Origin of the sequence: Corynebacterium sp. CCUG 51687 (genome assembly GCF_024453995.1) — a bacterium.
Classification (GTDB): Bacteria; Actinomycetota; Actinomycetes; order Mycobacteriales; family Mycobacteriaceae; genus Corynebacterium; species Corynebacterium pseudogenitalium.
On sequence record NZ_JAGPYT010000001.1, the window covers coordinates 115,344 to 228,861 of the forward strand.

110 protein-coding genes (2 of these 110 only partly in view) are annotated in these 113,518 nt (G+C 57.4%); 68 read left to right on the forward strand and 42 right to left on the reverse strand.

Features of this window, described 5'->3' with window-relative positions:
- Positions 1 to 1,576, forward strand: partial view of a signal recognition particle protein gene (ffh, locus tag KBX13_RS00530; RefSeq protein ID WP_070478854.1) — the 3' portion only. 26 nt of this gene lie to the left of the window's left edge; 1,576 of the gene's 1,602 nt are visible here — the last part of the coding sequence; the start codon falls outside the window, past its left edge; its stop codon occupies positions 1,574 to 1,576.
- 64 nt (positions 1,577 to 1,640) lie between these two features.
- On the opposite strand, the gene KBX13_RS00535 is transcribed toward ffh, so the two are convergent.
- Positions 1,641 to 3,806, reverse strand: coding sequence for an acyltransferase family protein (locus KBX13_RS00535; protein WP_256020267.1), 2,166 nt, complete (start codon positions 3,804 to 3,806; stop codon positions 1,641 to 1,643).
- Positions 3,807 to 4,164: 358 nt separating this feature from the next.
- Between KBX13_RS00535 and rpsP the strand changes: the two genes are divergently transcribed.
- The 12 genes from rpsP (at position 4,165) to KBX13_RS00595 (ending at position 15,176) form a co-directional block, all read left to right on the forward strand.
- On the forward strand, positions 4,165 to 4,659 hold the full coding sequence (rpsP, locus tag KBX13_RS00540) for a 30S ribosomal protein S16 (RefSeq protein ID WP_070362270.1): 495 nt from the start codon (positions 4,165 to 4,167) through the stop codon (positions 4,657 to 4,659).
- A 90-nt stretch (positions 4,660 to 4,749) separates the two neighbouring features.
- Complete coding sequence (gene rimM / locus KBX13_RS00545; RefSeq protein ID WP_370687301.1) at positions 4,750 to 5,262, forward strand: ribosome maturation factor RimM; 513 nt, start codon at positions 4,750 to 4,752, stop codon at positions 5,260 to 5,262.
- Positions 5,255 to 6,442, forward strand: a complete 1,188-nt coding sequence (trmD, locus tag KBX13_RS00550) for a tRNA (guanosine(37)-N1)-methyltransferase TrmD (RefSeq protein ID WP_256020269.1) — start codon at positions 5,255 to 5,257, stop codon at positions 6,440 to 6,442. The genes rimM and trmD overlap by 8 nt, the downstream gene beginning before the upstream one ends.
- Before the next feature lie 17 nt (positions 6,443 to 6,459).
- Positions 6,460 to 8,760, forward strand: a complete 2,301-nt coding sequence (locus tag KBX13_RS00555; protein WP_256020270.1) for a Tex family protein — start codon at positions 6,460 to 6,462, stop codon at positions 8,758 to 8,760.
- A 114-nt stretch (positions 8,761 to 8,874) separates the two neighbouring features.
- On the forward strand, positions 8,875 to 9,222 hold the full coding sequence (gene rplS / locus KBX13_RS00560; RefSeq protein WP_070362274.1) for a 50S ribosomal protein L19: 348 nt from the start codon (positions 8,875 to 8,877) through the stop codon (positions 9,220 to 9,222).
- A gap of 119 nt (positions 9,223 to 9,341) precedes the next feature.
- Positions 9,342 to 10,031, forward strand: a complete 690-nt coding sequence (gene lepB, locus KBX13_RS00565; protein ID WP_256000340.1) for a signal peptidase I — start codon at positions 9,342 to 9,344, stop codon at positions 10,029 to 10,031.
- Between the two features lie 25 nt (positions 10,032 to 10,056).
- On the forward strand, positions 10,057 to 10,701 hold the full coding sequence (locus KBX13_RS00570) for a ribonuclease HII (protein WP_256020272.1): 645 nt from the start codon (positions 10,057 to 10,059) through the stop codon (positions 10,699 to 10,701).
- Positions 10,698 to 11,006: a DUF2469 domain-containing protein gene (locus KBX13_RS00575; RefSeq protein WP_070362276.1), complete on the forward strand. Its 309-nt coding sequence runs from the start codon at positions 10,698 to 10,700 to the stop codon at positions 11,004 to 11,006. Before KBX13_RS00570 ends, KBX13_RS00575 begins: the two co-directional genes overlap by 4 nt.
- 144 nt (positions 11,007 to 11,150) lie before the next feature.
- Complete coding sequence (locus KBX13_RS00580; RefSeq protein WP_256020274.1) at positions 11,151 to 11,525, forward strand: YraN family protein; 375 nt, start codon at positions 11,151 to 11,153, stop codon at positions 11,523 to 11,525.
- Positions 11,512 to 13,068, forward strand: a complete 1,557-nt coding sequence (locus tag KBX13_RS00585) for a YifB family Mg chelatase-like AAA ATPase (RefSeq protein WP_256020275.1) — start codon at positions 11,512 to 11,514, stop codon at positions 13,066 to 13,068. Before KBX13_RS00580 ends, KBX13_RS00585 begins: the two co-directional genes overlap by 14 nt.
- On the forward strand, positions 13,065 to 14,249 hold the full coding sequence (dprA, locus tag KBX13_RS00590) for a DNA-processing protein DprA (RefSeq protein WP_256020277.1): 1,185 nt from the start codon (positions 13,065 to 13,067) through the stop codon (positions 14,247 to 14,249). Before KBX13_RS00585 ends, dprA begins: the two co-directional genes overlap by 4 nt.
- Positions 14,250 to 14,270: 21 nt before the next feature.
- Positions 14,271 to 15,176, forward strand: coding sequence for a tyrosine recombinase XerC (locus tag KBX13_RS00595; RefSeq protein ID WP_256020279.1), 906 nt, complete (start codon positions 14,271 to 14,273; stop codon positions 15,174 to 15,176).
- 4 nt (positions 15,177 to 15,180) lie between these two features.
- Here KBX13_RS00595 and KBX13_RS00600 read toward each other — a convergent pair whose 3' ends face one another.
- Complete coding sequence (locus tag KBX13_RS00600; RefSeq protein WP_256005122.1) at positions 15,181 to 15,672, reverse strand: M23 family metallopeptidase; 492 nt, start codon at positions 15,670 to 15,672, stop codon at positions 15,181 to 15,183.
- Between the two features lie 308 nt (positions 15,673 to 15,980).
- On the opposite strand from KBX13_RS00600, the gene rpsB reads away from it, so the two are divergent.
- From rpsB to pyrH, 3 genes are all read left to right on the forward strand, one after another.
- Positions 15,981 to 16,895: a 30S ribosomal protein S2 gene (gene rpsB / locus KBX13_RS00605; RefSeq protein WP_070362281.1), complete on the forward strand. Its 915-nt coding sequence runs from the start codon at positions 15,981 to 15,983 to the stop codon at positions 16,893 to 16,895.
- Positions 16,896 to 17,062: 167 nt separating this feature from the next.
- Positions 17,063 to 17,881 (forward strand): translation elongation factor Ts, encoded by an 819-nt coding sequence (tsf, locus tag KBX13_RS00610; RefSeq protein ID WP_070362282.1) that lies wholly within the window; start codon positions 17,063 to 17,065, stop codon positions 17,879 to 17,881.
- A gap of 200 nt (positions 17,882 to 18,081) precedes the next feature.
- Entirely contained in the window at positions 18,082 to 18,765 is a 684-nt protein-coding gene (gene pyrH, locus KBX13_RS00615) for a UMP kinase (RefSeq protein ID WP_070362283.1), read from the forward strand.
- A 3-nt stretch (positions 18,766 to 18,768) separates the two neighbouring features.
- Here pyrH and KBX13_RS00620 read toward each other — a convergent pair whose 3' ends face one another.
- Entirely contained in the window at positions 18,769 to 19,860 is a 1,092-nt protein-coding gene (locus KBX13_RS00620; protein WP_256020281.1) for an amidase family protein, read from the reverse strand.
- Between the two features lie 137 nt (positions 19,861 to 19,997).
- Here KBX13_RS00620 and frr point away from each other — a divergent pair, with 137 nt between their 5' ends.
- The 3 genes from frr to rlmN are packed head-to-tail and all read left to right on the forward strand — an operon-like array spanning position 19,998 to position 22,615.
- Positions 19,998 to 20,555, forward strand: coding sequence for a ribosome recycling factor (frr, locus tag KBX13_RS00625; protein ID WP_070362284.1), 558 nt, complete (start codon positions 19,998 to 20,000; stop codon positions 20,553 to 20,555).
- Positions 20,556 to 20,567: 12 nt separating this feature from the next.
- Positions 20,568 to 21,497, forward strand: a complete 930-nt coding sequence (locus KBX13_RS00630) for a phosphatidate cytidylyltransferase (protein WP_083433144.1) — start codon at positions 20,568 to 20,570, stop codon at positions 21,495 to 21,497.
- A 20-nt stretch (positions 21,498 to 21,517) separates the two neighbouring features.
- Positions 21,518 to 22,615: a 23S rRNA (adenine(2503)-C(2))-methyltransferase RlmN gene (rlmN, locus tag KBX13_RS00635; RefSeq protein ID WP_070478868.1), complete on the forward strand. Its 1,098-nt coding sequence runs from the start codon at positions 21,518 to 21,520 to the stop codon at positions 22,613 to 22,615.
- 93 nt (positions 22,616 to 22,708) lie between these two features.
- On the opposite strand, the gene KBX13_RS00640 is transcribed toward rlmN, so the two are convergent.
- Positions 22,709 to 23,149 (reverse strand): DUF2631 domain-containing protein, encoded by a 441-nt coding sequence (locus KBX13_RS00640; protein WP_070362286.1) that lies wholly within the window; start codon positions 23,147 to 23,149, stop codon positions 22,709 to 22,711.
- A gap of 327 nt (positions 23,150 to 23,476) precedes the next feature.
- Here KBX13_RS00640 and dxr point away from each other — a divergent pair, with 327 nt between their 5' ends.
- From dxr to map, 5 genes are all read left to right on the forward strand, one after another.
- Positions 23,477 to 24,640, forward strand: a complete 1,164-nt coding sequence (gene dxr, locus KBX13_RS00645; protein WP_256020282.1) for a 1-deoxy-D-xylulose-5-phosphate reductoisomerase — start codon at positions 23,477 to 23,479, stop codon at positions 24,638 to 24,640.
- Positions 24,641 to 24,667: 27 nt separating this feature from the next.
- Entirely contained in the window at positions 24,668 to 25,876 is a 1,209-nt protein-coding gene (locus tag KBX13_RS00650; RefSeq protein WP_256020283.1) for a site-2 protease family protein, read from the forward strand.
- Between the two features lie 20 nt (positions 25,877 to 25,896).
- Positions 25,897 to 27,060 carry a flavodoxin-dependent (E)-4-hydroxy-3-methylbut-2-enyl-diphosphate synthase gene (gene ispG / locus KBX13_RS00655; protein WP_070362289.1) on the forward strand — a complete coding sequence of 388 codons (1,164 nt, stop codon included), beginning with the start codon at positions 25,897 to 25,899 and terminating at the stop codon, positions 27,058 to 27,060.
- 62 nt (positions 27,061 to 27,122) lie between these two features.
- Positions 27,123 to 28,946 (forward strand): penicillin-binding transpeptidase domain-containing protein, encoded by a 1,824-nt coding sequence (locus KBX13_RS00660; protein WP_256020285.1) that lies wholly within the window; start codon positions 27,123 to 27,125, stop codon positions 28,944 to 28,946.
- 35 nt (positions 28,947 to 28,981) lie between these two features.
- The gene (map, locus tag KBX13_RS00665; RefSeq protein ID WP_256020287.1) at positions 28,982 to 29,881 is read left to right on the forward strand and encodes a type I methionyl aminopeptidase; all 900 of its coding nucleotides are present in this window, start codon (positions 28,982 to 28,984) and stop codon (positions 29,879 to 29,881) included.
- A gap of 136 nt (positions 29,882 to 30,017) precedes the next feature.
- On the opposite strand, the gene KBX13_RS00670 is transcribed toward map, so the two are convergent.
- The 4 genes from KBX13_RS00670 to KBX13_RS00685 all read right to left on the reverse strand — a co-directional run bounded on the left by KBX13_RS00670 (position 30,018) and on the right by KBX13_RS00685 (position 33,642).
- Positions 30,018 to 30,428: a hypothetical protein gene (locus tag KBX13_RS00670; protein ID WP_256020289.1), complete on the reverse strand. Its 411-nt coding sequence runs from the start codon at positions 30,426 to 30,428 to the stop codon at positions 30,018 to 30,020.
- Positions 30,429 to 30,481: 53 nt separating this feature from the next.
- The gene (locus KBX13_RS00675) at positions 30,482 to 30,877 is read right to left on the reverse strand and encodes a hypothetical protein (protein WP_256020290.1); all 396 of its coding nucleotides are present in this window, start codon (positions 30,875 to 30,877) and stop codon (positions 30,482 to 30,484) included.
- A 344-nt stretch (positions 30,878 to 31,221) separates the two neighbouring features.
- Positions 31,222 to 32,634: a mycothione reductase gene (mtr, locus tag KBX13_RS00680; protein ID WP_256020292.1), complete on the reverse strand. Its 1,413-nt coding sequence runs from the start codon at positions 32,632 to 32,634 to the stop codon at positions 31,222 to 31,224.
- A gap of 3 nt (positions 32,635 to 32,637) precedes the next feature.
- Complete coding sequence (locus KBX13_RS00685; protein ID WP_256020294.1) at positions 32,638 to 33,642, reverse strand: alpha/beta hydrolase; 1,005 nt, start codon at positions 33,640 to 33,642, stop codon at positions 32,638 to 32,640.
- Positions 33,643 to 33,899: 257 nt separating this feature from the next.
- On the opposite strand from KBX13_RS00685, the gene mqo reads away from it, so the two are divergent.
- Positions 33,900 to 35,396 (forward strand): malate dehydrogenase (quinone), encoded by a 1,497-nt coding sequence (gene mqo, locus KBX13_RS00690; RefSeq protein ID WP_256020295.1) that lies wholly within the window; start codon positions 33,900 to 33,902, stop codon positions 35,394 to 35,396.
- A gap of 57 nt (positions 35,397 to 35,453) precedes the next feature.
- On the opposite strand, the gene KBX13_RS00695 is transcribed toward mqo, so the two are convergent.
- Positions 35,454 to 36,662 (reverse strand): protein adenylyltransferase SelO family protein, encoded by a 1,209-nt coding sequence (locus KBX13_RS00695; RefSeq protein WP_256020297.1) that lies wholly within the window; start codon positions 36,660 to 36,662, stop codon positions 35,454 to 35,456.
- Positions 36,663 to 36,749: 87 nt separating this feature from the next.
- Here KBX13_RS00695 and KBX13_RS00700 point away from each other — a divergent pair, with 87 nt between their 5' ends.
- Entirely contained in the window at positions 36,750 to 37,718 is a 969-nt protein-coding gene (locus KBX13_RS00700; RefSeq protein ID WP_256020299.1) for a methyltransferase, read from the forward strand.
- On the opposite strand, the gene KBX13_RS00705 is transcribed toward KBX13_RS00700, so the two are convergent.
- The 3 genes from KBX13_RS00705 to yaaA are packed head-to-tail and all read right to left on the reverse strand — an operon-like array spanning position 37,693 to position 39,827.
- Complete coding sequence (locus KBX13_RS00705) at positions 37,693 to 38,382, reverse strand: thermonuclease family protein (RefSeq protein ID WP_256020300.1); 690 nt, start codon at positions 38,380 to 38,382, stop codon at positions 37,693 to 37,695. The genes KBX13_RS00700 and KBX13_RS00705 overlap by 26 nt on opposite strands.
- Positions 38,379 to 39,104, reverse strand: coding sequence for a DUF1648 domain-containing protein (locus KBX13_RS00710; RefSeq protein ID WP_070362298.1), 726 nt, complete (start codon positions 39,102 to 39,104; stop codon positions 38,379 to 38,381). The genes KBX13_RS00705 and KBX13_RS00710 overlap by 4 nt, the downstream gene beginning before the upstream one ends.
- Positions 39,105 to 39,827 carry a peroxide stress protein YaaA gene (gene yaaA, locus KBX13_RS00715; RefSeq protein ID WP_256020302.1) on the reverse strand — a complete coding sequence of 241 codons (723 nt, stop codon included), beginning with the start codon at positions 39,825 to 39,827 and terminating at the stop codon, positions 39,105 to 39,107. It lies immediately after the preceding gene.
- A 30-nt stretch (positions 39,828 to 39,857) separates the two neighbouring features.
- On the opposite strand from yaaA, the gene KBX13_RS00720 reads away from it, so the two are divergent.
- Positions 39,858 to 41,639: a proline--tRNA ligase gene (locus KBX13_RS00720; protein WP_256020304.1), complete on the forward strand. Its 1,782-nt coding sequence runs from the start codon at positions 39,858 to 39,860 to the stop codon at positions 41,637 to 41,639.
- Between the two features lie 20 nt (positions 41,640 to 41,659).
- On the opposite strand, the gene KBX13_RS00725 is transcribed toward KBX13_RS00720, so the two are convergent.
- Positions 41,660 to 42,475, reverse strand: coding sequence for a DUF4439 domain-containing protein (locus tag KBX13_RS00725; protein ID WP_256020306.1), 816 nt, complete (start codon positions 42,473 to 42,475; stop codon positions 41,660 to 41,662).
- Between the two features lie 42 nt (positions 42,476 to 42,517).
- Here KBX13_RS00725 and rimP point away from each other — a divergent pair, with 42 nt between their 5' ends.
- From rimP to KBX13_RS00770, 9 genes are all read left to right on the forward strand, one after another.
- Entirely contained in the window at positions 42,518 to 43,069 is a 552-nt protein-coding gene (gene rimP / locus KBX13_RS00730; RefSeq protein ID WP_070362302.1) for a ribosome maturation factor RimP, read from the forward strand.
- A 19-nt stretch (positions 43,070 to 43,088) separates the two neighbouring features.
- A complete protein-coding gene (gene nusA, locus KBX13_RS00735) occupies positions 43,089 to 44,093 on the forward strand; it encodes a transcription termination factor NusA (RefSeq protein ID WP_070478894.1) in 1,005 nt (334 codons plus the stop codon).
- A gap of 155 nt (positions 44,094 to 44,248) precedes the next feature.
- The gene (locus KBX13_RS00740) at positions 44,249 to 44,563 is read left to right on the forward strand and encodes a YlxR family protein (RefSeq protein ID WP_256005092.1); all 315 of its coding nucleotides are present in this window, start codon (positions 44,249 to 44,251) and stop codon (positions 44,561 to 44,563) included.
- A 106-nt stretch (positions 44,564 to 44,669) separates the two neighbouring features.
- Positions 44,670 to 47,429: a translation initiation factor IF-2 gene (gene infB / locus KBX13_RS00745; RefSeq protein WP_256020307.1), complete on the forward strand. Its 2,760-nt coding sequence runs from the start codon at positions 44,670 to 44,672 to the stop codon at positions 47,427 to 47,429.
- A gap of 136 nt (positions 47,430 to 47,565) precedes the next feature.
- Positions 47,566 to 48,000, forward strand: coding sequence for a 30S ribosome-binding factor RbfA (gene rbfA, locus KBX13_RS00750; protein WP_256020309.1), 435 nt, complete (start codon positions 47,566 to 47,568; stop codon positions 47,998 to 48,000).
- A 5-nt stretch (positions 48,001 to 48,005) separates the two neighbouring features.
- Positions 48,006 to 48,992, forward strand: coding sequence for a bifunctional oligoribonuclease/PAP phosphatase NrnA (locus KBX13_RS00755; protein ID WP_070362306.1), 987 nt, complete (start codon positions 48,006 to 48,008; stop codon positions 48,990 to 48,992).
- 12 nt (positions 48,993 to 49,004) lie between these two features.
- Complete coding sequence (locus tag KBX13_RS00760) at positions 49,005 to 50,318, forward strand: MATE family efflux transporter (protein WP_256020311.1); 1,314 nt, start codon at positions 49,005 to 49,007, stop codon at positions 50,316 to 50,318.
- Between the two features lie 7 nt (positions 50,319 to 50,325).
- A complete protein-coding gene (locus KBX13_RS00765) occupies positions 50,326 to 51,129 on the forward strand; it encodes a metallophosphoesterase (RefSeq protein WP_256020312.1) in 804 nt (267 codons plus the stop codon).
- Positions 51,129 to 51,782 carry a 4'-phosphopantetheinyl transferase gene (locus KBX13_RS00770; protein WP_070362309.1) on the forward strand — a complete coding sequence of 218 codons (654 nt, stop codon included), beginning with the start codon at positions 51,129 to 51,131 and terminating at the stop codon, positions 51,780 to 51,782. The genes KBX13_RS00765 and KBX13_RS00770 overlap by 1 nt, the downstream gene beginning before the upstream one ends.
- Positions 51,783 to 51,813: 31 nt before the next feature.
- Here the strand turns inward: KBX13_RS00770 and truB are convergent, their stop codons facing one another.
- The gene (truB, locus tag KBX13_RS00775; RefSeq protein WP_256020314.1) at positions 51,814 to 52,707 is read right to left on the reverse strand and encodes a tRNA pseudouridine(55) synthase TruB; all 894 of its coding nucleotides are present in this window, start codon (positions 52,705 to 52,707) and stop codon (positions 51,814 to 51,816) included.
- Between the two features lie 30 nt (positions 52,708 to 52,737).
- On the opposite strand from truB, the gene KBX13_RS00780 reads away from it, so the two are divergent.
- The 4 genes from KBX13_RS00780 to KBX13_RS00795 all read left to right on the forward strand — a co-directional run bounded on the left by KBX13_RS00780 (position 52,738) and on the right by KBX13_RS00795 (position 57,547).
- The gene (locus tag KBX13_RS00780) at positions 52,738 to 53,730 is read left to right on the forward strand and encodes a bifunctional riboflavin kinase/FAD synthetase (protein WP_256020316.1); all 993 of its coding nucleotides are present in this window, start codon (positions 52,738 to 52,740) and stop codon (positions 53,728 to 53,730) included.
- Positions 53,731 to 53,768: 38 nt separating this feature from the next.
- Positions 53,769 to 54,722 (forward strand): nucleoside hydrolase, encoded by a 954-nt coding sequence (locus KBX13_RS00785; protein ID WP_256020317.1) that lies wholly within the window; start codon positions 53,769 to 53,771, stop codon positions 54,720 to 54,722.
- A 99-nt stretch (positions 54,723 to 54,821) separates the two neighbouring features.
- Positions 54,822 to 55,091 (forward strand): 30S ribosomal protein S15, encoded by a 270-nt coding sequence (gene rpsO, locus KBX13_RS00790; protein WP_070362312.1) that lies wholly within the window; start codon positions 54,822 to 54,824, stop codon positions 55,089 to 55,091.
- Between the two features lie 137 nt (positions 55,092 to 55,228).
- Positions 55,229 to 57,547 carry a polyribonucleotide nucleotidyltransferase gene (locus tag KBX13_RS00795; protein WP_256020319.1) on the forward strand — a complete coding sequence of 773 codons (2,319 nt, stop codon included), beginning with the start codon at positions 55,229 to 55,231 and terminating at the stop codon, positions 57,545 to 57,547.
- 60 nt (positions 57,548 to 57,607) lie between these two features.
- Here the strand turns inward: KBX13_RS00795 and KBX13_RS00800 are convergent, their stop codons facing one another.
- On the reverse strand, positions 57,608 to 58,222 hold the full coding sequence (locus KBX13_RS00800; RefSeq protein ID WP_256020320.1) for a hypothetical protein: 615 nt from the start codon (positions 58,220 to 58,222) through the stop codon (positions 57,608 to 57,610).
- 97 nt (positions 58,223 to 58,319) lie between these two features.
- Between KBX13_RS00800 and dapB the strand changes: the two genes are divergently transcribed.
- The 5 genes from dapB to KBX13_RS00825 are packed head-to-tail and all read left to right on the forward strand — an operon-like array spanning position 58,320 to position 63,471.
- Positions 58,320 to 59,066 (forward strand): 4-hydroxy-tetrahydrodipicolinate reductase, encoded by a 747-nt coding sequence (gene dapB, locus KBX13_RS00805; RefSeq protein WP_071572535.1) that lies wholly within the window; start codon positions 58,320 to 58,322, stop codon positions 59,064 to 59,066.
- 36 nt (positions 59,067 to 59,102) lie between these two features.
- The gene (gene thyX, locus KBX13_RS00810) at positions 59,103 to 59,822 is read left to right on the forward strand and encodes an FAD-dependent thymidylate synthase (protein WP_240492802.1); all 720 of its coding nucleotides are present in this window, start codon (positions 59,103 to 59,105) and stop codon (positions 59,820 to 59,822) included.
- Positions 59,823 to 59,867: 45 nt separating this feature from the next.
- Entirely contained in the window at positions 59,868 to 60,776 is a 909-nt protein-coding gene (gene dapA / locus KBX13_RS00815) for a 4-hydroxy-tetrahydrodipicolinate synthase (RefSeq protein ID WP_256000266.1), read from the forward strand.
- Positions 60,777 to 60,778: 2 nt separating this feature from the next.
- Positions 60,779 to 62,791 (forward strand): ribonuclease J, encoded by a 2,013-nt coding sequence (locus KBX13_RS00820; protein WP_256000265.1) that lies wholly within the window; start codon positions 60,779 to 60,781, stop codon positions 62,789 to 62,791.
- Positions 62,792 to 62,844: 53 nt separating this feature from the next.
- Positions 62,845 to 63,471, forward strand: coding sequence for a TIGR03085 family metal-binding protein (locus KBX13_RS00825; protein WP_083290919.1), 627 nt, complete (start codon positions 62,845 to 62,847; stop codon positions 63,469 to 63,471).
- 166 nt (positions 63,472 to 63,637) lie between these two features.
- On the opposite strand, the gene KBX13_RS11495 is transcribed toward KBX13_RS00825, so the two are convergent.
- On the reverse strand, positions 63,638 to 63,784 hold the full coding sequence (locus KBX13_RS11495) for a hypothetical protein (RefSeq protein WP_256020323.1): 147 nt from the start codon (positions 63,782 to 63,784) through the stop codon (positions 63,638 to 63,640).
- A gap of 34 nt (positions 63,785 to 63,818) precedes the next feature.
- Between KBX13_RS11495 and KBX13_RS00835 the strand changes: the two genes are divergently transcribed.
- On the forward strand, positions 63,819 to 66,569 hold the full coding sequence (locus KBX13_RS00835) for a DNA translocase FtsK (RefSeq protein WP_256020325.1): 2,751 nt from the start codon (positions 63,819 to 63,821) through the stop codon (positions 66,567 to 66,569).
- A gap of 179 nt (positions 66,570 to 66,748) precedes the next feature.
- Positions 66,749 to 67,918, forward strand: coding sequence for a TerC family protein (locus KBX13_RS00840; RefSeq protein ID WP_070478917.1), 1,170 nt, complete (start codon positions 66,749 to 66,751; stop codon positions 67,916 to 67,918).
- 12 nt (positions 67,919 to 67,930) lie between these two features.
- Here KBX13_RS00840 and KBX13_RS00845 read toward each other — a convergent pair whose 3' ends face one another.
- A complete protein-coding gene (locus KBX13_RS00845; protein WP_256020327.1) occupies positions 67,931 to 68,218 on the reverse strand; it encodes a YciI family protein in 288 nt (95 codons plus the stop codon).
- A gap of 45 nt (positions 68,219 to 68,263) precedes the next feature.
- Between KBX13_RS00845 and pgsA the strand changes: the two genes are divergently transcribed.
- From pgsA to KBX13_RS00865, 4 genes are all read left to right on the forward strand, one after another.
- Positions 68,264 to 68,800: a CDP-diacylglycerol--glycerol-3-phosphate 3-phosphatidyltransferase gene (pgsA, locus tag KBX13_RS00850; RefSeq protein ID WP_255366188.1), complete on the forward strand. Its 537-nt coding sequence runs from the start codon at positions 68,264 to 68,266 to the stop codon at positions 68,798 to 68,800.
- Positions 68,800 to 69,366: a CinA family protein gene (locus tag KBX13_RS00855; protein ID WP_252930820.1), complete on the forward strand. Its 567-nt coding sequence runs from the start codon at positions 68,800 to 68,802 to the stop codon at positions 69,364 to 69,366. Before pgsA ends, KBX13_RS00855 begins: the two co-directional genes overlap by 1 nt.
- Positions 69,366 to 69,740, forward strand: a complete 375-nt coding sequence (locus KBX13_RS00860) for a helix-turn-helix domain-containing protein (RefSeq protein WP_083290921.1) — start codon at positions 69,366 to 69,368, stop codon at positions 69,738 to 69,740. The genes KBX13_RS00855 and KBX13_RS00860 overlap by 1 nt, the downstream gene beginning before the upstream one ends.
- Before the next feature lie 90 nt (positions 69,741 to 69,830).
- Positions 69,831 to 70,658, forward strand: coding sequence for a PspA/IM30 family protein (locus tag KBX13_RS00865; protein ID WP_070977168.1), 828 nt, complete (start codon positions 69,831 to 69,833; stop codon positions 70,656 to 70,658).
- Between the two features lie 75 nt (positions 70,659 to 70,733).
- On the opposite strand, the gene KBX13_RS00870 is transcribed toward KBX13_RS00865, so the two are convergent.
- From KBX13_RS00870 to KBX13_RS00880, 3 genes are read right to left on the reverse strand one after another with little or no spacing between them, the layout of a single operon-like run.
- Complete coding sequence (locus tag KBX13_RS00870) at positions 70,734 to 71,351, reverse strand: energy-coupling factor transporter transmembrane protein EcfT (RefSeq protein WP_370687302.1); 618 nt, start codon at positions 71,349 to 71,351, stop codon at positions 70,734 to 70,736.
- Entirely contained in the window at positions 71,341 to 72,036 is a 696-nt protein-coding gene (locus KBX13_RS00875; protein WP_256020329.1) for an energy-coupling factor ABC transporter ATP-binding protein, read from the reverse strand. The genes KBX13_RS00870 and KBX13_RS00875 overlap by 11 nt, the downstream gene beginning before the upstream one ends.
- 14 nt (positions 72,037 to 72,050) lie before the next feature.
- Positions 72,051 to 72,623: a biotin transporter BioY gene (locus tag KBX13_RS00880; protein WP_070362325.1), complete on the reverse strand. Its 573-nt coding sequence runs from the start codon at positions 72,621 to 72,623 to the stop codon at positions 72,051 to 72,053.
- A 75-nt stretch (positions 72,624 to 72,698) separates the two neighbouring features.
- Here KBX13_RS00880 and KBX13_RS00885 point away from each other — a divergent pair, with 75 nt between their 5' ends.
- The 5 genes from KBX13_RS00885 (at position 72,699) to KBX13_RS00905 (ending at position 77,074) form a co-directional block, all read left to right on the forward strand.
- Positions 72,699 to 72,914: a DUF3046 domain-containing protein gene (locus tag KBX13_RS00885; RefSeq protein WP_256020331.1), complete on the forward strand. Its 216-nt coding sequence runs from the start codon at positions 72,699 to 72,701 to the stop codon at positions 72,912 to 72,914.
- A 210-nt stretch (positions 72,915 to 73,124) separates the two neighbouring features.
- Positions 73,125 to 74,234, forward strand: coding sequence for a recombinase RecA (gene recA / locus KBX13_RS00890; protein ID WP_071572547.1), 1,110 nt, complete (start codon positions 73,125 to 73,127; stop codon positions 74,232 to 74,234).
- 3 nt (positions 74,235 to 74,237) lie between these two features.
- Positions 74,238 to 74,840, forward strand: coding sequence for a recombination regulator RecX (gene recX, locus KBX13_RS00895; protein ID WP_071572548.1), 603 nt, complete (start codon positions 74,238 to 74,240; stop codon positions 74,838 to 74,840).
- A gap of 99 nt (positions 74,841 to 74,939) precedes the next feature.
- Positions 74,940 to 76,466 (forward strand): tRNA (N6-isopentenyl adenosine(37)-C2)-methylthiotransferase MiaB, encoded by a 1,527-nt coding sequence (miaB, locus tag KBX13_RS00900; protein WP_256020332.1) that lies wholly within the window; start codon positions 74,940 to 74,942, stop codon positions 76,464 to 76,466.
- Between the two features lie 29 nt (positions 76,467 to 76,495).
- Positions 76,496 to 77,074, forward strand: a complete 579-nt coding sequence (locus KBX13_RS00905) for a hypothetical protein (protein WP_256020334.1) — start codon at positions 76,496 to 76,498, stop codon at positions 77,072 to 77,074.
- On the opposite strand, the gene KBX13_RS00910 is transcribed toward KBX13_RS00905, so the two are convergent.
- Both KBX13_RS00910 and KBX13_RS00915 read right to left on the reverse strand, forming a co-directional pair.
- The gene (locus KBX13_RS00910; protein ID WP_256020336.1) at positions 77,071 to 78,123 is read right to left on the reverse strand and encodes a GNAT family N-acetyltransferase; all 1,053 of its coding nucleotides are present in this window, start codon (positions 78,121 to 78,123) and stop codon (positions 77,071 to 77,073) included. The genes KBX13_RS00905 and KBX13_RS00910 overlap by 4 nt on opposite strands.
- An 11-nt stretch (positions 78,124 to 78,134) precedes the next feature.
- The gene (locus KBX13_RS00915; RefSeq protein WP_370687303.1) at positions 78,135 to 79,514 is read right to left on the reverse strand and encodes a DUF349 domain-containing protein; all 1,380 of its coding nucleotides are present in this window, start codon (positions 79,512 to 79,514) and stop codon (positions 78,135 to 78,137) included.
- Between the two features lie 434 nt (positions 79,515 to 79,948).
- On the opposite strand from KBX13_RS00915, the gene KBX13_RS00920 reads away from it, so the two are divergent.
- Both KBX13_RS00920 and miaA read left to right on the forward strand, forming a co-directional pair.
- Positions 79,949 to 80,272: a hypothetical protein gene (locus KBX13_RS00920; RefSeq protein WP_256008116.1), complete on the forward strand. Its 324-nt coding sequence runs from the start codon at positions 79,949 to 79,951 to the stop codon at positions 80,270 to 80,272.
- On the forward strand, positions 80,269 to 81,183 hold the full coding sequence (miaA, locus tag KBX13_RS00925) for a tRNA (adenosine(37)-N6)-dimethylallyltransferase MiaA (RefSeq protein WP_256020337.1): 915 nt from the start codon (positions 80,269 to 80,271) through the stop codon (positions 81,181 to 81,183). The genes KBX13_RS00920 and miaA overlap by 4 nt, the downstream gene beginning before the upstream one ends.
- Here miaA and KBX13_RS00930 read toward each other — a convergent pair whose 3' ends face one another.
- Both KBX13_RS00930 and KBX13_RS00935 read right to left on the reverse strand, forming a co-directional pair.
- Positions 81,184 to 81,699: a hypothetical protein gene (locus KBX13_RS00930; RefSeq protein WP_071572552.1), complete on the reverse strand. Its 516-nt coding sequence runs from the start codon at positions 81,697 to 81,699 to the stop codon at positions 81,184 to 81,186.
- A gap of 16 nt (positions 81,700 to 81,715) precedes the next feature.
- Positions 81,716 to 82,480: a hypothetical protein gene (locus KBX13_RS00935; RefSeq protein ID WP_256020339.1), complete on the reverse strand. Its 765-nt coding sequence runs from the start codon at positions 82,478 to 82,480 to the stop codon at positions 81,716 to 81,718.
- 127 nt (positions 82,481 to 82,607) lie between these two features.
- Between KBX13_RS00935 and hflX the strand changes: the two genes are divergently transcribed.
- The gene (hflX, locus tag KBX13_RS00940) at positions 82,608 to 84,125 is read left to right on the forward strand and encodes a GTPase HflX (RefSeq protein ID WP_256020341.1); all 1,518 of its coding nucleotides are present in this window, start codon (positions 82,608 to 82,610) and stop codon (positions 84,123 to 84,125) included.
- A gap of 19 nt (positions 84,126 to 84,144) precedes the next feature.
- On the opposite strand, the gene nagB is transcribed toward hflX, so the two are convergent.
- Positions 84,145 to 84,906 (reverse strand): glucosamine-6-phosphate deaminase, encoded by a 762-nt coding sequence (gene nagB / locus KBX13_RS00945; protein ID WP_256020343.1) that lies wholly within the window; start codon positions 84,904 to 84,906, stop codon positions 84,145 to 84,147.
- 62 nt (positions 84,907 to 84,968) lie between these two features.
- On the opposite strand from nagB, the gene KBX13_RS00950 reads away from it, so the two are divergent.
- Complete coding sequence (locus tag KBX13_RS00950) at positions 84,969 to 86,261, forward strand: uracil-xanthine permease family protein (RefSeq protein ID WP_070362335.1); 1,293 nt, start codon at positions 84,969 to 84,971, stop codon at positions 86,259 to 86,261.
- Positions 86,262 to 86,319: 58 nt separating this feature from the next.
- Here the strand turns inward: KBX13_RS00950 and KBX13_RS00955 are convergent, their stop codons facing one another.
- From KBX13_RS00955 to lexA, 5 genes are all read right to left on the reverse strand, one after another.
- A complete protein-coding gene (locus tag KBX13_RS00955; protein ID WP_070363496.1) occupies positions 86,320 to 86,589 on the reverse strand; it encodes an HPr family phosphocarrier protein in 270 nt (89 codons plus the stop codon).
- Positions 86,590 to 86,656: 67 nt separating this feature from the next.
- Entirely contained in the window at positions 86,657 to 88,711 is a 2,055-nt protein-coding gene (locus tag KBX13_RS00960) for a fructose-specific PTS transporter subunit EIIC (protein ID WP_070362336.1), read from the reverse strand.
- A 22-nt stretch (positions 88,712 to 88,733) separates the two neighbouring features.
- Positions 88,734 to 89,702: a 1-phosphofructokinase family hexose kinase gene (locus KBX13_RS00965; RefSeq protein ID WP_070362337.1), complete on the reverse strand. Its 969-nt coding sequence runs from the start codon at positions 89,700 to 89,702 to the stop codon at positions 88,734 to 88,736.
- 159 nt (positions 89,703 to 89,861) lie between these two features.
- Positions 89,862 to 90,647 carry a DeoR/GlpR family DNA-binding transcription regulator gene (locus KBX13_RS00970; protein ID WP_070478936.1) on the reverse strand — a complete coding sequence of 262 codons (786 nt, stop codon included), beginning with the start codon at positions 90,645 to 90,647 and terminating at the stop codon, positions 89,862 to 89,864.
- 136 nt (positions 90,648 to 90,783) lie between these two features.
- On the reverse strand, positions 90,784 to 91,467 hold the full coding sequence (gene lexA, locus KBX13_RS00975) for a transcriptional repressor LexA (protein WP_070478937.1): 684 nt from the start codon (positions 91,465 to 91,467) through the stop codon (positions 90,784 to 90,786).
- A gap of 203 nt (positions 91,468 to 91,670) precedes the next feature.
- On the opposite strand from lexA, the gene KBX13_RS00980 reads away from it, so the two are divergent.
- Both KBX13_RS00980 and nrdR read left to right on the forward strand, forming a co-directional pair.
- On the forward strand, positions 91,671 to 92,063 hold the full coding sequence (locus KBX13_RS00980) for a hypothetical protein (protein WP_256020345.1): 393 nt from the start codon (positions 91,671 to 91,673) through the stop codon (positions 92,061 to 92,063).
- Between the two features lie 50 nt (positions 92,064 to 92,113).
- Positions 92,114 to 92,575 carry a transcriptional regulator NrdR gene (gene nrdR, locus KBX13_RS00985; RefSeq protein ID WP_070362341.1) on the forward strand — a complete coding sequence of 154 codons (462 nt, stop codon included), beginning with the start codon at positions 92,114 to 92,116 and terminating at the stop codon, positions 92,573 to 92,575.
- 13 nt (positions 92,576 to 92,588) lie between these two features.
- Here the strand turns inward: nrdR and hrpA are convergent, their stop codons facing one another.
- The gene (gene hrpA, locus KBX13_RS00990) at positions 92,589 to 96,500 is read right to left on the reverse strand and encodes an ATP-dependent RNA helicase HrpA (protein ID WP_256020347.1); all 3,912 of its coding nucleotides are present in this window, start codon (positions 96,498 to 96,500) and stop codon (positions 92,589 to 92,591) included.
- A 15-nt stretch (positions 96,501 to 96,515) separates the two neighbouring features.
- Positions 96,516 to 97,472, reverse strand: a complete 957-nt coding sequence (locus KBX13_RS00995) for a hydrogen peroxide-inducible genes activator (RefSeq protein ID WP_256020349.1) — start codon at positions 97,470 to 97,472, stop codon at positions 96,516 to 96,518.
- Positions 97,473 to 97,608: 136 nt separating this feature from the next.
- Here KBX13_RS00995 and KBX13_RS01000 point away from each other — a divergent pair, with 136 nt between their 5' ends.
- A complete protein-coding gene (locus KBX13_RS01000; RefSeq protein WP_252930837.1) occupies positions 97,609 to 98,205 on the forward strand; it encodes a peroxiredoxin in 597 nt (198 codons plus the stop codon).
- An 84-nt stretch (positions 98,206 to 98,289) separates the two neighbouring features.
- Positions 98,290 to 98,814, forward strand: a complete 525-nt coding sequence (locus KBX13_RS01005) for a carboxymuconolactone decarboxylase family protein (protein WP_256000254.1) — start codon at positions 98,290 to 98,292, stop codon at positions 98,812 to 98,814.
- A gap of 35 nt (positions 98,815 to 98,849) precedes the next feature.
- Here the strand turns inward: KBX13_RS01005 and KBX13_RS01010 are convergent, their stop codons facing one another.
- Together KBX13_RS01010 and KBX13_RS01015 are read right to left on the reverse strand one after the other, a co-directional pair.
- Positions 98,850 to 101,393: a DEAD/DEAH box helicase gene (locus KBX13_RS01010; RefSeq protein ID WP_256020351.1), complete on the reverse strand. Its 2,544-nt coding sequence runs from the start codon at positions 101,391 to 101,393 to the stop codon at positions 98,850 to 98,852.
- Between the two features lie 36 nt (positions 101,394 to 101,429).
- Positions 101,430 to 102,452: a PAC2 family protein gene (locus KBX13_RS01015; RefSeq protein ID WP_070362346.1), complete on the reverse strand. Its 1,023-nt coding sequence runs from the start codon at positions 102,450 to 102,452 to the stop codon at positions 101,430 to 101,432.
- A 154-nt stretch (positions 102,453 to 102,606) separates the two neighbouring features.
- Here KBX13_RS01015 and KBX13_RS01020 point away from each other — a divergent pair, with 154 nt between their 5' ends.
- A complete protein-coding gene (locus KBX13_RS01020) occupies positions 102,607 to 103,764 on the forward strand; it encodes a DUF4192 domain-containing protein (RefSeq protein WP_256020353.1) in 1,158 nt (385 codons plus the stop codon).
- A 13-nt stretch (positions 103,765 to 103,777) separates the two neighbouring features.
- On the opposite strand, the gene KBX13_RS01025 is transcribed toward KBX13_RS01020, so the two are convergent.
- The 5 genes from KBX13_RS01025 to KBX13_RS01045 all read right to left on the reverse strand — a co-directional run bounded on the left by KBX13_RS01025 (position 103,778) and on the right by KBX13_RS01045 (position 108,163).
- On the reverse strand, positions 103,778 to 104,464 hold the full coding sequence (locus tag KBX13_RS01025) for a metal-dependent transcriptional regulator (RefSeq protein ID WP_256020354.1): 687 nt from the start codon (positions 104,462 to 104,464) through the stop codon (positions 103,778 to 103,780).
- A 139-nt stretch (positions 104,465 to 104,603) separates the two neighbouring features.
- Entirely contained in the window at positions 104,604 to 105,599 is a 996-nt protein-coding gene (locus KBX13_RS01030; protein ID WP_070478945.1) for a sigma-70 family RNA polymerase sigma factor, read from the reverse strand.
- Positions 105,600 to 105,691: 92 nt separating this feature from the next.
- Positions 105,692 to 106,126, reverse strand: a complete 435-nt coding sequence (dtd, locus tag KBX13_RS01035; protein ID WP_256005076.1) for a D-aminoacyl-tRNA deacylase — start codon at positions 106,124 to 106,126, stop codon at positions 105,692 to 105,694.
- Positions 106,127 to 106,128: 2 nt separating this feature from the next.
- On the reverse strand, positions 106,129 to 107,682 hold the full coding sequence (locus KBX13_RS01040; protein ID WP_256020356.1) for a methyltransferase: 1,554 nt from the start codon (positions 107,680 to 107,682) through the stop codon (positions 106,129 to 106,131).
- 4 nt (positions 107,683 to 107,686) lie between these two features.
- The gene (locus tag KBX13_RS01045; protein ID WP_256020358.1) at positions 107,687 to 108,163 is read right to left on the reverse strand and encodes a DUF3099 domain-containing protein; all 477 of its coding nucleotides are present in this window, start codon (positions 108,161 to 108,163) and stop codon (positions 107,687 to 107,689) included.
- A 51-nt stretch (positions 108,164 to 108,214) separates the two neighbouring features.
- Between KBX13_RS01045 and KBX13_RS01050 the strand changes: the two genes are divergently transcribed.
- Positions 108,215 to 108,469, forward strand: a complete 255-nt coding sequence (locus KBX13_RS01050; RefSeq protein WP_070363499.1) for a DUF3039 domain-containing protein — start codon at positions 108,215 to 108,217, stop codon at positions 108,467 to 108,469.
- Positions 108,470 to 108,534: 65 nt separating this feature from the next.
- Positions 108,535 to 110,247 carry a DEAD/DEAH box helicase gene (locus tag KBX13_RS01055; RefSeq protein WP_070363498.1) on the forward strand — a complete coding sequence of 571 codons (1,713 nt, stop codon included), beginning with the start codon at positions 108,535 to 108,537 and terminating at the stop codon, positions 110,245 to 110,247.
- Between the two features lie 62 nt (positions 110,248 to 110,309).
- Here KBX13_RS01055 and KBX13_RS01060 read toward each other — a convergent pair whose 3' ends face one another.
- A complete protein-coding gene (locus KBX13_RS01060) occupies positions 110,310 to 111,737 on the reverse strand; it encodes an RNA polymerase sigma factor (RefSeq protein WP_252930841.1) in 1,428 nt (475 codons plus the stop codon).
- A 210-nt stretch (positions 111,738 to 111,947) separates the two neighbouring features.
- Positions 111,948 to 112,730, reverse strand: coding sequence for a polyphosphate--glucose phosphotransferase (gene ppgK / locus KBX13_RS01065; RefSeq protein WP_070363500.1), 783 nt, complete (start codon positions 112,728 to 112,730; stop codon positions 111,948 to 111,950).
- Positions 112,731 to 113,022: 292 nt separating this feature from the next.
- Here ppgK and KBX13_RS01070 point away from each other — a divergent pair, with 292 nt between their 5' ends.
- Positions 113,023 to 113,316 (forward strand): DUF4193 domain-containing protein, encoded by a 294-nt coding sequence (locus tag KBX13_RS01070; RefSeq protein WP_070363501.1) that lies wholly within the window; start codon positions 113,023 to 113,025, stop codon positions 113,314 to 113,316.
- A gap of 26 nt (positions 113,317 to 113,342) precedes the next feature.
- Here the strand turns inward: KBX13_RS01070 and KBX13_RS01075 are convergent, their stop codons facing one another.
- Positions 113,343 to 113,518 carry the 3' end of a DUF3093 domain-containing protein gene (locus KBX13_RS01075; protein WP_071572569.1) on the reverse strand. It continues 331 nt past the right edge of the window, so 176 of the gene's 507 nt are visible here — the last part of the coding sequence; its start codon lies beyond the right edge, outside the window — the gene reads right to left on this strand; it ends in the stop codon at positions 113,343 to 113,345.

Consider the following 113,518-nt stretch of genomic DNA (forward strand, 5'->3'; position numbering starts at 1 on the left):
ACAATCAGCGCTTGGAGGCTTGCGCGGCAAAGGCAAGCTCACCGAGGCTGACATTAACGCCACAGCACGTGAGATTCGGATCGCGCTGCTGGAGGCTGACGTCTCGCTGACTGTCGTACGCGCCTTCATTAAGCGCGTGAAAGAGCGCGCTTTGGGCTCCGACGTTTCAGAGGCGCTGAACCCGGCACAGCAAGTGGTCAAGATTGTTGACCAGGAGCTGACCGCCATTTTGGGCGGAGAGACTCGACGCCTCAACTTTGCAAAGACACCGCCGACCGTCATCATGCTGGCAGGTCTACAGGGTGCTGGTAAGACCACCCTGGCAGGTAAGTTGTCCCGCCACCTGGCAAAACAAGGACACACACCGCTGCTGGTGGCCTGTGACCTCCAGCGCCCGGGCGCTGTGCAACAGCTCCAGATTGTGGGTGAGCGCGCCGAGGTTGCAACGTTCGCTCCGGATCCTGGCACGTCCATAGACTCGTTTGAGCACGAGATGGGCACTTCCCACGGCGACCCCGTCGCGGTGGCGCAGGCTGGTATTGAGCACGCGAAGCAAAACAAGCATGACGTGGTGATCATCGATACCGCGGGTCGTTTGGGTATTGACGAAACGCTGATGACGCAGGCCCGTAACATCCGTGATGCAGTCCAGCCTGATGAAGTCCTGTTTGTGATCGATGCGATGATCGGTCAGGACGCGGTCACGACTGCGCAGGCCTTCGCAGACGGCGTGGACTTTACCGGCGTTGTGCTGACGAAGCTCGACGGTGACGCCCGCGGTGGTGCAGCTCTGTCCATTCGCGAAGTCACCGGCAAGCCGATCCTGTTCGCGTCCACCGGTGAGAAGCTCGACGACTTTGATGTCTTCCACCCGGAGCGCATGTCGAGTCGCATCCTCGGTATGGGCGACCTGCTCTCACTCATTGAGCATGCAGAGACCGTCTTCGACCAGAAGGAAGCTGAGGAGGCCGCGAGCCGACTCGGCACTGGGGAGCTCACGCTCGAGGACTTTTTGAACCAGATGCTGATGATCCGCCGCATGGGCCCGATCGGCAATCTGCTCAAGATGATGCCTGGCGGCAAGCAGATGAACCAGATGGCGGACATGGTTGATGAGAAGCAGCTGGACCGCATCCAGGCAATCATCCGCGGTATGACGCCTGAGGAACGCGCGAACCCGAAGATCCTTAATGCGTCGCGCAGGAAGCGTATCGCTGCTGGTTCCGGCGTGAAAGTCTCTGACGTCAACCAGCTCGTTGAACGCTTTTTCGAGGCGAAGAAGATGATGGGCGCGATGGCCAACCAGTTCGGCCTACCAGGAATGCCGGGCATGGGTGGCGGACGCTCCGCGACAAAGAAGAAGCCCAAGGGACGCAGGGGCAAGAACGGGAAACGCAAGCCCGCGAAGCGCCGTGGTGGAGGCCCGAAGATGCCGGGCATGCCACAGATGCCGGGAATGCCTGGCATGGAGGATCTGCAGAAGATGCAGGAACAACTTCCTCCAGGTATGGAGGGGCTTGACCTCAACAATCTTGACTTCGGCGCAGCGATGAAGCGCATGGGCAAGAAGAAGTAGTCAGCAAAACACTGAAGGGCCGGTACGGGCATCCGTACCGGCCCTTTGCTATGGTGCTCGCACGCTACTGCGTAGCGGGTGCGTCCATCTCCAAGCTCGGTGTGGGATCCGTGGCGGGCCCCGGGAGCAGGCCTAGCTCTTCGAAGATAGGCATCAGCTCAGCCCACAGAAGCGGAGCGAGCGTTGCTGCGTAGGCGTTCGAGATGTGGTTCTGGTCGCGGTAGATGTACACGTTGCCACGCTGTGGCGGGCAAAACTTGTCGTCGCAGAACCAGTCAGCGGTATCGATGGACCACTGGTGATTCTCGGGCAAGAGGTACGAGGTTGCTGGGTCCTCGGGCCCGTAGATTGTGCTGCGCAGTGCTGAGCAGTCGCGTTCGGAGGCACCAGCAACGATGCAGAGGTTCGGGTCCATAGGATCGCCTTCTGGGGTGAACATCCATGGGTTATCGCGCAAACCAACGAACGGGATGCCGTTGTAGGCGAAGTTCTGCCACAGGTTCGCGTAGGCGTCGGGGACCTTGTCCGTGGAAAACGCTGCACCGCCCGCGTGGCCCTCGGGGCGTGTGGAGTTTGAAATCACCAGGTCCGGGTTCATTTCGACGATGTTCTGGAACGCAAGCTCCGACCATTGAGCGCATACATCGCTGACGAACTCGTCTCTGTCGGCACCGCCGATGACAATCGGGCACTCCTGCCGGACGTACGGAATGACCCGGAAGTGGTGCTCTTTCCCGAGCTTGTCGAGGGGCACGACGTACGGCTCGATGTGGGACCCGCCGGTCATCACTACAGTGACGTCGGACTCGAGGTCGCCGTACTGGCAGTCGGGACGAGGCATGTCCGTTGCCGGCTGGGGGATCATGATCATGCACTCGTCTACGCCGATAGGTGGGTAGATGCCCGCAATCAGGGCCGGATCGGGCTGTGGCTTGACGTCTGGGACTTCAGCACCAGCAATGGCGAGGGCGCCCGGGTAAAGGTCCTCCGGAAGATCGCGGTCTGCGTCCTCGATGCGCTGATTCCAAAGCGGTTGGATTGCAAAAATAGTGGCAACGAGCACGGAAACCAGCACGCCGCCGCCTGCGCGGACAACGCCGGTGCGGGTGCGCAGCGTCGAGCGGGCGTCGATAATCGGGGTATCGGTCGATTGCGGGCGCTTTCGGTGTTGACGCAGCGGGTCTTCTACCAGCAGGTGTGTGACGTGTGCGAGTCCGAGCGAAACCGCGATGACGAGGGTGCCAACCCACCACGGAGGAGTCCGGAACCCTCCAGCAAGAGTGACAATGATGAGCAACGGCCAGTGCCAAAGATAGAGGGAATAGGCGATGCTGCCTAGCCACGTCATCGGCTTCGACGCCAGAATGTTTGAGACCGAGTTCTGGTTGCCACTCATGACAATCAGCGCGGCGCCAGTGAGTGGCAGCAGCGTGACAGGGCCGGGGAACGCGAGTGAAGTGGTGACGACGATGCCGGTAATTGAAATCATCACAACGCCAAGGCCCGCAGTCCACGCGGCTGTGCGCTGTGGCAGGAAACGGCTGGTTGGCACGAAGGCAAGCAACCCACCGAGCGCGAGCTCCCACGCACGGGAGAACGTGGAGTAGTAGTTCTGGCCCGTACCGACGAAGCCGAAGCGCGCAGCGTATGCGAACGAAGCAACGGTGATAATGGCGAGCAGCGTGATCGCGCCTCGCTTGGCAATGACAGCCGGAACTTTGCACTTCCAGATCAAGAAGGCCAGCAGCGTCCCCAACAAAATGGCGAAAACGTAGAACTGGCCTTGCACACTCATTGACCACAGGTGTTGCAGCGGAGACGTGTCCTGGCTTGCCGCCGCATAATCCGCATCTTGGGCGATCAGCTCCCAGTTTTGGTAGTACAGCATGGAGGCGGTGAACTGCTTGGAGAGTTCCACGCCCATGAGTTCGGGGGCGAGCAGCATCACACCAAGCATGGTTGCCAGGACAGTGAGCGCAAGTGCTGGAACGAGGCGTCGAATAGTGCGCCACAGTGGCCACCAGGGGTTGAGGCTTGGGTTTGGGCGCATTGCGTAGCGGATCTGGCCACCGAGGAAGAAGTATCCAGACAGCAGCAAGAAGACATCGACGCCGCCTGAGACTCGGCCGACGTAGACGTGGAACAAGACGACTAGTGCGATAGCAAAGCCTCGAAGCCCGTCAAGGTCGACGCGGTATGCGGTTGAGCGTTTCGTGCTCGGTGCAGGCATGCTGAAAAACCTCGTGTACTCTCAGATTGTTTCGCGCCCTCATTACGCTTCATGCTATTTTTCGGCGGGCAACTGAAAAGACGATACCCGCAACAGGCAGGCAAATGGTAACTATCTGCCTAGATAACAAGTCCTGTTTGGGAATTGGTTCGCTATGGGGTAACCTCTTTCAGGTTGATTATCTGTGTATGCAGGTTTTGAACAGGACCAAACTGCGTTCGCGTTGGACCCGTCACGTGCAGAGATGCGCGATGTCGCCCAACCAGTCACGCGCAGGGTAAAGAAGAAGGGTTGAACCAGCCCGCCTATCGTGTTGGCGGGTGTCTGTACTGCCCGGTGACCGTAAAGGAAGATTTTCATGGCTGTAAAGATTAAGCTGCAGCGCGTCGGTAAGATCCGTAACGCGCAGTACCGTGTTGTTATCGCTGACGCGAAGGCTCGTCGTGATGGCAAGGTTGTCGAGAACATCGGTATCTACCACCCGAAGCAGGAGCCTTCCCTCATCAAGATCGACTCCGAGCGTGCTCAGTACTGGCTCGGCGTTGGTGCGCAGCCGACCGAGCCTGTGCTCGCTCTGCTGAAGATTACCGGCGACTGGCAGAAGCACAAGGGCCTCGACGGTGCTGAGGGCACCCTCAAGGTTGCTGAGGAGAAGCCATCCAAGCTTGACCTGTTCAACAAGGCTCTCGAGGAGGCCAACAACGGCCCGACCGCTGAGGCGATCACCGAGAAGCGCAAGAAGGCGAAGGAAGAGGCTGAGGCCAAGGCTGCCGCAGAGGCTGAGGCAGCTGCAGCTGCTGAGGCTGCGGAGTCCGCTGAAGAGGAGTCCCCGGCTGAGGAGTCCGAGGACTAATCCGAACCTCGCAACGGCACGTTCCCGATCCGTGTGGTCGGAGGGCGTGCCGTTTTTTGTTTGCGAAGTGGGCGTCGAAAAGTAGGGTAATTGAGCATGGAGCTACTGATTGGTCGGGTCGTGAAGACTCACGGTATTAAGGGCGAAGTCGCGGTGGAAGTGCACACGGACCAGCCCGAGGTCCGCTTCGCAGTGGGCAGCAAGCTGCGCGGCGCGCAAACGGGGAAGGATATTGAACTCACCGTTGCGACGGCCCGCCCGCACAAAGGACGCCTGTTGCTCAGCTTCGAAGAGGTGCCGGACCGTACCGCCGCTGAGGGGCTGCGAGGGCTGAAGTTTTTCGCGACGCCGCTTGAACGCGGGGAGGACGCGGACCCGGATGAGTTCTACGATCACGAATTGATTGGACTGAATGTGCGTCTTGATGGGGAGGAGATCGGGCAGGTCACAGGTGTGATGCATACGCCGGGGCGCCAGATTCTAGAGGTTGAGTACGACGGCCGTGAGGTCCTCGTGCCGTTCGTGAGCGATATTGTGCCCGAAGTAGATCTGGAGAAGGGCTTCCTGTCCATCACCCCGCCTGAGGGTTTGCTCAATGTCTAGGCACACCTTGAGGCTCGACATTGTCACCATTTTCCCCGAATACCTTGAGCCGCTGCGCCACGCGTTGTTGGGCAAGGCGATTGAGCAGGGGATTGTGAGCGTCCGCGTGCATGATCTTCGACAGTGGGGGCTTGGTGTACATAAGTCTGTCGACGCCCCTCCGCTCGGCGGCGGGCCTGGTATGGTGATGCGCCCGGATGTGTGGGGTGAGGCGCTTGATTCCGTGGCAGCTGGCAACGAAGGTGAAGGGTTGCGTTCCGCCGCACCGCACCGCAATGACAAGGCCCGCCACGATGAGGTTCACGCCGTCGCGCCGCGGCCGTATGAAGTTAGTGATGTCCGCGAAGGCGAGTCTGCTGAGCAACCGCTGCTGATTGTGCCCACCCCGGCGGGTACACCGTTTACGCAGCAGGACGCGCAGGCGTGGTCGCGTGAGTCTCACATCGTGTTTGCCTGTGGCCGCTACGAGGGTATTGACCAGCGAGTCTTTGTTGACGCCCAGCAGCGGTACCGGGTGCGCGAGGTCTCTATTGGGGACTACGTGCTAATCGGCGGGGAGGTAGCTACGTTGGTGATCGCGGAGGCCGTTACCCGCCTGATCCCCGGGGTGTTGGGCAATACGCAAAGCCACGAGGACGATAGTTTTTCCGATGGGTTGCTTGAGGGACCGAGCTACACAAAGCCACGAACGTGGCGCGGGATCGGCGCCCCTGACGTGCTCTTTTCGGGTGATCACGCCAAGGTGGAGCGCTACCGACGTGATGCATCGCTGCTGCGCACGCAGCAAGTCCGCCCGGAGCTATTGGACGCCGCCGAGCTCGATGAGGATGACGAGTTTGCGCTGTACGGCCGCGACGTCGTGACGGCAATGCAGGTGCTCGTCGACGAGAAGCGCTGGCCGAAGGCGCGCAAGTCTTTGGCCCGTGTGTTGCGCAAGGCCGGCTACCGCGAGCCCAAAATCTCACTGGAGCCGATCGGCCCGCACTGCGAGGATGAGTCGATTCTTGAGACCGATTACCTGTTGAAGGAGGGGCACCCGCCTCTTGAGTCTTTGTGCAGGCTCGAGGTGCGCGGCCGCACCGCGCTCGAGCTGGACGCTGCGACGCAAGCGGTGGTCGCAGGCCTGCCCAGAGGCACCTACTGGTACGGATCGACCCGCCTCGTGGATGGGAACGCATAAGCATTAGAATGTCCGGAATGACGTTCATTGCTGAGACCATTGCATCGGAACTCCAGGTAGCGCCACGCCACGTTGAGGCTGCGCTGCAACTGTTGGCAGAGGGGAATACGGTCCCATTCATTTCTCGCTACCGGAAGGAAGCTACCGGTGGCTTGGATGACACACAGCTGCGCCACATTGAGCAGCGCAATGCGTATTTGATCGAGCTTGAGGAGCGCAAGGCTTCGGTCATTGAGGCGATCGAGGAGCAGGGCAAACTCACTGATGAGCTCAAGGCGCTCATCATGGGTGCGGATACGAAGGCGCGCGTCGAGGATCTCTACCTGCCGTATAAGAAGCGCAGGAAGACCAAGGCGGATATCGCGCGTGAGGCTGGTCTCGAGCCGCTCGTAGAGTTGCTTATTGACGCCCCTTCGGCCGACGCCGAGGCTGAGGCGGCAAGCTATGTCTGTGAGGGGTTCGCCGACACGAAAGCGGTGCTGGACGGTGCCCGCGCGATCTTGGTTGACAGGATTGCCACCGATGCGGATCTCGTCGGCGAGGTCCGCGACAAGGTGTACGAGTCCGGAACGATGCGTTCGAGCGTCGTCGAAGGCAAGGAGAACGAGGGTGCGAAGTTCCGAGACTATTTCGACTTCAGCGAGCCATTCGCCTCGTTGCCGTCGCACCGCATTTTAGCGCTGCTGCGAGGCGAGCAGGAAGGTGTGCTTTCGCTGGATTTGGACGCCGGAGATGATGCGGCGTACGAGGGGATGATCGCGAACCGTTTCGACCTTAACTGTGAAACGAGCCCGTGGTTGGCGAAGGCCGTGCGGTGGGCATGGAAGACAAAGCTGCAGGTCTCTTCTAATTTGGATACACGGATGCGTCTGAAGGAGCGCGCGGATGAGGCGGCTCTGGACGTCTTCAGTACGAATCTTCGCGATGTGCTGCTGGCCGCTCCTGCCGGTCAACGCGCGACCCTGGCGCTGGATCCGGGTTACAGGAACGGCGTAAAAACAGCGACCGTAGATGGCACGGGGAAGGTGCTCGCAACCGCGATCGTCTACCCACACCAGCCGCAGAACCAATGGCAGCAGGCGGTGCAGGTGCTCGCGAACACTGTGGCGGAACACGGCGTGGAGCTCATCGCGATTGGTAACGGCACGGCGTCGCGGGAGACGGAGAAGCTTGCACGAGAGGTCGCGGACATGATCGCAGCAGCGGGCGGGCGCAGGCCTGTTCCGGTGGTGGTGTCGGAATCGGGTGCGTCGGTGTACTCGGCTTCGGAAATCGCGGCTCAGGAGTTTCCGGACATGGATGTGTCACTGCGTTCCGCGGTCTCGATTGGGCGGCGCCTCCAGGACCCGCTTGCGGAGCTGGTCAAGGTCGACCCGAAGTCAATTGGCGTGGGGCAGTACCAGCACGATGTGAATCAGGCGGCGCTCGCGCAGTCGTTGGACGCCGTGGTGGAGGACGCGGTGAACTCAGTCGGGGTGGACGTCAATACGGCGTCGGTACCGCTGCTGGAACGAGTCGCTGGCGTGACGCCGACGATCGCAAAGAACATCGTTGCCTACCGCGATGAACATGGTGTGTTTGCTTCGCGCAAGGAGCTGAAGAAGGTGCCGCGACTTGGGCCGAAGGCCTTCGAGCAGTCGGCCGGCTTCCTACGCATCCAAGGCGGAGAGAATCCGCTTGATGGCTCCGCTGTGCACCCGGAGGCCTACCCCGTTGTGGAGCGCATCGCTCAGCAATCTGGGGTGGACACTGCGGCACTCGTTGGTAACAGCAGAGTGCTGTCGGGTCTACGTCCGCAGGACTTTGCCGACGACACCTTCGGCGTCCCAACCATCACGGATATCTTTGCCGAGTTGGAAAAACCAGGACGGGATCCGCGTCCGGAGTTTAAGACGGCCACTTTTAAAGAAGGCGTACACAAGGTGTCTGACCTCCAGCCGGGCATGATTCTGGAAGGGACGGTCACCAACGTCGCCGCGTTCGGCGCGTTTGTGGACGTCGGCCTGCACCAGGATGGCCTCGTGCACGTGTCTGCGATGAGCCATTCTTTTGTGAAGGACCCGCACGAGGTCGTGCGCTCGGGTGAAGTGGTGAAGGTGAAGGTCCTCGAGGTGGACGTGCAGCGCCAGCGAATTAGCCTCACGCTGCGCCTGGATGATGAGCCGGGGAGCGAACAGAAGCGTGAGTCTTCACGCGGGAAGAAGCCGCAGCAGAAGCCGAGCCGTCAGGGTGGGAAGCGCCAGCGAGGTCGCGCTGGAGGTGCGCCGCAGGGCGGTTCGATGGCGGATGCACTCAAGCGTGCCGGATTTGGGAAGTGACGTGCTCGCATGTAAAATCGTGCGGGTTATTGTAAGCGACATGAACCAGCCGAGCGTCCACCTGTGGAAAAAGCCGCTAGGGTCCTCTGTCCAGAAACGTAAAGGATTGCTTCAATGAGCAACGGCATTATTGATCTTGTAGACGCAGGCCAGCTGCGTGACGATATCCCTGACTTCCGTCCGGGCGATACCCTCGACGTACACGTCAAGGTTATCGAGGGTTCGGTCACCCGTACCCAGGTCTTCACTGGCTTCGTCGTTCGTCGTCAGGGTGACGGCATCCGTGAGACGTTCACGGTCCGCAAGGTTTCCTTCGGTATCGGTGTTGAGCGTACCTTCCCGGTACATTCCCCGAACCTGGAGAAGATTGAGGTCGTCCGCAAGGGTGACGTACGTCGCGCGAAGCTGTACTACATGCGCGACCTGCGCGGCAAGGCTGCCCGCATCAAGGAGCGTCGCTAAGCGCATACCCGCTTCTTGCGCAGCACCCCGCACACTTACGCTTCGTAAGGTGCGGGGTGTTTTGTTGCGCTGCTAGAGTGTTGCGGGTGAACGAAAAGAGCGCATCCGAAGAAAAATCCATGCCGTGGTACATCGAAATCCCGATGGTTGTTGTACTCACCTTGGTGTTCATCTTCATTATTCAGACATTCATTGGCCGCCTCTATGTGATTCCTTCTGCGTCGATGGAGCCGACGTTGCATGGGCAGGACGGCAAGGGTGATCGCATCTTCGTGGAGAAGGTGTCCTACTACTTTTCTGATCCGGAGCCGGGTGACGTTGTCGTGTTTAAGGGGACTGACTCGTGGAATACCGGCTTCGTCACTAACCGCTCCGACAACCCGGCCATTGCCGGTCTGCAGGAGGTGTCCTCCTGGGTGGGGCTGGTGCCGAAGGATGAGAACACGTTGGTCAAGCGCATCATCGCAAAGGGTGGCCAGACGGTGTCCTGCCAGGAGGGGGATCCGGCGGTGATGGTGGATGGAAAGCCGATCGACCAGTCGTACACGCTGCAGCCGAACTACTACCCGGTGGATCCTCAGACTGGGTCCGACGCTTGCGGTGGTAATTATTTCGGCCCGGTAACTGTCCCTGATGGGAACTACTTCATGATGGGTGATAACCGCACGAATTCCGCTGATTCGCGCTACCACCTTGGTGATGAGTACCAGGGCACGATCCCGGAGGAGAACCTTCGCGGAAAAGTTCTTGCGATTGTGTTCCCACTCCAGCGTTTTGGTGGCGTCGACGACCCGGCGATCCAGCAGTAGCCCTACGCTTGGTGTGTGAGCTGTGGTGCGTCGTTTGAAGCAGCTTCGGACGTACGAGGTGGCGCTCGAAAAAGCAGGGCTCGGACCAGTCGTCGGGGTTGACGAGGCCGGCCGGGGCGCCTGCTTCGGGCCACTGACAGTCGCCGCGTGCGTGCTACCACCGCAGCCGATACGGCAACTTGAGGGGTTGACGGACTCCAAGCAGTTGACGGCGAGGCGTCGAGAAGCACTCTTTGACATCATTTGCCAACACGCGCTCGCGTACTCGATCGTGCACGTGCCCGCTAGCGAGATTGATCACCGCGGGGTGCAGCATGCCAACATTGACGGGGCCCGGCGCGCAGTTGCGCAGCTAGAGACGGAGGCGCGGTACGCGCTTGTCGACGCCTTCCATATCGCGGGTTTGCCCGTACCACAACTGCCGATTATCGGCGGTGACGCGAGTGCCCGGTGCATCGCCGCCGCCAGTGTGCTAGCCAAAGTGAGCCGCGACCATCTCCTCGATGGCTACGCGGAGCAGTACCCGGGGTATGGGTTGGAGCGCCACAAGGGGTATGGCACGAAGGCACACATGGATGCGGTGCGCCGCCACGGGGCGACGCCGCAACATCGTTATAGTTATGCCAACGTGAGAACTGCCGTTGAGATTTACGAAGGGGGCACCGCATGAGTGCTGAGGATCTGGACAATTACGAGGCTGACGTCGAGCTGTCGCTGTATCGCGAGTATCGAGACGTCGCGAGCCAGTTCTCGTTTGTTGTGGAGACGGAGCGTCGTTTCTACCTTGCGAATGCTGTCGAGTTGATCCCGCACAAAGACGGCAACGATGTGTACTACGAGGTCCGTATGTCGGATTGTTGGGTGTGGGACATGTACCGTGCGGTGCGTTTTGTGCGCTACGTCCGCGTAATTACGTACAAGGATGTCAATATCGAGGAGCTAGACAAGCCGGACATCACGTTCCCTAATTCGTAGTCTGCGTTTCGACGTCCCCTCCGCCCCTCCCGCGTGTTGCCTGTAAGGAACCGCGGGAGGGGTTTTTGCGTCTAAACACTTACGCCTCTGGTGCGTCTGGAGGTGTGTGCAAACGAACAAGGATGTGAAGAAGGGAACGAAGTTATGCAGAAACCGTGCATGGACCAGTACCAGCTTGGCCGTCTAGGGGAAGATGCCGTACTGGAGGAGTATTTAGCGTTGGGCTACACGTGCCTTGGTAGGCGGGTGCGATTACGGCATGGCGAGATTGACCTGATTATGCAGGACTCTTACGGCACCGTGGTGTTCGTAGAGGTGAAAACTCGTCGTTTACCGGGGTTTGGTTCGGTTGAGGCGGTGCACGCGAAGAAGATGATGGCAATGCGTAACGCGGCTGCTGAGTGGTTGCGCAGCACTGAGGGGTTCTACGAAGTCCGGTTCGACGTCGTGGAGGCGATTTATCACGAGGGCGGCTTCGAGTTTGAGTTCATCATGGGGGTCGAAGATGCCGCTTGCTAGTACGTTGAGTGCCACGGTTGAGGGCATTCGGGCGCGCATCGTACGCGTGGAGGCCAACGTCGGGCCGGGGTTACCAGGAATGCATATTGTTGGGCTCGCCGATGCTGCCGTGAAAGAATCCCGCGAGCGAATCCGTACCGCCTGCCGTAATAGTTCACTGCCGTGGCCGAAGACGAAGGCGATGGTGTCGCTGTCGCCGGCGCACCTGCCGAAGGCTGGTTCGCAGTTTGACTTGCCGATTGCGTTGGCGGTGATGGGGAGCCTAGATCCATGCGCTCAACAGGCACTATCGCGAACATTTTTTGTAGGAGAGTTGGCGCTGGATGGCAGCTTGCGGCCTGTACCGGAAGTGCTGCCGATGCTGCTGGCGGCCCAGGAGCTGCTTGTTCAGGAGGGTGGAATTGACCGCATTGTGGTTCCGCGCGCGAACGAGCACCAGGCACAGCTCGTGTCACGCGGAGACATCGTGCTGGCGGACTCGCTGGCGCAGGTGTGGGCGTGGCTGGTCGGGGAAGAGGTGCTTGAAGTGGCTTCCGCGGGTGCGCCTAGCATCGAGCAAGGACGACAGCCGGACTTCGCAGACATCGCAGGGCAAGGCCCCGAGCGAAGGATTATGGAAGTCGCCGCGGCCGGTGCGCATCACATGCTAATGATCGGACCACCCGGCTCAGGCAAGTCCATGCTTGCAGAGCGTCTCCCATCCATCCTCCCCGCAATGGACGTCGAAGAAATGGTCACGTCCACAGCGATTCACGCAGCTGCCGGGATCGCCGGGGGAGAGCTGATTGCGCACCGCCCGTTCATCGCGCCGGACCCGTCGCTGTCCAAGGCACAACTCATCGGGGGAGGCAGCGGGATTCCTCGCCCCGGCGCGGTCAGCCAAGCCCATAACGGTGTGCTGTTTCTCGACGAAGCATCTGAGATCGCGTCCGCTACCCTCGATGCGTTGCGCATTCCCCTGGAGAAAGGCGAGGTGCGCCTGCGACGCAGCAACCGCGACGTCATCTTTCCAGCCGACTTCCAGCTCATCCTCGCGATGAATCCATGCCCGTGTGGAAAACCAGCGAACCGCTGTCGGTGCTCCGGGGCGCAGCGTGCGCGGTATGCGCGAAGTATTTCGGGTCCGCTGAGGGACCGCCTGGACATTGTCTGCAGGACCTCGTTGGATAACGCCGTGCTGAACCCAAACGGGGCAGAGTCTTCCACGGCCATCGCCCAGCGTGTGGCAGAGGCACGGGACCGTGCGGCACATCGGTGGCGGACGTGCGAGGAACACACGAACGGGGCGTTGACGAATGCGCGCGTGCCGGGGCCGTGGCTGCGTCGATACTTCCCGGCGGAAGATTCCGCGATGATGTTCCTCTCCTCGATGCTTGCGCGCGGGGAGGTCAGCCAGCGCGGTATCGACCGCATCCTGAAACTATCGTGGACTTTGGCGGATCTCACTGGCGCACAATGCCCCCACCTCGGGCACGTCGCTGAGGCCGTCGATCTTCGAGACGACCAGACCTTGCTTTCAGCACGTGAGGAGGCATCGGCATGAGCACGCTTGAATCATGGGCCTACCTCAACCGTGTCATAGAGGGTCCGTCGACGGCGCTATGGGCACTGCGAAACGAAGGATATACCGCTGACGAAATCGCCGAAGGCGTGCGAACACGAGCGCCCTGGCTCGGTGACCTCGCCGCTGACACCGATGCGAGATACACCTGGGACCAGCCAGCAGAAGACCTAGCCACTGCAGCGGAGCATGGGTACACACTTATCACACCGGAATCGCCCGAGTGGCCTCGCGAACGGATTTATGACTCCTTCAATCTCGGCGCAAAGATGAGTCGGGATGGCGAAGGTGCTCCGATACGTGCAGACGGGGTTCCGCCACACGCCCTCTGGGTTCGAGGCAATACCAACCTGCCGGAGCTATTGGAAAACTCGATCGCGATCGTCGGCACACGAGCGCTGAGCGCATATGGGCATTCAGCCACCCGTGACATCGTGCATGGACTGAAGCGCTGGGGATACACCATCGTCTCCGGCGGTGCACTCGGTATTGATGCGGCAGCCCACGATGCGGCCCTCGAGGCGGGACTGCCAACTGTGGTGTTCGCCGCATGCGGGCCGGGTGTCACCTACCCGAGGCGCCACAAACAGCTATTCGATCGCATCGTGGCGGCAGGGGGAGCGATCATCACCGAATACAGCCCTGGCATGGCCCCTGAGCGACACCGCTTCCTCACCCGAAACCGACTCGTCGCTGGGCTCACACAGGCCACGCTAGTAATAGAAGCCGCCTACCGCTCCGGGGCGCTCAGCACGTTGCGCTGGGCGCAGTACTACCAACGCGGGACGCTCGCAGTACCAGGGCCGATAACCACCGCCGGATCTGTCGGCACCAACCTCGCCATCTATAAGGGGGAGGCCACGATGGTGCTCAACGCGACCTACGTCCACGAGGCGATCCGCCTCGAGAACGGACTGGATGCAGAACAAGAACTTGCGGACAACAATGTAGCTTCGCCCCTGCAGCTCCTGACCCGCACCGAAATGCGCATCTACGATGCCGCGCCAAAGCATCATCGCGACGGGCTTGTAGCGGAGGAGATTGCAGGTGCCGCCGCGCTATCCCTCCAAGTCACCATCAACACGCTCATTGAGCTGCAAGGAAAGGGACTGATCCAGCGGGAAGGCCAGCTGTGGCGACGAAGCGACACAGCCAAACCCTAAGGTACCGATACAATACGGGACATGAGTAGCAGCCACGATCAGTCGTCCACCCAGTTTCTCACCGCGGTGGACGACTTCATCGACTACTGCCAACACGTGAAGAACCGCGCAGCGGCGACCTGCAAGAGCTACAGATCGGATCTCACCACACTCGCGCCGTACACACCCGACCTCAAGTCATTTACGATCGACGCGTTACGCCGCTGGCTTGCCGACGCCGTCCAAGCCGGCAAAGCACGCTCCACCATCTCACGACGCACCGCATCCGCACGCGCCTTCTCCACTTGGGCTTACCAACACGGCTACATTGCAAAGGACGAAGCAGCCCGCCTGCGCACCCCGAAAGAGCAGCGCAAACTGCCCACCGTGCTCAGCGCCCCAGCCACCGAAGAGCTCATTCACCCCCACGGTCACACACCACAAGACATCCGCGACACAGCCATCCTCGAACTGCTCTACGCCAGCGCAATCCGAGTCGGCGAACTCGTCGCCCTCAACATCGAAGACCTTGACCTGCACACCAACACCGCAAAAGTCACAGGCAAAGGCAACAAACAACGCATCGTTCCATTCGGAACCAACGCACACAACGCACTGACCACATGGCTTCACGACGCCCGACCAGCCCTCACCAATAGTGCTGACGCAGGGACCGAACCGCTGTTCGTCGGCACCCAGGGAAAGCGCATCGACCAACGCCAAGTTCGCCGAATCGTCGAGCGCGCCGGGCTGCAAGCGGGGCAGGCGAGTATCACGCCACACTCGTTGCGGCACACAGCGGCCACGCAAATGCTTGAAGGCGGCGCCGACCTACGAATGGTGCAAGAAATGCTCGGGCACTCTAGCCTGCAAACCACGCAGATATATACGCACGTCTCCTCACAGCGGCTCACGCAGATTTACAACCAAGCGCACCCCAGGGCATGAGCCTTTAACGGGTTGGCTTCAACCGAATGGTGGGCGTCGATAAGAGGGAAAGCGGATTGATGTAGGTGTCTTTCGCAATGAGTGCGCCCCAGTGCAGCCCGTCCTGGAGATGTGCCTGCGGCCCCGTCGGCCGTGCCAGCGTCCCAATCGCATCGCCGAGTTTAACTTCGTCGCCTTGCCGCACACGCGCGTGCACAGGCTGGTACGTCGTACGGATGCCATCTGGGTGATCAATACTGATAATGGGTGTGCCTGCTACCTTGCCCACGAAAGCGACTGTCCCGTTGTCTGCTGCTAGAACAGTGGCTCCGACGCGTAGCGCAAGATCAACCCCGCGATGCCCCGGCATCCAGTTCTTCTCCGGGATCTCTGCGGGCCGTGTAATCCGGGTTGCGTAGGGCAGCCCCGTGGTGGGGTCGACGTACGCAAGAGCCTGAGGCGCCAAGCACCACGTGCAAAGTAGGGGAGTAATGGCCGCGAGTAAGCGTGTGAACATGTGCATGTTGCCATTGAGCCCTGAAACCGCGGTAGTGGACAAGGCTGTGGGCATGCAGCCTGTGGAGAAAAACTGGCCTGTGGATAAAGCTCAGGGTTTGTGCAGGTCAAATTAGGTAATCGAGGGATAGTCGACTATGCTTGGCAAGGCAACTTTTCGAAGTTGACTACGCGCGCCGAATAACGCCAGCTCAGCGTTGGTCCCACAGTATGAGGGTGTTGAGCGGGTGCGGTGCTAGGGCGAGGGATAAAAACCCTTGCAGTACATGAACATTAACCGAACGAGATTACTCCAAAGGAGAAATTCCCATGGCAGTTGTAACCATGCGCGAACTCCTCGACGCAGGTGTCCACTTTGGCCACCAGACGCGTCGTTGGAACCCGAAGATGCGTCGCTTCATCTTCACCGACCGCAACGGCATTTACATCATCGACTTGCAGCAGACGCTGACCTACATTGACGAGGCTTTCGAGTTCGTCAAGGAGACCGTTGCACACGGCGGCACGATCCTGTTTGTTGGTACGAAGAAGCAGGCGCAGGAGCCTATTCAGGAAGAGGCTCAGCGCGTTGGTATGCCATACGTAACGCACCGCTGGCTCGGTGGCATGCTCACCAACTTCCAGACCGTTTCCAAGCGTATCGCCCGTATGAAGGAGCTCCAGGCTATGGACGCTGCTGAGAACGGCTACGCAGGTCGCGGCAAGAAGGAAGTTCTGATGCTGACCCGCGAGCGCCAGAAGCTCGAGCGTGTCCTCGGTGGCATCGCTGACATGACCAAGGCACCTTCTGCTCTGTGGGTTGTTGACACGAACAAGGAGCACATCGCGGTCAACGAGGCAGAGAAGCTGCGTATCCCGGTTGTTGCTGTTCTTGACACCAACTGCGATCCAGACGACGTCAACTTCCCAATCCCAGGTAACGACGACGCCATCGGCGCGGTCAAGATCCTGACCCACATCATCGGCGAGGCAGTCATCGCTGGTAAGCAGCAGCGCGAGGAGCGTCAGCTGGCTTCCGCACGTGAGGCTGCAGGCGACACCGACGCTAAGCACCAGGCAGAGGTTGCAGAGGCCGCTGCTCAGGCAGCCGCATCCGCTGAGGTTTCCGCTGCAGACGCTGCAAAGGCAGCTGCTGAGGCTGAAGCTGCTGCGCCACAGGAGGTTGCACCAGTCGAGCAGCCACACGCTGTTCGCGCTGCAGAGCAAGCTCAGCAGGCTAAGTAACTCCGCTCGCAGGACGCGCGAAACGTGTATCCTGCATAAGCGAGTGTGACACCCCGCGTCCTGTTCACGTCCTGGATTATGGGCGCGAATTGGGCGTGGGGTGTTTTGCTTGAAGCATAATTTTACGACGTATTTATCCACTACTGTACGAGGAGGATCGCCCGAATATGGCGAACTACACTGCTGCTGACGTAAAGAAGCTGCGCGAAACCACCGGCTCCGGCATGCTCGACTGCAAGAAGGCGCTGGAGGAAACCGGCGGCGACTTCGAGAAGGCTGTCGAGCTGCTCCGCATCAAGGGCGCAAAGGACGTGGGCAAGCGCGCAGAGCGCAATGCTCTCGAGGGCCTCGTCGCTGTCTCCGGCAACACCATCGTCGAAATCAACTCGGAGACGGACTTCGTTGCTAAGAATGACGAGTTCAAGACCATCGCTGGCAAGATTGCTGACGCTGCTGCAGCAGCGAAGGCAAACAGCCAGGAGGAGCTGGCAAACGCTGACGTCGACGGCGAGACCGCTCACGACGTTCTTGAGCGCCTCTCCGCAAAGATTGGCGAGAAGCTGGAGCTGCGCCGTGCTGCCACCATCGAGGGTGAGCAGCTGGCGAAGTACCTGCACCAGCGTTCCGCTGACCTGCCACCAGCTGTTGGCGTTTTGGTTGCTTACAAGGGCGACAACGCTGAGGCTGCACACCAGGTTGCGCTGCAGATCGCTGCGATGAAGGCTCGCTACCTCAAGGAAGAGGACATTCCGGCAGAGGTCGTCGAGAAGGAGCGCGCTGTTCAGGAAGAGATCACCCGCAACGAGGGTAAGCCTGAGGCAGCTATCGAGAAGATCGTCCAGGGCCGCATGGGCGGCTTCTTCAAGGACGTTGTTCTTCTGGACCAGCCGTCACTTGCTGACTCCAAGAAGACCGTGAAGCAGTTCACGGAGGAGAGCGGCATTGAGGTCACCGACTTCGTTCGCTTCGAGGTTGGCCAGGCATAAGCCTGATGCTTTTTACCGTCGGCGTTGAGGGGTTACCCTCCGCCGGCGGTTTCTTTATGCCCGGTTGCTACAAACCGGACTGAGATCGCTAAGATCGGTCGAGAACAGAATTGTCCTCTACGGCTCGAATTGGCCAACTCTCAAGGAGTGTCCTCACAGTGTCAGAACTTGCGTCTACCCGCACAGGATTCAAACGCGTCATGCTCAAGCTGGGCGGTGAAATGTTCGGCGGTGGAAAGGTTGGTATCGATCCGGACGTCGTCGAAAGCGTTGCTGCACAGATTGCCGAAGTCGCCCAGTCCGGAACCGAAGTAGCGGTAGTGATTGGCGGCGGCAACTTCTTCCGCGGTGCAGAGCTGCAAAAGCGTGGCCTTGACCGTGCACGCTCCGACTACATGGGCATGCTCGGCACGGTGATGAACTGCCTGGCGCTCCAGGACTTCCTGCAGCAGAAGGGCGTCGACTGCCGCGTTCAGACTTCCATCAATATGGCGCAGATCGCTGAGCCCTATTTGCCGCTTCGTGCAGTGCGTCACCTGGAGAAGGGGCGCGTCGTCATCTTCGGTGCTGGCATGGGAATGCCGTACTTCTCTACGGATACCACCGCCGCGCAACGCGCCCTGGAAATTGGTTGCGAGGTGCTCCTGATGGCGAAGGGGGTTGACGGAGTCTACGACGACGACCCTCGAACCAACCCAGACGCACAGCTCTACAGCGAGGTTTCTCCCCGCGAGGTGCTCGAAAAGGAACTCAAGGTTGCCGATGCCACCGCGTTTTCGCTGTGCATGGACAACAACATGCCGATCCTCGTGTTCAACCTGCTCAAGGAAGGCAACATTGCCCGCGCGGTATCCGGCGAGCAGATCGGTACCCTTGTTTCCTAAGAATTAATCGGGCAGCCCAAAATGTTCGACGGTGCGCGCTACCGAAAGTAGCGCGCGTCCGCCAACTGTGACTGACCCAAGGTGGAGCGCCCCGACTGCGACAGCGGGGCTGCCCATCACATTGAACAGCGTGCACCAGGGCGTCCACACTGTTTGTTGGTAAAAGCTCTCATCCGGGGCGAGGGAAGAGAAGTAGCCAATTGGTGGGGGATCAAACGCAATCGTGGGGGTGAGCACGATATCCACGTCCCACTCGTGCTGTACGTGTCTTAGTAGGTGCGCGAAGTGGTCATTCGCTGAAAATAGTTCTTCTGGAGTTACTGCGCAACCTTGTGCGTGCATCCATGCGAGGTAGTGATTGTCGAGTGGCTCTACGTTACGGAAGCTGCTCGTGATGCGGTGTCTGAAGTGCTCAAACGTTGATTGTGCATCCGCATAGGGGCGAAGAGACACTACATCATGGTGTTTCCCGAGCTCACGTGCAGCGGCCTCTAGGGCATCACCGCGGCTCGTTGAAACGGTGGTGTTGGCGAAGAGGCCGTCGATAAGTACTCCGATGCGCAGTTTGCGTACCGCGGTGGGGTGATGCCCGTACAACTCAAACTGGTCTGCGACGCTGCGCGTGATAAAACCATTCGCGACTGCCGCGCGTGTTCCCGGCTTGTAACCAACGGCACCGCAGGCTGCAGCCGGGACTCGCAAGGACCCTCCAGCGTCCGTGCCGTGTGCAGCACGGTACAGCCCACTGCCCACGAGCACTCCGGCGCCTGCTGAAGAACCACCGGGCGTGCACCCAGGGAACAAGGGGGACTCTAAAAGCGGGGAGTGGGCTTCTTCGGCGTAGCACGTCGCCCCAAGCTCGGCTGTCAGTGACTTTCCAGGGATGGCTGCCCCAGACTCAAGCAGCGCTGCGACGATTGGGCTGTGCTCTTCCGCGATGACGCTGCGTGACGGGTTGCCGTGCGTGGTGGGCATTCCAGCGACATCCGTTCCGTCTTTGATGGGGATTTGCCATGATGAAAGTCGGCCCTCAGCAGTGCGCAATGGAGTCGGGTGTGTATAGACCATCGCGGCACTGGCGGGGGAGTAAAGCATGGGGACAGTCTAGGCGTAACTTGCCTTGAATTCTGCCGTTCCCCGTCAAGCCACGACACGGCTGGGAGTGAAACGCTGGTAGATTGGTGTGCGACTTATTTGTCCCGAACGCTTTGTACAGAAGAAGTGGAGTAAAAATGATTGATGACGTGTTGCTTGATGCCGAAGAGCGTATGAGCGCTTCTGTTGATTTCACCCGCGATGACCTCGTAACGATTCGGACTGGTCGCGCTAACCCTGCCATGTTTAATGGCGTCATGGCTGATTTTTACGGTGCACCAACCCCGATCAACCAGATGGCGACGATCTCTGTTCCGGAGCCACGCATGCTGCTGATCAAGCCGTACGACATGTCAACGCTCAAGGAAATTGAGACTGCCATCCGCAACTCTGATCTCGGCGTCAACCCGACCGATGACGGGCAAGTCATTCGCGTCACGATCCCACAGCTGACGGAAGATCGTCGCCGTGACCTGGTCAAGCAGGCCAAGCAGAAAGGTGAGGACGGCAAGATCGCTATCCGTAACGTCCGCCGCCACGGTATGGAAGCACTGAAGAAGATCCAGAAGGACGGCGACGCCGGCGAGGACGAAGTGCAGACCGCAGAAAAGGCACTGGACAAGACCACCCAGGGCTACGTGGCACAGATCGATGAGCTAGTTCAGCGCAAGGAAGCCGAGCTGATGGAGGTCTAAGCAGACCTTTCGATGAATAGAAAGCACCGCTACGTGAAACACTCGACAGATCAGTCAGGACCATCGGGCTGGCCCCGCATCGCGCCGCCCAAGCCGAAAAATGATGCGGGTCGCGACCTGCCAGCCGCCATCACGACCGGGGTCATCCTCGGTGCTGTGGTGATCGCTGCTGTGTGGGTTGGCCCTATGGCCTGGTATCCGCTTGTTGCCATCGCTGTAGCAGGTGGGATGTGGGAGGTGCTTACCCGTTTGCGGGAAGCGGGCTACCAGCAGCCGCGCACACTGCTGATCATCCTCGGTCAGATCATGGTGTGGTCCTCCGCTGCCTACAAAACCGCTGGCGTAGTTGGCGCTTTCGCGTTCACAGTGCTGTTCCTGATGTTTTGGCGGCTGTTCGACCACGGCAGGCACCAAACGCCAACCAACTATCTCCGCGACACCGCCGTGGGAGTGTTCGTCCTGGCGTGGATTCCACTGTTTGGAAGCTTCGCTGCGATGGTTTCGCTTATCGACGAAGGCTCCGTCAGTGGTTCAGCGTTTATTGTCGCGTTCATGTGCTGCGTGGTGGCGTCTGACGTTGGGGGGTACGCTGCAGGCGTGATGTTTGGTGCGCACCCGATGGCGCCGGCTGTAAGTCCGAAGAAGTCCTGGGAAGGATTTGCGGGCTCGATGATATTCGGGATCATTGCAGGCGTCGCGGTGGTCACGCTACTGATCAAGGGCCCGTGGTGGATGGGGATCCTTTTGGGTGCCGCACTGGTTATGTGCGCCACTATGGGTGATCTCGTCGAAAGCCAATTCAAGCGTGAACTCGGTATCAAGGATATGTCCCAGATACTGCCTGGACACGGCGGAATCATGGATCGCTTAGACGGTATGTTGCCAGCAGCGTGCGCAACGTACATTCTGCTCAGCGCTTCCGCATTGATGAATCCGTTCTAACGTGCAAAGATGGGGCAATTATGACTGAGACCCCAACACTGCCACTTCTGACCCCAAAGTTTGGTATGCCGCCGAAGCACTTCGCTGATTTGTCGAGCGAAGAGCGCATCGAGGCCCTGAAGTCCCTTGGTCTGCCGAAGTTCCGTGCGGACCAGATTGCGCGCCACTACTACGGCAAGTTTGAAGCAGATCCCCTCACGATGACGGATCTGCCTGCCGCGCAGCGCGAGAAGGTAAAAGAGGCTCTTTTTCCGACGCTGCTGACTCCAGTACGTCGGGTAGAGACCGATGAGGGGGACACCACCAAGACGTTGTGGCGGCTGCATGACGGCATTCTCCTGGAGTCTGTGCTGATGCGGTACAAGGATCGCGCGACGCTGTGTATCTCCTCACAGGCGGGTTGCGGAATGGCTTGTCCGTTCTGCGCGACCGGTCAGGGCGGTCTCGATAGAAACTTGTCAACTGCGGAGATCGTCGATCAGGTGCGAGCTGCAGCAGCCATGATGCAGGAGGAAGGCTCCCGTCTTTCCAACATCGTCTTTATGGGGATGGGAGAGCCGCTGGCGAACTACAAGCGCGTGGTCAGCGCAGTACGTCAGATCACGAGTCCAGCGCCGCAGGGCTTCGGGATTTCTCAACGCAACGTCACTGTATCAACAGTTGGTCTCGCGCCGCAGATTCGAATGCTTGCCGACGAAGGCCTCTCCTGCACGCTCGCGGTTTCCTTGCACACCCCTGATGACGAGCTGCGCGACACACTGGTGCCGATGAACAACAGGTTTTCCGTGCAGGATGTGCTGGACGCAGCCCGCTACTACGCGGATACAACAGGGCGCCGCGTATCGATTGAGTACGCGTTGATTCGTGACATCAACGATCACGATTTCCGCGCCGACATGCTCGGCAGGAAGCTGCATCAGGCGCTAGGGCCGCTGGTACACGTCAACCTTATTCCACTGAACCCAACTCCGGGCTCGAAGTGGGACGCGTCCCCGAAGGCACGCCAGGATGAGTTTGTTCGTCGTGTGATTGCGCAGGGTGTGACGTGCACTGTCCGTGACACGAAGGGTCAGGAGATCGCTGCGGCCTGCGGCCAGCTCGCGGCGGAAGGCGAGTGACGTTGCGCCGAGTTTAGGTGCGCGAAAACGGCGCCACCCTCAACCTGTGAGTGGGGTGGCGCCGTTTATTGCTATTCGGTGTAAAGCGCGAAACTAGTGAATGCTCTGCTGCTGTGCACCGCGCAGTGAATTGAGACGCGCCGGATCGATGTTGAGGGCGCGCAGCTCGCGCTCATCGAGCTCGGCGTATGGGCCGGTCATCGTCTGCTGCGCGTAAATCCAGTCCGGCTCCTTGTGGCCAGCAGGCTTGTTGTGCGAGGTGACCGTGCGCACCTGGCTGAGCTTCGGCTGCAGTCCGTGGAAAATCAGTGCAACTGCAATCAAAACTGCAAATGCGAGCAGCCAAATCGTTTCTACGTGGCCGTGGTGGTTACCGAAGTTGTACGCGAGCAAGAAGATCACCGAGATCCACCCTGCGAGTTGAATCGTGCGCGGCTTGAACGCGCTCCACCCGAAGCGGGCGGAAGGGACGTCAGCTTCAGAAACGCCGTTATATACCTGTGGAGCTTTGTCCTGAGGGTGAGCCACTGCCATTCTCCTTGAGCTGTAGTCGTCCGCATCGGTTCGCATTACTGTGTATGCGCCCGGGGGCGGACATGCTAAATCTGTGTGTACTGTGCATTATCTTTTCATATTGCAGGGCGCGATGGCACTGTGTAGCCCCCAATGAGTTCAAACTTTCGCATCATGTACGTGAGGGCCAGCGGGGGAGGTGCGCTCGTGGGTGCGATGTGTGGTGATGGGAATGACAGAGTATCCCCACGGTCGTATGTGCACATCTTGTGTATGCACCACGACGAGCGGTGGTCAAAAATACTTTAAGGAGAAACTAAGTATCTATTTTTGCCGTGACGTGCCACAATGGAGGTTGTGAAAAAGGTTCTGATTCTTGGATCGACAGGCTCTATCGGCACACAGGCTCTCGATATCATTCGGAAGCACCCTGAAGACTTTGAGGTTGTCGGCATCGCGGCAGCAGGGCACAACCCTGAGCTTGTTATCCAGCAGGCACAGGAGTTCAATCTGCGCCCAGAACAAATTGCAGTGCAGCAGCTCGACCCTGCGAAAGATGTTTCTCGCGCTGTAGGTGATGTCATTATCACAGGTGAGGACGCCGCTGCGGTTCTCGTTGAGATGCAAGACGCAGACATCGTGTTGAATGCACTTGTCGGTGCGGCAGGTCTTGAGTCGACGCTTGCGACGCTTCGCAAGGATGGCGTGCTAGCTCTGGCGAACAAGGAATCACTGGTTGCTGGCGGTCAATTCGTCATGGAGAAGGTGAAGCCTGGACAGCTCGTGCCGGTCGATTCTGAACACTCTGCGATGGCCCAATGCCTGCGCGCAGGGAGCCGTGCTGACGTTTCACGGTTCGTCCTTACTGCTTCGGGAGGCCCGTTCCGGGGGTGGACCCGCGAGCAGATGATGGAGGCAACTCCGCAGCAGGCCGGGCAGCACCCGACGTGGTCGATGGGCACTATGAACACCTTGAACTCCGCCACGATGGTGAACAAGGGACTGGAGCTGATCGAGGCGACGCTGCTGTTTGGTATTGCGCCCGACATTATTGATGTCGTGGTGCACCCGCAGTCGATTGTGCACTCGGCTATCACGTTTGCCGATGGAGCGACGATTGCACAGGCTTCGCCGCCGTCGATGATGTTGCCGATCTCCCACGCTCTTGCTTGGCCGGAGCGTATCCCGGGTGCACAGCCAGCGCTGGACTTTTCGCAGGCGAGTGAGTGGACGTTTGAGCCGCTCGACGACGAAGCTTTCCCCGCCGTGCGTCTCGCTCGGGAAGCTTCAGCGATGGGGGACCCATACCCGGCGGTGTACAACGCCGCGAATGAGGTGGCGGTGGAAGCATTCCTTGCTGGCAAGATTCGTTTCCCGCACATCGTTGACGTGATTGGCTATGTCCTTGACGCGGCAGGGGCGTTTGCTTTTGCGCCAAAATCTATCGAAGATATTCTTCACGTGGATGCTGGTGCACGCCGGGCGGCAAAGGAAGTAATCGCCCAGCTGTAAACCAGCCTGAAAGGCAAGGAGCAGTGAGTGGGCGTTGTAGGAATCATACTTTTTGCCCTTGGTATTACGGTTTCTATCGCGCTCCATGAGGCCGGACACATGTTTACCGCACGCGCGTTTGGGATGCGTGTGCGGAGATATTTTGTGGGCTTTGGTCCGAAAGTGTGGTCCGTAAAGAGGGGGGAGACGGAGTACGGCATTGCGGCACTGCCTCTCGGCGGATTTTGCGATATTGCTGGGATGACAGCGCAGGATCCTGTCACTGAGGAGGAAGCTCCCGTTGCGATGTACCGCAAGCCGTGGTGCCAGCGCATTGCCGTGCTGAGCGGTGGCATCGCGATGAACCTGCTGATCGGGGTTGTGGTGCTGTACTTCGTGGCGGTTTTCGCGGCGATTCCGAACCCGTATGCCGACCGGACACCAACCGTGGGTGAGCTGCAGTGCGCTCCCGACCAGATTGATGAGACTCATCTGGCAGAATGCACCGGTAATGGGCCTGGCTATGATGCAGGTTTGCGTGAAGGGGATAAGCTACTCGCCGTTGATGGGGAGGAGCTCACTACGTTTCCAGCGTTGAGGGATTATGTGATGCAGCGTCCGGGGGAAACAGTCACGCTTACTGTGATGCGTAACGAGCAAGAGCTTGATATTGCAGTTCCACTCGCGACCGTGTCTAGGATCGATCCAGCGACCGGTGTGTCCTTTGAAGCGGGGGCGATCGGTGTCACAAGCGCGCCAGTGGAAGACGCGATGCGCCAGTTCGGTCCGCTCGAGGCTGTGCCAGCTACGGCTGCGTTTACGGGCCAGATGCTGAATGCGACTGTCCAGGGCCTTATCGCGTTCCCGTCGAAGATTCCTGGTGTTGTGGCTTCAATTTTTGGTGCTGAGCGAGAGCTTGACGGTCCAGTTAGTGTCATCGGCGCTTCTCGCGCAGGCGGGGAGTTAGCGCAACAAAGCATGTGGTCGATGTTCTGGATGATGTTGGCGAGTCTCAACTTCTTCCTCGCGCTGTTCAACTTGATTCCTTTGCCGCCCCTGGATGGTGGGCATATAGCAGTAGTCCTGTATGAGAAGATTAGGGATGCGCTTCGCAGGTTGCGGGGGCTCGATCCTGGTGGCCCTGCGGACTACCGCAAGCTGATGCCGGTGACATACGCGATGGCCGCTGCACTGCTGACGATTGGTGTATTTGTGATGCTTGCGGATGTAGTGAACCCAATCAAGCTGTTTGGGTAGCAGTGCTAGAGTAAGCAACTATGAATCTTCCCATCGGTTTAGGCATTCCTGAAGGCCCAGCGCCAACACTCGCACCTCGTCGAAAGACTCGTCAGCTGATGGTTGGCGGTGTGGGAGTTGGGTCGGATCACCCGATTACGGTCCAGTCCATGACCACGACGAAGACACACGACATTAACGCTACGCTGCAGCAGATCGCGCAGCTGGCTACCGCGGGCTGTGACATTGTGCGCATTGCCTGCCCGAAGACAGTTGACGCAGATGCTCTTCCAGCGATTGCGGCGAAGTCACCTATCCCGGTGATTGCGGACATCCACTTCCAGCCGAAGTACATCTTCGCAGCGATCGACGCCGGGTGTGCTGCCGTGCGGGTGAACCCTGGCAACATTAAAGAATTTGATGGTCGTGTGAAGGAAGTTGCTAAGGCTGCAGGGGACGCTGGTATCCCGATTCGTATCGGTGTCAACGGTGGTTCTTTGGATAAGCGCCTGCTGGAGAAGTACGGTCGCGCCACCCCTGAGGCGTTGGTTGAATCCGCGATCTATGAGGCTGGCCTGTTCGAGGAGTACGGATACGGCGATATCGCCATCTCCGTGAAGCACTCTGACCCAGTGCTCATGGTTGAGGCGTACCGCCAGCTCGCTGAGAAGACCGACTACCCGCTGCACCTCGGCGTGACTGAGGCCGGCCCGAAATTCATGGGCACCATCAAGTCCTCTGTCGCGTTCGGTGCGCTGCTCTCGCAGGGCATCGGCGACACGATTCGCGTTTCGCTCTCTGCTGATCCTGTGGAGGAAATCAAGGTTGGCGACCAGATTCTGCAATCGCTGAACCTTCGCCCGCGCAAGCTTGAGATCGTTTCCTGCCCGTCCTGTGGTCGCGCGCAGGTGGATGTGTACAAGCTCGCTGAGGAAGTTACCGCAGGTCTTGAGGGAATGGAGTACCCACTTCGCGTTGCTGTCATGGGCTGTGTTGTTAACGGACCTGGTGAGGCTCGTGACGCCGACCTAGGTGTGGCTTCTGGTAACGGTAAGGGCCAGATCTTCGTGAAGGGCGAGGTCGTTGAGACTGTTCCAGAGTCGAAGATCGTTGAGACGCTCATTGCTCATGCTCAGCGTATTGCTGAGGAAGAGGGCCTCGAAGAAGTCGAGGGCGCACGCGCGGAAGTCAAGGTTACACGCTAGATAGTCCGCCCGTGGGAGTGGCGCAGGCGATGTTTGTTCGGTGACCTTGGTATTTTAGGTCCATGCAACGTCTCCTCGCTTTGCTCCTGAGCGTAGTTTTCACGGGCGCGCTGGCCACAGCATGCACACCGCGTCCGAATGATGTTGAGCCCGTCGCACGCGAGTTTCTCGATGCCCTTGTCAGCCTCGACGGGACTAATTTTCAAGAACTTGTCGACGTCCCCTCCGAGGCCCACGCATCATTCCAAGAAACGGTCGACGGGCTCCAGGCGGAATCGCTTGAGGCGACGATCACCGATGTTCATCAAAGTGACAACCTTGCGACTGTCTCGTACCACTTGAAGTGGGGCCTGCCGAAAGAACGCACGGTCGAATACGACTCGCATATGACGTTGACCCAGATCGGTGAGAAGTGGACCGTACGTTGGCAGCCGAGCGTCTTGCACTCGCGTTTGGGTGCGCAGCAGCACCTGGAACTGCGCTCGGTAGCAGCATCGAAGGCGAGTGTCGTTTCTTCCGATGGGGTAGAGCTGCTGCGGCCGGGAACAGCGTTCCGCATTCTGGTGGAAAAGCACGCGGTGCGCGACATCCCGGACACCGCTCGTAGGATTTCTGCCTTCCTCCACGATGCCCGTGGTAAGTCATCCGCGGTGCCCGAGATTCCCGCGGATGAACTAGAGAACAGCCTCCTTCAGGCTCAGGGCACGTACTCAGTTGCGATGGTGCCAGCCGAATTCGGTGATGCTGCCAAGGCAGCGTTTAGCGCTGCGCCGGGAGTGCGTATCAACGAGGAAGCGGCGATGGTGAATATCGAGCCGGATTTCGCGCCGGATATGCTCGCTCGCGTTGGTGAGCTCGTTCGTGATGACTTGATTGGTGATGCCGGCTGGAGCGTGAGCGTGGTCAACGAGCACGGCGCGGTGCTGGAGGATATCGAACGCCACGCCCCGGCTCCTGCACCCGCGATTGAGGTAAGCCTGGACCACAGCGTGCAGCTGGCTGCAGAGCGGGCGCTCGAGCCGTATGCCGGACGACAGGCGATGATTGTTGCTATCCGCCCATCCAATGGCGCGGTGCTTGCTGTTGCGCAGACGCGTGAAGCTGACCGCGAGGGCAACCTTGCGACGATGGGCCAGTATCCGCCAGGCTCAACGTTTAAGATCATCACGGCGGCTGCTGGTCTGGAGAGACAAGCCCTTACACCAGGTAGCACAGTGCCCTGCCCGGGAACCATGAACCTGTACGGCAGGACCGTGACGAACTACGCCGGGTTCTCCCTCGGCAACGTCTCACTACAGTCGGCATTTGCGCACTCGTGCAACACGACATTCGCCGACATTTCGACGAAGCTCGCTCCTGGTGAGCTCCGAGATATCGGCAAGCAGTTCGGGTTGGGCCTCGATATGAAGATTCCAGGCCTGGAGACAATCACCGGCTCGATCCCGGTAGGTGAGGAGCCACTTGATAGGACAGAGGCCGGATACGGGCAGGGCCACGACCTTGTGAGCCCGTTCGGCATGGCGCTTGTGGCGGCGTCTGCAGCAAACGGGTCGATGCCGACGCCATACCTGATCAAGGGGGCGGAGACTGAGCTGAGCGAGTCTGCGCCCCGTATGCCTGACGAGGCGTGGCACCAGCTCCAGGAAATGATGGCGGCGGTGACCGCCCCGGGTGGTACCGCGGCGGGAATGACCGCCGGTGGTGATATCCGTGGCAAGACTGGTGAGGCCGAAATCAACCGAGGTTCTCACTCGTGGTTCACCGGCTATCGTGTTAATGATGACATTGCGTTTGCCGCCTTGGTCGTGCTTGGCGGCGGCTCGGAGGCTGCAGTCGCGTTGACGAATTCGATGCTGGTGAATCTCGACCAGTCGCGCGGGGGTTAGTTCGACCTCAGTAGGCAGGTACTACTATGGGGCGCATGAGCAAACGAGGAAAACTAAAGCAAGAAGCGTCCACCCCAATCCGGAAGGTTCCGAAGGACATTGAGCGTCCCGAGTACGCCTGGAAGGACGACGTACAGGAGAACATCGGCGAGCCGTACGTGCAGGACGCCGAGACGATCGAGAAGATGCGCGAGAGCTCCAAGATCGCCGCGAATGCTTTGGCGGTTGCGGGTGCAGCAGTGAAGCCTGGTGTGACAACCGACGAGATCGACCGCGTCGCCCACGAGTACATGCTTGACCACGGTGCATACCCGTCCACGCTTGGCTACCGCGGTTTCCCGAAGTCGTGTTGCGTGTCTTTGAACGAGATCGTGTGCCATGGCATCCCGGATACCACCGTGATTGAGGACGGCGACATCGTCAACATCGACGTCACCGCGTATAAGAACGGCGTCCACGGTGATACAAATGCGACGTTCCTCGCCGGCGATGTAACCCAGGAGCATAAGGATCTGGTCCAGCGCACGTACGAGGCGATGATGCGCGGTATCAAGGTGGCTAAGCCTGGCCGTGAGATCAACGTGATCGGTCGCGTCATTGAGTCCTATGCGAAGCGCTTCGGCTACAACGTGGTCACCGACTTTACTGGCCACGGGGTTGGTCCCACGTTCCACAACGGACTCGTGGTGCTCCACTACGACTCGGATGCTTACCGGGACATCCTGGAGCCCGGTATGACGCTGACGATCGAGCCGATGATCAATCTCGGCGCACTGCCGTACGACATTTGGGACAACGGCTGGACGGTGCAAAACCGTGATGGCAAGTTCTCAGCCCAATTCGAGCACACGCTTGTAATCACTGACGACGGCAACGAGATCCTCACCATTCCGGATAAGGACGTTGCTGAGGGCCAGCTGATGTTGGGAGCATAAACAGTTCCTGAACGTGCTGAACCGCGGCTGGTGCTTGTCCTAACCTAAGACGCCAGCAGCGGTTTTATTTTGCCGAATAGAAAACTGCCCTGTCGCGTGTTGCGACAGGGCAGTGGCGTTTCCTAAGGGGCTGATCTTAGAGCTTGATCAGGCCGTTGTAGGAAGCGAAGTTGAAGCCAGCGATGATCAGGCCAACCAGTGCACCGATAGAAGCGATGACAGTGCCGTCGATCCAAGCGCGTGCCCACTGTGGGACAGCAGCAGCGTCGGTCTCCTTACCGAAAGCATCGGTGATGTAGAAAGGCTTGTCGGAGTCGTTGTAGTAGTGGGAAGAACCCTTGCCGGAGAACAGGCCCTTGGTGCCGTCGGAGATGACCTTGCCGGCGTCCTTGTCGGTGTCCTTTACCTTGCCGACAAAGACAACCTGGCGGTCAGACTTCTGAGTAGTGGTTGGGGTCGTTTCCTCTGCAGAAGCGGTAGCAATGCCACCGAGAGCAACGGTCAGTGCGGTTGCGGAAGCAACAGCTGCGGTGCGGAAGTTACGCATTGAGTTTCCTTCTTTCGAAATTTATTGATTCAGTTGCGGAAATCCGCGATTACTTACTTGGCTGCTGGCAGACCGTGAACAACGAAGTTGTAAGCAGGTCCAACGATCAGGCCGACTGCTGCAGCAACGGAGGTGAACACGGTGAAGATGTAGCCCCAGCGTGCCCACTTTGGCTGTGCTTCCCAGTTGTGCTTCTCGATGCCGAAGAGGTCCTCGCCATCAGCACCCTTAGCGACCGTCTTGTCGCCGTCCTTTTCCCAAGCTTCGAACCAGTGGCCGATCTTCGTGGAGGAGCCACCGCGACCCTCGGTCTTGTCGATTGGCTTATCTGCAACGATTGGGGTGGTCGGAGCTGGTGTGCTCTCTTCAGCAATAGCGACGGTTGCGGAGCCGAATGCTACAGCGACTGCGGTAGCGCCTGCGAGGGCTGCCTTACGGAAATTACGCATGAAACGAAATCCTTCTCTGATAGTTACTTACAAGACGTCCGGGTGGAAGTTCGGAGAAATCCAGAACCGGTGAAGGTTCTAGGACCGATAGCAAGCCCCATGTGGACTCTGCCCGGTGTCGGTGACCTACTTTAGACCAACGCGACCAAGTTTGCACAAGTTATCCCAAAAAACCCGTGAGAGAACTTTCAGTTAGGTCGCGTATGGCCTGCTGCACCAACTAGGGAATCGTCGCGCACGTCACAGGCGTTACAGGTAACTCAGTCACCTGGGGAAACGTGTGTGGAAAATAGGGTTCCCTTACCTAGAATGTGCACCACCCCATTTTGGGGTGGTTGGAAGTTTTAATCGCCGATAAATACAAGGTCAAGACCAAGAATTGCGTTCTCGATAACCTCAGGCAGGGCGGGGTGGATCCAGTACTGCTGGCGTACAACCTCTCGCAGGTCCATGTGGAACGCCATGATCGTGATGAGTTGTTGGATCAGTGTTGAGGCCTGTGGACCAATAAGGTGAGCTCCCAGCAGCTTCCCAGTTTTCCTATCCGCAACAAGCTTAACGATGCCTGAGGTGTCCTCGAGCGCCCAGCCGTAGGCAACGTCACCGTAGTTCTGTTGTTTGACGGTGATGTCGTAGCCTGCGCTCGTTGCTTCCTCCTCCGTGAGGCCAACGGTGGCGATCTGTGGCTCGGTGAAGACGGCGAATGGGACATGTTCGTGCGGCATGACGCGGTACTCGGATTCTGGGGCGCCATTCATCGCCGCCAGTAGGTTGTGGCGCACAGCGCGCATCTCCGCGTTAGCTACATGCTTGAGTTGGTACGGAGAGGATACGTCACCGAGAGCCCACACGCCGGGGCAGGAGGTGCGCCCGTAACTATCGACGGCCACGCGACCATCATCTTCCATATCGATGCCGGATGCCTCGAGCGACATCTGGTCGCCGTTCGGGATACGGCCCATGCCGATCAGAAGGTGCTCGCTGGTGATGGTGGTGCCGTCGTCGAGGGTGAGGGTTACGCCGTCTTCGTTGTGCTGGGCGTCGCGGACGGTGCCGAAGTGGACGTCGAAACGCTTTTGGGCGAGTTCATTGAAGCGCTGCGTGATGTCCTTATCTAAGGCGCGGAGGAATGGTGAGCGGTTCACCACAGTGACTTTGGTACCTAGGGCATCGAAGACGTGGGCGAACTCCATGGCGATGAAACCGCCGCCAACGATGGTCAGGGACTTGGGAAGCTCCGGAAGGCGCATGATGTCCTCGTTCGTGTGGAAGGGCACGTTCCTTGCCCACTCGGGGATGAATGGGCGGGAGCCCGCCGCGATCACGATCTCGTCTGCGGAAATGGTGCGAGCTTCGTCGCCGATGCCTGTTGAGAGTGTTTTGGGGCCGACGAAGGTGGCGTGCTTGTCGAAGACGGTGACGTTGGGGCACTCGTCGCCGCGGCGGTAGGCTTCGCCGCCCTCAGCGATCTTGTCGATGCGCTCGGTGAAGACACGGTCGACGATGGATGGCCAATCGACGCCTCGATATTCGAGGTCAACACCGAGCTTCTTGGAAGTGCGGGCCTGGTAGGCGGCGTCGGCGGCGAGGACGTACATCTTTGTAGGAATGCAGCCGACGTTAAGGCACGTGCCGCCGAAAGTACCTTCCTCGACGATGGCTACCTTTTTATCGTCGAAGTCTGGGGTGAGGATCGAGTTGCCGGACCCGGTGCCGATAATAATGAGGTCAAAATGCTCGTCTACGTGAATGCTCATTGGTTACTCCTTAGGTGTTGTGAGGGTCTGCAGCCACTGGATGGAGGCGCGATAGGCGGCTGTGCGTGAGTACGGCTCAGAGAGGAACACGTCGTGGCGGGCACCATCGATGGCGATGGTGGTGGTGTCGTCCGCAACGTGGGGTGCCCAGTAGCTGATCTGGTCGACGTCCAAGATGGTATCCGCGGTATCAGCAGCTGGGGTGTACTCGTCTTTCAAAAAAGAATGCGAGGAATGCAGGACCAGCGTTGGAACACCCGCGTTGACCGTTCCCGAGTGAATCTTTGCCTGCGCCTGAAGCACAGCGCGCATCCAGCCGAAATATTTCCGATGCCCGGAGATCGGTTTCCACTGCTTGTTGAAGGACCATGAACCATGATCCTCGTAGTGGAGAGATTTACCGTAGGCGGTGAGACTTCCTCCTGGGAGTGGCAGCAGCGGAACAACTTTGCCGAGAGTATTGATGACTGGCTTGAACACCGTCGTCAGTGATTTCGGGAACTGCAGGTCAAGCCAGGGGCTGTTCAGGATGATGCCGGCGACGACGTTGTGGACTTCGGGGTTGTTGCGGCGCGTCTCATCGGCCCACAGAGGCGCGATAAGCCCGCCCGTTGAGTGTGCGAGTAGTACTACCTGGCCGTGTTCCTGGGCTACGTACTGCACCGCTTTCGTGATTTCCGGGAAATAGTGGGACATATCCCGGGTGTAGTGCCAGCGCTCACCTCGCTGTCGAGAGCGCCCGCAGCGACGAAGGTCGAGTGCATAAAATGGATAACCCTGTTCGTGGAAGTGTTCGGCGACATGATCCTGGAAAAAGTAATCGGACATGCCATGAATCCAGAGCAGGGCTGGTTGTCCCGGTTTGGGCGGCGGTGGCGAGGTCATTCGTACGAGTGTCGCTACGACCGGCTGGTGGGTATCAGGGTCTTCCCCGAGGGGGAGCGTAAGTTGTTCGAATCCGTCCCCCAATATGTCTGGTTGCCAGTGGTTGCTCCTAATTTTGGCCATGTAGGAATGGTAACGGACTGGCTAGGAACTTGCTTGGGCTGCGCAAGTAGCCATGTTTGCCATTTGGTCTAGGGGGTGGGGGCGGGTGTAGGGGTGGGGTGGCTGCAAGTATGAAGCAAACACAAAATGTGGGCATAAGGGGTAACGTAAGGTGGAAACTGTTCAGCCAACAAGCGTATGGTTAGAGAGGTTACGCACCTGCCTGAAATGTGCGTTGCACTCGTACAACGATATGGATCGAAGAGGGAATATTACTAATGTCTGAGACGGGCAACATCCAGTACGTTGATGAGGTTGACGTACTGCATATCGGCGCCGGAATTATGAGTGCCACGCTGGGAGCAATGATCCGGGAGCTTGAGCCGGAGTGGACTCAAGCAGTGTATGAGCGACTTGAGGGGCCAGCGCAAGAGTCCTCGTACCCGCTCAACAACGCGGGTACCGGGCACTCTGCGCTGTGTGAGTTGAACTACACGCCTGAAAAGAATGGGCAGATTCAGATTGCAAAGGCGCTCGCGATTAATGAGAAGTTCCAGATCGCGCGCCAGTTCTGGTCCCATCAGATCGACAATGGCAAGTTGGGGGACCCAAGCGAGTTCATTCACCCTGTCCCGCACGTTTCGTTCGCGCAGGGGCAGGACCAGATCGACTACCTGCGTCGCCGTTACGAGGCCCTGTCTGCGAACCACATGTTCCCGGGTATGCAGTTCTCGGCGGATGAAGACAAGTTTGCTGAGAAGCTTCCTCTGATGGCGAAGGGCCGCGACTTTGGTGCTGAGCCTGTTGCAATTTCCTGGATGGACGCGGGTACTGACATTAACTACGGTGCGCTGACTCGCCAGTTTTTCGACGCCTCCGAGAAGGCTGGTACCCAGATCCACTATGGGCACGAAGTAGTGAATCTTAAGCGCGAGGGCAAGCTATGGAATGTCACCGTCCGCAATGTCCACACAGGCGACAAGCATGTCGCGCGTGCGCGTTTCGTGTTCGTGGGTGCGGGTGGCTACGCGCTCGACTTGTTGCGTAAGGCAGGCGTGCCGGAGGTGCATGGTTACGCCGGGTTCCCGATTTCCGGCATGTGGCTGCGTACCAACAACCAGGAGCTGGTTGCGCAGCACCAAGCGAAGGTGTACGGCAAGGCAAAGGTGGGCGCGCCCCCAATGTCCGTTCCTCACCTTGACCTCCGCGTTGTTGACGGTGAGCAGTCACTACTGTTTGGCCCGTACGGTGGTTGGAGCCCGAAGTTCTTGAAGAAGGGCTCGTACTTGGACCTGTTTAAGTCGATTCGTCCGGATAACATTCCGTCCTACCTTGGTGTCGCTGCGTCAAACATCGGCTTGGTGAAGTACCTGGTGGAGGAAGTCTTCCGCGATTTTGACGGCAAGATCGACGTGCTGCGTCAGTACTACCCGGAGGTAAACCCTGCCGACTGGGATGTGGCTGTCGCAGGCCAGCGTGTCCAGGTGATTAAGCCTGCACGTGCACCGAAGTTTGGTTCGCTCGAGTTCGGTACCGCGCTGGTCAACGACCAGGACGGCACGATCGCGGGCATCCTGGGTGCGTCGCCGGGTGCGTCGATTACCCCGGCTGCGATGATTGAGCTGCTGGAGCGCTGCTTCGGCGAGCGCATGGTCTCCTGGGGCGACAAGTTGCGCGAGATGTTCCCGACCTACGGCGTATCGCTGCGCGATGACAAGGCGGCGTATGAGAAGCAGTGGGAGTGGACGCAAAAGACGCTTGGTCTCCAGGCGTAGTAGCCGCTTGAAAGTATCGGCCACACGGCTTCCGGTTGTACCGGCGCCGTGTGGCTTTTACGTTCCGCAGAACGTCGTGAATGCGCCGTCAGGTTCCTTCTCGAGCATCCACGGCTCCCCGGCGTCCGGGTCGTATGGGTGGGTGACTGCCTGGAGCAAAGCGGTGAACGGACTGTAGTCGCCAACGTGCTCGAACGCGTCGAGTGCGTCTTGTAGCGCGAAGTTTTTTGGCACATACAACGGACCTGGGCGTCCGTTCACACCGTGTTTACGGTTGTAGTCAGCGAGGTCGTCGACACCTACTACCGCATCGAGGCCTTCCGGTCCGAACCAGCGCTTGGTGGCGCCCTCCCAGCGCTCAGGGATAGTGGTAAGGATCTCGTTGGCCCGCGATTCCGGCATCAGTGGCAAGAGCCCTTCCGCGAGTCGCACTAGATTCCATGCGATCACGTTTGGCTGAGCTCCGAAGCAGTAGCGTCCATGCCGATCAATGGATGAGAAGCATGAGTGCGGGTCAAACCCTTGGGTGAAGGCGCAGGGTCCGTAGTCGATGGTTTCGCCGCTGAGCGCGGTGTTGTCCGTGTTCATGACGCCGTGCACGAACCCGTAGCGCATCCACTGCGCTACCAGTTCAAGTTGCTTGTCGACGACCCCTTCCAGCAGCCTTTCCGCAGCATCGAAACCCGCGGCGTGCACGACGGCTTCCAAGAGTTCATGGGACTGAGTTGCTGCGTACTGCACCGAGCCAACGCGTAGGTGGGAGCGCGCGACGCGGACCACGATGCCTGCTGGAACTGGGCCACTGTTGCGCATGATCGTCTCCCCGGTACTGATAACGGCCAGTGCGCGTGTGGTCGGCACTCCGATTGCATGCATATGTTCCGAGACCAGGTACTCGCGCAGCATGGCGGTCAGTGGGCCTTTCCCGTCGGAGCCTGGGCGGGAGAAAGGGGTACGCCCGCTGCCTTTCAGTTGGATTTCGTAGCCGTTGCGGTCGCCGAGGAGGGTTGCGCGGCCGTCGCCAAGCAGGGGCACGAACGCGCCGAATTGGTGGCCTGCGTAGGCGGTTGCAACGCCGCCCGTCGCACCTGTCATCCAGGCGATGCCCTCATCGCTTCGGAGCCACTCCGTGTCGAGGTCGAGCTCGGACGCGACTGACTCGTTGAGGTAGCTCACCTGGGCGTTGGGGAAGTGCGTGGGCGCCACCGTGCCGACCATGCCTGGGAGTGTTTCCGCAAAGTGTTGGTGGAGCTCGGGGTAATGCATGCCAACAGCCTAAACTGTCTGGGCAAGGAGCAAAAGGAGAGAACATGCAGCAGTACCTGGTGTTGACGCAGTGGGAGGTAAGTGGCCGTGCGCGCGCTTGACCGGCTGATCTGGGAGCAGGCGAGTGAACTCGAGGGGTTCGAGTCAGCCGACATGCTCATCGTGTGCAACGACCCGACCGGGGCGCTTGTGCGTGCCGGGGTGGAAAGCGGGAAGCGTGTCGTCGTCGCGGACACGGACTACTCCCGCTGCCGGCAAGCAGCAGCGTTGGGCGCAGAGGTCGTCGGTGATCAGCGTCTCGATGAGTACCTGGCGGGGTTGTCCGGTTCGTGCGTTGCGTTGGGAGAGATGCCGAAGTCGCTCGCGCGCCTTGACTACCTCGCGCGCAGTATCGCGGGTGCAGGGTTTACGCAGGCGGACGTCGTGTTGGGGGCGAACAACAAGCACCTGAGTCGGACCATGAACAGCGTGTTGGAGCAGTCCTTCGTTGAGGTGCACGCCACGCGGGGTAGAGGTAAATTCCGCTGCCTCGCGGCGCGTGGCCCAAAGCCTGTGTCCTACACGCCGGTAGAAGAAAACGGGTTCGTTGCCATCGGAGGCGTCTTCGCGGGGGCGCGGGCGGACTACGGCGGGCAGCTGCTGCGGTCGTGTCTTCCGGACGCCCCCGGCGCGCTATTGGACCTCGGTTGCGGTAATGGGGCTGTTTCGAAGGGGCTTGAGGGGGAGGTGTGTGCCACGGATGCTGATGCGGACGCGGTGCTTTCCGCCCGCGCGATCGGTATTGACGCGACCTGGGATGATGCCGGAAGCAAGTTTGCCGACGCCTCCTTCGACACCGTGGCGCTCAACCCTCCATTTCACGCGGGCACGACCGTGGACACGACGCTGGTGGAGCATCTGCTGAACGCATCGCATCGCCTGTTGAAACCGGGCGGTCAGCTCTTCATAGTGTTCAACTCGCACCTGCCGTACCGTGCCCAGGTCACGAAGCGTTTTGCACAGGTGGAGCAGGTGGCGAGGAACTCGAAGTTTACGGTGTTGACAGCTCGTCGATAAGGCGTTGCTGTTCGTCGAGGTACTCCATGGCGGGCTCGCGGGACGTGAAGTTTCGCGTGCGCTTCACGCTGTCGCGCAGTGCGTCGACGTAGTGCTGGCAGCGGCCGGCAAGCCCGCGGTCGCCGGGGGAGCGCTCGAGCTCCTCGATGCCGGTGGTGAGCATCTCGAAGGTGACCTGTTGCGTGGGTTCGGTAAACCAGCACTCAGGCCCAAGACCGTAGATGCCGAGGGAATCGCGCACCGCAGGTGCGGCCTCTGCCTCGAGGCGCTGCGTGAACTTCGTGTTCGGCGCGTACTCGACGACGCGGGCAAGCCCCTCGGACACCATCACGGCGTTGACGAATTGGCCGTCGCGAAACACTCCGGCAAGTGTGCGCCCGTAGCGGTCGGTGCGCTCCTGGTCGTATTCGAGGCGTACGCCCGTGCCTTCGGGGAGGAGCTCCTCGAGACGCCGGGTTGCGTCGTCAGCTAAGCACTCGCCACGCTCCGGAGTGTCAATCCCGAGCAGGCGAACGCGCTCTTGCCCAGCGGGGCCGTCGACAACGATTGTGTCGCCATCGACGACGCTCGCTACGCGTACTTCCGGGGCATCGACTTGCTGCCAGACCCAGCTGCCGACAGCGAGCAGCACAATGGCGGCGAGGAGCCCAAACACCTTTTTCATAGCATGGCCACCAGCACCGTGAAGAGCGTGTACACCACGACAGCGGCCAGCATCCGTACCAAGTACCGTTTGCCCAGCTGCTGCCCACGGTTGATGATGAGGCGAGTCGGCCGGGACGGAACTGAAATTGCGGCCATCGGATCGCTCGGGGCGTTGTAGACGCCTAAGAAGAATTCGTCATCAGCTCGGGCAATCTCCTCCGCATCGGGCTCGACCTTCTTCGAGGACGTCAGCCGCACCATCAGCACGAGACTGCCGACGACAACCAGGATGGTGAACGCCACCCAAACAGCGGGGGCCAACCACTGTATGTGAGCAAATGCTGGCAGGCGCGTTGTCACGTCGCTGACGAGAAACGCGACAGCAACCGCTACCGCGAACCACCCCAAGAAGCGCCACGTCAGGTGCACAACCTGTTCTACCCGCTGCGCAACACTCACCGAGTACGGTACGGAGGGACTCCCAGGGACCGGCTGTGGCTGTGCAAGTCCACGTGGAGGAAGGCACGCCAACATTAGCAGGGCAGTTCCTGCTGAATACAGCGGCATCATCAGCACGTGCAGTGGCGTCTTCGGCTCCCAACTATCCGCCTGGCCCGACGCGTCAAAATGCGTCGCAACAGGGTCAGGAATACTGTCCCAGTACAGCAGCAACAGCGCCACGTGCGCTAGCAGCACAATGGCGGCAACACCCCACGGTTTCCAGTTCACCGGCGCACCCATCTACGTCCCTTCCACCACAAGCGTCAGCACCAAACCATTCACCTCGACAGCATAGCCCGCGGCCTCGGCAACCTCGGCGATTTCACTTATCGACGCCACCTCCGGCCCACACGCCAATGCCCTGGCCAACAGCCCCTTGTAATGCTTATTGAAGTGACTGACCACCTTGCGCGACCCATCCGGGGCAACGGACTCCACCCTCACCGTCACCGCACCATCGACAGGCCCCAGCTTCTCGTAGGCGCCAGAGCGCATATCCACCACGAACGGTTCCTGCGCAAGCGCTGACGAAACCGCTGACCCCCAACGCGCCCGCATCGTCGGCAGCGACCCATCCGCAGCAGGCACCTTCGACGAGGCAGAGACGCGATACCGCGGAATCATGTCATCAGCACGCACAACGCCAAACAGCGCCGAGCCAACCGCCAAACGGCGAATCGCATCATCCGGCAACGTCTCAGGATCAAGCGCGTCATACAACACCCCCGTATAGCGATAAATCGCAGGCATCACCGGACCCGACCGCAACGATTGATTCTCCACCGCCTCCTCCCGCTTCGTCTTTGGAATCTTCAGCAGCGCCATCATCTCGTCCACGTCCATTGCGGAGAGGTCGTCGATAAGCGAAGCGCGCACCGAATCCAGGGCAGGGAAGGAGACAGACATGGCGTCGCGCTCGCCGCCAGGCGCCTTCGTCTCGGAAGGAGGGAGCAGGATCAACATGCAACTCACCCTAGCGCTAAGATATGCCCCATGATTACACGCCTGTCAGAGCTCTTCCTGCGCACGCTGCGCGAAGACCCAGCCGATGCCGAAGTTCCAAGCCACAAACTGCTCGTCCGAGCAGGCTACGTCCGCCGCGCCGCGCCGGGCGTTTACAACTGGCTCCCACTTGGGCTTCGCACCCTGCGCAAGATCGAAGGCATCGTCCGTGAAGAAATGAACAGCATGGGCGCACAAGAGCTGTTGTTCCCAGCCCTTCTTCCACGCGAACCATACGAGCTCACCAACCGCTGGACCGAATACGGCGATGACCTGTTCCGCCTCAAAGACCGTAAGGGCGCCGACATGCTGCTTGGTCCGACCCACGAAGAGATGTTCACCGCGGCGGTCAAGGACATGTACTCCTCCTACAAGGACTTCCCGGTCACCCTCTACCAAATCCAAACCAAGTACCGCGACGAAGCACGCCCCCGCGCCGGCATCCTGCGCGGCCGCGAGTTCGTGATGAAGGACTCCTACTCCTTCGACATGTCGGACGAGGGCCTGGATAATGCGTACGCCAAGCACCGCGAGACCTACCAGCGCATCTTCAACCGCGTTGGCATCCGCTACGAGATCTGCAAGGCCACCTCAGGTGCGATGGGTGGCTCCGCATCCGAGGAGTTCCTCGCGTACTCCGATAATGGCGAGGACACCTTTGCCGTGTCTACCGCGGGGGACTACGCCGCCAACGTTGAGGCAGTGACCACGGTTGCGCCTGAACCACGCCCGATTGAAGGTCTGCCGGAAGCCGTCGAGCACGACACACCAGCTTCCGAGACCATCGCGGCACTCGTGAAGTGGGCGCAGGAAGCAGGAGTGCTTATCGACGGCCGCCCTGCCCAAGCCTCCGACACCCTGAAGTGCATGATGATCAAGGTCGACGACCCCCGCGTGCTCGACGAGAACGGTAATCCAGTCGGCCCGCAACTGGTCGGCGTTTTAATCCCGGGTGACCGCGAACTGGACGAAAAGCGCCTGGAAGCTTCGCTGGAACCAGCGACGTTTGAGCTGGCTAGCGACGAGGACTTCACCAAGAGCGACTTCCTGGTCAAGGGCTACGTTGGTCCACGCGCGCTGCAGGCCAATGGCGTGCGTGTCCTCGCGGACCCGCGCGTGGTGGAAGGATCCGCGTGGATCACCGGTGCAGACGCTCCTCAGAAGCACGTCGTCGGCCTTGTTGCTGGACGTGACTTCACCGTTGACGGGTTCATCGAAGCCGCCGAGATCAAGGAAGGCGACCCCTCACCGTCCGGCAACGGCACAGTGAAGCTTGCCCGCGGTATTGAACTGGGTCACATCTTCCAGCTTGGTCGCAAGTACACCGAGGCAATGGATGTGCAGATCCTGGACGAAAATGGCAAGCGCGCCGTGCCGACGATGGGCTCCTACGGCATCGGTATCTCGCGCATGATGGCCGTCGTCGCGGAGCAGAAGCACGACGAGAAGGGCCTCGTGTGGCCAGTTGCAGTCGCGCCGTACCAGGTACACGTTGCCGTCGCGAACAAGGACAAGGCAGCCATGGAAGCCGGCGACGCACTCGTGCAGGAACTCAGCGACAAGGGCATCGAAGTACTTTACGACGACCGCCCAAAGGTGTCCCCGGGCGTCAAGTTCAAGGATGCCGAATTGCTCGGCATGCCGTTCGTTGTGATCCTCGGTCGCTCGTTCGCCGACGGCATCGTTGAGCTTCGCATCCGCGGCGGCGAGACCCTTGAGGTCCCAGCTGGTGAGGTTGTGGCGAAGCTGCAGCAGCTCATCGCCGAAAGCTAATTCGGCAGTAGCAAGGAGCCTTATGCTTGCTGCGCGTGCGCGGCAAGCATAAGGCTTTGTTGTTTCCACTCGGAAGAGCTGGCCTGGGATACGGTTCCCCTCCAGGTATTGGTGAGCTGGGCGGAGAGGGCGTCGACAAGCGCTTCGGCATCTGCTGCATCATTGAGCGCATCATCGTGGGCGAGTTGATACCCAGCTGCTGCGACTGGAATCGAGTCAGCGTCGCGCAGTGCGGTGCGCAGGAACGCGACGCGCTCATCGGAGGCGTCCTCCAACGTGGCGATACGCGCGTGCAGCGGCGCATCCGCATACGCCTTTGCCAGCCCCAGCCCATAGAGGAACTCGTACTCTGTTTTGAGCGCCGCACTGGCAAGCTCGATATCGCCCTTGTTTTGCAGTGCGGCGACGTCCTCAGCGTCGAGTTCGGGGCCGATTGCCGCGATGATGTCGACGGCCTGCGCCGCAACTAAGTCTCGCGACTGCGCTGGAACCTTCTCCAAAGAAGCTGTCACGGACTGCTCGACGACCTCTTGCAGTCCTACATCATTGCTGACACCCACGGCTTCACCAGGACCGGTGGAAAACTCGCAGCTGCGCGGCAACTCCGCGTCAATGTTGCCGCAGAGTCGCGCAACCTCTCCAAAAAGCTCATCCGCCTGCTTGCCACGAAGCTCAGCGAGTGCTGGATCCGAAAGACTGCGCGCATCCGCAGTCGCCTGTTGCGCAAGGCCAAGCACTGCTTTGTCGGGGCGGGGCCCAACAACACCGAGAAGGTCGCACGACGAAAGCGTCAGCGACAACGGCACCGCAAGAACAGCAACCAGCAATTTTTTCACGGGGAAAACGCTAGCACGTTTGCGTCGCGCTATGGTGGGCACATGGCTTTTCCAACTCCCCAAGAACTAGAGACACTCATTGAGCCGCTGGCCCAACGCCACAACATGGACATCGAACACGTCAAGGCAGTGAAGGCTGGTAAGAAATCCCAGATTGTCATCGCGCTTGATGCCGATGCGCGTCCAACGCTGGACGAGCTCGAGGTAGTGTCGAACGAAATCGGGGAGTTCCTCGACGAACAGGAAGAAGTCGGAGCGTTCTCATTCGGTGCTGGTTACACGCTGGAAGTGACCACCCCAGGCGTCGACTTACCGCTCACAGCACCGCGCCACTGGCGTCGTAACCGCGGACGGTTGGTGAAGCTCAACGACACCAACGGCCAGAGTTCTATCTGGCGCATTGGCGCGATGAACTCCGAGGAAACGAAGGTCGCGCTGATCGAGGCAGGGAAGAAGACCCCGGCGGTGCAAATCTTGGAAGTTTCCGAAATGCCGAAATCGGTGGTAGAAATTGAGTTCAACACGCCGCCCGCTGCTGAGCGAGAACTCAGCGAGGCGACGTTTGAAGAAGCAGAAGTAGCAGCAACCCTGTAAGGGATCCGGAGGAAGACAAGTGAATATTGACGTCCAAGTCTTGAAGAACATCGAAGCACAGCAAGGAATTGGGTTCGACGAACTACTCGAGACCATCGCCTCGGCGCTGCTCTTCGCATACACGGACAACCTGGAGCACCCCCAGGATGAACACCACAAGGCGCGCGTCGACATCGACTCCGAAACCGGTGACGTTGCCGTCATGGTTTCTGAGCTCGACGCTGAGGGCGAAATTATCTCGGAGTACGACGCCACCCCGGTCAACTTTTCTCGAATCGGTGCGAGGGCCGTGCGCGACGCCATCAAGGGCAAGCTATTGGCCGTCGAAGCTGGTCGCGTGTACGAGGAGTACTCCGGCGCTGAAGGTACTGTTGTCTCAGGCATCGTGCAGCGGGACGCGCAAGCGGAAGCACGCGGAATCTCCGTGGTGCAGCTTGGAACCGAAGCCGATCCACAGGATGGCCTGCTCATCCCGGCAGAAAAGATCCCTTCCGAAACGCTCAAGCACGGTGACCGCATTAAGGCGTACGTAGTTGGCGTCAATAAGTCTGACCGTCGTGTGCAGGTAAGCCTGTCGCGCACGCACCCTGAGCTCGTGCGCGGGTTGTTCGCGCTTGAGGTCCCGGAAATCGCAGATGGCACCGTTGAGATCGTGGGCATTGCCCGTGAGGCGGGGCACCGCTCCAAGATCGCTGTACGGGCGACGGTGAAGGGTGTCAACGCGAAAGGCGCATGCATCGGCCCGCGCGGCTCGCGCGTCTCAAACGTGATGAAGGAGCTCGGCGGGGAAAAGATCGACATCATCGACTGGGCAGAGGATCCGGCTACGTATGTTGGAAACTCACTGGCGCCATCGAAGGTTGTCAAGGTCGAGGTCGTCGACCCAGTGGCGCAAGTAGCGCGCGTTACCGTGCCCGACTACCAGCTGTCACTTGCGATTGGCAAGGAGGGGCAGAACGCACGTCTGGCTGCCCGCCTTACCGGTTGGAAGATCGACATCCACTCCGACGCAGCCGCGGATTAACGACGCCACATCCTGGCCTCTGTGTTGGGAATTCACACAACGCTTATAAAAACTTGGCAAAGTGGCGTAGGCTGGTCCGTGGCTAATTTTCCCATCGTGGTGTTGGCCACGCGATAGCCGTTCAGCAATGTCGAGTATGTGGAAGAAGGGTGTGGATGACTTCAGCGAGCAAACGCTCAATCCGTCGTCGCACCTGTATAGCCACAGGCCGGAAACTTCCAGATAGGGAATTGCTCCGGGTTGTTGCTGACGGTACTGTTCCAGGTGTTGTTCTTGCAGATCCCACCCGATCATTACCTGGGCGGGGAGCGTGGATAACCCCTACATGGGATGCATTAAAGCTGGCGGAAGAGCGTAGAGCTTTCTCTCGCGCCCTCCGTCTGTCCGCTCCGGCGGACGTAGGTCATGTACACAAGTACCTCGCTGAAAAGGCGAAAGACCCAACAGAAGTAAGGAAGACCGAACACTGATGAGAACGCAACAATGAAGCAGCATCAGCGATGAAAGTCATAATCAACGTCTAGAGGCCGGTCGCCGTTTCCGGTGCCGCCCTCTAGCCCAACTAAGAGGAGACACGTGCCCGGAAAGCTACGCGTACACGAGCTCGCAAAACGACTCGGCGTAACAAGCAAGGAACTACTCGCCACTCTGAAGGAAGAGGGCGAATTCGTAAAGACAGCTTCCTCCACCATTGAGCCTCCCGTCGTCAAGAAGATGACGGCACTGTACGAGCAAAAGAATGGTGGCGGAGAAGAAGCATCCGCGAAGGATAAGGATGCAGCGAAGCCCGCTGGTAAGGCGTCGAAGCCTGCAGCAGCAAAGCCTGCGGCACCAAAGCCAAGTGCTGCAAAACCTGCAGCACCAAAGCCCGGCGCTGCCACACCAGCCGCTCCAAAGCCCGGCGCTGCTAAGCCAGCTGCCCCGAAGCCTGCAGCAGCAAAGCCTGCGGCACCAAAGCCAAGTGCTGCAAAACCTGCAGCACCAAAGCCTGCCGCAGCGAAACCTGCAGCACCAAAGCCGTCGGGTATGCCGCGGCCGATGCCGAAGCCGGGTGGCCGCCCACGGGTAGCCAACAACCCATTTTCTTCCAACACTGGTGGGGCACGACCAGCTCCACGTCCAGGTGGTCGCGGTGCACAGGGTGGCCGTGGTGGTCAGCCTGGTCGCGGTGGCCAAGGTGGCCCACGCCCAGGGCAGAACCAGGGCCAGGGTCGCGGGACTGGCGCGCAGCGTCAAGGTAGCCGTCGTCCGTCCCCAGCAGATATGGCAGCGGCACCGTCGCCAACGCAAATGCCACGCAAGGCGGCTGGGTCGGACAACCGTGGTGGTCGTGGGCACGGCCGCGGCCGTGGTGGACACGGCCCGGGCGGCCCACAGGGCGGCGGTTTCCGCGGTCGCGGTGGACGTCGTGGCGGAACCGCTGGTGCATTCGGCCGTCCAGGTGGCGCACCAGGGCGTCGTCGTAAGTCGAAGGGTCAGAAGAGGGCCGAGTACGAAGAGATGCACGCACCAAACGTCATCGGTGGCGTACGCCTTCCTGATGGCGGTGGCAAGACTGTGCGTCTGCGTCAGGGCGCGACCTTGGCTGACTTCGCTGACAAGATCGGTACCGAAGCATCGAACCTGGTGCAGGCTCTGTTCAACCTTGGTGAAATGGTAACGGCAACGCAGTCGGTCCCCGAGGAGACGCTGCAGCTACTCGGTGCCGAAATTAACTACGAGGTTAAGATCGTCTCTCCTGAGGACGAGGACCGCGAACTTCTCGAGTCCTTCGACCTCCAGTTCGGTGAGGATGAAGGCACCGAAGAGGACCTTGAACAGCGCCCACCAGTGGTGTCTGTCATGGGTCACGTGGACCACGGTAAGACGCGCCTGCTGGATACAATTCGTCGCGCCAACGTTGGGCGCGGCGAGGCCGGCGGTATTACCCAGGGCATCGGTGCGTACCAGACCACCGTTGAGTTGGAGGGCGTTGAGCGTAAGATCACCTTCCTCGATACCCCAGGTCACGAGGCGTTCACGGCAATGCGTGCCCGCGGTGCGAAGTCGACCGACCTCGCTATCCTCGTTGTCGCTGCTGACGACGGCGTGATGCCACAGACGGTTGAGGCTATCAACCACGCCAAGGCTGCAGACCTGCCTATCGTGGTTGCAGTGAACAAGGTGGATAAGCCGGAGGCTTCGCCGGAGAAGATCCGTGGTCAGCTGACCGAATACGGACTGGTTCCGGAGGAGTACGGCGGTGACACCATGTTCATCGACATCTCCGCGAAGCAGGGCACCGGCATCGATGAACTGCTCGAGGCAGTCTTGCTGACCGCCGACGCAGCTCTCGAGCTGCAGGCGAACCCGGACATGGATGCACAGGGCGTGGCTATCGAGTCGCACCTCGACCGTGGCCGTGGCCCAGTCTCCACCGTTATCGTGCAGCGCGGTACGTTGCGCGTCGGCGACTCCATCGTTGTGTGCGGCAACTTCGGCCGTGTCCGCCGAATGGTCGACGAGTGGGGCAACGACGTTGAAGAGGCTGGCCCGTCCCGCCCGGTACAGGTACAAGGCCTCAATGGCGTTCCTGGTCCAGGCGACAACCTCCTGGTAGTCGAGGACGACCGTGTTGCCCGCCAGATCGCTGCGCAGCGCGACGCCCGTCATCGCGCTGCTATGCAGGCACGCAGCAAGAAGCGCGTCTCTCTGGAGAACCTGGATCAGGCGCTCAAGGAGACCAGCCAGCTCAACCTCATCCTCAAGGGCGACAACGCCGGTTCGGTGGAAGCTCTGGAGGAGGCGCTGCTCAAGATCGAGGTCGACGACGAAGTCGAGGTAAACATCATCGACCGTGGCGTCGGTGCTGTTACCCAGACCAACGTCGTGCTCGCGGCCGCTTCCGACGCTGTCATCGTGGCATTCAATGTCCGTGCTGAGGGCAAGGCTACGGAAGAAGCCAACAACGAGGGCGTCGAGATCCGTTACTACTCGGTGATCTACAAGGCGATCGAGGAAGTCGAGGCAGCCCTGAAGGGCATGCTGAAGCCGATCTACGAAGAGAAGGACCTGGGCAAGGCCGAGATCCGTCAGATCTTCAAGGCATCTTCTGTCGGCCTCATCGCAGGCTGCATGGTTACCGAAGGCAAGGTCAAGCGTGGAGCGAAGATTCGCCTCGTGCGCGACGGCAACGTTGTTACCTCGGACGCGACCATCGACTCGCTGCGACGCGAGAAGGACGACGCAACAGAGGTTGCAAAGGGCTACGAGTGCGGCATGGTGCTGTCCTACCCGGACATCCAGGTCGACGACATCATCGAGGCATACGAGATGGTGGAAGTCCCCCGCGACTAGACGGTAGAGAGAAAACGGCCCTGCTCCTTCGCAAACGCGAAGTGAGCAGGGCCGTTTCTTTTCTTGAAGTAGTGGGCTGCGTCGTAGCAGGGTAGACTGTTCGGAGGTTTAGTGCCAATGAAGTAAAGGAGACGAAATGTCAGAGAACCCTCGCGCGCAGCGCCTGGCGAAGCAGATCCAAATGATCGTCGCTTCGGCGATAGAGCGTGAAGTGAAAGACCGTCGCCTCGAATTGGTGACTATTACGGACGTCCGGATGACCGGCGACCTACATGATGCGACTGTCTACTACACGGTCCGCGGAAAGAATATCGACGACGAGCCGGACTACGATCAGGCTGCAGAGGCGCTGCACCGTCACCGAGGGCAGATCCGCAAGATTGTTGGCGACCAGTTGAGCGTCCGCTTTACTCCTACGATTGAGTTCAAGCTTGATACGGTGCCGGAGTCCTCGGCGCGGATGGAAGAGCTGCTGGAAAAAGCTCGTCGTCGCGATGCAGAGCTGGCGCGACTGCGAGAGAACGCCCAGCCAGCAGGTGAGGAAAACCCGTATAAGACGATTGAAGAGTAGGCACTATGGCGTTGTTATTTCCCCAAGCAGAAGCCGAATTTAGCAAAGTTGCTGGCGCCATCAAGAGCGCATCGAATGTTGCGGTGCTGGCCCATATCAAGCCCGATGCTGATGCGATTGGATCGGCGTGCGCTCTTGTTCGCGGATTGCGGCAGATCGGAATTGAAGCCAGTGCTTACATCGGCCAGCCATTCCCGCACGCAAATAACCTGCGCTCTATTCCGGGGGTTGATGAGGTCGTCTATGGGGAAGCGTTACCAGCGGATGGGCTGATCGTCACGGTTGATTGTGCCTCGGTAGACCGAACGGGATGCTACCAATCTGAGCTTATGGCGCAGCAAGAGCGGGTGATCGTGCTTGACCATCACCGTTCGAATGACGGGTTCGGAGCGCGGAACCTCATTATCGATTCTGAGTCGACGACGACTATCATCCGGGAGCTGTTCACGTACCTCGGCGTCGAGTTAGATGCTGAACTGGCCTACTGCCTGTATTCCGGGCTTGTCACCGACACAGGTAACTTCCGTTGGGGTTCCCCGAGAATGCATACGCTTGCTGGAGAGTTGTTGGAATTCGGGCTCAATCCAAGGAACATATCCCTGCAGCTTTCGGACGAGATGACGGCCGATGACCTACGTTTGATGGGTAGTGCATTAGCAAGCTTGGAATCACGCCAAGTCGATGATCTCACAGTTTCGTTCATGTGTATTGATGAAGCTGCGATGCAAGCGATGAGCCAAACTGCCGTTGAAGCCGTAATTGATTACGCGCGTGTCCTCGTTGGCAGTGACGTCGGGGTTGTACTCAAGCAGTTCCACTCGGAGCGGTGGGGGATTTCCTTGCGCTCGACAAAGGTAGATGTCTCCGTCGTTGCAAGTGCGCTCGGCGGGGGTGGTCACCGCCCGGCTGCGGGGTACTCAGCGCAAGGAACGAAAGAGCAGGTACAAGATCAGCTTCTGGCTGCATTGCATGACGCATACGTTGCGGAGTAAGGCTGCTCCTGTATGACGAATACGCATGGTGTGCGGGCGCGTGACATTTTTGCCCTGGCGCTACCGGCCCTCGGCGTGCTTGCGGCGAATCCTCTGTATTTGCTGCTGGATACTGCTGTGGTTGGAAGGCTGGGCACGGTTGAGCTTGCGGCGCTCGCTGCTGGTACTGCGGTGCAATCTACGGTGACCACGCAGCTGACGTTTCTTTCCTACGGCACTACCGCGCGTAGCTCGCGTCTTTACGGCGCAGGTCGGCGTGCTGATGCGGTCGCGGAAGGCGTCCAGGCTTCGTGGGTGGCAATACTCGTGGGCCTCGGATTGGCGTCGATTATTTGGCTGTTCGCCGAACCCATAGCGTTTGCGTTGACTCAGAATGCGGAAACGTCTGCTGACGCGGCGCAGTGGATGCATGTCGCGGCGGTTGCTATTCCGCTGACGCTGCTGATTATGGCAGGTAATGGTTGGATGCGAGGAGTGCAGAACACCAGGCTACCGTTTGTGTTGACGCTGTGCGGTCTTGTACCCGGGGCGGTTCTATTGCCTTTGCTTGTTGACCACTTTGGGCTGGTGGGCTCTGCTGTGGCCAATGTAATAGGAATGGGAATTACCGCTTCACTATTCGTTGGGGCGCTTGTAAAGGAACATCGAGGAGAGGGCGCTGTTTGGCGCCCACAGTGGAATGTCATTGCCCATCAGTTGGTGCTTGGACGTGACTTGATTTTGCGCTCCGCCTCCTTTCAGATTTCGTTGCTCGCCGCTACCGCAGTCGCTGGTCGTTTTGGTGTCTTCGCGTTGGCCGCGCACCAGGTGTTGCTGCAGTTGTGGAACTTCCTGTGTCTCGTGCTGGACTCGCTCGCAATTGCAGCTCAGACGCTTACAGGGGCTGCACTTGGGCAGGGAAACGTGGAGCGCGCAAGAGGGACAGGTGCAGCTGTTACGCGCTACGCTACGGTGTTTGCGGTTGTGCTCGCTGCGGTTTTTCTTGTGTTCGATGGGCCAATCCAGTCGATTTTTACGCATGATCCTGGCATGGCAGACGCGCTGACCGTCCCTTGGCGGTGGTTGGTGGCGATGATCGTTGTGGGGGGTGCGGTGTTTGCGCTCGACGGGGTGCTGCTTGGAGCGAGTGACGCTGTCTTCCTGCGCAACCTTTCGATTGGCGCAATGCTCGGTGGATTTTTGCCTTTGACGTTGTTGTCCATGTGGCTGGGGTGGGGTCTCGCGGGTGTGTGGGCCGGCTATTTTGTCTCAGTCGTGTTGCGTCTGGTGGGAGTGCTGTGGCGGTTCCGTTCGATGAAGTGGGCGCGCACCGGGGTAGAGGAGTGAGTACGTCATGCTAGGTCCGACACTGTGGGCGGTCAGCGACCTGCATGCTGCAGTAAAGGCGAATCAGGCCAAGATCGACCTCATTCAACCGCGGCATGAGGGGGATTGGCTGATTGTCGCGGGTGATGTTGCAGAGAAATTTGAGCTGATAGTCAACGTGATGGGTGTTCTTGCTCAACGGTTTGAGAAAGTCATCTGGGCCCCTGGAAACCACGAGCTGTTCTCTAGCGAGCGATCACGCTACAGAGGCCGTGATAAGTACGTTGCGCTAGTCCAGGCAATGCGAGAACTCGGCGTTGTAACGCCTGAGGACCCGTACCCGGTATTCCACGGCATTACGGTGGCGCCACTGTTTACTCTGTACGACTACTCGTTTCGCCCTCAGAATTTAAGTGTCGACGCCGCGCTGAAGAAAGCTCGCGACAACAACATTCTGATGACGGACGAGTTTGCTATCCGCCCATTTGTAGATACTCGTGCGTGGTGCTGGGAGCGCTTGGCGTACACAACGAAGCGCCTTTCTCGCGTGCACGGGAAGACGATCTTGGTCAACCACTGGCCACTGGTAAAGGAGCCAACGCACCGCCTGTTCTACGGGGACATTGCCATGTGGTGCGGGACCCGGCACACGCGCAGTTGGCCTAAGCGGTTCCAGGCACAGGCCGTAGTCTACGGACACCTTCATATCCCGGGGACTGTACATGTAGACGGCATTCCGCATATTGAAGTGTCGTTGGGGTACCCCAGGGAGTGGCAGCGCTGGCCAGAGGAACATCGTTGGCCGTACCCAGTCTGGGAGGTGAACCGCTAGTGCGCGATCTGTCATTATTCCCTCCCTCTGCGCGGTTCGTCTCTCTTCGAACCGATGACGGCCATAATCTCCGCAATTACGATAATCTCGACGAGCAGGAGAAAGGCGTTGTCCGCGGAGCGGTCGATATCCGGAAAGGGGAGTTCGGCGATGCCCGTTGGTGTGCGCACCGCGCCCTCGACGAACTAGGGGTCGAAGGTCCTCACCGCATCATGCGGGGCGAAGCTGGGATGCCGTTGTGGCCCGACGGCGTGTGCGGCTCCTTGACGCATACGGATGGTTTTCGTGCGGCGGTCGTTGCGCCACTCAACAAGGTGCGCTCTATCGGTATTGATGCTGAGCTGGCGGAGCCGCTTCCGGAAGGCGTATTGCCCCAAATCGCGTGCCCAACCGAGCTTGAGATGTTGGACGCACTTCGTGCAGAGGGCTGCTTCTGGGCTGATCGGCTGCTGTTCTGCGCGAAAGAGGCCACATATAAGTGTTGGTTCCCGTTGGCGCGAAAGATGTTGGAATTCGATCAGGCGGAAATCTATATCCGGCCGAACGGAACATTTGTTTCGTACATTCTCGAGCGGCCGACGCCCGCTCCGTTCTTTGAGGGGCGCTGGGTGCACCGGGCTGGCTACGTCATCACTTCTGCGTTTCTGTTGTAGCGACAAACGCGAAAAACGGCGTTAGCGCTGACTACAGCGTGGATGGGCGCGCGACAAACACCGTGGCAAGACGCTTCTTGGATTCTTTCACAAGGGCGACGACGCGGCCGTCGTCACGTTGTGCAGCGTGTACACCCGAAAGTCCGCGAGGTTCGAGCCATTTGCCCATAGCGAGGGCGTCGTATTCATCGTTGGTGACGGGCAGTACCGGCCAACAGGTAGCGCAGGCTTCGTCGAGGGTGAGGCTGGAGCGCGGGTGAGCCTGGATGTCTTCCAGCTCCAATGCGTGCTCGAGGTTAAAGGGCCCGACTGTGGTTCGGCGAAGCGCAGTCAGGTGCCCGCCGGTGTGTAGGGTCTCACCTAGATCGCGTGCGAGCGCGCGAATGTACGTCCCCGAGGAGCAATGCACACGGACATCGACGTCAATCCAGGTATCGACGCGAGCGATGCCCAAAATGCTGTACTCATGAATTGTTACTGGTCGGGCTGGGATCTCGACATCGTGTCCTTCGCGGACGAGCTGATGTGCGCGCTTGCCGTCGATTTTGATTGCGGACACGCTTGAGGGACGCTGCATGATATCGCCGCGGAAGCTGTCGATGGCGTCGATAATGTCGGCGTCAGTGACTGCATCGGTGGGGGAGGTGCTGACGACCTCGCCCTCGGCGTCATCCGTCGTGGTGGCGGCACCGAGCCGAATGGTTGCCTCGTACGTCTTGGTTTCCGCGACGAGGTGGGCGAGGAGCTTTGTGCCACGCTCGATACCGACAACCAGTACTCCAGTCGCCATCGGATCCAAGGTGCCGGCATGACCAACTTTGCGGGTCCCGAAAGCACGGCGAAGGCGTGCGACCACGTCGTGGCTTGTGAGACCTTGTGGCTTATCGATGACAACAATTCCAGATGTAGCGAGGGGATCACTCATAGCTCTTTAGTATGCCGTACGCTATTGCACGTGGATATTTTGCACGGTCTTAATGCTGTACCGGAATCGTTCGGTGCCCTTGACGGCACCGTGCTGACGATAGGGGTCTTTGACGGGGTCCACCGCGGTCACCAGATGCTGATCAAAGCAGCTGTTGATGAGGCGAAGCGTCTCCAGGTGCCATGCGTGGTGATGACATTTGAGCCGCACCCGGTAGCAGTATTTCGTCCGGAAGCCGCGCCCACGGCGCTATTGCCACTCGAGGAGCGGGCGCGGCTGATCGCTGAGCTTGGCGTGGACGCGCTGATCGTTATCGATTTCCGCAAAGAGCTTGCGGGGGAGAGTGCACAAGACTATTTCGACAAAGTAGTGATGGGCACCTTGCATGCTCGTCACGTCTTTGTGGGCGAGAATTTCACGTTCGGACGAGATGCTTCCGGCACGTCGCAGACGATGGTGCAGCTCGGTGAGCAGAATGGGGTTGATGTGACAGTAGTCCGCCTGCTGAAAGAGGGCGCGACAAGAATTTGTTCAACGGCGATTCGGGACGAGCTTGCACAAGGCAACATCAGCGTGGCTAAGGACTACATGGGCAGGCCGTTCTCCGTCGTGGGTCCGATCAAGCGGGGCGCTGGGCGAGGAGGTCGCGAGCTCGGTTACCCGACCGCGAATCAGTATGTTGCTGATGTTTCTGCCCTCCCGAAAGATGGGGTGTACGCGGGGTGGCTCACAATTATCGACGATGCCCCCATCGGCGGGAACATGGTTCCGGGAAAGCGCTACCCGGCTGCGATTTCAGTCGGCACTAATCCGACGTTCGGTGACAAGCGGCGCAGTGTCGAGTCCTACGTGCTTGATAGAGATGCTGACCTCTACGATCGGATGGCCCGCGTCGAATTTGTGGCGAAGGTTCGCGACATGGTCAAGTTCGATTCCGTTGACGAGCTTCTGGAGCACATGGCTCGGGACGTTTCCCGGACCCGCGAACTCTTAAGCGAGCCTGTTGCTGATTCCGTAGAATAAAGCCGTTGCTGATCTGTGTTGCTTGAAAGGTTTTTGCTGTGACCATCAAGATGATTCTCGACGTAGACACCGGTATCGACGACGCGTTGGCGTTGGCATACGCTATGGCTTCACCTGAAGTGGAACTTGTCGGCGTGACATCGACATATGGAAACGTCACGGTGGCTGATAGCGTTCGCAACAGTCTCGCGATTCTCGAGCTATTCGGGCGCACCGATATTCCCGTGTTCGCTGGCCCGACGCATGCTCGTGCCAAGGACAGCTTTGAAGTGTTGGAAATTTCGCAGTTCATTCACGGCGTAAACGGTATAGGGGAGGCGCAACTTCCGGATGCCCATCGCGCTGTCGAGGAAGCCTCCGCGGTGGACTTCATGGTCGATGCGTTCCACCGCTACGGCGACGAATTAGTGATTGTTCCTGTCGGGCCTCTGACGACGGTCGCAGCTGCCATGGAAGCCGATAAAGACTTTGCAGACAGTGCCAGGATTGTGATGATGGGCGGTGCGCTGACCGTGCCGGGAAACGTCAATACGTGCACTGAGGCGAACATCAATCAGGACCCCGAAGCTGCTGACTTTGTGATGCGCAGGGCGCAGAACCTCACCATGATCGGGCTCGATGTCACTTTGCAGACGCTGTTGACGTCGAGAGAAACCGCGGTGTGGAAGGAGTTGGGCACGTCTCAGGGCAACTTCTTGGCAAAGGCGACTGACTTTTACATCAAGGCATATGAAACAACTTCGCCGCATCTTGGTGGGTGCGGGCTGCATGACCCGTTGGCGGTAGCAGTTGCGATAGATCCCAGCCTGGTTGACTGCATTGGTGTAAACCTGCGCACGGACCTCGAAGAGCCAACTCGTGGACGAACGATCGGGGACCCGGAGCGCCTGAACGACCCGAAGAAGACGAGTCAGGTTGCAGTTGGTGTCGACGTTGATCGATTCCTCGATGAGTTCATGACGCGTTTGACCAACCTGGCGCGCAGCAGCTAAAGTAGTCCAGGCTTTGTGCGCGTTGAGACTGTGGTTCGCAGCAGTTGCAGCACAAAGTGGTCAAAGTATATGCGGACTGAAACAAATGAGGAGTTTTTCATGGCGCTGAACGCTGAGAAAAAGGCAGAGATTCTGAAGACCTACGGTGTGCACGAGACTGACACCGGTTCCCCGGAGGCACAGGTTGCGCTGCTCACCGAGCGCATCAACAACCTGACTGAGCACCTGAAGTTCCACCAGCACGACCACCACTCCCGTCGTGGCCTGCTGCTGCTGGTTGGTCGCCGTCGTGGTCTGCTGAAGTACCTGCGTGAGAACAACGTCGAGCGCTACCGTGACCTGATTGCTCGTCTCGGCCTGCGTCGTTAAGACGATCACGTCATAAGGCTTCAAACCCCCGCTCTGGCTTTCAGGGCGGGGGTTTAGCTGTGTCTGGAGCGTGGTGAAATCCCTGGCAGGGTGGTAGAGTGTGCTTCGTTCTAAATGACACAAAAACGGCGACATCGATGATCGCCCGGAGATCCAAGGAGAGGGATCAATTGAGCAGTTTTAAGCCGAGAAATTCGTACGAAATCCACGTTGATGAAGAGTATGGGGTGACCGAAGCAGTAGCGTCGCTCGACAATGGTGATTTCGGTTCTCGCACCATTCGTTTTGAGACGGGCCAGTTGGCTCGCCAGGCAGATGGGTCGGTGACGACCTACCTGGACGATGACACCATGATGCTTGCGACGACGACGGCGTCGAATAACCCCCGCGAAGGCTTTGATTTCTTCCCTCTGACCGTTGATGTCGAGGAGCGAATGTATGCCGCGGGCCGTATCCCGGGCTCGTTCTTCCGCCGCGAAGGCCGCCCATCCACCGAGGCGATCCTGGCTTGCCGTCTCATCGACCGCCCACTGCGCCCAACCTTCGTGAAGGGGCTGCGCAACGAGGTTCAGGTCGTGATTACCGTCCTGTCGATCGCCCCGGAAGAATACTACGACGTTGTCGCTATCAACGGAGCTTCCGCGGCAACGCAGCTTTCTGGCCTGCCGGTTTCCGGCCCCGTTGGTGGTGTGCGTATGGCATTGATCGCTGACGATAAACACCCAGAAGGCCAGTGGGTTGCATTCCCGAATCACGAGCAGCACCAGCGTGCCATCTTCGAGATGGTTGTTGCGGGCCGCATTGTTGAGCGCAAGCGTGGCCGTAAGACGGAAGCGGATGTTGCAATCATGATGGTTGAGGCAGGAGCTGGCGCGAACGTCGTCAAGCTGATCGCTGACGGCGCTCCTGCACCTACCGAGGAAACCGTCGCAGACGGTCTGGAGGCTGCGAAACCGTACATCAAGACGCTGTGTGAGGCGCAGCGCGACCTTGCAGCCCAGTTCGACAAGGAACGCAAGGAGTTTCCGCTATTCCCGGCATACACCGATGAGGTGTTTGAAGCAGTGGAGAAGAAGGCATCGAAGAAGCTCGCTTCCTTCCTGACCATCGCTGGCAAGCAGGAGCGCGAAGAGAAGATCAACGCGTACATCGAGGACATCGAAGAAGATGTGCTTGACCGCCTCGACGTCGACGAAGATGACGACGATGTTGCTGCTGTGATGAAGGAGATTCGCGCGGCGTACAACGCACTGCAGAAGGAGATTGTTCGAGGCAAGATCCTGAAGGATGGCTACCGTATCGACGGTCGCAGCGTGACCGCGATCCGTGACCTCGGCGTGGAAGTCGAACTGGTCCCGCGTGCACATGGTTCGGCACTGTTCGAGCGCGGTGAGACCCAGATCCTTGGTGTGACGACGCTTGACATGCTGAAGATGGAACAGCCAATCGATTCGCTGAGCCCTGAGACTTCGAAGCGTTACATTCACCACTACAACTTCCCACCGTATTCGACTGGTGAAACAGGTCGTGTTGGCTCCCCGAAGCGCCGCGAAATCGGTCACGGTGCGCTTGCAGAGCGCGCGTTGTTGCCAGTGATACCTTCGCGCGAAGACTTCCCGTACACGATTCGCCAGGTTTCTGAGGCGCTGAGCTCCAACGGTTCGACGTCGATGGGCTCCGTGTGCGCATCGACGTTGTCGCTGTACAACGCTGGTGTGCCACTGGCTGCTCCGGTCGCGGGTATTGCGATGGGCCTTGTGTCGGGTGACGTCGATGGTGAGACGAAGTACGTCGCTCTGACGGACATTCTGGGCGCGGAAGATGCGTTCGGCGATATGGACTTCAAGGTGGCAGGCACCCGCGAGTTCATCACCGCCCTGCAGCTTGATACCAAGCTGGACGGCATTCCTTCTGACGTGCTCGCTTCGGCCCTGAAGCAGGCGCATGATGCTCGAGAGACCATCCTGGACACGATGGCAGAGGTCATTGATTCGCCGGATGACATGAGCTCGTTGGCGCCGAAAATCACCACGGTGAAGGTTCCTGTTTCCAAGATTGGTGAGGTCATTGGCCCGAAGGGCAAGATGATCAACTCGATTACCGAGGAAACCGGCGCGGACATCTCGATTGAAGAGGACGGAACCGTGTACGTCTCGGCAACCAGTGGCGAAGCAGCAGACGCCGCGATCGACAAGATCAACGCAATTGCTAACCCACAGTTGCCGAAGGTAGGCGAGCACTACCTGGGTACCGTGGTCAAAACCGTTGCATTCGGCGCGTTCGTTTCGATCGTCCCGGGAACCGACGGCCTGATTCATATCTCGAACTTGGGTGGCAACAAGCGCATCGAGAAGGTCGAGGACGTTGTCAACGTCGGTGACAAGATCGAGGTCGAGATTCGTGATATTGATAATCGCGGCAAGATCTCCCTTGTTCCTGTTGAGCAGGACAAGTAGTCTCACCGCTTAAAGTAGTGGCCAGGGCATTTACGCCCTGGCCACTACGCGTTTGCCGAGCTAACGGTGGACGTCAATAACTAGCCGTGTTGGACTTTCCAACACCGTAGCCTCAAACGAACGCTGCCGGTCGAGTCCGATGAAGAACTGCGACTGGTTTTCAAACGTGCCGCCGTTGGTGATCCCAGCGACGTTGCCGGTTGCCAGCTGATATGGGCCAGCGGAGATAAGGTCAGGGTTGCTCGGGAGTCGATCCATCGGTGTACCTTCGATGAGCACCTCCAAGATGTCGTTACCGGAGACCGCGAGCTCGTGGCCGGAGGCCTGCTGGAGTGCCTTATCGGTGTACTGAATTCGGTATCCAGGTAGGCCATTGCCTGAGAACTCGAAGACGACGCGGTCATACGTCTCATGGGTACCGACTCGAACATCCTGGAGCGTTAGCTCAGGGGCACCTTCGGGCGGAGCGAAGGCGTTGAGAGCGGCTGGGGCTGCGGGAGATGCCACAGCCGACACCGTTGACTCCGTAGCAGGTGCGTCTTGCGTAGTGGTAGCTGCAACGCTTTCAGGGGACGCGGTCGCTGCGGACGGCTCTGTCACTTCGGAGCCCGTGCCGCAAGCCGTGAGCAGTGCAGCCACGGTGAGGATACCGGGGAGGATCAAGCTACTCTTCATGCTTTTCGAGTGTACCGAACCACACCTGCCGCACGGCGCGCTACAGTGACAGCAGTAGAACGAACGCAACTCGCAAAGGCAGAATTGAGGAATGGATATGACAATCAAAGTCGGTGTTTTGGGAGCGCATGGGCGCGTTGGTACCGCAGTTGTAGCGGGCGTGCGCGCGGCTGATGATCTTGAACTTGTGGCCGAGATCGATAAAGACGACAGCTTAGAAAAACTGTTGGACGCTGGTGCCGAAGTTATCGTCGACTTCACCACTCCAGACTCGGTAATGAGCAACCTCGAGTTCTGTATCAAGCACGGCATCCACTGTGTAGTGGGCACAACAGGATTTGACGACGATCGCTACGACCAAGTACGCAGCTGGTGTGCTGCTTCGCAGGGCACTGGCGTTCTCATTGCGCCTAACTTCGCCATCTCAGCTGTATTGACGATGTCCTTTGCTCGCCAGGCGGCCAAGTTCTTCGAGTCAGCCGAGGTAGTTGAGTACCACCATCCGAACAAGCTGGATGCACCGTCCGGCACTGCGGTAAAGACAGCGCAAGGGATTGCAGAGGCCCGAAAGGCCGCCGGAATGCAACCTTGTCCGGATGCCACTGTGCAGGAACTCGATGGAGCGCGCGGCACGGATATCGATGGCGTCCGAGTCCACGCTGTGCGTATGACCGGAATGGTTGCGCATGAGGAAGTTATCTTCGGCACCGTCGATCAGTCGTTGACTATCCGCCAAGATTCCTATGGGCGTGATTCGTTCGTACCGGGTGTATTGCTCGGCGTGCGAAACGTCATGGATCATCCAGGCCTCACGATCGGCCTTGACAAGTTCCTCGGGCTGTAACAGATGCAGCCGCAGCGCCAACTCAGCATCCAGCTCGTGGCAGCATCAACGTTCGAACCGCCAGCCGGACTGGGCTGGCGGCCTTCATCTGGTGCAGCGGCGGCGGATGCTGTCGTCGAATTTGCAGGCAGGGCAAGCTATGACTCCTTCGGTGACAATGAGTCTCACACTTCGAGCACGGACGCCTTCCTGCATCACGTCATTGATACCGGCAACCTCTCGCTGCTCGAGCACGCAAGCGTGACGCTGTATATTCAGGGAATCTCAATGGCCACCAGCCATGAGATATTGCGACACCGAGACTTTTCAATCAGCGAGCTTTCACAGTACTCCTTACCTGAAGAGCAAAGAGGAGTCGTGGTTCCTAGCGTTGTACAGCGCGACGAGCAACTTCAACGGTTTTTCGAGCACGCGATTGAAGACGCTGCGTTTGTGCACGACGAATTGCATAACGCGGTGGAAGCAAGTCTGACGGATGAGAAGAATGTGTTACTGCGCAAGCAACAGGTACGCGAGGCAGCTATGGCACTTGCTCCGGCTGCGAGAGAAACCCGACTTGTTGTCAGCGGCAACCTCCGGACTTGGCGGAATTTTGTTGCGACCAGGGCAGCTGAGCACAGTGGGGAGGAGCTACGAGCGGTCGCCGTGAGGTGTCTGGAACTTTTGAGTGAGTGCGCACCCGTCTTGTTCGAGGACTTCGTTGTCACAACGCTGCCGGACGGGACTAAGAAGGCAACAACCCAGTACAAAACGTAGCGGTGGAGTTACATTCAGCCAGCAAAAAGGGTACGCTCTTTTGGCATGGGCACTTCTATGAAAGCTAATATCGGTGCTGACGTTTTCGGCACAGTCTGCGTCGCAATGGTCACGCCGTTCGATAAGCATGGCGAGCTAGACGTTAAGGCAGGACGAGCATTAGCTGCCCACCTTGTCGGCAATGGCATTGATGCCCTCGTGCTTGCGGGCACGACGGGCGAATCGCCAACGACAACCAGTGAAGAGAAAGTCGCGTTACTGAAAGCGGTGCGTGAAGAAGTTGGCGATAGCGCCAAACTTATCGCCGGAGTAGGCACGAACGATACCCGAAAGTCCGTCGCATTGGCGAAGGAAGCTGCTGAGGCAGGGGCTGATGGCCTCTTGGCTGTCACACCGTATTACTCGAAGCCGTCTCAAGACGGCGTGTTTGCGCACTTCCGGGAGATCGCGTCTGCAACTTCGTTGCCGATCTGCCTCTACGACATTCCAGGACGCTCTGCGATTCCGATTGCCTCGGACACCATTGCGAAGTTGGCGGAATTGCCAACCGTAGTTGCGATGAAAGATGCGAAAGGCGACTTCTTCCAGGCAGCACCGTTGATCCAATCAACAGGCCTGGCATGGTATTCCGGGGATGACCCGCTGAACCTGCCGTGGCTGGCCATGGGGGCAACCGGTGTGATCTCGGTTGTAGGCCACGCAGCACCGCAAGCGTTGCGCGAGCTCATCACAAGCTTCGAGGAAGGCGACCTCGTCCGTGCGCGGGAAATTAACGCCAATGTCATCGACGTTCTCGCACATCAACAAGCGATTCTCGGTGGCACAACATTTGCAAAGGCTGCCCTGCGTCTGCAGGGCATTGAAGTAGGCGAACCACGCCTGCCAGTGGTCGGAGCGACCTCTGAGCAGGTGGAGGTTCTCAGAGAAGATTTGAAGAAGGCTGGAGTCCTTTAAGTATGAACGAACCCCGTACACGCTCACGCAAAGTGACGCGTAAAGCAGGGCCACCTGAGGCCACTGAACAGAAGCCGGTGTTTCAGGCACCGAAGCAGGCCGCAGGAACCGCAAGTAATGAAGATGACAAGGGCTCTGAGAAGTCACAGCGGGATAGCAAGTCCCGGAACTCGAACGGAAATGGCGGTAACGGCAGGAATCGCCGACGCGGCCGTGGACGCGGTAACAACGGCGGTGGCCGTCGCAACCCGGTGAAGTCGATGCAGGGCGCAGACTTGACGAAGCGCCTCCCGGCTCCTCCGAAGGCACCGAAGGGGACCCTGCGTATTTACGCCTTGGGTGGTATTTCCGAAATCGGTCGTAATATGACGGTGTTTGAATACAACGGACGCCTGCTCATCGTCGACTGTGGTGTGCTGTTCCCGAACTCCGGTGAACCAGGCGTTGATCTTGTGCTGCCTGACTTTGGTCCGATTGAAAAGAAGTTGGACAAGGTCGAGGCCCTGGTTGTCACACATGGTCATGAAGACCACATTGGCGCAATCCCGTGGCTGTTGAAGCTGCGCCCGGATATCCCGATTTACTCGTCGCGATTCACCAATGCGCTGATTGCTGCGAAGACGAAGGAGCACCGTCAGCGTCCGAAGTTGCATGAGGTGAACAAGGATTCTTCCGTCAACTTGGGCCCATTCCACGTGCGTTTCTGGCACGTGAATCACTCCATTCCGCAGTGTCTCGGCCTGTCTATTAAGACCGGCGCGGGTCATGTTGTGATGACCGGTGACGTCAAGGTGGACCAGACTCCGTACGATGGAATGCCGACGGACCTGCCGGCGCTGTCGCGTTACGGTGACGAAGGCGTCGATCTGTTTATGTGTGACTCCACGAACGCTACGGTGCCGGGTATTTCTGCATCCGAGGCCGGTATCGAGGAGACACTGACGCGTTTGGTGAGCCAGGCGAAGCAGCGCGTTGTGATTGCTTCGTTTGCTTCCAACGTTGCTCGCGTCCAAATGGCAGTCAACGCGGCTGTAGCGAATGGTCGCAAGGTTGCCTTCAACGGCCGCTCCATGTTGAGAAATATGGAAATCGCCGAGAAGATGAGCCTGCTGAAGGCTCCGAAGAACACGATTATCCCTATCGAAGAAGCTGCCAAGATGGCGCCGCATAAGGTTGTGCTGATCACAACGGGTACGCAGGGCGAGCCGATGGCTGCGCTTTCGCGTATGTCGCGCCGTGAACACCGCCAGATCACCATCCGCGACGGTGACATGATCATCCTGTCGTCTTCCCTGATCCCAGGTAATGAGGAAGCTGTGTTCGCGGCGATCAACAACCTCGCACAAATCGGTGCGACTGTGGTGACGAACTCCGAAGCTCATGTCCACGCTTCTGGCCACGGCTACGCCGGTGAGCTTCTCTTCCTGTACAACGCAGCACGCCCGACTTGCGCTATGCCTGTGCACGGTGAGTGGCGCCACATGCGCGCGAACAAGGAGCTCGCTATTGCGACCGGTGTGAAGCCGGAGAATACCGCACTTGCTCAAAATGGTGTTGTGGTTGACATGACGAAGGGCAAGATCAAGGTTGTTGGCCAGTACCAGGTCGGACAGCTTTATGTTGATGGCGCGACGATGGGCGACGTAGACCCGGACGTGCTGGCAGACCGCAGCTCGCTTGCCTCAGGTGGCGTTGTCTCGATTACCTGCGTGATCGACGACCGCACGAGTAGCCTCATTGAGGTACCGCGCGTCTCCACCACTGGTTTCTCTGAAGACGACCGTGACTTCAATAAGAAGGTCGTCGAGCGTGTCCAGGAAGTTATGGGTGATTTGGCTGCAGAAGGGGAGAATGACCCGTACCGCATGGTGCAGCAGCTTCGTCGTCAGCTCTCGCGAACGATTGAGCAGAAGTACAAGCGTGAGCCAGTCATTCTTCCAACCGTGGTTCCAACCGCGGCGGATATTGGACCGGCAGAAGACGCTGATGTTCAAGCAACACGAGAGTCGCTTTAATACCTGACACTTTTGTGAGCAGAACTATGGGCCCTGGCACTATGCTAGGGCCCATGTCATTTGCAAAGACTGAACGAAATCAACTCGCTGAACTGTTACTCGAAGTCGGGCCTGAAGCACCGACGCTGTGCGAGGGCTGGAACACTCGCGATTTGGCGACGCACCTCTATATCCGTGAACGAAGGCCATTAGCTGCCATCGGAATATTCGTAAAGCGAGCGAGGAAGTTTTTGGAGGCGGAGGAAGCCCGACTTGCATCATGGTCGTACGAGGATCTTGTGCGTCTCTGGGCCATCGGTCCGCCTTCGCTTTTCAAGCCGAGTGACGACACGTTAAATACAGCCGAGCACTTTATTCACCACGAAGACGTTCGTCGAGGTAGAGGTAAGGTCGAGCCTCGGCAGTTTAGTGCCGTCACCAACAAAGAACTTTTGAAGCTTGCGAAGCGGTTTGGTTCAGTCACGCTTAAAGGTGTTGCGGTACCTGTGATTTTGACGCCACCGGACTTGCCTCCTGCCGTCATTGGCGAAGGCGTCGGCGTTTCAAAGCAGGGCGATAACGTCGTCCGCGTATACGGCGAACCCGGGGAACTATTGTTGTGGGCCGCCGGTCGCAGCGCGGTCGAAGTGGATGTAACCGGTGCGGTTGAGGCTCTTGCTGGAGTAGATATCAAGTTGTAGTACTTGATTCATTCGCCTGTAACAACATCTGTGGTTTTAGAGTGGCGGATGGTAATAATGGTGCGCAAGGTACTAGTGTGTAGCACATGTCTGCCAGGAAACCAGCGCCACGAAATACGCGAGCTTCGACAGGCCCGCGGGACCGTGCACGTTCAACGACGAGCCGTTACGGTGCCCCAGCGTCGATGACGCATCCACCGACCTCGTCCATGGTCGCGGCAGAGACTGCCGATGAACGGGTCGGGTCCGCGACGAGAGTCGTCGGAAGCTCAATTGGCAGTGCAGTTCGCGGAGCTGCTTCGTTGCTTACCAAACTTCGACCACGCCGTAAGGAGAGTTTTGACAGCGTGCCCGACGCAAACGGATACGATGACGAGGACGACAACTTCGATTTTCTTGACGACGGCCCCTCTGCTGAGGCGCCGCAACGTGAAGAGCACTCACGAAAGTCCAGTCGCTCGTTGGGTATCTCGCGTGGCAACGTTGACGCGTATGGTTTAGTGCTCATTGGCCTTGCCGCGATCCTGGGCGCCTCCGTATGGATGGATATCGCTGGCCCGATAGGCAACGTCATTGCGCAGGGTGTTCACTGGGCAATTGGTGCTGGTGCGCTCCTGCTTCCTGTGATTTTGGTCTGCATCGCTATCGCTCTCATGCTGAACGTGAAGGCAGAACCGGCAGTACGTGCCAGGGTGGCGTCGGGCCTGTTGATTATTGGTGTTGCGATGCTTGGCATGATTCATGTCTTCGCTGGCAACCCTGCAGATTGGGAATCCCGCAAGATCGCCGGTGGGGTAGTGGGCACGTTCACCGGTGGTTTGCTCGCCGCTGGATTCTCCTCTTATGTGGCAGTCCCGCTGCTGGGACTTGTCATTGTTTATGGTGCGCTTCGTACAACCGGTATTACTGTGCGTGAGGCCTATGACTTTTTCACTGCGTGGCTTAGCTCGGTATTCCAGCGGCCCGAGACTGACGATGAGTCGGATCCTTACAGTGATGTAGGCCGGGACATTGACGCTATCGCAGAGGGGCGCCCGCGCACGTCGGCAAAGCGCTCGCGGATTGAGCCTGAATCGAGGAGCCCACGTACCGGTCTTTCTCCACGTACCGCGGCGAAGAAACCAAGGGTTTCTGGGTTTTCGTCTTTCTCGGAGAAGTTGCGAAAGGCCTCCACGCCACTGGATAACTACCCGGCGAAGCCAGCGTCAGCGCCTCAAGCACAGGGTGATGAGACAGAGGTTTTCGATTTCGGTGAAGACTTCGACACGCAGGAAGGCAGCGACGCCACTACGGTCATTGAGCGCCCTGCGACGAAGGCGGCGTCGAAACGTCAGCCTGCGCAACCCGAGGAGACGAAGATTCTACCCCGGCCTACGCTTGAGGAGGCTCAACGGGATGCTGTCGATCAGTCGCGAGACGCAGTTCGCCAGGCGGTCGTAGCGCGTTCAGGGAAGGACCCAAGCGCAACTCCACCTGAGGCGCCGAAGGATGGCCACGCGAAGAAGGTCGACAGGAATTCCACCTACGTCGTTCCAACAACCGATTTGCTGCTCGCTGGCCAAGCGCCGAAGACTCGCACCGAAGCCAACGATCGCATGATCGAAGCCATCACAGAGGTCTTCGAGGAGTTCAAGGTCAATGCTATGGTGACGGGCTTCTCCCGTGGTCCGACCGTGACCCGCTACGAAGTAGAGCTTGGGCCCGGCGTCAAGGTGTCGAAGATTACCAACTTGCAGTCCAATCTTGCCTATGCAGTCGCGACCGATAACGTTCGTTTGTTGACGCCAATTCCCGGCAAATCTGCCGTCGGCATTGAGGTGCCGAATCAGGACCGTGAAATGGTTCGTCTGCGCGATGTCCTCGAAGCGCCGAATGTTGCTGCAGACGATGACCCTATGCTCATCGGCTTAGGTAAGGACATCGAGGGCGACTTTATTGCCTCTTCGGTGCAGAAGATGCCGCACTTGCTTGTTGCGGGTTCTACGGGCTCCGGTAAGTCGGCGTTCGTGAACTCGATGTTGGTTTCCTTGCTGACGCGCGCAACACCTGAAGAAGTACGCCTGATCCTCATCGACCCAAAGATGGTGGAGCTCACTCCGTACGAGGGGATTCCACATCTGATCACGCCAATTATCACGCAGCCGAAGAAGGCATCGGCGGCACTGCAGTGGCTGGTGGAGGAGATGGAGCAGCGGTACATGGACATGAAGACCGCTCGTGTCCGCCACATCAAGGACTTCAACAAGAAGGTGAAGAGCGGTGAAATCACTGCTCCTGCAGGCTCTCAGCGCGAGATGCGACCCTACCCGTTCATCGTCTGTGTCGTCGACGAGCTTGCCGACCTCATGATGACCGCGCCGAAGGAGATCGAGGACTCGATCGTCCGCATTACGCAGAAGGCCCGCGCAGCAGGTATCCACCTTGTCTTGGCTACGCAGCGACCTTCGGTGGACGTCGTCACGGGCTTGATCAAGACGAACGTGCCGTCCAGGCTCGCGTTTGCAACATCCTCGCTTACTGACTCACGCGTCATCCTCGACCAGGGTGGCGCGGAGAAGCTCATTGGCATGGGCGACGGTCTCTTCATCCCGCAGGGCGCCGGCAAGCCGCAACGCATGCAAGGGGCGTTTGTGTCTGACGCTGAAATCCAAGCCGTCGTGGACGCTGCCAAGAGCCAGGACGAACCACAGTACGTCGAGGGCGTTACGGAAGAGAAGGAGTCCGAGAAGAAAGTTATCGACGACGACATCGGCAAGGACCTGGACGACCTGCTGGAAGCCGTTGAACTCGTTGTTACGGCGCAGCTCGGATCGACCTCCATGCTGCAGCGCAAGCTGCGTATCGGTTTTGCAAAGGCCGGCCGACTGATGGATTTGATGGAGTCCCGTGGCATCGTTGGGCCATCGGAAGGCTCCAAGGCTCGTGAAGTGCTGGTGAAGCCAGAGGAGCTCGAGACCATTCTTTGGATGCTCAAGGGTGCGGATCCCGCGGACGCACCGAAGGACGTCGACGCACAACTTGGTGATGACGCCACTGCAGATGAAGATGACGTTAAGACGGTCGAAGCAACCTACAATCCCACCGGTGGAGCCGTATAACTGGTAGCGACTCCTCTTGATGGTGTAGCCTGGCATTCGCATTGGAGGGGAGTACCCCGCAAGTGCCTCGAATCGTCAACACGGAACATACGTATCCCGGTTGAGGCAGCCGCGTAGCTACGTGGTGGGGGAGACCTCCGGTCTTTCTTTGTCCTATGCAACGACCGGAGGTAACCACGTTGAGTGTCCCCCTATGGATATGGCTGCTCACTGCAGCAATCATTCTGGGCTTTTTCGCCTTTGACTTTCTTACTCACGTTCGCCAGGCCCACGAGCCAACTATCAAAGAATCGGGCTTTTGGACGCTGTTCTACATGACGATGGCAGCGATCTGTGGCGGTGTGATCTGGTGGGAGTGGGACGGCGAGCACGGCGTCCAGTTCTTCACCGGCTACATTACTGAGCTGGCGCTGTCCGTGGACAACTTGTTCGTCTTCGCACTGATCATGGGCGCGTTCAAGATTCCAAGGAAGTATCAGCAAAAGGTGCTGCTCCTGGGCATTGTTATCGCGTTGGTATGCCGCTTGCTGTTTATTCTGCTCGGCGCAGCACTTATCGAGGCGTGGAGCGACGTCTTCTACATCTTCGCAGCGTTCTTGATCTACACGGCTGTCAAGCTCGTCTACGACGAAGCGACTGATGCACCTGAAACAGATCCGAACGATATGGCTGTCGTGAAGGCACTCCGTAAAGTCGTCCCAGTCACGAGCTCCTACCACGGTGACAAGCTGTGGTCGAAGACGAAGGAGGGCAAGTCCGCAGCGACCCCGCTGTTCGTCGCACTGCTCTCCATCGGGTTTATCGACGTAATGTTTGCGTTTGATTCGATCCCAGCAATCTACGGGATTACCTCTGAGGCGTACATCGTGTTTACCGCGAATGCGTTTGCACTCATGGGCCTTCGCCAGATGTTCTTCCTGCTTTCTGGCTTGTTGGACCGTGTGGTGTATCTGTCGTACGGGTTGGGCGTGATTCTTGGCTTTATCGGCATCAAACTGTTGCTTCACGCGCTACACGAGAACAACCTGCCGTTTGTCAATGGCGGTGAGAATGTGAGCGTACCGGAGGTCGGCACCGTTGCATCGCTCGGCTTCATTGTGGCAGTACTGGTGATTACCGTGCTGTGCTCCATGGTGAAGGACCGAGCGGATATCAAGGCAGGGCGGCGGGACCCAAACGGTCCGAGCTGGCACATCGACTACGACGACCACGGGAACCGTCGCAAGGTCGATAACCAGGGCCACCACATCGAGTGGATTGATGACCCTGCAACGTCGGGCAAGGGCGACCACACCGCCACTGGTTCCCGCGAGACGGATCACCTCCATGTGCAGCGCGGGAGGAAGTAGAACTTCCGCGGTTTAAGGGAACACCCGGGAGACCGGGTTCCACTCGTGGACCTCGCGGCTGAGTAGAGCGTTGTTCTGCCAGTAGGGGTCCTGGTTCATGAGTGATACTGCCTCCGCAGCGTCGGCAGTATCTGGTAATTGCACGATGATGAGGGCCTTGCCGGCGTCGACTAGCGGGCCAGATCCGACAATCCTTCCGAGCTCTAGCTGCTTCGCGATGAACTCGCGGTGTGCGGGGCGCGTAGCATCTACGAGGTCCGTATTATCTGAGTACGTGTAATGGAATGCAAAATATTTCATAACACGCAGTCTAAGGGAAAGCACGGGATAGGTAGGGTAGAAGGCGTGACTGAAAAACCATCGAACTGGAACGTACCCAACGTCTTGACGTCGTTGCGAATCATTTTTATCCCCGTCTTCGCATGGTTGGCACTGGACCAGCGATGGGGTGCGGCGTTCGGTGTGTTCGTTGCGCTGATGCTCACGGACAAGCTAGACGGAACAATCGCCCGTACCTACAACCTGATTACCGACTTCGGGAAAATTGCGGACCCGATCGCGGACAAGGCCCTGATGATTACGGCACTTGTAGTACTCAACGTGGCGTCCAACCTTCCTGTGTGGATGACTATCGTCATCGTGGTCCGCGAGCTCGGCATCACCATGTGGAGAATGTGGATGCTGCGCAACGACCATGTCGTTCCCGCGTCCAAGGGTGGCAAGGTGAAGACGGTGCTCCAGACCGTCGGCGTTGCTCTCTACCTGTGCCCGCTGCCTTCCTGGATGGACGCGCCTTCCTACGTTGTAATGGTGTTGGCCGTAGTCGTCACCGTGGTGACCGGCGTGCAATACCTTGTCGATGCTCGCAAGGTGAATAACTAATGCGAGGTACTGCATCCGATGTGATTGCGGAACTTACTAAGAGGGATGCAACAGTTGGGCTTTGTGAATCGCTCACTGCCGGTTTGGCAAGTGCCGCACTCGCAGGCGTTCCGGGTGCCTCCGCAGCGCTACGAGGCGCGATGGTGACTTACGCGACTGAGTGCAAAGTAACCTTGGCCGGCGTTCCCCAGGGCGTCATCGATGAGTTTGGACCTGTTTCTCCGGTGACCGCGAAAGAGATGGCGAAGGCGGCAAAGCGGAAGCTCGACGCGGACTGGGGCCTTTCGCTCACTGGTGTGGCCGGGCCCAGTGAACAGGATGGCCACCCTGTCGGTGAGGTCTGGGTAGGGATCGCCTCAAGTGATGGTTGTGAAGCAGTTCTCGCAGGCGACATACTTTCCGACGCCCCTCTCGTACGCGGAACCATTCCAGGATTCAGACAGGCCCGAAACTTGCTACAGGCGCCGCGCAACGAGGTACGCGAGTGGGCTGTTGAAGCAGCGCTTCGCGTCCTGTTGCATGCCGTGCGGGAACAAAAACACGTTGAGGGGAGTTATACCAAGTGATGACTACGACACTTCTAATCGATACGCCGCTTGAGCCCTCGTTCGATGCACAGGATGAGGTCGCTTTTCCATTTCGCGAGTCTGGAACCCGCCAGAAAGAACCGCTGCTGAGAGAGGCGCTAGGAATGTCACTGCGAGCTTTCCGGGCGGATAAAGGCGTGACGTTGCGATCTCTTGCTGCTCAAGCCCGCGTTTCTTCTGGTTATCTCTCTGAGCTGGAGCGTGGGCGCAAGGAAGTTTCCTCAGAGCTGCTCGCATCGATTTGCGAAGCACTGGACACAACGGTTTCAGAAGTTGTTCTCGAGGCTGTTGCGAACCTTTCACTGCAATCGATGAACGATGAATTCGCTACGGCTGATGCGATTCACGCATAGCGGAGCAGCGCTGTAACAGATAGAATACGAAACAGTTTGGCCGTGGACACGGCCAATTTCAATGCTCAGCGAAAGGTAAAACGCAACACTATGGCAAACCCGTTTTCAAAATTCTGGAACTACCTGATGGCACTTTTCGACAACAAGATCGAGGAGAATGCTGATCCAAAGATCCAGATTGAGCAAGCAATTTCCGAGGCTCAGCGCCAGCACCAGGCGCTTTCGCAGCAGGCAGCCGCGGTTATCGGTAACCAGCGCCAGCTGGAAATGCAGCTGAATCGTCGCTTGGAGGAAGTCGAGAAACTTCAAGCGAACGCTCGCCAGGCGCTCCAATTAGCAGATAAGTCCCGCTCCAACGGTGACGCACAGAAGGCGACCGAGTATGAGAACGCTGCTGAGGCGTTCGCGGCGCAGCTTGTTACCGCAGAGCAGGGCGTTGAAGACACGAAGGCGCTGCACGACCAGGCACTCCAGCAGGCAGCACAGGCAAAGCAAGCCGTGGAGCGCAACGCGGCACACCTGCAACAGCAGGTCGCTGAGCGCTCGAAGTTGCTGTCGCAGCTTGAGCAGGCCAAGATGCAGGAGAAGGTTTCCGAGACCATGCGCTCGATGAACTCGTTGACCGCCTCCGGCCCGAATTTGGACCAGGTTCGCGACAAGATTGAGCGCCGCTACGCGAACGCACTGGGTGCTGCAGAGCTCGCGGAGAACTCGATCCAAGGCCGCATGGCTGAGGTGGAGCAGGCTGGAATCCAGATGGCAGGCCACAGTCGGCTCGAGCAGATTCGCGCAGAGATGTCTGGCGAGTTGACCTCGGGAAAGGAACAACAGTCGATTGAGCAGGGCAAGACCGGCGCCCCGCAAGCAAGTGAGGACGCCGTCGCACGTCGGATGCGTGAGCTCCGCGGCGAAGCCTAAAGCGTGGTAAAGAAAGCTCCAGGTTTCTATAGAAACCTGGAGCTTTTGCTTTGCCCTGCGAAGGATTGAACGCGGTTAGTCGAGCGCGCCACGAGCGACAAGTGCATCGCCGATCTGTTCCGCCCTTCGGATACTTCGCACGATGAGCGGTACGCCAAACGCGAGGGGAGAAAATCCCAGTCCTCGGGCCTTGCGGGCGTCGAGAACTTCCTGCGATGTCTGCAAGATGAGCGGGATGAGACGGAGCGTGAGGGCGATAGCGAGGCTGATTTTCTCAGTTGGTATTCCGAAACGGCCGAGCGGTTTGAGGCCTTCCTCGAGCGATACAAGGAGCGCTTCAACTGTTGTGGTCAGAGTAAGAAGGTTTGCGGCGAGAATCGTTGCGAACAACGTAATCAGCGTGACGCCGGCAAGCCAGATGCCATTTTGCCAGACAAGGAATGCGCCGAGTATTGCGAGCAAGGGAAGAATTGGCACGAGCTGATTGGCAACGATTCGGATCGGAATTCTTGCCACGATGTACAGAACGAAGACCAAGCCTAGCAACGTGAGCGCGATTGGGAACGTACGCCCGAAGTTGGTCGCTATGAGGATATACAGTATGAGCAGTACGAATTTCTTCTTTGGGCTCATACGGTGGAGCAGCGTTTTGCCTGGGATGTACACGCCCATTGGTAGCGAGTCAATCTTCACTGTTCGGCTCCATTAGCTGAGTGTAGAACTGAATCGTGTCTGCTGGTGTGCCGTCGTATGCAATGACGCCGTCGTTGACACAAATTACTCGGTCGAAGTCACTGAGTAGCTCTAGATCATGGGTCACCACGATTGTTTGTTGATCAAGCGAGTTCAATTCAGCGATTATTCGCCGACGATTTCGCAGGTCAAGCAATGTTGTTGGCTCGTCTGCGATGATGGTGGTCGGTTCAGTTACCAGTACTGCGGCCAGTGCGAGAAGCTGTTTCTCGCCGCCAGAGAGCGTATGAGGTGATTGTTCTGCCTTGTGTAAGAGTCTGAAGCGTTCCAGTACCTCATCGACGCGTTGCTCTTTCTCTGCCTTAGAGAGCTTGAACTTCTTCAATGAAAAGGCCACATCATCGTGGACTTGGGGCATGACAATCTGGCTTTCTGCGTCGGAGAAGATGAACCCGACACGTCGGCGGACTTCAGAGCTACGAGTTGCAAGCGAAATTCCGTCGTAGAATACCTCGCCTGTGCTCGGCTCTTCGAGTCCATTGATAAGCCGGACGAGCGTTGACTTGCCAGAACCGTTCGAGCCTATGATGCCGATCCGATGTTCCTGCAACTTGAGTGAAAATGGTTGGAGCAGTGTGTTGTCATTACGTACGACGCTGACGTCATTGAAGCTGATCTGCGGCATGGAAATAATCCAGTTTATGCGCGACGGAGTGAGGGGAGTGCAGCGCGAACTGCGAATGCGATGAACACAATCACTAGCACCTTGGCGGTGTCAGGGATGACAAACGGTAGCTGTGCTGCCCATGCAGCGCCAAAGGTCATGTTTGCGCGTGCCATCAATCCAAACACCCCAAAGAAGTACTGCAGGAACAGGCCAGCGAACCCGGCTCCAAGAAGGAGGGCGATATTCACGAAAGAGCTCTTGCTGGAAGCGCGGTAGGCGATGAGACCTGCAACAAATGCGCTTGCGATGTAGCCAACCAGATATCCGATTGTAGGGCTTCCCAGGGCATAGACGACGGTGCGTCCACCTGCGAGAACGGGAAGAGCAAGTCCGATGAGGAGGAACAATAGTACTGTGTAGGTTCCCCGTTTAGGGCCGAGCACGAGCGCCGCGAGAATACAAGCAGCGTTCTGCATGACGATTGGAACGCCGGCAGCGCCGACTGGAATAGAGACAAACCCGAGTACGATGATCACCGCCGCGAACACGGCGATGTATGCGAGGTCTTGGGCTTCAATCTTTGATTGCGGAATGCTTTTTGACATAGCGAGAATAGTACTTGAACGGTGTTCAGTTCGCTATGAAATCGTATTGATTTTTCTGCGCGTATATTTGAGGCCATGCGATTAACGGAGTTTCACCAACTCGTCCAGGATGAATTTGGGTCTGATCGGGTGTCATGGATTATTGAGACGCAACTTTTGCCTCGTCATGGGTGTACCGCCGCAGAGGTTATCGAAAATGGAGGCGATTTGCGTCAAGCCTGGGACGAACTTTGTGACGCCTTTGATGTTCCAGAGGCGCGTCGCCTTGGCGTAGATCGGCCGGGTTTCTAGCTGCTCTCGCCGTTTTGCACTTTTAATTCGAACATGTATGCGTGTACACTCTGGTGATGTCCCGGCTCTTGCCTATAGTCAGATCCAGATTTAGAAGTCATCGGGAACCGTAACCCTCGAAGGTGAGTCTAAACATGTGTGTGGGCGATGGCGTATGCAAAAACGCCGCCGCCGAACTTGAACAGAATGAACATTAAGGAGAACATGTAAATGGCTGCGAAAAAGAAGACCGCATCAGCCGCGAAAGATCGCCAGAATGCGCTAGATGCTGCGCTCGCAATGATCGAGAAGGATTATGGCAAGGGGGCTGTGATGCGTCTCGGTGATGAGAACAGGCCTCCAATTCAGTCGATTTCATCTGGGAATACGGCTATTGACGTCGCTCTGGGTATCGGTGGCTGGCCACGCGGCCGCATCGTTGAGATTTACGGACCTGAGTCTTCCGGTAAGACAACTGTTGCGCTTCACGCCATCGCTTCCGCGCAGCGGGCCGGTGGAATCGCAGCTTTTATCGACGCCGAGCATGCTCTGGACCCGGATTATGCCCGCAAGCTGGGCGTCGATACTGATAACTTGCTCGTTTCTCAGCCAGATACAGGGGAGCAGGCACTGGAGATCGCGGACATGCTTGTCCGATCTGGCGCGATTGACATCATCGTCATTGACTCGGTTGCCGCACTGACGCCTAAGGCTGAAATTGAAGGTGAGATGGGTGACTCTCACGTTGGCCTCCAGGCTCGGTTGATGTCGCAGGCACTGCGGAAGATGACAGGTGCGCTGTACAACTCCGGCACTACAGCGATTTTTATTAACCAGCTGCGTGAGAAGATCGGCGTCATGTTCGGTTCACCCGAGACAACTACGGGCGGTAAAGCGCTGAAGTTCTACTCCTCGGTTCGTTGTGATGTCCGACGTATCCAGACGCTGAAGGACGGACAGGATTCCATCGGAAACCGAACCCGCCTCAAAGTAGTGAAGAACAAGGTTTCGCCACCATTCAAGATCGCAGAGTTTGACATTATGTACGGAGAGGGCATCTCTCGGGAATCGTCCATTATTGACATGGGCGTAGAGAACGGCTTCGTGAAGAAGTCAGGTTCCTGGTTTACCTACGAAGGCGATCAACTTGGACAGGGCAAGGAAAAGGCGCGCAACTTCCTAAAGGAGAATCCGGACCTTGCGGACGAGATCGAGCAAAAGATTTTCCGTGCATTGGGGGTTGGCGAATTTGCCGATGATGATGCGCTGACTGATGACCCAGTAGACATGGTGCCAAACATTGACTTCGACGACGAGGAAGAGCCAGCGAAGGCGAAGTAATACGTGGCAACACCAGATCCGGAAAAGATTCAACGCCTGCAGGACGCACTTGCCGAATGGGAAGCTACCGGTGGGAATGGAGAACTCTTCAACTACGAACGTGAAGAAGCCCTCGCTCCAGTACGGCGGCGTGCATTAAGGTTGCTGGATCAGCGACCGCGATCAGAGCATGAACTCAGGGAGCGTCTTGTCAAGGCTGAGTTCCCAGCGCCTCTCGTTGATGAGGTACTGGCGTCTCTTCGCGCGTCCTCGCTTCTCGACGATCGTCGCTTTGCCCATGAATGGGTCCGACAGCGGGCGAAACGTCGAGGAAAGTCGAGAAGCTTTCTGGACCGCGAGCTCAGGGAAAAAGGAGTCTCAGAAACAGATCGGCGCGCCGCGCTCGCGCAAATCAGTGACGAGGACCAACACGCAATTGCTGAAGCCCTCGCGGAAAAGAAGGCGCGAGAAGTGAAAACACCACCAGCGGGGCACGCGGAGTACACCCGCGCGCTGCGCAGGGTTGTCGGAGTGCTGGCGCGTCGAGGCTTTCCACAAGGTATGTGCATGTCTATCGCAAGAACTGCACTAGATACAAGGGTTGAATCACTTCGAGAGACTTCCTAGGGAGCAATTTGCGGCGTTTGGGCGGGGTAGTTGGCAGTGGCTAGAATGTTCAGCCGTGCCTGCGTAGGCCCGCGTAATCAACCAGGAAAGGCGAACCAGATGGCTGCATCAAGGACATACGAAGTACGAACCTTCGGATGCCAAATGAACGTTCATGATTCGGAGCGGTTGTCGGGTCTGCTGGAAGATTCGGGGTACGTGGCAGTTGAAGATGGGCAGGCCCCAGACCTCATCGTTTTCAACACCTGTGCCGTGCGTGAAAACGCAGACAAGCGTTTGTACGGAACGCTTGGACATTTGAAAAAGGTTAAGGAATCGCAGCCTGATTTGCAGATTGCGGTTGGTGGATGTCTGGCGCAGAAAGACAAAGACCATGTTATCCAGAGAGCACCGTGGGTAGATGCGGTCTTCGGGACCCACAATATGGGCTCACTGCCGGTACTGCTGGAACGTGCACGAGTACAGGGCGAGGCGCAAGTTGAAATTGCAGAAGCGCTCGAAGTATTTCCTTCTGTTCTTCCAGCGAAACGTGAAAGTAGCTATGCGGGCTGGGTTTCGGTGTCTGTCGGGTGCAATAATACGTGTACATTCTGTATCGTTCCGAGTCTGCGTGGCAAAGAAGTTGATCGCCGTCCGGGCGATATCCTCGCCGAGGTACAGGCGCTCGTGGATCAAGGCGTCTTAGAAGTCACTTTGCTTGGCCAAAACGTCAATGCTTACGGTGTGCATTTCGTTGACGAGGAAATGGAGCGAGATCGGTCCGCGTTTTCAAAACTGCTACGAGCGTGTGGCGAGATCGATGGCCTCGAGCGTGTTCGCTTCACCTCCCCGCACCCCGCAGAGTTTACATCTGACGTCATCGATGCAATGGCAGAAACCCCGAACGTTTGCCCGCAGCTACATATGCCGTTGCAGTCGGGGTCTGACAAAGTACTCAAGGACATGCGCCGTTCGTACCGATCCAAGAAGTTTTTAGGCATTTTGGATGAGGTCCGTGAGAAGCTTCCTGAGGCTTCGATCACCACCGATATCATTGTCGGATTCCCAGGCGAGACGGAAGAAGACTTCCAGGCAACGCTTGATGTAGTTGAGAAGGCACGATTCACGTCCGCCTATACATTCCAGTACTCACCGCGCCCTGGGACCCCGGCGGCTGAAATGGAAAACCAGGTTCCGAAAGCTGTGGTGCAGGAGCGGTTCGAACGACTGCTTGAACTCCAGGAACGAATCAGCCTGGAAGAGAATGAAAAGCTCGTCGGATCTGTGCAAGAACTCCTTGTTCAGCAGGACGAAGGTCGAAAGCACGAGACGACTCACAGAATGTCAGGACGCGCTCGCGACGGCAGGCTCGTGCACTTTGCTGTCGATGAGGCCAATCGATCTGCCATCCGTCCGGGCGACATTGTTACCGCTCGTATCACCGAAGCAAAGTCATATTTTCTGATCGCGGATTCTGGTGTGCTTTCACACCGACGCACACTCGCGGGTGATCACGCTGAGGCAGGCGAGGTACCAACGACTGCACCTGTTGGGGTGGGACTTGGAATTCCTACGGTTGCACGTCCAGACATCGTTCCAGTGACTAACGTAAGCAACACTGGCTGCTGCACGACTCCTGAAGCGTAAACCACGCGACTAGTGGAAGGGAGACTTCAATGAAAATGGAATTAGGATCCGCGCGCTGGGTACTCGGTATTGCAAGTATTGGGTGGCTTGTTGCGCTGTTTTTGCCCTTCGTGGGTGACATTCCCGGATGGCAGGTGCTCGCGGTGGGCGAAGGCGCCCGCAGTGCAGATACCAAGATCACGGAGTACGTATTTGTATGGCTAGGCTTCTTAGGCGTAGGCGTTTGCACGTCGCTAGTGACGGTTTCGCGACGTTTCGGCATGGCCACAGTCGCGTGGATGATTTCAACAGTTGCCCTGGTTAGCTCGTTGCTGGCAGTGTGGCTGCGGAAGTCGAGTACCGGTGTTGCAGGAATGTTTCAGCACGGGCCCGGGTTTTACCTAGAAGTTGTCGCGGTACTCCTGGTCGTGTTGACGTACATTCCACTGTTCGTGCGAAAGACGGCGGTTGCCCCGGAACTGCTCAGGAATCAGCCAAGCGAAATCGACGCGGATATCGCGGATGCGCAATTGAATGCGACGCGGACTCATCAGGAGCAAGAAACGAACCCACTGCTTGTCGATGACCGACGAGCGAACGCGGCACGACGCCACAATAGAAGCAACTAGCTATCGAGCTTTGGTACGCCCTTCTGCCAGGCCGTCGCCTGGCTTATCCCGGTTGGGGCATAGTGGTCGAGAATGTGGCTCGCACCCGGCTGCGGGTTGGGATAAGAAGCGTAGATCTGCTTCGTTTGTGGCCAAATCGAGAGCGCGGCTGATATCGCAGAAGCCAGGGCGCGCTTGCCTAAACCGAGTCCCCGGTTTGCCTCCCGTACGTACACCAGCCCGATTTCTGCAACAGAATCTGCGTCATTCTCGAATTTTGCTACTTCTGCAAGCCCGACCGGTTTCCCCGAGACATCACGGGCAATGGCGGTGATCTGGGAACCGCCGCGGTCTCTGAGACGTGCAGCAGCGTCCTGAAGACGAGACGCAGACCACTGGACAGGCTCGAGCGATAGTGAACCACGAGGGTATTTCGCTGCGGACTCCTGGAGGGTATCTAAGAAGGAGGGCAGATCAGCAGGATCGAATGCCATATCTTCAATCACGTCGCACCTATCGTTCTGGTCAGGCGCCACGATAGCGTCCGCGTTGATAATTGCCTGTCGCTCACAGTGCGCCGGCGTGTAGCCGTCAGCGCGAAGGAATGGGTGCTCCGGTGCCCCCAATGGCTCCGTGATCCAAATCTGACGGATGGGACGGTGCAACTCTGCAGAAAGCGCGTCAATCAGCGCGAGCGCACTTCGCCACACGTGCGTCGGCTGCTCCTCCCCGGGAAGAGGAGCGATGGAGGCGCCGATAGTGACGTTCGCTTCCAACACATCGACGTCCTCAAGTAGAGGAAGCGACATGAGCACCCAGCCTTCGACGTCGTACAGATCATCCTCAGTCAGCACTGGATAACCGAACGCGCCAAGGGACCGTGGCGCTGGTTTGCTACACAGCGCGAAGAGAAGCGCTAACGATTCTTCGGACCCCTCCAGGCGTTTCGCGAGATGGGCTGCACTCACTCCGGAGTGCGCTTCTCCCGTAATGTCCTGGATAGCAAGCGTGACTGAGAATGCGTAGGAGGAGACTGCAGCGTGTGACGGGTCTGCACTCCCTACGATCAAGGGATATAGCACTACTGCTCGTCGACGGCCTTCGCCGCGACGTTGGCAAACTCCTGCCACTGCTCGGCCTGTTCACGGAGCTTCGCCGCCTTGGAGGAATTCCCGGCTGCCTCAGCTTCCTGAGCCTGCTGCAGGAAGTGATCAGCTTTCTCCTGGAACTGATTCACCCGCGCTTGTGCCTCAGGGTCTGCTTTGCGCCACCGTGATTCCTCTGCATCCGCTACGCGCTGTTCCAGCCGAGCAATCTTGTCTTCGTACGTACGGACCTTGTTGCGAGGCACAAATCCAATTTCGTCCCACTTCTCCTGGAGCTCACGCAGCTTGGCGCGTGCCGCACCTAGACCCTTCTCTGGGGTGATGAGCGCGTCATACTCATCTATAAGTGCGTCCTTAGCTGCAGCATTTGCTTCAAATTCACGGTCGCGCTCCGCGTTTACGGCGTTGCGGGCGGCGAAGAAGTGATCCTGAGCAGCGCGGAACTTTGCCCACAGCTCATCGTCGACGCCACGTGGGGCGCGTCCGGCTGCTTTCCACTCATCCATCAGAGAGCGGTAGGCACGGGCGGTGGCGTTCCAATCCGTTGAGTCCTGGATTGCCTGCGCGCGGGCGATGATATCCTCCTTGATACGACGAGCCGTTGCGCGATTCCTATCGAGCTCAGCGAAGTGAGCCCCACGACGGCGATTGAAGGCATCTCGTGCACGCGAGTAGCGCTTCCAGAGCGCGTCGTCGGTTGTGCGATCGATACCGCGGATCGTCTTCCATTCTTCGAGGATCGCTCGAATCCTGTCCCCGGCAGCCTTCCAGTCTGTAGATTTCTCGGCGATCTCCTCAGCCTCGGCCGCTAGAGTTTCCTTTTTGGCAATTGCGTTAGCCCGTCGCGTCTGCTTGAGTTCCTTTGCTTCGTGTTCCGCAACCTCTGTTTTGCGCAGTAATTCTTCTAGGCGTGCCTCGAGCGCTGCGAAGTCGCCAATTGCGGCGACGTCTTTCAGCGATTCTTTCAGCTCAGTCACGCTGCGATGCAGAGTGTGTGCGTCCTCTGGGTGTGCAGTGAGTCGCGCCTCCAGGACTTCAGTTTCGACGATGAGGTCGTCGAAACGCTGCCCGTAGTGGCGAAGTCCTTCCTCGGGAGACCCGGCCTGCCAAGATGCGATCTGACGCTCAACGCCGTCACGGGTGACAAAAACATTGCCGGCATCATCGACGCGCCCGAACTTCGACGGATCAGTGTTCGCTGATGACGACTGAGCATGCGCGAGTGGAACAACCCGCTGTGAAGGAACAGACTGCGCCGCACCTGGACGAGGTCCGGGCTTCGGCGTTTGCTTCGGCATGGCAGCCGGGTTCGGACGTCCAGCTGGTGGCTGTGGCTTTGGAGTCGAGGAAGTCATGAAACAGTCCTTTCACAAATAGCTGTGCCGCGCGTCACGGCGCCGAGATACATAATCGACGGCATTCTCGTCTTCATAACTCTAGCGTGTTGCAGACGAACATGCGTCATGTGTCATGGTTTCAACTCCGAGAAAACCCCACTATGGTGGGCGAGGTGAATGAAGCCCGTGCCTGCCTACTTGTCATGCCTGGTTCGCCAGCTCTCGTGCGAGAACTCGCACCTGCTGACGAACCGTCGCAGCGTTTGCTGAACTCAATTAGAGACACAGCCGGAAAACTGACGAAAACTATTGACATTGTGTGCAGCCACGACAGGAGATGGGCAACGCACCTTGCTGGCTCGTTTGCTGCCTGGGGAGCACCACACGTCGAAGTAGGAGGAGGGCACGTATTAGGCGAACTTGTCGCCAGATACTGCCTTCACGGGGCTACGGTGCGTGAGAGTCGCGAGCACCTGTTGCCGTTAGATCCTTCGGTGCTCACAGTGTTGGTAATCGATGGACCTGCAGGGCTGACAACTCGCGCCCCGCTAGCGTTAATCCCTGCAGCTGCCGATACGCACGACAAACTCCAGGCTTTGTTGTCAGGAAAGCAAAGCTCCCTGATCCGTGAGCAGGAAATGCGAGACGCAGGAGTACTGGAACCAGATATTTGGCTTGAGCTACAAACACTGCAGCCAACGAATGCCACACTCGTAGACGTAGACGACACGTTGGGCGTTGGTCGGTATGTTGCTTACTGGGAGGTAGAGCAGTGAACAAGGAGATCGGACACCAACCAGTAGCAATCGTCGGCCCGACGGCTTCAGGTAAGTCCTCGCTGAGTCTCGCGCTTGCGCACGAACTCGAGGGTGAGATTGTCAACGTTGACTCGATGCAGCTTTACCGCGGGATGGATATCGGCACTGCCAAATTGCCTCTTGCGGAGCGACAAGGAATACCGCACCACCTGCTTGATATCTGGGAGGTTACGAAGACCGCCAGTGTTGCAGAATATCAGCAACGAGCGGTGGAGACCGTTGAGGAGATCTCCAATCGAGGAAAGCTGCCGATTCTCGTTGGTGGGTCCATGCTGTACATGCAGTCACTTGTCGACGCTTGGCAGTTCCCGCCGACCGACCCCGAAGTCCGCGGGCGCTACGAGTCTCTATTGAAGGAAATCGGAATAGATCGCCTTCATGCGCAGCTAGCTGCAGTTGACCCTGTGGCGGCGTCGATAATTGAAGACCGTGACCCCCGGCGCACAGTGCGTGCACTCGAAGTCATTGAGCTTACTGGTAAGCCTTTTCAGGCATCTCAACCCCCCAAAAACGCCCCTACACGCTGGGGTACGCGCATGATTGGGCTGGAGACAACCCCAGAGTGGCTCAACCCGCGGATTGCGCAGCGTACTGATGCGATGTTCGAGCAGGGGCTCATCGATGAGATTCATCGGTTGGTGGGCCAGGGATTAGTGAAGGATTCGACTGCTGGCAGAGCTATCGGATACGCCCAAGGACTTGGAGTTATCGACGGCCACCTCACCATCGACGAAGCTTGCGAGGACACCAAACTGCGAACGCGGCGCTATGTGCGGCGTCAGAAATCCTGGTTTAGGCGCGACAAACGAATCACTTGGATTGACGCGGCGAACTATGACGTTGCGGAACTAGTAGCACACCTTGGTTGATTACGACGGACCAATTTCTCGAGCAGCGTTACGGGCAGCCACCCAGGCGTCCTCAAGCTCGAGGGCGCGCTCGTCCGCAATTCGAATGAGTTTTTCAAGGTGGACGCGTTCCAGGTCCGGTGACTGCAGGTAGGTGTCAACGCGCGCGAGAAAGCGCTGTGCCGCACTGTACTTGAGATGAAATTCGCTGATTTCGGGTACAGAAAGATCGCTGTTCGCAAGCGCGGGAAAATGAAGCGTGCGGTCGGCCAACGCCTGCGTCGAGCTACCATGTTGCAAGTTATCAAACGCTTCAACGATGTCGCGGATGTCATCGCACGCAATCAGAAGCGATGAGCGAAGCGACTCTACTTCCGGGTTAGGGATAAAACGCCTGCGGGTCAAAAGCGCCGTGACACCAAGCAGCCCGGCGATGATGGCGCCAGGAGTCTTGAGGAGCAGCACAAGCAGCACCATGACGGCGAAGATCAGGGCGCCCCACAGTGCTATGGAAAGATCACGACGTGCTGGATCCATGAGTAGTGCCTAGTTCCTAGCAACCGCCACCGCAACCGCAGGAGCCACCACAACCACCACATCCGCCACCTGTAGGCACCGGGATGGTACCGACCATGACGGCGTTGCCGGCGATGACTTGGTCGCGTTGGGGGAGATCGCCATCAGGTAAGCAAACGTCGAATGGAAACGCCCCGTCGACTGAAACATGAATGAAGCGGTCACCCGTCAACTCCGACGTGCGGTACTCAGCTTCCAGCACGCGTGCGGAAAAAGTGGCTTTTGCATCGGGGGAGGAGGCTGCGCCAGTTGCAATCGCTTCGGCTCCTGCAGAAGCGACTGTGCCAACCGTGCTACCAGGGTGCTCCTCAAGATAAGCTGAGGTGGATTCGTACGTGCTCACATGGAGCGCAAGGGCGGTCACGCTGAGCTCTTGCCACTGGATTGTGGGCTCATCGACGATCAATGGCTCCTGCGCCAGGTTTAGCGTCAGAGATCCGATTGGGTTCCCATGTGGATCCACAACCTCAGCAAGCGCAACCACATCGGTTGCCGGGGTGATGTGCGCGTTTGTGCGTGTGATGCCTTCAAAGCCGGCAAAGGTGGCGAATGGCTCAACTGCCAAGATATTCAGCTGGGCACCAGAGCGGTCCTGGTATTGGACCATTTGGCCGCCGCGTACCTCACCGATAACACCCAGGCGACCGGATGCGATTGCAGCTTCTACCGCGTCTTGCCACTTAGGAAAGTTCAGGCCGATCGCGGCCAGATCCTTGTTTTCAGTCAGAGGTTGTTGGTTCATAAGTGTGAAGCCTAGTCGAATGCGCTCTGAGGTGAAGAAATGTGGTGGAAGAAAAATGGGTGGGCTACCGTTGAGCAAGGAAGAAAGCGAAAAAAGTTACGTATACACACTATTTTTGAAAGCTTGCATGAATTCGAAATCAACCACTCCTGATTCGCATGAGGCGTTGCTGGATGAAGCGTTTCGCCATAACGCACAGACGCGCACCGAAACCTCGGGAACAGACCTATCGACGCCAACACAGGGCGCACTCGACCTAGAGGAACGAAACTCGTTTCGTCGCGTAAACACCACGACAGAGCTGCGCAACGAAGACCGGGAAGACATCTACGAAGTCGAGTACCGTAAACTGCGGCTCGAGCGCGTCATCCTTGTTGGAGCATGGACTGAAGGTTCCACTGCCGAAATGGAAGCAAACATGCGGGAATTGGCAGCACTGACCGAAACCGCAGGCGCTGAAGTTATTGACATGCTCTATCAAAAACGAGATAAGCCGGATCCAGGGACATACATTGGTTCCGGAAAGGTGAAAGAGCTGCGCGAGATTGTCGACGCCAGTGGAGTGGACACCGTCGTATTCGACGGTGAGCTATCCCCTGGTCAAATGGTGGCGCTAGAGGAAGCCCTCAACTCTAAAGTGATCGACCGAACGATGCTCATTCTGGATATCTTTGCTCAACACGCAAAGAGCAAGGAGGGCAAAGCACAAGTTAGCCTCGCGCAGATGGAGTATCTCTACACCCGTACCCGTGGTTGGGGCGGCAACCTTTCGCGCCAGGCCGGTGGTCGTGCGGGTTCGAATGGCGGCGTTGGTTTGCGCGGTCCTGGTGAAACCAGAATTGAGGCAGACCGGCGAAGGTTGCGCTCAGAGATGGCAAAGCTGCGTCATCAATTAGCAGACATGGAGACTGTTCGTCAGATTAAGCGCGCGAAGAGGCAGAGCTCGACGACACCCAAGATTGCGATTGCCGGATACACGAACGCAGGGAAGTCCTCACTCATTAACGCAATGACGGACGCCGGCGTGCTTGTGGAAGACGCATTGTTTGCAACGCTTGACCCCTCCACGAGACGCGCAACGCTGGCCGATGGGCGAAACGTCGTTTTGACGGACACAGTTGGTTTCGTCCGGCACCTGCCGACCCAGTTGGTCGAGGCGTTTAAGTCGACGCTGGAGGAAGTGAGCAATGCAGACCTTTTGCTACACGTCGTTGATGGAGCAGACGAGTTCCCACTCAAGCAGATTGCTGCCGTGAGCGAGGTGCTGGCAGAGATTACGCGAGATCAAGATTCCGAATTGCCTCCGGAGATTGTGGTCGTCAACAAGATTGACTCCGCTGACCCTGTGGTTTTGGCAGAGTTACGCCACGTGTTTGACGCGACCGGTCGGGAAGCGGTGTTTGTCTCTGCGCTCACGGGTGAGGGTATTGCTGAACTCGAGGGAAAAATCGAGATGTTCCTGAACACGCTCGATGAACATGTAGTCATGCTGATCCCGTACACCCGAGGAGATGTTGTCTCACTCGTCCATGAACACGGGACGATTCGCTCCGAAGAATATGAAACCGACGGCACCAGGATCGATGTCCGCTTGCCACGAGTTCTGGCGCGCCAGTATGACGAGTTTGTCCAGCAGGTCTACTAGAGACTGCTGGAGTGGTGAATTAACGCCAGTAGGCGTCGATCTCCTTGTAGAACTCCACATCGCCGAGGCCGGATGCTGCGGCTTCGTCGAGTAATATGCACACATCGTTGTGCATTTGCAGCGATGAGGCAGGGCAGAAAGAGCTCAAGGGCCCTTCGATCATTGCTTGGACAGCCTCGGCCTTCGCTGCACCGGTAGCGATGAGGAGGATCTTCTTCGCTTCCAGGATGGTGCCGATGCCCTGCGTCATTGCCTGGCGAGGCACTTCATCTTCTGACTCGAAGAAGCGTGCGTTGTCAGCAATGGTCCGCGGGCGTAGATCAATCAGTCGGGTCCGGGAACTCAGCGAGCTGGTCGGCTCGTTGAAAGCGATGTGGCCGTTCGCGCCGATGCCGAGCAGCTGAATGTCGACACCACCGGCGTCTTTCATCATGGACTCATACGTCGCAGCCTCCTGCTCCGGATCGGCCGCTGAGCTGCTAAGCGAGTGCACGGCCGCGTCATCGATATCGATTGATGCCGTCAGCTCGCGTCGGATTGTGGACCAGTATGACTGCTCGTGGTGTTGATCGATTCCGTAGTATTCGTCGAGCAAGAATGCGTCACAGTCGGCGAAGCTGAGGCCTTCCTCGCGGTGCTTTCGGATTAGTGACTGATACGTTGGACTCGGTGTCGAGCCAGTAGCAAGACCAAGCGTTGCACCTTGCTTGACGAATGGTGCAATCATGTTTGCAGCGAAATCGCCGATTTCGTCTGCCGTGCGGCGAATGAAAATCTCCATGCGTATTACGCTACTTTGCCCAATTCGCTTTCGGCAATTATATAGCGACATAATATGAGCCTGTGAGTAAAACTATTGGATGGACCTTGCATGGCGACGGGCGCCGCGTTCTGCCCGGCGCGGTGGTCGCCCCTGATGAACGCCTTTCTTGGCCTCGAACAATTGGCATCGGCATGCAGCATGTCGTAGCAATGTTCGGAGCTACACTTCTCGTTCCCACGTTGACGGGATTCCCTGTAAACACAACGCTGCTGTTTTCAGGACTGGGAACCATCATCTTTTTGCTGATTACCCGTAATAAACTGCCTAGCTACCTTGGCTCGTCATTCGCTTTCATCGCGCCGCTGTCTGCGTCGTCCCAGTACGGAATCGGCTCTCAGTTGGGCGGGGTACTCATCACGGGTCTGACGTTGATTGCAGTTGGCTTTGTTGTTCAACTTGCAGGCAAGAAAGTTATCGACGCCGTCATGCCTCCCACGGTCACTGGTGCCATCGTCGCGTTGATCGGTTTCAATCTTGCGCCGACTGCCGTTTCTAATGTGGAAACTCAGCCCGGAGTCGCGTTTGTCACGCTCGGCACGATTGCTCTGCTGACTGTCGCTGCGAGGGGAATGCTGTCTCGTCTGAGCATTCTGATCGGCGTCATCGTCGGCTGGGTGTTTGCGGCGCTCACTGGCGGGTTATCGGATGATGCACTGGACACAATTGGCGCTAGTCCTTGGATCGGCTTGCCGCAGTTCCATACGCCAGAGTTCCACCTCTCAGCGATTTTGGTGACGCTTCCTGTCATCGTCGTGCTGATCGCGGAGAATATTGGTCATGTCAAGGCAGTTTCTGAGATGACGCAACGCGACCTGGACCCATACCAAGGCAGGGCGTTGATCGGTGACGGTATCGCGACGACATTGGCTGGTGGCTTTGGCGGCTCTGGTACGACGACTTATGCGGAGAACATTGGCGTGATGGCTGCTACCAAGGTTTACTCGACGGCTGCGTATTGGGTCGCATCGTGTTTCGCGATCGTTTTGGCGTTCATCCCGAAGTTCGGCGCAGTCATCTTCACAATCCCGGCCGGTGTGCTGGGCGGAGCGTGCCTGGTTCTTTACGGCCTGATTGGAATGCTTGGTGTACGTATTTGGCAGGATAACAAGGTAGATTTCACGAACCCGGTGAACCTAACAGTTGCGGCTGTGGCACTCATTGTTGGTATCGGCAACCTGTCGTTCACTGTCGGTCAGGTGACGCTTGAGGGCATTGCCCTGGGGTCGGTCGGCATCATCGTGTTCTATCCTCTGTTGAAGTGGATTTACAACACAGTGGGTGAGGGGCAGTTCAACGCTGCATCTCGAAAATAGCTCGAACAAGCAAAAGCCCGAGCGCTCAGATGTAGCGCCCGGGCTTTTGTTGTGGGATTTACTCTTCGTCGAGGTTCTTCTCGATCAATGCGGCAATCTTTTCAACTGCCTCACTGTTGTCAGAGGTAACGGTGACCTCATCACCGAACTCGGCGCCCATTGCCATGATCATCAACGAGGAAGCAGCATCCGTCTCTTCCTCGTCCTCGTCACCGACAAGGGTCAGGATGACCTCGTCATCGTATTCACCGGCGGCGTCAGAAATAATGGTTGCTGGACGTGCGTGCAGTCCAACGGTGGATCCGACTTTAACTGTCTTTGAAGCCATGTGCTTCATCCTTTCTGCTTTGAAAGTATCTATCGAGTTTCTGTATTCAGTTTAGGGGCCTGTGTCCTTAGTTCGCCACCGCTGCAGGTTCTGCTTGGGCAGCGACCTTCTGGATCTCCTCGTTTGGCCAGAACTGCTTAGCGACGATGACCGCTACAGTTGCGACCGCCACGCCTGCAATGAGCGCGACGAACAGTCCCCACCAAGGCTCGTAGGCAAAGAGCACGAAGAGACCACCGTGTGGAGCCTGCACACCAACATTGAGTGCCATGCTGACCGCGCCAGCAGTGGCGCCACCGAGCATCATCGAAGGGATAACGCGGAACGGGTCAGCTGCAGCAAACGGGATTGCGCCCTCGCTGACAAACGACAGTCCGAGGAGCCATGCGGATTTGCCGTTCTCTTGCTCCGCCGGGGTAAACAATCCTTTGCGGAGGAACGTCGCGATTGACAGTGCGATCGGGGGAACCATGCCAGCAATCATTACAGCCGCCATAATTTGGAAGCTTGCCTCCGTTCCCGCAGACAGACCAGCGGTTCCGAAGAGGTACGCCGCCTTGTTGACTGGGCCACCTAGGTCAAAGCACATCATGAGCCCGATGATGACGCCAAGCAGGACCGCAGAGGATCCGCTCATCGACTCAAGCCAGCCCTGCAGTCCCAGCATGAGAGACTCAAGCGGACGCCCCAACAGTAAGAACATGATGAGGCCGATAGCAAGGGAAGTCAGCAGCGGGATGATGACCACTGGCATCAGGGACCCGAGCCAGCGCGGAACCTTCCATGTCTGGATCCAGTATGCGATCAAACCAGCCAGCAGACCTGTGACAAGGCCGCCGATAAAACCTGCGCCAACCATGACGGAGATAGCACCGCCGATAAATCCTGGCGCGATACCTGGACGTCCTGCAAGGCCATACCCGATGTAGCCGGAGAGCGCCGCAACAACGAAGCCCATGCCCATCTGGCCTGTCGCGAACATGACAGCACCGAGATACAGAAGCCAGCCGGAACGGCGGAACGTCATCATTTCACCGTCGACATCGATTGTATGTCCAGGCAGGTGGGTCGGGGAGAAGTTCGTGACGAGGGACTGCCAGCCATTCGCCATGTCGTATCCGCCGAAGAGGAAACCAAGCGCGAGGAGCAGGCCGCCTGCTGCAACGAAAGGCACCATGTACGACACACCGGTCATTACAGCTTGCTGGATCTTCTTTGGCCAGCTTTCACCAGAGGAAGCGGAGTCTTCTCGCTGCTCCGATCCCGCCGTGGTGACTCTTGGTGCATTCGGATCGTTTGCAGCGGCAATGGCCTCGTCGATCATCTTGTTTGGCTCGTTGATGCCACGCTTTACTGGACTATCAACGACCGGCTTGCCTGCAAAACGTGCTTTGTTACGCACAGCAACATCATGGGCGAAGATTACGGCGTCAGCACTGTCGATGTAGGCCTGATCCAGAGGATCGCCGCCGGAAGAACCTTGCGGCTCCACCTGAAACTCGACATCATCGCGAGCCTGCGCAGCTTGTGTCAGAGCGTCGGCTGCCATGTATGTGTGGGCAATGCCGGTCGCGCACGATGTAACAGCTGCAATCCTAAACTTTTTCACGCCATCGGTCTTGCCCGTCGCAGCGGGAGTAGGTGCTGCGGCAGTTTTCTTCTTAGGAGCAGCGTTGACGACGTCCAGTACCGCGTTGACGACCGTTTGCTCATCCTTTGCCTCGCGGAGCTGAGTTACGAAGTCGCCGCGTACCAAGGCACGTGCGAGCTTGGAAAGGATCTTCAAATGCGCCTTACCGCCGCCTTCAGGAGCAGCGATCAAAAATACAAGCTCTGCGTCTCCATCTGGCCCCGAGAAGTCAACGGGCCGCTGTAACCTGGCAAAAACCAACGTTGGGGTTTCGACTGCTTCGGTGCGGCAGTGGGGGATTGCAACACGGCCATTCACACCGGTGCCAGCTTTCTGCTCACGGGCGTAAGCTGCGTCGGCTAGCTTCAAGCTGTCGCTTGCTCGGCCTGCGTCCTGGGCTTGCTGCGCGAGGTGTTCGATGACCTCTCTTGGCGTCGACCCGTAGTCCACATCGAGACTAACGAGTTGTGGAGTGATGATGTTGTCACTCATGGTGGACTCCTGTTCTCTTAAATTATGAATCGATTTCTACGACTTGGGTTTGTTCCAAGTTGATGTCGTCAGGGCTTGGAATCCCGGTACCTGGTAGGCCTGCTGCAGCAGAGCCATAGGCGACCGCGGTTTGGAGGCACTGGTCCAACGGCAGGCGTTGAGTGCGAGCCATAACATATCCAGCAAGTGAGCTGTCGCCTGCTCCAACGGTAGATTTCACAACAGTCGGTGGGGGCGTTGCTGCCCAGGCAGAGTCTGCGGTGACCAGGCAAGCACCTGCGCCACCGAGGGTGACGAGAATTTCTTTAGCCCCTCGCTGAATCAAGCGTTTCGCTGCCTGAACAACCTCGGAGTAGTCTCCGGCTGAAGCGCTAGTCTCTAGTACATGCCCATCGGCTCCCACCAATTGTGCTAATTCAAAAGCGTTGGGTTTCAGGATATCGGGGGCTGCAGATTCAAGCTGATCTCCCAGCTTTACCAGGGGTTCGTCTGATGTGTCGACGGCCACCAGTACGTCTTCGGCGAGCCTCAATCGGATTTCTCGGGTCAACGTTGCGTAGAGATCCGCCGGGGCTCCACTTGGCAGCGACCCTGCCATGACGACGGCCTTACATTCGCTGCTATGCGAATCAAGCGCGTCGAGGAACCCCTGCTGGACATCAATGGTGTATTGAGGGCCAGGCTCATTGATTTTGGTAGTCGTACCGTCGGATTCAGTAATCGCAGTATTGGTACGGATATTGCCCTCAACCGGGATGAAAACAAAAGGAAAACCGAGTCGGTTAGCAGCGAACTTGAAAGGGTCGCTTTCCCCGCAGGGAACTACAGCGAGTGCCGCTCTTCCAGCCTTCGCTACGGCGTGGGCCACGTTGACGCCTTTTCCGCCAGCTTCTCGCGTAGCGGTAATGGCACGGGCGACTTCGCCGCGACGCAACGTTGCTACAGAAAGCGTTGCATCTGTACTTGGATTCGGAGTGAACGTCAGAATCATGTGGCGCATCCTTAGAGTAATTGGTGCCCTGTGGGGTAGCGCCTACCGAAAGTCTGTTGTGCAGCTGCAGTATCGAAAAGCGCTACTAAAGCCATAATGACCGATTGTGTCCGTTAATGCAATAGAACGGGCACAATCGGGCATTTGATTCCTTTTGTTTCACTCTTCGGCAAGGACGACCTTGATTCCACGCTCCCGCAATTCGCTGACAAAGCTCTCTGGTGCGTCTGTGTCGGTAACAACGACGTCAATTGCGTCTAGCGGCGCAAAGCTAACTAGATAATCATTGCCGAGCTTCGTGGAGTCGCAGAGCACAACTACCTTGCGTGCATTGGTGACCATTGAAGATTTGACGGCTGCCTCTTGGGCGTCGGCGGTAGAGAGGCCGTGGTCAATAGTCAAGGCATTCGTGCCAATAAAAGCAACATCTGCACGCATAAGCGCGAGAGTGCGTAATGCCGTATCGCCTACAACAGCTTGGGTGATTGCACGGACTGTCCCCCCGAGGAGCTGAACGTCTGTAAGCCCGCAGGATGATAGGTCTAGCGCGATCGGGAGGGAGTTCGTAACTATAGACCAATGCTGTGTTTTTCCTGCTGCGGCAATAAGATCGGCCAGTCCATTGATGGTGGTGCCGGCGTCGAGAAAGATGCCAGCGCCAGGATCCTCTGGGAGAAACTGTGTCGCAGCGCGCGCGATCGCCGATTTGGCGGTCGGTGCCGACCGGAACCGGGCATCAAGAGAAAACTCTGTGGTGAGAAATGATTGGCTAGCGACGGCTCCGCCGTGAACGCGGTGGACAATTCCTTCATTATGGAGAATTGCCAAGTCCCGCCTGATGGTCTCGGCTGTTACATCAAACCGTTCGGCCAGCTCCGTAACATTCACGCGTCCTTCGACTGCGGTAAGTGACGCGATCTGCCTTCTTCTCTCTTCGGCGTACATACAACTCCTCCGTGGGGCAACCACGAATCAGCAGGGTTCAAAAATTAGGTTGCCCCTATTGTTGCAAAACCGTGCGCCCGAATGCTTTTACATGTGTTTGATAGCCCCCGGTTGGGGGCGAAATGGCGAAAAATGGCTACAGGGTCCGGAAAACAGAGACCACTTTGCCCATAATCTCGGCGTCGTTGCCTTGTATCGGAGAAAAGGCATCGTTATGAGGAATGAGCCATACTCCGGAAGAGTCCTTATGAAACTCCTTGACAGTTGCCTCCCCGTCAATTAGCGCTGCTACGAACTCGCCCTCTTCGGCAACATGTTGTGAGCGAATGACTACCCAGTCACCATTGAGAATGCCTGCATCGCGCATTGATTCTCCAACCACCTGAAGCATGAAGAGGTCGCCGCTATCGAGTAGTTCTTCCGGCAGGGGGTAGTAGTGTTCAATGTTTTCCTCTGCCAGGATCGGAGTTCCAGCGGCGATTTGGCCGAGGACAGGGATCATCCGTGCTGGAGAAGTTCCATCAATGTCCGCATCGTTTTTCGGTGTAACCGAACCTCCCATAGATTCTGGCAGGTGGCGGAGGTCTACGGCTCGTGGCTTGTTTGGGTCACGGCGAAGGAACCCTTTCTTTTCGAGCTCCTTCAGCTGGTAGGCGACAGAAGAAGTCGATTGGAGTCCTGCGGCGTCGCCGATCTCTCGAATGCTTGGTGGATAGCCACGTAATACGACGGCGTCGCGAATGACTTGAAGGATTCGCTTTTGTCTGTCTGAAAGTACGCTCATATCGAACTTTTCACTGGTTGTGTTCTTGCGTGCCATGGGTCCTCACATTGAGTCTTGATAGTGTCTTCTGTACAGAATATATCAAAGAGGGCAAATATGTTCGATAGTTGGGGGGTTGTGGGGATGCGATGTGGGATGGTATAAATCGAACATAGAAGTTAAATCGAACAAATACGCTAAAAATGTTTCGCGTGAGATGAGAAACCATCGAATTCGCGAAATGAGGTAAGGGGCATTTTATGAGTATCATTGACCAGGCGAAAATGATTTCTACTCGTGCTGATATGGCGGGAGCTCCACTTGCACCACGGTCTTCAATGCCAGCTGAAGTGTGGGATTTTGTACCCATGCGGGGTGATCGAGGGGGTAAGCCGTCACGCCACGAGCAGGTTATCAACCAGAACTTTCGTTGCCACTGGGCGGCTGCAGATGCTCTCGAGCCAACCGTTTATTCTTCCGCCGAGCCTCAAGAGCAGCGAGCAAACGTTCTAATGGGAGCCCTTCTTGGGGTAACTATGTTCGTCGCTGTACTTATCTCGGGCGATTTCGGTAATAGCGAGTGGGACTCGGTGTCGCGGGACGATTCGAACGTTGCTCATAGCTATGAAGTCGCTTCTGCAGCGCAACGTTAACCCGCTAATGTAGGGGGGTGATAACTGTTCTCCGAGATAGTGGGGTGTAGATGTACTGTCCGTTTTGTCATCACGAACAATCGCGAGTTACAGATTCTCGTGTTGTAGACGGGGGCTCTGCTATCCGGCGGCGGCGAGAGTGCACCTCGTGCGGAGGCCGATTCACAACGATCGAGAAGGCCGTGCTGACCGTTGTGAAGCGCAATGGAGTAACTGAACCGTTCGACAAGGAAAAGTTGATCGTTGGTGTTCGGCGTGCTTGTCAAGGCAGGAACGTTAGCGACGACGCATTGAAGCGGCTAGCGCAGCAAGTAGAGGAGACGGTTCGGGCCCAAGGAAGTTCTCAAGTTGCGGCAAATGACATTGGACTGGCGGTATTGGAACCGCTTCGCACACTGGACGAGGTTGCGTACCTGCGATTTGCCTCGGTGTACAAGTCTTTTGAAAGCGCCGAAGATTTCCAGTCGGAAATCCGCTTGATGAAACGACGCGAGCGAGAGGGACTGGAATAAAGTCCGAGGCTCACTAGCGAAGTTTATCGACCATTTTTTCAATACGACGCACGCTCACAGGCTTTTGGGTGCCAAGGTGTTGTGCAAACAAACTCACTCGCAGCTCCTGAATTCGCCACATCACGTCCTTGTATGCGCGTGTCTTCCTGCGTTGGGCAGGGAGCTGTTCCATTCGTCGCTCTAGGTAAGCCTTAGCATTTGCTACTTCAGCCTGCCGCTCTTCGTCACGTTCCGGTTCCGCTTCTAGATGCTCAAGCCGTATCTGGATTGCCTCTATGTAACGGGGGAGGTGCTGTAGGTGTTGCATGCCATGAACCGTGATAGCGTTCGCGGGCAGCATGAATGCTAGTTGCTCCCGAATATCGTCAATCGCAGGACCAGACCAATTCTTGAGCTCTTGCATCAAATCTGAGTATGCAGCGAGACCTGGCGCGATCGATACAATTGATCGTCGGACAGCTCCCGGAATAGTCGGTTTAATTTTCGCACATAGTGCGTCGAAATCAGCAGGTGACCTCACAGGGCCGCCGGCTTGAATCATCGCGTCGCGGATTGCTGCAACGCGAGCGTCTTCGACAAGGCCGGAAGCCCCGCCATGTGGATACCTATCAACAGCGACACGTTGCTGTAGTGGCAGTCCCTTCGTCATCTGAGTATCGGAAACCTCGATTGCCCGCAGCAGCAACGTGAGCGTTGCCGTCATCATTGATGCATCAGCACTCGCCCGGGTTGGATGCACAGCAACGCGAACGCCTTTGGGAGTCACCTCGAGCGCAGGATAGGCCTCGACTTTGTTGCCATCAATGGTTGTGGTCGTACTTTCGGGAATATCGCCGAGTGTGTCTTCGGTCCATACAGGAACTTCGGCAGTTTCAGAGTGGCGGCTTGCTTTCGCGACTGAAGAACGAATCTGTGTGGCCCGACGCTTCTTCAAAGCAAGGAGACTCTTGTCTGAGTCGACAATCTTCCCACGTTTATCAATGACTGCAAACGTTATGAGCAAGTGCGGTGGCAGCAGGTGCGTGCGGAAATCATGCCCGCTAATGCCGCTGGCACCCAATTCAGTGAGGGCCTGAGCCAGTGCTTCGGTAACCGACGTGCGTGGATCGAACGTCATACGCTCAAGTGCACGGTCAGCGAAGTCTGGAGCGGGGACGACGCCCTTGCGTAGTGGTTTCGGCAGTGAACGAATGAGTTCAGTCAGCAACTCTTTACGTAGCCCAGGTACAAGCCAGTCAAATCCGACTGATTCAACGCTGGCCAGTAGAGGCAGGGGAATTGCGATGGTAACGCCGTCGTAGGCGGTTCCAGGCTCGAATTTGTACGACACATCGAACCGCATCGACCCTTGTGACCATGACATTGGAAAGTCTTCTGCAGAGATAGTCTGGGCAGAATCGTCAACGAGTTTACTTGGATCAAAGTGAAGATATCCGGGATCGAGCTGCCGTTGCTTCTTCCACCAACTGTCAAAATTGTTCGCTGTTGTGACTGAATCCGGCAGTTTCACGTCGTAGAAATCGAATAGAGTGTCTTCGTCAACGACGATGCCCCTACGCCGTAGCTTTTCTTCAACTTCTGCGGCTTCGCTTAGCAACAAGCTGTTGTGTTCGAGAAACTTATGAGTCCTCGTCCAATCGCCGTCAATGAGTGCGTGACGAATAAACATCTCGCGCGCAGCCGTAGGATCAACGCGGTGGTAGGGGATAAGTCGGTCTCGCACGATAGGGATGCCGTACAATAACGATTTTTGATGAACCATTGCGCATGCGCGTTTCCGTGACCAGAACGGTTCTGAATAGACATGTTTCAGGAGTGATCCTGCCGCGTGCTCGATCCATGAGGATTCTACTTTTGCCACGTCTCTGGCCCAAAGCCGCGAGGTTTCTACAAGCTCGCTTGCCATCAAAAACTCTGGTGGGGTCTTGGCCAGCGATGACCCTGGGAAAATCAGGAAACGGGTACCACGAGCACCTTGGTATTCCTTGCTGTTTCCGTCGCGAGCACCGATATTCGAAAGTAAGCCAGTGAGCAATGCTCGATGAATCGAGTCAGCGTCACGTTTCGTTGTCATTGTCATTGCTTTGTCGACGTCCCAGCCCAGTCGACGTTCGACGTCGCGGAGCTGACGAACGAGGTCGTGCCATTCACGAATTCGCATATAGTGCAAATACTCACGCTTCATGCGCTTTCTGAACTGATTGCCTGAAAGCTCTTCACGGAGACCTCCGACGTAATCCCAGAGCTTGAGCGCTGAAAGAAAGTCGGATGTCTTGTCTTTGAAGCGTGCATGGGCTTGGTCTGCTTGTGCCTGAAATTCCAGGGGGCGTTCGCGCACGTCTTGAATCGACATATGGGCGACAACTGCGGTGACATCCTCCAACACCCGGTAGCGTTCGGCCTCGACGAGCATGCGAGCCATCTTGGGGTCGACTGGGATTTTCGCAAGCGTATGGCCAATTTTCGTGAGTTTTGGAAGTTCACCCTTTGGTATTGCTTTGATTGCACCGAGCTCGTACAAGAGCGTAAGGCCATCGCGAATAGCTTTGTCGTCTGGGGATTCCACGAATGGAAAGTGCCGCATGTCGCCGAGATTGAGAGAAATCATTTGCAGGATCACACTTGCCAAGTTGGTCCGCAATATTTCAGGGTCAGTAAATTCCGGGCGTGAATTAAAGTTCTCTTCCGAGTACAAGCGGATAGCGATACCGTCAGCAACACGTCCACAACGGCCCGAGCGCTGGTTTGCTGAGGCTTGGGATATCTCCTCAATTGGAAGACGCTGTACTTTAGTCCGCGTTGAATACCGTGAAATGCGAGCGAGGCCAGTGTCCACAACGTAGTGAATTCCCGGCACTGTGAGCGAAGTTTCGGCGATGTTCGTAGAGAGGACGATCCTACGCCCGCTATGTGGGGAGAAGACGCGGTGCTGTTCTGCGTTCGAAAGGCGTCCGAAAAGTGGCGCGACTTCAACATTCTTCCAATGCTGCTTTTCAATTGCTTCCATGCAGTCACGGATGTCACGTTCTGAGGCGAAAAAGCAGAGGATGTCACCGTCGCCTTCTGCCATCAACTCCTTGATGGCGTTGATAACACCGTCAATCATGTCAATATCAATTTCACGATCGCCGGCATTTTCGACGAGCGGACGGTAGCGCACCTCAACCGGGTAGGTACGACCTGAAACCTCAATAATCGGGGCGGGGTTGCCTTCTTCGCCACAGAAGTGCTGCGCGAAGCGTTCGACGTCAATGGTGGCGGACGTGATGATGACCTTCAGGTCGGGGCGTTTAGGGAGAAGCTCCTTGACGTATCCAAGCAAAAAGTCGATGTTCAGGGAACGCTCGTGCGCCTCATCGATAATGATGGTGTCATACGCGTTGAGGAACCGATCACGCTGAATCTCCGTAAGGAGAATTCCGTCTGTCATGAGCTTCACTGAGGTAGTGGTGCTGACCTTGTCGTCGAAGCGAATAGCGTAGCCGACCGATTCTCCAATGCTCTGACCTAATTCGTCCGCTATGCGTTCAGCGACAGTTCTAGCAGCGAGACGGCGCGGCTGAGTATGCGCGATACGCCCTCGTCGACCGCGGCCGAGCTCGAGCAGCATCTTAGGAATCTGGGTGGTCTTGCCGGATCCAGTTTCACCAGCAATAACAGTCACTTGGTGGTTCGCGACAGCTTCTAAGATGTCATTCTTGCGCTGAGAAACCGGGAGTGCATCTGGGTACTCGATGTTCGGAATGAGTTCATCCCGCGCCCGAACGACGTGCAAGCTTCGGGCAATTGCCTCTTCAACTTTGTTAAGTTCCTTGCCGTTCTTGGCCTGTCGAATGCGACGGCGAAGACGTCGGACGTCGCGTAGTTCCACGTTGTCTAGTTGGCGGAAGAGTTCTTTCTTAGGTGTTTGTTCCTGGTCCTTCATAACTAGCGTCCCAGTTTAGCGGGACAGAATCGCATCACTGGTTTTCGCTACCTCTTTGTACGCCTTTCTACACAACGCTCCAAGTTCCTCAAACTCATGGATGCGGGAAGAAGAAGAGCGGTAGGCCAGTCCAATTGTACGCTTCGCGTCGACACTCTTCTGGAAGGTAGAAAGCCCCAAACCAGGACGTGTGCACTCAGCTGCAATAGCTGACTTGGGAACGAGGGTTGATCCAAGGCCAGCCACAACCAGCTGCATGATGGTAGTCAGTGACGCAGCCCGTGTATCTGATTGGCTTGAATTTGAGGGTGTAGTTTGAACGTTCTTGCAAAGGTCAACTATTTGGTCGCGCAGGCAGTGGCCGTCGTCGAGAAGAAGCAAATCGAGTTCTTCCAGGACATCGAGAGTAAGGTTTTGGAGCCCAGACAACTTGTGTTTCTCATTTGTTACGACGATGAAGTCTTCGTCATAGAGTTCCAATTCACTGACTCCAGGCGCGTGTGTAGGCAGGGCTAGCAGCGCCACATCGACGTTTCCGTCGCGCAATTTAGCGAGTAGGTGCTTGGTGGGCTCTTCGATGATTCGAGGAGTTAAATCGGGGAACTCGCTCTGAATCAGTTGTAAAAGGGTGGGCAGGATATACGGTGCGATGGTGGGGATGATGCCGATATTGAGAGGCCCGGAAAGGACCCCATGTGCACCGCGGGCATGTGCAACAAAAGCATCGGCTGCTTCAAGCGTTGCTTTCGCATAGGGGAGGAGCGCCTCCCCAGTTGGAGTGACGATGACCTTTCGGGTGGATCGCTCGATAAGTTGAATCCCTAAACCGGTCTCTAGCGCGACCAATGCCTGGGATAATGACGGTTGAGAAATGTTGAGCTTGCTCGCAGCAGTGCCGAAGTGCCTATTCTCGGCGAAGGTCACAAACGTACGAAGTTGGGCCAAGGTTGGTTTATATTCTTTATTGTTCATTCTTATAACCATACGGCATTGCAATAGGTTTTGCTGTTGAAATTGCGCGGCGTTTCTGGCACAATGTTTGACAGAGTGCGAGCGATTGCATTCCAAGACCGTATATATACGACATCTCACATTCGGAGGTTAAGCTATGGCAATTCTGACTGTAGGCGAGCGTTTCCCTGAGTTCGATCTGGTAGCGCTGAAGGGTGGCGACCTTCATGAGGTCGACGCAACAAGCCCAGAGGACTACTTCGAGAATGTATCCCTGGAAAAGTACGAGGGTAAGTGGAAGGTCGTTTTCTTCTACCCGAAGGACTTTACGTTCGTCTGCCCAACCGAGATCGCAGCGTTCGGCAAGCTGAACGAAGAGTTCGAAGATCGCGATACGCAGGTCCTTGGTGGCTCCACTGACAATGAGTACTCCCACTTCAACTGGCGTGCAACGCACCCAGATCTGAAGGCCGTTCCGTTCCCAATGTTTGCTGATGTCCGCCACGACTTGATCCGTGCACTGGGCGTTGAAAATGAGGCAGGCGTCGCTGATCGTGCAACGTTCATCATCGACCCAGACGGCGTCATCCAGTTCGTGTCTGTCACCCCGGATGCTGTTGGCCGTAACGTCGAAGAGGTCCTTCGCGTTTTGGATGCTCTCCAGTCCGAAGAGGTCTGCGCCTGTGACTGGCAGAAGAACGACCCAACGAAGAACATCGACAAGTTGGCTGTCGTTCAGGAATCCCTGAAGTAAATGAACTCCGAGTCCCCGTCACTAGTCCAATACTCAGTGACGGGGATTTATTAATAAACAATGGAGAGGAAAGAGAAAAGAGATATGTCGATCGATAACCTGCGCAGCGCTTTGCCTGAATATGCAAAAGACCAGAAGCTGAACCTTGGCTCCTTGACACGCTCTACAGAGCTGAACGAGCAGCAGCTGTGGGGCACTCTCGTTGCTTCCGCTGCAGCGACAAAGAACCCCACCGTGATCTCTGAGATTACGGACGAGGCCAAGGAGCACCTGTCTGAAGAGGCTCTCGATGCCGCTTTCGGCGCAGCAACTGTTATGGCAATGAACAACGTTGCCTACCGCGCAAAGGGCTGGCTCGGCGATGACTTTGCACAGGTAAAGTTTGGCCTTCGCATGAACATCATCTCGAAGCCTGGCGTCGAGAAGGCAGACTTTGAGCTGTGGTCGCTCGCAGTATCTGCTATCAATGGCTGCGAGCATTGCGCTGTTGCACACTCCAATGTCGTGCGCGAAGAGGGCCTGACCAAGGAGCAGGTCTGGGAGGCAGTAAAGATTGCTGCTGTTATCCAGGCCATTGCGCAGACCGTAGTGGTAGAAGACGCACGCTAACTGTTACGTCTTCTGCACGATAGTCGGCTGAGGGACTACATCTGGACAACGTCCAAGTCCCTCAGCCGAACTTCTCCTGCCTCATCAGAGGCATCGAGATCGACGACGCCGTGGAACTGGAAGCTGCGGTCCCCATCTGGATCTTTCACGATCTGTACGACTTCCCAGAGCCGCGAGCTTTCATCCTTAACTCGGAAATACTCTGGCCCGCGAGCATCTGCGTCTATCATGACATCGTCGTACTCGTCGAAGTAATCGTCAAGAAGCGAGGGCCAGTCGGGCCGAACATCGGGGTCGAGATATTCAAGCATCGACTCCAGGGCTTCTTCCTTTTCGAACGCAAACAGTTCGACAAGCCTAAAGAAGTAGTTGCGAACCATGATTTTGAACGCCCTGCGGTTCGCTGTGAGCGCCGTAGGATCCTCAACACCGAATGCAAGCTCGCGGTCGAGAACGTCCTGGGAGATTGGGGCGTCGTCATCAGCTAGCGTCGCCCATTCGTCAATGAGCGACGAGTCCACCTGACGGATCAGTTCGCCAAGCCATACGATGATATCTTCGAGCTCTTCAGTCATGTATGCCTCGGGCACAGAGTGGGAGAGGGTGCGCCACGCATCGGTAAGGTAGCGGAGCACCACACCCTCAGAGCGGGATAGCCCGTAGGTTGCGATGAGATCCGAAAACGTCATCGCATGCTCGATCATGTCGCGTACCACCGACTTTGGCGAAAGCTGCCACTCTTTCGCCCACGGGTTACTGGAGCAGTAGGTTTCAAATGCATCTTCCAGTTCCTCCGCGAGCGGCTGAGGGTACGTCACGTCTTCGATGAGTGCCATGCGCTCCGTGTAGTCGACGCCCTCTGCCTTGAGAGCTGCGATCTCCTCGCCGCGAGCTGCTGACTGCTGAGCTTGCAGCACCTGACGGGGGTCATCCAAGATTGCCTCAAACGCTGAGATTACATCCAACGAATACGTTGAAGACTCGGGGTCAAGCACCGTGAGAAATGCCAGCGCGAACGGGGAAAGCGGTTGGTTGAGCGCAAAGTCCCTGTCCAGCTCTCGCGTGAGAGTATAGGGGCGATACGCTGGAGAATCAGGAGTGCGTTCTACAATGTCAGCCTGGATGAGCCCGCGAAACAGATCGACTGCCGTAAGAATGTCACGGTTCTGCTTAGCGCGTGTGTCATGGTTGCTCCGAATCAAGTGCTTCATGTGCTCGTAGCCGTCACCCGGGCGAGCAATAACATTGAGCAACATGGAATTCGATACTTGGAACTGGCTAGTGAGTTCCTCCGGTTCTGCCGTTGTGAGGCGCTGGAAAGTTTTTTCGGACCAGGTAACTTCGCCATCACGAGCTGACTTCTTGTTGAGCTTCTTAAGCCGCTTCGGATCGTCGCCGGCGCGACGCCGAAGCTTTGCATTCTCAATCTCGTGTTCTGGCGCTTCGACGACGACCGTGCCCTCGGTGTCGTACCCAGCTCGCCCCGCGCGGCCGGCGATTTGGTGAAACTCCCTCGATTTAAGGATGCGTTGTTTCGTCCCGTCATACTTTGCCAGGCCGGTAATCAGCACAGTACGAATTGGCACATTGATACCGACGCCGAGAGTGTCCGTTCCGCAGATCACCTTTAAAAGCCCTGTTTGAGATAGTTTTTCGACGAGCCGTCGATACTTCGGCAGCATTCCGGCATGGTGAATGCCAATGCCCTTTCGAAGTAACCTCGACAACGTCTTACCGAAGGTAGTCGTGAACCTAAAATTCCCGATCTCCTCTGCGATACGTTGCTTCTCCTCTGCGTTGATGATTTTCATACTGGTCAGAGCCTGCGCTCGCTCTGCTGCCTCGCGTTGTGAGAAGTGAACAACGTAGATCGGCGCTTTGTTATCCGCCAGTAGTTCTTCAATCGTCTCGTGGACGGGGGAGAACACGTAACTGAAATCGAGTGGCACGGGACGCTCCGACCCACCAACATACGTGGTTGCGCGGCCAGTGCGCTCGGTGAGATCCTTTTCTATCCAGGCAGTTTCTCCAAGCGTGGCAGACATCAAAAGGAACTGGGCCTGTGGGAGTTCCAGTAGCGGCACCTGCCATGCCCATCCGCGGTCCGGCTCCGAATAGTAGTGAAACTCATCCATGATGACCTGCTGAATCTTCGCGTGCTCACCTTCTCGCAGCGCAATATTCGCGACGATTTCAGCGGTGGCTGCGATAATAGGGGCGCCGCTGTTCACTGTGGCATCACCGGTCATCATGCCTACGTTTTCTGCTCCGAAGATCTCACACAGTGCAAAGAACTTTTCGCTCACCAGCGCCTTAATTGGGGCAGTATAAAACGAGCGCTGCCCCCGAGCCATGGCAATGAAGTGCGCAGCGTTTGCCACCATCGACTTTCCCGAACCGGTTGGCGTCGCCAGGATCACATTATCCCCAGCAAGCAATGCAAGCGAAGCTTCTTCCTGAGCTTCATAAAGCGAGATTCCACGACTCTGTGTCCACGCAGTGAAAGAGTCCCAGACGGCCTCTTCAAAAAGGCCTGCTGGAACGTCGTCAAGGTCTGCCAAATACGTAGAAAGAGTCACGCCAACTACCGTAGCCGAGTTCGTCGCGAAAAGCCGCTACTCGTCTTCCTCATCGGTTGGCTGAGCTGGGTCAATGTAGTAAAAATCCTGCAAAGCCTGACTGAGATCATCGCCAAAAGGCAGTCCCCGTTGTCCGTCGACAAGCGGACGACTCTGCTGGTCCTCGATCGCCGTGAGATAGTTCTCGAAGGCTTCGCTGATTTCATCGCCGGAAGGAACCTGTGCCTCACCGGGCATCTTTGCGTTGGGATTGTTCCTGCGGTACTCCTCAACTTCACGGTCGTAATGCTGTTCGAGAGCCGAGACGACTTGCGCGATCTCCTTTGACGCAGCCGTTTGCTCTGCTAATTGACGCTGAACACTTGTTATCTCTTGCTCGAGCGCGCGGAGTGGCAACTGAAGATTTGCTGTATCCTCGAGCGCCTGCATGAGCTGGAACGCCGCCATCGGGTAAGGAGAGTTTGCAATGTAATGAGGTACATGCGCAGTAAAACCAGCGACCTTTTCGCCTCGCTTATCTAGCTCTCGCTCGATCATGATGGAGGCAGCCCCGGGCACAGTAATAATTCCGTCGAAGAGATACTTGTCTTTCACCAAGCTCTCATCATTTCCGTGTGTGGAAACCACTACTGGGCGGGTATGGGGAGCGGCAACAGGGGCAGCGTAGAGGCACAGCGTTTGCTGAACTCCAAACTGCACTGCAAGGTCAGCCACAGACTTGCTAAATGCCTCCCAACGCAGATCAGGCTCTGGCCCGCTCAGCAGCAGAAACGGCATATCCTTTGTGTCGCGGACAACACGCAGCTCAATGCCGATCTCTTCGACGTCGGCCACCGTGTGATTCGCCAGGGTTACAGCAGGCCTGCGAGAGCGGTAGTCAATGAGTTCATCGTTATTGAAGGTGGCTAAAGTGCGGGTTTCCAACGCCGCGTTGAGATGATTCGATACCCCTTCAACCGCATGGCCCGCATCTGCGTAACCCTGTAACGCAACGACGAGCGTTGGCCCCTCAGGAGATTCGCCAAGACTCGAGGGAGACGGGTACTCAAGTTCATACATGCGATTATTCGTTGGTATGACCGCTCCTAGGATAATTTGAAAGGATCTAACTTTGTACTTACCCACAACGTCTGGGGTGAAGAAATATTCCTGCTGAAAATAAGGAATTCTAGCAAAGCGGGAACCGATGCTGTGTTGGCTACGTCTAAACTGTATGAAAATAAATGCAGCTAATTCATCACTTTTTGGACCATCAGATATCATCGCAGCCCTGCCCGGGGTTCTAGGGTTTTATCCTCAAGAATCGGTCGTGGTGCTCGGCATCATTCCGGACAGCGAAGGAACACGTGGGCTTCAACTTGGACCTGTAGTTCGCGTTGACCTCACGCGCCTTGAAGCATTCATAGAAAGCCTCAAGACCGACGTGACGCAATACCTACTGGGGGATGACGTCATCGCGTACCTTGCAGTCATTGTGAGCCGTATTCCGAACTCAGAGCTCGTCAAAGACGCAGTTGATCGCTTGCAGTTCCTCGAAGAAGAAACCGGTTTCAAAGTCGACCTGTGCTGGCATGTTTCCGAAATTGCGCAGGGTACCCCATATACATTGCTTTTTGGACCGCCATTGAATGCGGCCGAAGAATGCGATCGCGCGTCCTCCCTCATTGGTGGCTGTGTATCGTCAGTGATTTCCTCTCCATCGATGCGCCCATACGTTGAGCAGGGGATACTCCCAGAACTCGATAGACAAGACACGTTTAGCTATTTTGAGCCGGTCGATTCGGAGTCCGTCCAACTGGCGCAACAAATCCAGGCACAGACACGCAAAGACGGGTTGCAGCTACTGAAAGACTTGTGGGGCGGTAGCCACGCTGGGGAGGAGGAACACCCGGCAAAACTGGCGAAAGAAGAAATTGAAAGCATTATCGAGGTTCTGCTTTGCTTGCCCGAGACTTGCCTCATCGGCCAGCGCGATGCTAATCCAATCGGCGAAATCTCGAATGAAATGAGAATCGCGCTCGAAGGCTTGACGGCTCTGCTCACCCATGCTCTACTGCGGGATACACTTATCCCCGCGATTATGCAGAACCCAAAGCGACTTGCTGCTCCACTACTATTCTTGTCGCGCCATGCTGTGGGGACAGTGCGGGCAAACGCGTTAGCGTTGTGGGCTGTAATCGCTGTGCGGTGCGAGATCGGGTCTTGGGCAGGGGTCGCACTACAGTGCGCGCTGCAAGAAATGCCGGACCACTCATTAAGCGACGTGCTCCTGCAGTTACTCGCGATCGGTCAATATGAGGGTCTCCTGCACGCAGTTGAAGAAGGCGGGGAAGCAGTCTGGATGGAGCTAGAGATGCTTGCAGGTTCCTAACAGCAGATTGTCTCTACCGAAGCTCAATGCGCACGGCATGCGCGAGGTCATCAGGAATGACGAAATCTTTTTGGCCAGGAAGTGATAGCTGTAGCCCGCCATCATCCAGAAGGCTCACTATGACTTTCTGGCCGACGATATCGCCTAAGCCTGCCAGCTCTGGCAAACGCTCTGCTTCAAGCTGCAGAATCTCACTGATTTGGACCACTACAGCTTCGCGACCCTCGGAGAGATCTAAGTCCGTTGCGCGAGTGCCAAGCTCAGGCTTAGCAACATTTGAACCGCCAATTTCATCCAACGCAGGGATGGGGTTGCCAAACGGAGATACCTGAGGGTGGTTGAGTACCTCGTATACGCGCTTTTCCACGGCTTCACTCATCACGTGTTCCCAGCGACATGCTTCGTCGTGCACTTGTTCAATATCCAACTTGAGGATGCCGGTGAGAAGGCACTCTGCGAGGCGGTGCTTACGCATCACCGCAGTCGCACGGGCGCGTCCCTCGTCGGTAAGGGAGAGCGAGCGATCTGTTTCAACAACAATCAGGCCGTCGCGCTCCATGCGGGCGACGGTCTGGGAAACTGTCGGGCCAGACTGCTCGAGCCGCTCTGCGATTCGTGCGCGGAGCGGCACAATGCCTTCCTCCTCAAGTTCGTAAACTGTACGTAAATACATTTCTGTTGTGTCTACGAGATCACGCACGTGGAACTCCCTTGCCTAAAAGTCGCTCTGAAGCGTTGAGGCTGCATCAACATTCAACGCAGTCCAAGAATCGACGCCTATTAACGATTGCTATGGTAACCCAAAAAACTATTAGTTGCGGAACGCTTCGTCGCGGTTGTTACATTGCGTAATCCCTAAGGCGCTCTGCCCGGTCACCTACGCGAAGCTTCGCCATGACCTCTCGTTCGATTTGGCGAACGCGCTCACGAGACAAGCCGAATTTACGCCCAATCTGGTCCAATGTGCGGGGAACACCGTCGGTCAGCCCATAGCGCATACGGATGACGTCCTGCTCGCGCTGCTCCAAACCGTTGATGACATCTTGGATGTCATCGTGACGGAGCACGGATACCACCGCGTCTTCGGCGTCTGTAGCTTCTGCATCTTCAATGAAGTCCCCCAGGGGGGCCTCTTCATCCGCTCCGACCGGCATGTCAAGACTCACGGGGTCTCGGGATTGACGGAGGAGGAGCTCAATCTTGTCCTCTTCGATGCCAGACTCCTCTGCCAACTCCTCATTCGTTGGTTCGCGGCCAAACGACTGGTACATCTCGCGGCGAATTCGGGAGAGTTTATTGACTTGTTCTACAAGATGCACAGGGAGACGGATAGTACGAGACTGGTCTGCCATGCCGCGAGTAATGGCCTGGCGAATCCACCACGTCGCGTACGTTGAGAATTTAAAGCCCTTGGCATAGTCAAATTTCTCCATCGCGCGGATCAGTCCGAGGTTGCCCTCTTGGATCAGATCGAGCAGTGGCATCCCGCGTCCTGTGTAGCGCTTTGCCAACGACACAACCAGACGAAGATTTGCCTCGAGGAGGTGGGCGCGAGCTTTCCGTCCTTGCTTCGCCAGAATTTTATAGTCACGTTTCTGGGCTCGGGTGAGCTTGCAGTCTGGATCATCAAGAAGCTGCTGGGCATAGAGTCCAACTTCGATCTGCTGGGCTAGTTCGACCTCTTCTTCTGCATCGAGCAGGGCAGTCTTGCCAATGCCATTGAGATACACGCGAACAAGGTCAGCCGATGGATTGTCGTTCGTTTGATTGCGACGACTACCGCGGTCAACTTTTTCTTCGTTGTCCGCTGTTAAGGTCTGACTCTTCGACGTCATTGAGCACTGCCTCCTTGGACGAGTGGAACAGGTAATCTTCTACACCCTCAACGATCTTGGACACATTTTTGTTCCCAATGATAAAAAGAGTGCTAGGCCTCGACAATCACCGTGAATGGGCCGTCGTTGATGCTCTGCACCTTCATATGGGCACCAAACTTTCCTTCAGCGACCGTGATGCCCCGGTCCCGGAGGTAGGCTGCGATTTTTTCAATGATGGGTGCTGCTTCATCTGCGGGGGCTGCGTCACTCCATGATGGCCTCCGTCCTTTTGCCGTGCGACCCATCAACGTGAACTGACTCACAAGCAAAACAGGGGCTTGTGCGTCCACTACAGACTTTTCGCCCTCCAGGATTCGCAGTTCCGCGATTTTGCGAGCAACCGTTTCCCAAGCGTCGTCGCTATCCTTACGTCCTGCTCCGACAAGGGCCAGAATTCCACCAGTCGCCTCGCAGTCGATTGCTCCGACGACTTCACCGTCGACGGTGACGCTCGCGCTCGTAACTCTTGTCAATACAGCCTTCATTCCTACTCCACCTCTGCAATTTCCGCCGGCAGCACGATGCCGTGGCGGATAAGATCCACAACAGCTGCAACCGTTTGGTTTTCCAATTCTTCAAGGGCCTGCTGGTCGTCGACACCTCGAGATGCTGCTAGGATGCCCACCACGTCACGCAGTGGCAAGCCGGCGGGATGCAATCCTGCAAGGACGGTTTTCAACGCCTCATCCAATGAATGAGAGAATCGTGGGCCATCCATTCGAGTAATGCGCAGCTCTTCGCGCGTGAAACCCAGCCCCTCTTCAGTATTTGGCACAGCGATGTCTTCGATCGCGACTGTGGGCCGGACCAGGAACGAACTATCTAAGAGTTCCTGGACGGATTTTTGCCGTAGCCACGCCTGCCGTAGATAGTATTCTTCGACCTCAGGCCCAAGCGGGTCCGTGAACGGGTGTGTTAATTCTTCCGCAGTAATCTCGGAGGGCTGGTCGCCGATGTGTTGCATGAAAATCCAACCGAAACCAATAGCGTGAACACCCGCGGCTTGGAAGTAATCGAGCCACTGTTGTGTGCGGGCTATGCCGCTTTCAGTCCTGAGGTCGACTGATTCATCTTTCAGCCACGTGGCGACGTAGGCCTCGGGGTCAACCACTTCTCGTTGAAGCACCCATGCGCTGACTCCTTGCGAAGGGACCCAACTCGCAACTCGCGACTGCCACGCCTCACCATCAATATGGGCCCATGAGCCCAGCATGCACAGCATCCCACCTTCTGCGAAATATTCAGGTGCGTGCTCTGCCACGAGGCGACTTGCTTCATCCAGTGGCATGCCGGAGTCGCGGTAAACATGCCCCACCTCCGGAATGCCGACTACAAACGGCGGGTTGGCAACGATCCTGTCAAACTGCTCGCCCGCGACAGGCTCAAACCAAGATCCTTCGCGGAGCTGAACGCTAGTGATGCCATTCATCTCGAGCGTGGCCTGAGCCAACTCGATCGCTCGATGATGAATGTCAGTACCGACGATCTGATCTGCAAGGCCAGATTGTGCTACCGACAGCACCCCTGAACCGGTTCCAAGGTCCAAAACCGTTCCAGTCGGTGACTGCGGGATCGCGTGCAACAGGGATTTCGACGCCGCTCCGACTCCAAGTACGTGATCTTTGCCGGGAACGATTGCAGACGTAGAGGCGTCGAGATCTGCAACTATGAGGTGATGCTGTTGAGACAACAAATGAGGTCGGATGTCGTAAGCAACCTCGTAACGTTGCTCTTTGGTCTGGCGAAAGACACCTGCGCTGATGAGTTTCTCAGCAAGTGACGAGCCAAATAACGCCTCGAGCTCGTTTTGGGAAGTCGGGCGCCGCAACAACAAAGTGGATATGGCCGATCCGATAACGTCTTCTGAATGGCAGCGACGCAGGACGGCTCCCACCTCGCCCCGGTAGAGAGCCTGGTATGCATTTGGCCCAAGGTAACTTCCAATCGAAGATGTGGTGTAGGGAAGCGCGCGCAATCGTTCACCGAGCTCCCGCGCAAGTCCAGGGTGTAATCCAAATGCCGTAGATGATAAATCTGTCATGCTGCTACTCCGATTGGGATTCGTGATCGATAACGGTCGGCGTCGTATCTGTTGAAGCCTGGTTCGAGGATAGTTGTTGCCTCGACTGCTCCTCCAACGCGGCATAGGCACGACTCAGCGCAGGCTTGTAGACATTCTTTTCACGCGGATCACGCGACTCTCCTTTCGCGTTGCCCAACATCACTGCGACCCAGGGGAGCGGTACGGAAACAATAAAGAGCAACGTCGCAATCCACCAGTTTCCGAGCCACCACGCAGATGCGATCGAAAGCAAAATGAATGGGATTCGAAGCGCCTGCAGCCAAAGGTATTGAGCTTCTCGGCTCTGCAGGTTTTGCTCCGGCGTCTGCTTCGCATCCGTAATGAGTGCACGGTGTCGTTTTGAGCGGAAATGACGAAAAAGGAAATGCTTATCGTCGTGGACTTCGACTTCCGCATCAATCGAGACGTGCTCTTGTGCCTCGTCCTCTCTCTCGTTCATAAATACACAGGTTAGCGCCTCGGCTTAAAAACTTTGCCAAAGTGGGGCATGATGGGAGTCGTGAATACGACGACGAAGACTCTTGAGCGCACAGACCTTCGGGAAGACACATCGTCAACAAATGATGATGGAACCCCCAAGTTTTTCCACTATGTGAAGAAGGATCAGATTTTCGATTCTGCGATTTCTGGAAAAGTCGTAGTCGCACTCTGTGGCAAGACATTTCCGGTGAAGAAGCAGGCGAAGCCTGGGTCGCCAGTATGTCCTGACTGCGAACGCATCTATAAGGGGTTGCGTCGGAAGTGACGGCTCCAGGTACGTCGGCCGGGCCTCAGCTGCGCGCATGGCAGCAAGAGGCCCTCGATTCGTTTATGCGCACCAAACCTCGAGACTTTCTCGCTGTAGCAACTCCTGGTGCGGGTAAGACGACGTTTGCACTGACACTAGCCAGCAAACTGCACGCATCGAAGGCAGTGCAGCGCATCATCGTCGTCGTACCAACAGAACACCTAAAACACCAGTGGTCCCAATCAGCAGCGAGGTTCGGCCTTTCGCTAGACCCAAACTTCACAAACTCATCTGCGGTAAACCCTGCCTATGACGGCATTGTCGTGACGTATGCGCAAATCGGTATGCACCCGTTCAAGCATCATGCGGTGGCCACTGCGAAGCGCAGTTTGGTGATTCTTGATGAGATTCACCATGCTGGTGACGCCAAAAGTTGGGGGGATGGAGTCTACGAGGCTTACAACGATGTCGAACACCGCTTAGCGTTGACAGGTACGCCGTTTCGCTCTGATGATTCCCAGATTCCGTTCGTCCGATACGTCGAAGACGGCGATGGGCACCTCGTTTCACAAGCGGACTACACCTATGGGTACTCCCACGCCTTGGCCGATGGCGTCGTCCGCCCAGTTGTATTCCTGGCATATTCCGGCGAGGCACAGTGGAAAGACTCCGCCGGGGAAGAGTATTCCGCAAGGCTTGGTGAGCCACTGAATGCCGAGCAGACCGCGCGTGCCTGGAAAACTGCCCTAGATCCGAAAGGGGACTGGATCAAGGCAGTCCTCCAGGCGGCACATACAAGGCTGAAAAAACTTCGTACGAATATGCCGGATGCCGGAGGCCTCGTCATCGCTACGAACAAGACGACAGCACGCGCCTACGCCAAGATCCTCTCCAGCATTTCGAGCACGCCCGTTACGGTCGTGCTCTCAGACGAAGCCGGGGCATCCGACCGCATCGACGAATTCTCCGCGTCCACCGACGAATGGATGGTCGCAGTCAGAATGGTCTCCGAGGGAGTCGACGTTCCTCGCCTCGCTGTCGGCGTATATGCAACATCAGCATCGACACCACTGTTTTTCGCGCAGGCAATCGGACGATTCGTGCGCTCACGCATGCCAGGCGAATCCGCCTCCGTTTTTCTCCCGTCGGTCCCGGTTCTGCTCCGCCTCGCGGAAGAAATGGAGGTGTCACGCGACCACGTTTTGGGCAAACCACACCGAGAATCAGGGTGGTCCGACGAACTACTAGCCCAAGCAAACCAAGTTCAAAACGAACCAGACGACAACCCTTCGTACGAAGCCATCGGCGCATCAGCCGAGCTAGACTCTTTAATTTTCGACGGCTCCACCTACGGCACACCCACCGTCGCAGGATCCGCAGAGGAACAAGACTTCCTAGGCCTTCCAGGGCTGCTTGACGAAGAACAGGTCAAGACTCTGCTCCGCAAACGCCAAAGCGACCAACTAGATGCCCGAGAAGCAGAAGAAAAAGCGCGAAAGGCTGCCGAGCGCCAAGCACGCGAGCGTGCTGAAGTACTAGGAGAGCACTTGGCTCCCACTCAGCCGTCCAAGCAAACCTCTGCGCCGGGTAGCAGTGAGGAGGCATCAGTGGCGGCTGATGAGATTCCCCAGTTGAGAAAGGAACTCAACGCTCGCGTTTCAATCGTCGCTGGAAAGACGGGTCGCCCGCATGGTGCGATCCATACGGAAGCGCGTAAAGCGTGTGGTGGTCCACCGACCGCGCTGTGCAATGCGGAACAGCTGCGGGCGCGTATTGCGTACTTACGAGATTGGTAATACACGAAACCGGTAGGAGAGTGGACCTCCTACCGGTTATTGCTTACTACGTAGAAACGCATTTAATCGAGGTAATCGCGCAGCACCTGTGAACGCGACGGGTGGCGAAGCTTCGACATCGTCTTGGACTCGATCTGCCGGATGCGTTCGCGTGTCACACCGTACACCTGGCCGATTTCATCTAGCGTGCGAGGCATGCCATCGGTCAAGCCGAAGCGGAGCCGCACTACGCCGGCCTCACGCTCGGAAAGTGTGTGGAGGACATCCTGAAGTTGGTCCTGAAGAAGCGTAAAGGAAACAGCATCGACTGCGACAACGGCCTCGGAGTCTTCGATGAAATCACCGAGTTGACTATCGCCTTCATCGCCGATCGTCTGATCCAACGAGATCGGCTCACGGGCGTACTGCTGGATCTCCAACACCTTCTCTTCGGTGATGTCCATCTCTTTTGCGAGTTCAAGCGGTGTAGGTTCGCGCCCAAGATCTTGTAGAAGCTCACGCTGGATACGGCCAAGCTTGTTGATGACCTCGACCATGTGCACCGGGATGCGAATGGTTCGAGCCTGGTCTGCCATGGCACGTGTAATTGCCTGGCGGATCCACCACGTTGCATAGGTGGAAAACTTGTAGCCCTTGGAATAGTCGAACTTTTCAACTGCACGGATGAGACCGAGGTTGCCCTCCTGGATGAGGTCCAAGAAGGCCATACCGCGACCGGTGTAGCGCTTTGCCAGCGAAACCACGAGTCGAAGGTTAGCTTCGAGCAGATGGTTCTTCGCCTTGCGACCGTCTCGGGCGACGGCGCGGAAGTCGCGCTTAACCGCAGGGGTAAGGCGTGCTTCCTTGTCTCCCTCCTCAGCTGCACGGGCCATCTCGTCGAGTCGGTGTTGCGCGTAGAGACCAGCTTCAATGCGCTTCGCGAGAGAAACCTCCTGCTCAGCATCGAGCAGAGCAACCTTACCTATTTGCTTCAAATACGCACGGACAGAGTCCGCAGATGCGGTGAGCTGAGCGTCCTTGCGGGCTTGGCGAAGTGCAGCAGATTCCTCGATATCCCAGACAGAAGATCCGTCGTCTTCCTCGTCTTCTTTTTCCTCGTCGTCATCACCAAGATGCTCGTCAAATTCTTCGTCATCTTCTTCAGCCGTCAGCGGGTCGAAGTCCTGCTCCTGGTCAGAATCGTCGAGCGATTCGTCCGCTTCTTCCAGCGCGGAGTCGTCGCTGGTGACCTCATCAGTTGCGGGTGAAGCAGTCTTCTTTGCGGCGGTTTTCTTTACCGTCTTCTTCGCTTTCTTAGCTACCTTTGACGCCTTTTTCGCGGTTTTGCGTGCTGTTTTCTTTGCAGTCTTCTTGGCGGTCTTTTTGGCAGCCTTTTTGGCGGTTTTCTTGGCTGCTTTCTTGGCGGTCGTTGTGCCGTCGGTTACGCCGCCGGAAGTGCTCTCTGCCGCATCGTTGACGGAGTTTTTGCCTGAAGCTTCGCTGGCTACCACGTACGCCCTTTCGCCTTTGTGAACTGATTGATGCTTTTGCGGACACCGAGACTTCTTCCAACAATGGATGGAAAGGAAGTCACTCTGGTGAAAGCAGACCAGCAAACGCCGGTCTGCCTTCCTAGCGTACGCAAACTGTGCTGATTTTTCAGAACGCCTATCTTAACAGCATTGTCAAGCTGCTTTGTGTTAGACGCCGAGTCTCGCTAGTTACGGTGCGAGGTGCTCATTGGCCGCCATCGCTGCTCCGACAATGCCTGCTCGGTTGCGAAGAGTGGCCACGACGACAGGAGTGTCGACAGTCAATAGAGGGACCCATTTGTCAGATTTCCGCGAGATGCCACCACCGACGACGAAACACTCTGGATTAAACAGTCGCGCGTATTCGTGCAGCACCTTATCAACTCGCTTCGCCCACTTCTTGAAGCTCAGGTCTTCCCTCTGCTTTACAGCTGAGGAGGCGACGTGCTCTGCTTCCTTCCTATTGACGATTAAATGGCCAATTTCTGTGTTAGGGAAGAGGTGCCCATTAACCAGGAACGCTGAACCAATACCAGTGCCAAACGTGAGGAATATGACAGAACCGTTTCGGGCTCGTTCATTGCCAAAGGCAACTTCAGCAAGCCCCGCGGCGTCGGCGTCGTTTAATACAGTGACAGAGCGCTCAGGGAGATGCTGCTCAAAGAGCTCATGCACATCGGTGTCGATCCACGACGGGTCGATGTTAGCTGCGCTCTTTGCAATCTGATGCTGAATCACCGACGGCAGCGTTACTCCCACAGGGCCGTCCCATTCGTGGAGACGGACGATCTCTGCGACTGTTGATGCAACAGCTTCAGGTGTAGCTGGCTGAGGAGTTGCGATCTTGATCCTGTCGCCGACGAATTCTCCGGTTTTGAGGTTGACGATGGCGCCCTTGATTCCAGAACCGCCGACATCGACGCCCATACCATAGTGCTCTTGGGCACCATCAATTCCACTTGTTGTAGTCATAACATTGAGCATACAAAAGGTGTGCTCATTGCGCATGTAGGAAAATATTTAGGAGCGCGGTACCTAGAACGAGCGGGTTGACGTCGCTGTACTTTAATTAGCTATAAAGCCTTTGATGTGTAGGGAACCCGTGGGTATTGGCCTGCTGACCTTGTAATATGACATATAGCTTTGTGTGCTTTATTATTCGGCTCCAAACCAATAAAAAGGCTGAGGCTCATCTATAGGAAGCGTATCTCCTCAACGGGCCTAGGCATTGCTGAACTTGACTACTCCTGGAGGCACCACCACCATGGCGACCGATTACGATGCACCGCGTAAGCGCGCAGAAGACGAGCTTGAGACTGACTCCCTCGAGGGCTTGAAGGCTGCGGAGGTTGCGGGCAGCAGCATGGATGATGACGGTGAAATCGTTGAACCGTTTGAACCGCCACTTCAAGATCTGTCCGGTGAGGAACTGAACGTTGAGGTAAAGCCTCGCCAAGATAACGAATTCACTTGTGCGTCTTGCTATTTGGTTCAGAAAAAGAATCGGCTGGCTTACGAAACCGAAGACGGCCAGAAGATTTGCCTCGACTGCGAGTAGTAGCGAGCAACGCAGTCGTGCGATCCCTAGGCGGTCCGCTGCTCAGGCAAAAACATTCCGAGGATTTTCTCCGGTTCTTTCGCAGCAATTAGCCAGTAGGGGGTTGGGTCCTGAGGATCGTCCAAGACAAGCAGAATATGTTCTTTCACCCAACCATGCGATACCAAGAAAGCAGCTGGGTCTAATTGTCGTCCGAGAGCAT

Excerpts from the sequence above, each read along its gene's own strand:
- KBX13_RS00535 (WP_256020267.1), bottom strand. The coding sequence starts at position 3,806 with ATGCCTGCACCGAGCACGAAACGCTCAACCGCATACCGCGTCGACCTT.
- rpsP (WP_070362270.1), top strand. The coding sequence starts at position 4,165 with ATGGCTGTAAAGATTAAGCTGCAGCGCGTCGGTAAGATCCGTAACGCG.
- trmD (WP_256020269.1), top strand. The coding sequence starts at position 5,255 with ATGTCTAGGCACACCTTGAGGCTCGACATTGTCACCATTTTCCCCGAA.
- KBX13_RS00555 (WP_256020270.1), top strand. The coding sequence starts at position 6,460 with ATGACGTTCATTGCTGAGACCATTGCATCGGAACTCCAGGTAGCGCCA.
- rplS (WP_070362274.1), top strand. The coding sequence starts at position 8,875 with ATGAGCAACGGCATTATTGATCTTGTAGACGCAGGCCAGCTGCGTGAC.
- lepB (WP_256000340.1), top strand. The coding sequence starts at position 9,342 with ATGCCGTGGTACATCGAAATCCCGATGGTTGTTGTACTCACCTTGGTG.
- KBX13_RS00575 (WP_070362276.1), top strand. The coding sequence starts at position 10,698 with ATGAGTGCTGAGGATCTGGACAATTACGAGGCTGACGTCGAGCTGTCG.
- KBX13_RS00580 (WP_256020274.1), top strand. The coding sequence starts at position 11,151 with ATGCAGAAACCGTGCATGGACCAGTACCAGCTTGGCCGTCTAGGGGAA.
- KBX13_RS00585 (WP_256020275.1), top strand. The coding sequence starts at position 11,512 with ATGCCGCTTGCTAGTACGTTGAGTGCCACGGTTGAGGGCATTCGGGCG.
- dprA (WP_256020277.1), top strand. The coding sequence starts at position 13,065 with ATGAGCACGCTTGAATCATGGGCCTACCTCAACCGTGTCATAGAGGGT.
- KBX13_RS00595 (WP_256020279.1), top strand. The coding sequence starts at position 14,271 with ATGAGTAGCAGCCACGATCAGTCGTCCACCCAGTTTCTCACCGCGGTG.
- KBX13_RS00600 (WP_256005122.1), bottom strand. The coding sequence starts at position 15,672 with ATGTTCACACGCTTACTCGCGGCCATTACTCCCCTACTTTGCACGTGG.
- rpsB (WP_070362281.1), top strand. The coding sequence starts at position 15,981 with ATGGCAGTTGTAACCATGCGCGAACTCCTCGACGCAGGTGTCCACTTT.
- tsf (WP_070362282.1), top strand. The coding sequence starts at position 17,063 with ATGGCGAACTACACTGCTGCTGACGTAAAGAAGCTGCGCGAAACCACC.
- pyrH (WP_070362283.1), top strand. The coding sequence starts at position 18,082 with ATGCTCAAGCTGGGCGGTGAAATGTTCGGCGGTGGAAAGGTTGGTATC.
- KBX13_RS00620 (WP_256020281.1), bottom strand. The coding sequence starts at position 19,860 with ATGCTTTACTCCCCCGCCAGTGCCGCGATGGTCTATACACACCCGACT.
- frr (WP_070362284.1), top strand. The coding sequence starts at position 19,998 with ATGATTGATGACGTGTTGCTTGATGCCGAAGAGCGTATGAGCGCTTCT.
- KBX13_RS00630 (WP_083433144.1), top strand. The coding sequence starts at position 20,568 with ATGAATAGAAAGCACCGCTACGTGAAACACTCGACAGATCAGTCAGGA.
- rlmN (WP_070478868.1), top strand. The coding sequence starts at position 21,518 with ATGACTGAGACCCCAACACTGCCACTTCTGACCCCAAAGTTTGGTATG.
- KBX13_RS00640 (WP_070362286.1), bottom strand. The coding sequence starts at position 23,149 with ATGGCAGTGGCTCACCCTCAGGACAAAGCTCCACAGGTATATAACGGC.
- dxr (WP_256020282.1), top strand. The coding sequence starts at position 23,477 with ATGGAGGTTGTGAAAAAGGTTCTGATTCTTGGATCGACAGGCTCTATC.
- ispG (WP_070362289.1), top strand. The coding sequence starts at position 25,897 with ATGAATCTTCCCATCGGTTTAGGCATTCCTGAAGGCCCAGCGCCAACA.
- KBX13_RS00660 (WP_256020285.1), top strand. The coding sequence starts at position 27,123 with ATGCAACGTCTCCTCGCTTTGCTCCTGAGCGTAGTTTTCACGGGCGCG.
- map (WP_256020287.1), top strand. The coding sequence starts at position 28,982 with ATGAGCAAACGAGGAAAACTAAAGCAAGAAGCGTCCACCCCAATCCGG.
- KBX13_RS00670 (WP_256020289.1), bottom strand. The coding sequence starts at position 30,428 with ATGCGTAACTTCCGCACCGCAGCTGTTGCTTCCGCAACCGCACTGACC.
- KBX13_RS00675 (WP_256020290.1), bottom strand. The coding sequence starts at position 30,877 with ATGCGTAATTTCCGTAAGGCAGCCCTCGCAGGCGCTACCGCAGTCGCT.
- mtr (WP_256020292.1), bottom strand. The coding sequence starts at position 32,634 with ATGAGCATTCACGTAGACGAGCATTTTGACCTCATTATTATCGGCACC.
- KBX13_RS00685 (WP_256020294.1), bottom strand. The coding sequence starts at position 33,642 with ATGGCCAAAATTAGGAGCAACCACTGGCAACCAGACATATTGGGGGAC.
- mqo (WP_256020295.1), top strand. The coding sequence starts at position 33,900 with ATGTCTGAGACGGGCAACATCCAGTACGTTGATGAGGTTGACGTACTG.
- KBX13_RS00695 (WP_256020297.1), bottom strand. The coding sequence starts at position 36,662 with ATGCATTACCCCGAGCTCCACCAACACTTTGCGGAAACACTCCCAGGC.
- KBX13_RS00705 (WP_256020300.1), bottom strand. The coding sequence starts at position 38,382 with ATGAAAAAGGTGTTTGGGCTCCTCGCCGCCATTGTGCTGCTCGCTGTC.
- KBX13_RS00710 (WP_070362298.1), bottom strand. The coding sequence starts at position 39,104 with ATGGGTGCGCCGGTGAACTGGAAACCGTGGGGTGTTGCCGCCATTGTG.
- yaaA (WP_256020302.1), bottom strand. The coding sequence starts at position 39,827 with ATGTTGATCCTGCTCCCTCCTTCCGAGACGAAGGCGCCTGGCGGCGAG.
- KBX13_RS00720 (WP_256020304.1), top strand. The coding sequence starts at position 39,858 with ATGATTACACGCCTGTCAGAGCTCTTCCTGCGCACGCTGCGCGAAGAC.
- rimP (WP_070362302.1), top strand. The coding sequence starts at position 42,518 with ATGGCTTTTCCAACTCCCCAAGAACTAGAGACACTCATTGAGCCGCTG.
- KBX13_RS00740 (WP_256005092.1), top strand. The coding sequence starts at position 44,249 with ATGACTTCAGCGAGCAAACGCTCAATCCGTCGTCGCACCTGTATAGCC.
- rbfA (WP_256020309.1), top strand. The coding sequence starts at position 47,566 with ATGTCAGAGAACCCTCGCGCGCAGCGCCTGGCGAAGCAGATCCAAATG.
- KBX13_RS00755 (WP_070362306.1), top strand. The coding sequence starts at position 48,006 with ATGGCGTTGTTATTTCCCCAAGCAGAAGCCGAATTTAGCAAAGTTGCT.
- KBX13_RS00760 (WP_256020311.1), top strand. The coding sequence starts at position 49,005 with ATGACGAATACGCATGGTGTGCGGGCGCGTGACATTTTTGCCCTGGCG.
- KBX13_RS00765 (WP_256020312.1), top strand. The coding sequence starts at position 50,326 with ATGCTAGGTCCGACACTGTGGGCGGTCAGCGACCTGCATGCTGCAGTA.
- truB (WP_256020314.1), bottom strand. The coding sequence starts at position 52,707 with ATGAGTGATCCCCTCGCTACATCTGGAATTGTTGTCATCGATAAGCCA.
- rpsO (WP_070362312.1), top strand. The coding sequence starts at position 54,822 with ATGGCGCTGAACGCTGAGAAAAAGGCAGAGATTCTGAAGACCTACGGT.
- KBX13_RS00795 (WP_256020319.1), top strand. The coding sequence starts at position 55,229 with ATGATCGCCCGGAGATCCAAGGAGAGGGATCAATTGAGCAGTTTTAAG.
- KBX13_RS00800 (WP_256020320.1), bottom strand. The coding sequence starts at position 58,222 with ATGAAGAGTAGCTTGATCCTCCCCGGTATCCTCACCGTGGCTGCACTG.
- dapB (WP_071572535.1), top strand. The coding sequence starts at position 58,320 with ATGACAATCAAAGTCGGTGTTTTGGGAGCGCATGGGCGCGTTGGTACC.
- dapA (WP_256000266.1), top strand. The coding sequence starts at position 59,868 with ATGGGCACTTCTATGAAAGCTAATATCGGTGCTGACGTTTTCGGCACA.
- KBX13_RS00820 (WP_256000265.1), top strand. The coding sequence starts at position 60,779 with ATGAACGAACCCCGTACACGCTCACGCAAAGTGACGCGTAAAGCAGGG.
- KBX13_RS00825 (WP_083290919.1), top strand. The coding sequence starts at position 62,845 with ATGTCATTTGCAAAGACTGAACGAAATCAACTCGCTGAACTGTTACTC.
- KBX13_RS00845 (WP_256020327.1), bottom strand. The coding sequence starts at position 68,218 with ATGAAATATTTTGCATTCCATTACACGTACTCAGATAATACGGACCTC.
- KBX13_RS00855 (WP_252930820.1), top strand. The coding sequence starts at position 68,800 with ATGCGAGGTACTGCATCCGATGTGATTGCGGAACTTACTAAGAGGGAT.
- KBX13_RS00860 (WP_083290921.1), top strand. The coding sequence starts at position 69,366 with ATGACTACGACACTTCTAATCGATACGCCGCTTGAGCCCTCGTTCGAT.
- KBX13_RS00865 (WP_070977168.1), top strand. The coding sequence starts at position 69,831 with ATGGCAAACCCGTTTTCAAAATTCTGGAACTACCTGATGGCACTTTTC.
- KBX13_RS00875 (WP_256020329.1), bottom strand. The coding sequence starts at position 72,036 with ATGCCGCAGATCAGCTTCAATGACGTCAGCGTCGTACGTAATGACAAC.
- KBX13_RS00880 (WP_070362325.1), bottom strand. The coding sequence starts at position 72,623 with ATGTCAAAAAGCATTCCGCAATCAAAGATTGAAGCCCAAGACCTCGCA.
- KBX13_RS00885 (WP_256020331.1), top strand. The coding sequence starts at position 72,699 with ATGCGATTAACGGAGTTTCACCAACTCGTCCAGGATGAATTTGGGTCT.
- recA (WP_071572547.1), top strand. The coding sequence starts at position 73,125 with ATGGCTGCGAAAAAGAAGACCGCATCAGCCGCGAAAGATCGCCAGAAT.
- miaB (WP_256020332.1), top strand. The coding sequence starts at position 74,940 with ATGGCTGCATCAAGGACATACGAAGTACGAACCTTCGGATGCCAAATG.
- KBX13_RS00905 (WP_256020334.1), top strand. The coding sequence starts at position 76,496 with ATGAAAATGGAATTAGGATCCGCGCGCTGGGTACTCGGTATTGCAAGT.
- KBX13_RS00915 (WP_370687303.1), bottom strand. The coding sequence starts at position 79,514 with ATGACTTCCTCGACTCCAAAGCCACAGCCACCAGCTGGACGTCCGAAC.
- KBX13_RS00930 (WP_071572552.1), bottom strand. The coding sequence starts at position 81,699 with ATGGATCCAGCACGTCGTGATCTTTCCATAGCACTGTGGGGCGCCCTG.
- KBX13_RS00935 (WP_256020339.1), bottom strand. The coding sequence starts at position 82,480 with ATGAACCAACAACCTCTGACTGAAAACAAGGATCTGGCCGCGATCGGC.
- hflX (WP_256020341.1), top strand. The coding sequence starts at position 82,608 with ATGAATTCGAAATCAACCACTCCTGATTCGCATGAGGCGTTGCTGGAT.
- nagB (WP_256020343.1), bottom strand. The coding sequence starts at position 84,906 with ATGGAGATTTTCATTCGCCGCACGGCAGACGAAATCGGCGATTTCGCT.
- KBX13_RS00955 (WP_070363496.1), bottom strand. The coding sequence starts at position 86,589 with ATGGCTTCAAAGACAGTTAAAGTCGGATCCACCGTTGGACTGCACGCA.
- KBX13_RS00960 (WP_070362336.1), bottom strand. The coding sequence starts at position 88,711 with ATGAGTGACAACATCATCACTCCACAACTCGTTAGTCTCGATGTGGAC.
- KBX13_RS00965 (WP_070362337.1), bottom strand. The coding sequence starts at position 89,702 with ATGATTCTGACGTTCACTCCGAATCCAAGTACAGATGCAACGCTTTCT.
- KBX13_RS00970 (WP_070478936.1), bottom strand. The coding sequence starts at position 90,647 with ATGTACGCCGAAGAGAGAAGAAGGCAGATCGCGTCACTTACCGCAGTC.
- lexA (WP_070478937.1), bottom strand. The coding sequence starts at position 91,467 with ATGGCACGCAAGAACACAACCAGTGAAAAGTTCGATATGAGCGTACTT.
- KBX13_RS00980 (WP_256020345.1), top strand. The coding sequence starts at position 91,671 with ATGAGTATCATTGACCAGGCGAAAATGATTTCTACTCGTGCTGATATG.
- nrdR (WP_070362341.1), top strand. The coding sequence starts at position 92,114 with ATGTACTGTCCGTTTTGTCATCACGAACAATCGCGAGTTACAGATTCT.
- hrpA (WP_256020347.1), bottom strand. The coding sequence starts at position 96,500 with ATGAAGGACCAGGAACAAACACCTAAGAAAGAACTCTTCCGCCAACTA.
- KBX13_RS00995 (WP_256020349.1), bottom strand. The coding sequence starts at position 97,472 with ATGAACAATAAAGAATATAAACCAACCTTGGCCCAACTTCGTACGTTT.
- KBX13_RS01000 (WP_252930837.1), top strand. The coding sequence starts at position 97,609 with ATGGCAATTCTGACTGTAGGCGAGCGTTTCCCTGAGTTCGATCTGGTA.
- KBX13_RS01005 (WP_256000254.1), top strand. The coding sequence starts at position 98,290 with ATGTCGATCGATAACCTGCGCAGCGCTTTGCCTGAATATGCAAAAGAC.
- KBX13_RS01015 (WP_070362346.1), bottom strand. The coding sequence starts at position 102,452 with ATGTATGAACTTGAGTACCCGTCTCCCTCGAGTCTTGGCGAATCTCCT.
- KBX13_RS01020 (WP_256020353.1), top strand. The coding sequence starts at position 102,607 with ATGAAAATAAATGCAGCTAATTCATCACTTTTTGGACCATCAGATATC.
- KBX13_RS01030 (WP_070478945.1), bottom strand. The coding sequence starts at position 105,599 with ATGACGTCGAAGAGTCAGACCTTAACAGCGGACAACGAAGAAAAAGTT.
- dtd (WP_256005076.1), bottom strand. The coding sequence starts at position 106,126 with ATGAAGGCTGTATTGACAAGAGTTACGAGCGCGAGCGTCACCGTCGAC.
- KBX13_RS01040 (WP_256020356.1), bottom strand. The coding sequence starts at position 107,682 with ATGACAGATTTATCATCTACGGCATTTGGATTACACCCTGGACTTGCG.
- KBX13_RS01045 (WP_256020358.1), bottom strand. The coding sequence starts at position 108,163 with ATGAACGAGAGAGAGGACGAGGCACAAGAGCACGTCTCGATTGATGCG.
- KBX13_RS01050 (WP_070363499.1), top strand. The coding sequence starts at position 108,215 with ATGGGAGTCGTGAATACGACGACGAAGACTCTTGAGCGCACAGACCTT.
- KBX13_RS01055 (WP_070363498.1), top strand. The coding sequence starts at position 108,535 with ATGCGCACCAAACCTCGAGACTTTCTCGCTGTAGCAACTCCTGGTGCG.
- ppgK (WP_070363500.1), bottom strand. The coding sequence starts at position 112,730 with ATGACTACAACAAGTGGAATTGATGGTGCCCAAGAGCACTATGGTATG.
- KBX13_RS01070 (WP_070363501.1), top strand. The coding sequence starts at position 113,023 with ATGGCGACCGATTACGATGCACCGCGTAAGCGCGCAGAAGACGAGCTT.